General features: G+C 41.3%; 110 protein-coding genes, 1 pseudogene and 1 riboswitch (2 of these 112 only partly in view). Of the genes and pseudogenes, 85 read left to right on the top strand and 26 right to left on the bottom strand.

Features of this window, described 5'->3' with window-relative positions; all coding sequences use genetic code 11:
- The 5 genes from accD to K6969_RS02380 form a co-directional block, all read left to right on the top strand.
- Window positions 1–801, top strand: the 3' portion of a protein-coding gene (gene accD, locus K6969_RS02360; RefSeq protein ID WP_024418178.1) for an acetyl-CoA carboxylase, carboxyltransferase subunit beta. It extends 66 nt beyond the left edge of the window; 801 of the gene's 867 nt are visible here — the last part of the coding sequence; its start codon lies off the left edge, out of view; its stop codon occupies window positions 799–801.
- The gene (locus K6969_RS02365) at window positions 798–1,571 is read left to right on the top strand and encodes an acetyl-CoA carboxylase carboxyl transferase subunit alpha (protein WP_171942739.1); all 774 of its coding nucleotides are present in this window, start codon (window positions 798–800) and stop codon (window positions 1,569–1,571) included. The genes accD and K6969_RS02365 overlap by 4 nt, the downstream gene beginning before the upstream one ends.
- A gap of 64 nt (window positions 1,572–1,635) precedes the next feature.
- Window positions 1,636–2,097, top strand: a complete 462-nt coding sequence (locus tag K6969_RS02370) for a GNAT family N-acetyltransferase (RefSeq protein ID WP_171942738.1) — start codon at window positions 1,636–1,638, stop codon at window positions 2,095–2,097.
- Between the two features lie 10 nt (window positions 2,098–2,107).
- The gene (locus K6969_RS02375; RefSeq protein ID WP_029174469.1) at window positions 2,108–2,773 is read left to right on the top strand and encodes a CPBP family intramembrane glutamic endopeptidase; all 666 of its coding nucleotides are present in this window, start codon (window positions 2,108–2,110) and stop codon (window positions 2,771–2,773) included.
- A gap of 233 nt (window positions 2,774–3,006) precedes the next feature.
- Window positions 3,007–3,672 carry a CPBP family intramembrane glutamic endopeptidase gene (locus K6969_RS02380; RefSeq protein ID WP_171942737.1) on the top strand — a complete coding sequence of 222 codons (666 nt, stop codon included), beginning with the start codon at window positions 3,007–3,009 and terminating at the stop codon, window positions 3,670–3,672.
- Between the two features lie 79 nt (window positions 3,673–3,751).
- Here K6969_RS02380 and K6969_RS02385 read toward each other — a convergent pair whose 3' ends face one another.
- Window positions 3,752–4,678, bottom strand: a complete 927-nt coding sequence (locus K6969_RS02385) for a site-specific integrase (RefSeq protein ID WP_002942550.1) — start codon at window positions 4,676–4,678, stop codon at window positions 3,752–3,754.
- Between the two features lie 121 nt (window positions 4,679–4,799).
- Here K6969_RS02385 and K6969_RS02390 point away from each other — a divergent pair, with 121 nt between their 5' ends.
- From K6969_RS02390 to K6969_RS02415, 6 genes are all read left to right on the top strand, one after another.
- Window positions 4,800–5,375: a restriction endonuclease subunit S gene (locus K6969_RS02390; protein ID WP_105154677.1), complete on the top strand. Its 576-nt coding sequence runs from the start codon at window positions 4,800–4,802 to the stop codon at window positions 5,373–5,375.
- A complete protein-coding gene (locus K6969_RS02395; RefSeq protein ID WP_321537452.1) occupies window positions 5,368–8,574 on the top strand; it encodes a type I restriction endonuclease subunit R in 3,207 nt (1,068 codons plus the stop codon). Before K6969_RS02390 ends, K6969_RS02395 begins: the two co-directional genes overlap by 8 nt.
- Before the next feature lie 107 nt (window positions 8,575–8,681).
- Window positions 8,682–9,884 carry a restriction endonuclease subunit S gene (locus K6969_RS02400; protein ID WP_321537453.1) on the top strand — a complete coding sequence of 401 codons (1,203 nt, stop codon included), beginning with the start codon at window positions 8,682–8,684 and terminating at the stop codon, window positions 9,882–9,884.
- Between the two features lie 12 nt (window positions 9,885–9,896).
- Complete coding sequence (locus K6969_RS02405; protein ID WP_029174464.1) at window positions 9,897–10,565, top strand: Fic family protein; 669 nt, start codon at window positions 9,897–9,899, stop codon at window positions 10,563–10,565.
- 110 nt (window positions 10,566–10,675) lie between these two features.
- Window positions 10,676–11,152 (top strand): restriction endonuclease subunit S, encoded by a 477-nt coding sequence (locus K6969_RS02410; RefSeq protein ID WP_237658536.1) that lies wholly within the window; start codon window positions 10,676–10,678, stop codon window positions 11,150–11,152.
- A gap of 44 nt (window positions 11,153–11,196) precedes the next feature.
- Entirely contained in the window at window positions 11,197–12,786 is a 1,590-nt protein-coding gene (locus K6969_RS02415) for a type I restriction-modification system subunit M (protein WP_105112388.1), read from the top strand.
- A gap of 49 nt (window positions 12,787–12,835) precedes the next feature.
- On the opposite strand, the gene serS is transcribed toward K6969_RS02415, so the two are convergent.
- From serS to K6969_RS02445, 6 genes are all read right to left on the bottom strand, one after another.
- Entirely contained in the window at window positions 12,836–14,110 is a 1,275-nt protein-coding gene (gene serS, locus K6969_RS02420) for a serine--tRNA ligase (protein ID WP_321537454.1), read from the bottom strand.
- A gap of 214 nt (window positions 14,111–14,324) precedes the next feature.
- Complete coding sequence (locus K6969_RS02425; protein ID WP_024375653.1) at window positions 14,325–14,699, bottom strand: DUF956 family protein; 375 nt, start codon at window positions 14,697–14,699, stop codon at window positions 14,325–14,327.
- A gap of 63 nt (window positions 14,700–14,762) precedes the next feature.
- A complete protein-coding gene (locus K6969_RS02430; protein ID WP_024375652.1) occupies window positions 14,763–15,674 on the bottom strand; it encodes a PTS system mannose/fructose/sorbose family transporter subunit IID in 912 nt (303 codons plus the stop codon).
- Between the two features lie 21 nt (window positions 15,675–15,695).
- Window positions 15,696–16,502, bottom strand: a complete 807-nt coding sequence (locus K6969_RS02435) for a PTS mannose/fructose/sorbose transporter subunit IIC (RefSeq protein ID WP_029174461.1) — start codon at window positions 16,500–16,502, stop codon at window positions 15,696–15,698.
- Between the two features lie 49 nt (window positions 16,503–16,551).
- Window positions 16,552–17,544 carry a PTS sugar transporter subunit IIB gene (locus K6969_RS02440; RefSeq protein ID WP_321537455.1) on the bottom strand — a complete coding sequence of 331 codons (993 nt, stop codon included), beginning with the start codon at window positions 17,542–17,544 and terminating at the stop codon, window positions 16,552–16,554.
- Between the two features lie 221 nt (window positions 17,545–17,765).
- The gene (locus K6969_RS02445) at window positions 17,766–18,578 is read right to left on the bottom strand and encodes a Cof-type HAD-IIB family hydrolase (protein ID WP_321537456.1); all 813 of its coding nucleotides are present in this window, start codon (window positions 18,576–18,578) and stop codon (window positions 17,766–17,768) included.
- A 345-nt stretch (window positions 18,579–18,923) separates the two neighbouring features.
- On the opposite strand from K6969_RS02445, the gene K6969_RS02450 reads away from it, so the two are divergent.
- A complete protein-coding gene (locus K6969_RS02450) occupies window positions 18,924–20,384 on the top strand; it encodes an NCS2 family permease (protein ID WP_321537457.1) in 1,461 nt (486 codons plus the stop codon).
- Window positions 20,385–20,976: 592 nt separating this feature from the next.
- On the opposite strand, the gene K6969_RS02455 is transcribed toward K6969_RS02450, so the two are convergent.
- On the bottom strand, window positions 20,977–22,098 hold the full coding sequence (locus K6969_RS02455) for an IS110 family transposase (protein WP_321537347.1): 1,122 nt from the start codon (window positions 22,096–22,098) through the stop codon (window positions 20,977–20,979).
- Window positions 22,099–22,362: 264 nt separating this feature from the next.
- On the opposite strand from K6969_RS02455, the gene K6969_RS02460 reads away from it, so the two are divergent.
- The 12 genes from K6969_RS02460 (at window position 22,363) to K6969_RS02515 (ending at window position 36,907) form a co-directional block, all read left to right on the top strand.
- Window positions 22,363–23,934: an ABC transporter substrate-binding protein gene (locus K6969_RS02460; protein WP_029174456.1), complete on the top strand. Its 1,572-nt coding sequence runs from the start codon at window positions 22,363–22,365 to the stop codon at window positions 23,932–23,934.
- Window positions 23,935–24,023: 89 nt separating this feature from the next.
- On the top strand, window positions 24,024–24,986 hold the full coding sequence (locus K6969_RS02465; RefSeq protein ID WP_029174455.1) for an ABC transporter permease: 963 nt from the start codon (window positions 24,024–24,026) through the stop codon (window positions 24,984–24,986).
- Window positions 24,983–25,813: an ABC transporter permease gene (locus tag K6969_RS02470; protein ID WP_024399379.1), complete on the top strand. Its 831-nt coding sequence runs from the start codon at window positions 24,983–24,985 to the stop codon at window positions 25,811–25,813. Before K6969_RS02465 ends, K6969_RS02470 begins: the two co-directional genes overlap by 4 nt.
- Window positions 25,813–26,673: an ABC transporter ATP-binding protein gene (locus K6969_RS02475; RefSeq protein ID WP_029174454.1), complete on the top strand. Its 861-nt coding sequence runs from the start codon at window positions 25,813–25,815 to the stop codon at window positions 26,671–26,673. Before K6969_RS02470 ends, K6969_RS02475 begins: the two co-directional genes overlap by 1 nt.
- Entirely contained in the window at window positions 26,666–27,547 is an 882-nt protein-coding gene (locus K6969_RS02480) for an ATP-binding cassette domain-containing protein (RefSeq protein WP_029174453.1), read from the top strand. Before K6969_RS02475 ends, K6969_RS02480 begins: the two co-directional genes overlap by 8 nt.
- An 84-nt stretch (window positions 27,548–27,631) precedes the next feature.
- A complete protein-coding gene (locus tag K6969_RS02485; RefSeq protein ID WP_321537458.1) occupies window positions 27,632–28,321 on the top strand; it encodes a gamma-glutamyl-gamma-aminobutyrate hydrolase family protein in 690 nt (229 codons plus the stop codon).
- A gap of 111 nt (window positions 28,322–28,432) precedes the next feature.
- On the top strand, window positions 28,433–29,146 hold the full coding sequence (locus K6969_RS02490) for a hypothetical protein (protein WP_321537459.1): 714 nt from the start codon (window positions 28,433–28,435) through the stop codon (window positions 29,144–29,146).
- A 73-nt stretch (window positions 29,147–29,219) separates the two neighbouring features.
- Window positions 29,220–32,597, top strand: coding sequence for a hypothetical protein (locus tag K6969_RS02495; protein ID WP_321537460.1), 3,378 nt, complete (start codon window positions 29,220–29,222; stop codon window positions 32,595–32,597).
- Between the two features lie 179 nt (window positions 32,598–32,776).
- Complete coding sequence (locus K6969_RS02500) at window positions 32,777–33,634, top strand: MetQ/NlpA family ABC transporter substrate-binding protein (RefSeq protein WP_029177834.1); 858 nt, start codon at window positions 32,777–32,779, stop codon at window positions 33,632–33,634.
- Between the two features lie 155 nt (window positions 33,635–33,789).
- The gene (locus K6969_RS02505; protein ID WP_248030262.1) at window positions 33,790–35,157 is read left to right on the top strand and encodes a M20/M25/M40 family metallo-hydrolase; all 1,368 of its coding nucleotides are present in this window, start codon (window positions 33,790–33,792) and stop codon (window positions 35,155–35,157) included.
- Entirely contained in the window at window positions 35,150–36,214 is a 1,065-nt protein-coding gene (locus tag K6969_RS02510; RefSeq protein ID WP_024390131.1) for a methionine ABC transporter ATP-binding protein, read from the top strand. The genes K6969_RS02505 and K6969_RS02510 overlap by 8 nt, the downstream gene beginning before the upstream one ends.
- Window positions 36,215–36,907 carry a methionine ABC transporter permease gene (locus K6969_RS02515; RefSeq protein ID WP_014638544.1) on the top strand — a complete coding sequence of 231 codons (693 nt, stop codon included), beginning with the start codon at window positions 36,215–36,217 and terminating at the stop codon, window positions 36,905–36,907.
- A gap of 210 nt (window positions 36,908–37,117) precedes the next feature.
- On the opposite strand, the gene K6969_RS02520 is transcribed toward K6969_RS02515, so the two are convergent.
- Window positions 37,118–38,320 carry an IS110 family transposase gene (locus K6969_RS02520; RefSeq protein WP_321537497.1) on the bottom strand — a complete coding sequence of 401 codons (1,203 nt, stop codon included), beginning with the start codon at window positions 38,318–38,320 and terminating at the stop codon, window positions 37,118–37,120.
- Window positions 38,321–38,817: 497 nt separating this feature from the next.
- Here K6969_RS02520 and K6969_RS02525 point away from each other — a divergent pair, with 497 nt between their 5' ends.
- The 8 genes from K6969_RS02525 (at window position 38,818) to K6969_RS02560 (ending at window position 46,061) form a co-directional block, all read left to right on the top strand.
- On the top strand, window positions 38,818–39,735 hold the full coding sequence (locus K6969_RS02525; protein WP_172101139.1) for a hypothetical protein: 918 nt from the start codon (window positions 38,818–38,820) through the stop codon (window positions 39,733–39,735).
- A gap of 11 nt (window positions 39,736–39,746) precedes the next feature.
- Window positions 39,747–40,376: a hypothetical protein gene (locus K6969_RS02530; protein WP_172101140.1), complete on the top strand. Its 630-nt coding sequence runs from the start codon at window positions 39,747–39,749 to the stop codon at window positions 40,374–40,376.
- A gap of 196 nt (window positions 40,377–40,572) precedes the next feature.
- On the top strand, window positions 40,573–41,277 hold the full coding sequence (locus tag K6969_RS02535) for a B3/4 domain-containing protein (RefSeq protein WP_172101141.1): 705 nt from the start codon (window positions 40,573–40,575) through the stop codon (window positions 41,275–41,277).
- A 308-nt stretch (window positions 41,278–41,585) separates the two neighbouring features.
- Window positions 41,586–42,347, top strand: coding sequence for an elongation factor Tu (locus K6969_RS02540; protein WP_024380535.1), 762 nt, complete (start codon window positions 41,586–41,588; stop codon window positions 42,345–42,347).
- Window positions 42,348–42,366: 19 nt separating this feature from the next.
- Entirely contained in the window at window positions 42,367–43,284 is a 918-nt protein-coding gene (glyQ, locus tag K6969_RS02545) for a glycine--tRNA ligase subunit alpha (protein ID WP_172101142.1), read from the top strand.
- On the top strand, window positions 43,284–45,320 hold the full coding sequence (glyS, locus tag K6969_RS02550) for a glycine--tRNA ligase subunit beta (RefSeq protein WP_172101143.1): 2,037 nt from the start codon (window positions 43,284–43,286) through the stop codon (window positions 45,318–45,320). Before glyQ ends, glyS begins: the two co-directional genes overlap by 1 nt.
- Before the next feature lie 9 nt (window positions 45,321–45,329).
- Window positions 45,330–45,587, top strand: a complete 258-nt coding sequence (locus K6969_RS02555) for a DUF896 family protein (protein ID WP_002939394.1) — start codon at window positions 45,330–45,332, stop codon at window positions 45,585–45,587.
- A gap of 180 nt (window positions 45,588–45,767) precedes the next feature.
- Complete coding sequence (locus tag K6969_RS02560) at window positions 45,768–46,061, top strand: hypothetical protein (RefSeq protein WP_248030183.1); 294 nt, start codon at window positions 45,768–45,770, stop codon at window positions 46,059–46,061.
- Between the two features lie 18 nt (window positions 46,062–46,079).
- Here the strand turns inward: K6969_RS02560 and K6969_RS02565 are convergent, their stop codons facing one another.
- The 4 genes from K6969_RS02565 to K6969_RS02580 form a co-directional block, all read right to left on the bottom strand.
- The gene (locus K6969_RS02565; protein ID WP_172101144.1) at window positions 46,080–47,417 is read right to left on the bottom strand and encodes an MATE family efflux transporter; all 1,338 of its coding nucleotides are present in this window, start codon (window positions 47,415–47,417) and stop codon (window positions 46,080–46,082) included.
- A gap of 320 nt (window positions 47,418–47,737) precedes the next feature.
- Entirely contained in the window at window positions 47,738–48,403 is a 666-nt protein-coding gene (locus tag K6969_RS02570; protein WP_002942648.1) for a potassium channel family protein, read from the bottom strand.
- Window positions 48,404–48,414: 11 nt separating this feature from the next.
- On the bottom strand, window positions 48,415–49,764 hold the full coding sequence (locus tag K6969_RS02575) for a TrkH family potassium uptake protein (protein ID WP_125065542.1): 1,350 nt from the start codon (window positions 49,762–49,764) through the stop codon (window positions 48,415–48,417).
- A 271-nt stretch (window positions 49,765–50,035) separates the two neighbouring features.
- Complete coding sequence (locus tag K6969_RS02580; RefSeq protein ID WP_029176109.1) at window positions 50,036–50,575, bottom strand: Gx transporter family protein; 540 nt, start codon at window positions 50,573–50,575, stop codon at window positions 50,036–50,038.
- Between the two features lie 183 nt (window positions 50,576–50,758).
- Between K6969_RS02580 and K6969_RS02585 the strand changes: the two genes are divergently transcribed.
- The 5 genes from K6969_RS02585 (at window position 50,759) to menA (ending at window position 56,293) form a co-directional block, all read left to right on the top strand.
- Window positions 50,759–52,651 (top strand): NAD(P)/FAD-dependent oxidoreductase, encoded by a 1,893-nt coding sequence (locus K6969_RS02585; protein WP_171942902.1) that lies wholly within the window; start codon window positions 50,759–50,761, stop codon window positions 52,649–52,651.
- 18 nt (window positions 52,652–52,669) lie between these two features.
- The gene (locus K6969_RS02590) at window positions 52,670–53,659 is read left to right on the top strand and encodes a polyprenyl synthetase family protein (RefSeq protein ID WP_171942903.1); all 990 of its coding nucleotides are present in this window, start codon (window positions 52,670–52,672) and stop codon (window positions 53,657–53,659) included.
- A 78-nt stretch (window positions 53,660–53,737) separates the two neighbouring features.
- Window positions 53,738–54,217, top strand: a complete 480-nt coding sequence (locus K6969_RS02595; protein WP_015647284.1) for an FMN-binding protein — start codon at window positions 53,738–53,740, stop codon at window positions 54,215–54,217.
- 77 nt (window positions 54,218–54,294) lie between these two features.
- On the top strand, window positions 54,295–55,344 hold the full coding sequence (locus K6969_RS02600; RefSeq protein WP_171942904.1) for an FAD:protein FMN transferase: 1,050 nt from the start codon (window positions 54,295–54,297) through the stop codon (window positions 55,342–55,344).
- Window positions 55,337–56,293, top strand: coding sequence for a 1,4-dihydroxy-2-naphthoate polyprenyltransferase (gene menA, locus K6969_RS02605; RefSeq protein WP_171942905.1), 957 nt, complete (start codon window positions 55,337–55,339; stop codon window positions 56,291–56,293). Before K6969_RS02600 ends, menA begins: the two co-directional genes overlap by 8 nt.
- Window positions 56,294–56,978: 685 nt before the next feature.
- Here menA and K6969_RS02610 read toward each other — a convergent pair.
- From K6969_RS02610 to K6969_RS02640, 7 genes are read right to left on the bottom strand one after another with little or no spacing between them, the layout of a single operon-like run.
- Window positions 56,979–57,407, bottom strand: a complete 429-nt coding sequence (locus K6969_RS02610; protein WP_099778178.1) for a NusG domain II-containing protein — start codon at window positions 57,405–57,407, stop codon at window positions 56,979–56,981.
- A 52-nt stretch (window positions 57,408–57,459) separates the two neighbouring features.
- Window positions 57,460–57,807, bottom strand: coding sequence for a hypothetical protein (locus tag K6969_RS02615; RefSeq protein WP_171942906.1), 348 nt, complete (start codon window positions 57,805–57,807; stop codon window positions 57,460–57,462).
- Window positions 57,797–58,141, bottom strand: a complete 345-nt coding sequence (locus K6969_RS02620; protein WP_171942907.1) for an MFS transporter — start codon at window positions 58,139–58,141, stop codon at window positions 57,797–57,799. Before K6969_RS02620 ends, K6969_RS02615 begins: the two co-directional genes overlap by 11 nt.
- Before the next feature lie 12 nt (window positions 58,142–58,153).
- Window positions 58,154–59,236 (bottom strand): DUF3278 domain-containing protein, encoded by a 1,083-nt coding sequence (locus K6969_RS02625; protein WP_171942908.1) that lies wholly within the window; start codon window positions 59,234–59,236, stop codon window positions 58,154–58,156.
- A gap of 13 nt (window positions 59,237–59,249) precedes the next feature.
- The gene (locus K6969_RS02630) at window positions 59,250–59,450 is read right to left on the bottom strand and encodes a hypothetical protein (RefSeq protein ID WP_044775667.1); all 201 of its coding nucleotides are present in this window, start codon (window positions 59,448–59,450) and stop codon (window positions 59,250–59,252) included.
- A 14-nt stretch (window positions 59,451–59,464) separates the two neighbouring features.
- Entirely contained in the window at window positions 59,465–59,998 is a 534-nt protein-coding gene (locus K6969_RS02635) for a DUF3278 domain-containing protein (protein ID WP_032511035.1), read from the bottom strand.
- Between the two features lie 10 nt (window positions 59,999–60,008).
- Window positions 60,009–60,197, bottom strand: coding sequence for a helix-turn-helix transcriptional regulator (locus K6969_RS02640; RefSeq protein WP_029174435.1), 189 nt, complete (start codon window positions 60,195–60,197; stop codon window positions 60,009–60,011).
- A gap of 538 nt (window positions 60,198–60,735) precedes the next feature.
- Between K6969_RS02640 and rsmH the strand changes: the two genes are divergently transcribed.
- From rsmH to greA, 25 genes are all read left to right on the top strand, one after another.
- Window positions 60,736–61,686 carry a 16S rRNA (cytosine(1402)-N(4))-methyltransferase RsmH gene (rsmH, locus tag K6969_RS02645; protein WP_044764817.1) on the top strand — a complete coding sequence of 317 codons (951 nt, stop codon included), beginning with the start codon at window positions 60,736–60,738 and terminating at the stop codon, window positions 61,684–61,686.
- Between the two features lie 10 nt (window positions 61,687–61,696).
- Window positions 61,697–62,020 carry a cell division protein FtsL gene (gene ftsL / locus K6969_RS02650; protein ID WP_002937992.1) on the top strand — a complete coding sequence of 108 codons (324 nt, stop codon included), beginning with the start codon at window positions 61,697–61,699 and terminating at the stop codon, window positions 62,018–62,020.
- Window positions 62,020–64,269 carry a penicillin-binding protein PBP2X gene (gene pbp2X / locus K6969_RS02655; RefSeq protein WP_171942909.1) on the top strand — a complete coding sequence of 750 codons (2,250 nt, stop codon included), beginning with the start codon at window positions 62,020–62,022 and terminating at the stop codon, window positions 64,267–64,269. Before ftsL ends, pbp2X begins: the two co-directional genes overlap by 1 nt.
- A 1-nt stretch (window position 64,270) precedes the next feature.
- Window positions 64,271–65,269 (top strand): phospho-N-acetylmuramoyl-pentapeptide-transferase, encoded by a 999-nt coding sequence (mraY, locus tag K6969_RS02660; RefSeq protein WP_002937990.1) that lies wholly within the window; start codon window positions 64,271–64,273, stop codon window positions 65,267–65,269.
- Between the two features lie 93 nt (window positions 65,270–65,362).
- Window positions 65,363–66,196, top strand: coding sequence for a hypothetical protein (locus K6969_RS02665; RefSeq protein WP_012027651.1), 834 nt, complete (start codon window positions 65,363–65,365; stop codon window positions 66,194–66,196).
- Window positions 66,197–66,275: 79 nt separating this feature from the next.
- Window positions 66,276–67,619 carry a DEAD/DEAH box helicase gene (locus K6969_RS02670; RefSeq protein ID WP_029174431.1) on the top strand — a complete coding sequence of 448 codons (1,344 nt, stop codon included), beginning with the start codon at window positions 66,276–66,278 and terminating at the stop codon, window positions 67,617–67,619.
- A gap of 17 nt (window positions 67,620–67,636) precedes the next feature.
- Window positions 67,637–67,873 carry a DUF4059 family protein gene (locus K6969_RS02675; RefSeq protein WP_029174430.1) on the top strand — a complete coding sequence of 79 codons (237 nt, stop codon included), beginning with the start codon at window positions 67,637–67,639 and terminating at the stop codon, window positions 67,871–67,873.
- Window positions 67,874–67,886: 13 nt separating this feature from the next.
- Window positions 67,887–68,804: a thioredoxin-disulfide reductase gene (trxB, locus tag K6969_RS02680; protein ID WP_171942910.1), complete on the top strand. Its 918-nt coding sequence runs from the start codon at window positions 67,887–67,889 to the stop codon at window positions 68,802–68,804.
- Between the two features lie 9 nt (window positions 68,805–68,813).
- Complete coding sequence (locus K6969_RS02685) at window positions 68,814–69,353, top strand: YceD family protein (protein ID WP_029175279.1); 540 nt, start codon at window positions 68,814–68,816, stop codon at window positions 69,351–69,353.
- Between the two features lie 87 nt (window positions 69,354–69,440).
- Window positions 69,441–70,868 (top strand): NADP-dependent phosphogluconate dehydrogenase, encoded by a 1,428-nt coding sequence (gene gndA / locus K6969_RS02690; RefSeq protein ID WP_171942911.1) that lies wholly within the window; start codon window positions 69,441–69,443, stop codon window positions 70,866–70,868.
- An 81-nt stretch (window positions 70,869–70,949) separates the two neighbouring features.
- Window positions 70,950–71,639 (top strand): DNA-binding response regulator, encoded by a 690-nt coding sequence (locus K6969_RS02695; protein ID WP_012027645.1) that lies wholly within the window; start codon window positions 70,950–70,952, stop codon window positions 71,637–71,639.
- 469 nt (window positions 71,640–72,108) lie between these two features.
- Entirely contained in the window at window positions 72,109–73,239 is a 1,131-nt protein-coding gene (locus K6969_RS02700; RefSeq protein ID WP_171942866.1) for an AI-2E family transporter, read from the top strand.
- Between the two features lie 71 nt (window positions 73,240–73,310).
- A complete protein-coding gene (gene nrdR, locus K6969_RS02705) occupies window positions 73,311–73,802 on the top strand; it encodes a transcriptional regulator NrdR (RefSeq protein ID WP_024417739.1) in 492 nt (163 codons plus the stop codon).
- Window positions 73,789–74,940, top strand: a complete 1,152-nt coding sequence (locus K6969_RS02710; protein ID WP_171942867.1) for a replication initiation/membrane attachment protein — start codon at window positions 73,789–73,791, stop codon at window positions 74,938–74,940. Before nrdR ends, K6969_RS02710 begins: the two co-directional genes overlap by 14 nt.
- Complete coding sequence (gene dnaI / locus K6969_RS02715) at window positions 74,940–75,839, top strand: primosomal protein DnaI (protein WP_044760154.1); 900 nt, start codon at window positions 74,940–74,942, stop codon at window positions 75,837–75,839. The genes K6969_RS02710 and dnaI overlap by 1 nt, the downstream gene beginning before the upstream one ends.
- Window positions 75,836–76,549 carry an NADPH-dependent oxidoreductase gene (locus tag K6969_RS02720; protein WP_321537461.1) on the top strand — a complete coding sequence of 238 codons (714 nt, stop codon included), beginning with the start codon at window positions 75,836–75,838 and terminating at the stop codon, window positions 76,547–76,549. Before dnaI ends, K6969_RS02720 begins: the two co-directional genes overlap by 4 nt.
- 126 nt (window positions 76,550–76,675) lie before the next feature.
- Window positions 76,676–77,986 (top strand): ribosome biogenesis GTPase Der, encoded by a 1,311-nt coding sequence (der, locus tag K6969_RS02725; RefSeq protein ID WP_029174423.1) that lies wholly within the window; start codon window positions 76,676–76,678, stop codon window positions 77,984–77,986.
- Window positions 77,987–78,318: 332 nt separating this feature from the next.
- Entirely contained in the window at window positions 78,319–78,657 is a 339-nt protein-coding gene (locus tag K6969_RS02730) for a hypothetical protein (protein ID WP_029174422.1), read from the top strand.
- A gap of 1 nt (window position 78,658) precedes the next feature.
- A complete protein-coding gene (locus K6969_RS02735) occupies window positions 78,659–78,967 on the top strand; it encodes a hypothetical protein (protein ID WP_029174421.1) in 309 nt (102 codons plus the stop codon).
- 139 nt (window positions 78,968–79,106) lie between these two features.
- Window positions 79,107–82,199 (top strand): DEAD/DEAH box helicase, encoded by a 3,093-nt coding sequence (locus K6969_RS02740; protein WP_171942869.1) that lies wholly within the window; start codon window positions 79,107–79,109, stop codon window positions 82,197–82,199.
- Between the two features lie 78 nt (window positions 82,200–82,277).
- Window positions 82,278–82,940 carry a hypothetical protein gene (locus K6969_RS02745; RefSeq protein ID WP_024376675.1) on the top strand — a complete coding sequence of 221 codons (663 nt, stop codon included), beginning with the start codon at window positions 82,278–82,280 and terminating at the stop codon, window positions 82,938–82,940.
- A 1-nt stretch (window position 82,941) separates the two neighbouring features.
- On the top strand, window positions 82,942–84,273 hold the full coding sequence (gene murC / locus K6969_RS02750) for a UDP-N-acetylmuramate--L-alanine ligase (protein WP_171942870.1): 1,332 nt from the start codon (window positions 82,942–82,944) through the stop codon (window positions 84,271–84,273).
- A 55-nt stretch (window positions 84,274–84,328) separates the two neighbouring features.
- Window positions 84,329–84,814 carry a GNAT family N-acetyltransferase gene (locus tag K6969_RS02755; RefSeq protein ID WP_171942871.1) on the top strand — a complete coding sequence of 162 codons (486 nt, stop codon included), beginning with the start codon at window positions 84,329–84,331 and terminating at the stop codon, window positions 84,812–84,814.
- Between the two features lie 71 nt (window positions 84,815–84,885).
- Window positions 84,886–86,703, top strand: coding sequence for an endolytic transglycosylase MltG (gene mltG / locus K6969_RS02760; RefSeq protein WP_321537462.1), 1,818 nt, complete (start codon window positions 84,886–84,888; stop codon window positions 86,701–86,703).
- 73 nt (window positions 86,704–86,776) lie between these two features.
- The gene (gene greA / locus K6969_RS02765) at window positions 86,777–87,259 is read left to right on the top strand and encodes a transcription elongation factor GreA (protein ID WP_171942873.1); all 483 of its coding nucleotides are present in this window, start codon (window positions 86,777–86,779) and stop codon (window positions 87,257–87,259) included.
- A 323-nt stretch (window positions 87,260–87,582) separates the two neighbouring features.
- Here the strand turns inward: greA and yidC are convergent, their stop codons facing one another.
- Both yidC and K6969_RS02775 read right to left on the bottom strand, forming a co-directional pair.
- Window positions 87,583–88,497, bottom strand: coding sequence for a membrane protein insertase YidC (gene yidC / locus K6969_RS02770; RefSeq protein ID WP_029174418.1), 915 nt, complete (start codon window positions 88,495–88,497; stop codon window positions 87,583–87,585).
- 66 nt (window positions 88,498–88,563) lie between these two features.
- Window positions 88,564–88,845 (bottom strand): acylphosphatase, encoded by a 282-nt coding sequence (locus tag K6969_RS02775; protein ID WP_024378319.1) that lies wholly within the window; start codon window positions 88,843–88,845, stop codon window positions 88,564–88,566.
- A gap of 130 nt (window positions 88,846–88,975) precedes the next feature.
- Here K6969_RS02775 and K6969_RS02780 point away from each other — a divergent pair, with 130 nt between their 5' ends.
- From K6969_RS02780 to K6969_RS02790, 3 genes are read left to right on the top strand one after another with little or no spacing between them, the layout of a single operon-like run.
- Window positions 88,976–89,716 (top strand): TrmH family RNA methyltransferase, encoded by a 741-nt coding sequence (locus K6969_RS02780; protein ID WP_171942874.1) that lies wholly within the window; start codon window positions 88,976–88,978, stop codon window positions 89,714–89,716.
- A gap of 46 nt (window positions 89,717–89,762) precedes the next feature.
- Complete coding sequence (locus K6969_RS02785; protein WP_002942738.1) at window positions 89,763–90,245, top strand: HD domain-containing protein; 483 nt, start codon at window positions 89,763–89,765, stop codon at window positions 90,243–90,245.
- Between the two features lie 21 nt (window positions 90,246–90,266).
- On the top strand, window positions 90,267–90,968 hold the full coding sequence (locus K6969_RS02790) for a Bax inhibitor-1/YccA family protein (protein WP_171942875.1): 702 nt from the start codon (window positions 90,267–90,269) through the stop codon (window positions 90,966–90,968).
- A gap of 48 nt (window positions 90,969–91,016) precedes the next feature.
- Here the strand turns inward: K6969_RS02790 and pepC are convergent, their stop codons facing one another.
- Entirely contained in the window at window positions 91,017–92,348 is a 1,332-nt protein-coding gene (gene pepC / locus K6969_RS02795; RefSeq protein WP_171942876.1) for an aminopeptidase C, read from the bottom strand.
- Between the two features lie 133 nt (window positions 92,349–92,481).
- On the opposite strand from pepC, the gene K6969_RS02800 reads away from it, so the two are divergent.
- The 20 genes and pseudogenes from K6969_RS02800 to K6969_RS02895 all read left to right on the top strand — a co-directional run bounded on the left by K6969_RS02800 (window position 92,482) and on the right by K6969_RS02895 (window position 112,279).
- Window positions 92,482–93,729 (top strand): diaminopimelate decarboxylase, encoded by a 1,248-nt coding sequence (locus K6969_RS02800; RefSeq protein ID WP_171942877.1) that lies wholly within the window; start codon window positions 92,482–92,484, stop codon window positions 93,727–93,729.
- A gap of 102 nt (window positions 93,730–93,831) precedes the next feature.
- Window positions 93,832–96,555, top strand: a complete 2,724-nt coding sequence (locus K6969_RS02805) for a P-loop NTPase fold protein (protein WP_029174414.1) — start codon at window positions 93,832–93,834, stop codon at window positions 96,553–96,555.
- Complete coding sequence (locus K6969_RS02810) at window positions 96,542–99,124, top strand: hypothetical protein (RefSeq protein ID WP_171942878.1); 2,583 nt, start codon at window positions 96,542–96,544, stop codon at window positions 99,122–99,124. Before K6969_RS02805 ends, K6969_RS02810 begins: the two co-directional genes overlap by 14 nt.
- A gap of 2 nt (window positions 99,125–99,126) precedes the next feature.
- Window positions 99,127–99,267: pseudogene (locus tag K6969_RS02815) on the top strand (diaminopimelate decarboxylase); the annotation flags it as partial.
- A gap of 101 nt (window positions 99,268–99,368) precedes the next feature.
- Window positions 99,369–100,499, top strand: a complete 1,131-nt coding sequence (locus K6969_RS02820; RefSeq protein ID WP_321537463.1) for an ISAs1 family transposase — start codon at window positions 99,369–99,371, stop codon at window positions 100,497–100,499.
- Between the two features lie 204 nt (window positions 100,500–100,703).
- On the top strand, window positions 100,704–100,940 hold the full coding sequence (locus K6969_RS02825; RefSeq protein WP_002939206.1) for a YneF family protein: 237 nt from the start codon (window positions 100,704–100,706) through the stop codon (window positions 100,938–100,940).
- An 89-nt stretch (window positions 100,941–101,029) separates the two neighbouring features.
- Complete coding sequence (gene racE / locus K6969_RS02830) at window positions 101,030–101,824, top strand: glutamate racemase (protein ID WP_171942836.1); 795 nt, start codon at window positions 101,030–101,032, stop codon at window positions 101,822–101,824.
- Entirely contained in the window at window positions 101,821–102,831 is a 1,011-nt protein-coding gene (locus K6969_RS02835) for a nucleoside-triphosphate diphosphatase (protein ID WP_029173904.1), read from the top strand. Before racE ends, K6969_RS02835 begins: the two co-directional genes overlap by 4 nt.
- Window positions 102,804–103,331, top strand: a complete 528-nt coding sequence (locus K6969_RS02840; RefSeq protein WP_029173903.1) for a metallophosphoesterase — start codon at window positions 102,804–102,806, stop codon at window positions 103,329–103,331. Before K6969_RS02835 ends, K6969_RS02840 begins: the two co-directional genes overlap by 28 nt.
- Window positions 103,328–103,786 (top strand): cyclic-di-AMP-binding protein CbpB, encoded by a 459-nt coding sequence (gene cbpB, locus K6969_RS02845; protein ID WP_029173902.1) that lies wholly within the window; start codon window positions 103,328–103,330, stop codon window positions 103,784–103,786. The genes K6969_RS02840 and cbpB overlap by 4 nt, the downstream gene beginning before the upstream one ends.
- Window positions 103,783–104,514, top strand: a complete 732-nt coding sequence (gene xerD / locus K6969_RS02850; protein WP_029173901.1) for a site-specific tyrosine recombinase XerD — start codon at window positions 103,783–103,785, stop codon at window positions 104,512–104,514. The genes cbpB and xerD overlap by 4 nt, the downstream gene beginning before the upstream one ends.
- A complete protein-coding gene (locus tag K6969_RS02855) occupies window positions 104,514–105,233 on the top strand; it encodes a segregation/condensation protein A (protein ID WP_029173900.1) in 720 nt (239 codons plus the stop codon). The genes xerD and K6969_RS02855 overlap by 1 nt, the downstream gene beginning before the upstream one ends.
- The gene (scpB, locus tag K6969_RS02860) at window positions 105,217–105,786 is read left to right on the top strand and encodes an SMC-Scp complex subunit ScpB (RefSeq protein WP_029173899.1); all 570 of its coding nucleotides are present in this window, start codon (window positions 105,217–105,219) and stop codon (window positions 105,784–105,786) included. The genes K6969_RS02855 and scpB overlap by 17 nt, the downstream gene beginning before the upstream one ends.
- The gene (locus K6969_RS02865; protein WP_024375836.1) at window positions 105,776–106,507 is read left to right on the top strand and encodes a pseudouridine synthase; all 732 of its coding nucleotides are present in this window, start codon (window positions 105,776–105,778) and stop codon (window positions 106,505–106,507) included. Before scpB ends, K6969_RS02865 begins: the two co-directional genes overlap by 11 nt.
- Entirely contained in the window at window positions 106,507–106,746 is a 240-nt protein-coding gene (gene yidD / locus K6969_RS02870; protein WP_024380309.1) for a membrane protein insertion efficiency factor YidD, read from the top strand. The genes K6969_RS02865 and yidD overlap by 1 nt, the downstream gene beginning before the upstream one ends.
- A 465-nt stretch (window positions 106,747–107,211) precedes the next feature.
- Window positions 107,212–108,342, top strand: a complete 1,131-nt coding sequence (locus K6969_RS02875) for an ISAs1 family transposase (protein ID WP_171942835.1) — start codon at window positions 107,212–107,214, stop codon at window positions 108,340–108,342.
- A gap of 417 nt (window positions 108,343–108,759) precedes the next feature.
- Window positions 108,760–109,305, top strand: coding sequence for a tRNA (cytidine(34)-2'-O)-methyltransferase (locus K6969_RS02880; protein ID WP_024378130.1), 546 nt, complete (start codon window positions 108,760–108,762; stop codon window positions 109,303–109,305).
- Window positions 109,306–109,354: 49 nt separating this feature from the next.
- A riboswitch (FMN riboswitch) is annotated at window positions 109,355–109,690 on the top strand.
- A gap of 59 nt (window positions 109,691–109,749) precedes the next feature.
- The gene (locus tag K6969_RS02885) at window positions 109,750–110,307 is read left to right on the top strand and encodes an ECF transporter S component (protein ID WP_029173381.1); all 558 of its coding nucleotides are present in this window, start codon (window positions 109,750–109,752) and stop codon (window positions 110,305–110,307) included.
- A gap of 24 nt (window positions 110,308–110,331) precedes the next feature.
- Window positions 110,332–110,985, top strand: a complete 654-nt coding sequence (locus K6969_RS02890) for a phosphatase PAP2 family protein (RefSeq protein ID WP_029173380.1) — start codon at window positions 110,332–110,334, stop codon at window positions 110,983–110,985.
- Window positions 110,986–111,157: 172 nt separating this feature from the next.
- On the top strand, window positions 111,158–112,279 hold the full coding sequence (locus K6969_RS02895; protein ID WP_321537345.1) for an IS110 family transposase: 1,122 nt from the start codon (window positions 111,158–111,160) through the stop codon (window positions 112,277–112,279).
- 698 nt (window positions 112,280–112,977) lie between these two features.
- Here K6969_RS02895 and K6969_RS02900 read toward each other — a convergent pair.
- The 3 genes from K6969_RS02900 to K6969_RS02910 all read right to left on the bottom strand — a co-directional run.
- On the bottom strand, window positions 112,978–114,777 hold the full coding sequence (locus tag K6969_RS02900; RefSeq protein ID WP_029173417.1) for an acyltransferase family protein: 1,800 nt from the start codon (window positions 114,775–114,777) through the stop codon (window positions 112,978–112,980).
- Window positions 114,767–115,189, bottom strand: a complete 423-nt coding sequence (locus K6969_RS02905; protein ID WP_029173418.1) for a membrane protein — start codon at window positions 115,187–115,189, stop codon at window positions 114,767–114,769. Before K6969_RS02905 ends, K6969_RS02900 begins: the two co-directional genes overlap by 11 nt.
- Window positions 115,190–115,320: 131 nt before the next feature.
- Window positions 115,321–115,343, bottom strand: the end of a protein-coding gene (locus K6969_RS02910) for a low molecular weight protein-tyrosine-phosphatase (RefSeq protein WP_029173419.1). Its footprint extends 412 nt past the window's final position; only the last 23 of its 435 coding nucleotides appear in the window; the start codon falls outside the window, past its right edge — the gene reads right to left on this strand; the stop codon is at window positions 115,321–115,323.

Below are 115,343 nucleotides of genomic sequence, written 5' to 3' on the forward strand. Positions count from 1 at the left end.
GCACCTCAAGCAAAGCCAGAGGTGCCAGATGAACTCTTTTCCAAATGCCCAGCTTGTAAGGAAATCCTCTACAAGAAGGACTTGGGACCAGAGAAAACCTGTCAACACTGTTCCTATAATTTTCGGATTACAGCCCAGGAACGCCTGGCTTTGACAGTTGATGACGGTTCGTTTGAGGAATTATTTACGGGGATTGAAACCAAAAATCCCTTGGACTTCCCCAATTATCTAGAGAAATTAGCAGCCACCCGTCAAAAGACAGGCTTGGACGAGGCTGTTTTGACAGGCAAGGCAACAATCGGCGGACAGCCAGTTGCTTTGGGAATCATGGATTCTCACTTTATCATGGCCTCTATGGGAACGGTAGTTGGTGAGAAAATTACCCGCCTCTTTGAGTTGGCTACTGAAGAGAAACTGCCAGTCGTCCTCTTTACCGCATCTGGTGGTGCTCGCATGCAGGAAGGCATCATGAGCCTGATGCAAATGGCCAAGATTTCAGCAGCAGTGAAACGCCATTCCAATGCTGGCCTCTTTTACCTGACGGTCTTGACAGACCCCACAACAGGAGGTGTAACGGCTAGTTTTGCCATGGAAGGTGATATTATCCTAGCAGAGCCGCAGACCTTGGTAGGATTTGCAGGCCGTAGGGTTATTGAGTCAACCGTTCGGGAAAATCTGCCTGATGATTTCCAGAAGGCTGAATTTTTACAAGAACACGGCTTTGTTGACGCTATTGTCAAACGCCAAGACCTGCCTGCGACCATCAGTCGCTTGTTGAGAATGCATGGAGGTGTCAGATGACCAGTGATGTAGCACGTATGATCCGTTTGGCACGTGACCAGGTTCGCCTGACCACCTTGGACTATGCCACACAGCTCTTTGATGACTTTATCGAATTGCACGGAGATCGGAATTTCCGCGATGATGGAGCGGTTGTCGGTGGGATTGGCTTTTTAGCAGGTCAGCCTGTGACAGTTATCGGTATTCAAAAAGGGAAGAACCTTCAGGACAACCTCAAACGGAATTTCGGTCAACCTCACCCAGAAGGCTACCGCAAGGCCCTTCGTCTCATGAAACAGGCGGAGAAGTTCGGGCGTCCCGTTGTTACCTTCATCAATACTGCTGGAGCCTATCCAGGCGTCGGTGCCGAGGAGCGTGGGCAGGGCGAGGCCATTGCCCGCAACCTCATGGAGATGAGTGATCTCAAGGTGCCCATTATCGCTATTATCATCGGCGAGGGAGGCTCTGGTGGAGCTCTGGCTCTAGCGGTCGCAGACCAGGTCTGGATGCTGGAAAACTCCATGTACGCCGTCCTCAGCCCCGAAGGTTTCGCCTCTATCCTCTGGAAAGACGGCAGTCGGGCCATGGAAGCGGCCGAACTCATGAAGATCACCTCCTATGAGTTGGAGAAGCTCCAAGTGGTCGATCGGGTGGTTTTGGAAAATGGCAGAGCGACCAAGGAAGTCTTGGTTGACATCAAGGAAAACCTCATCAGCCAGTTGGCTCAACTACAAGCCTTGCCACTTGATAAATTGCTCGAAAACCGCTATCAACGCTTTAGAAAATACTAGGAAGACCTAGTATTTTTTTGTGATATTTGATATAATAAATAAAATAGTTTCCAGGAGGTTTTCCATGTTAGTAAAAGCAGATTTATCAAACGCAGAAGAATTGCTACCTATTCAGCACCGAGCATTTGCAGCTTTGTATGAAACCTACCAGGACCAGTACAACCCTGTCATTGAAACCATGGACTATTTCCAGTCACGCTTTGCACGACCAAATTGCAGCTACTACAAGATTGTCGAGGAAGGGCACACAGTCGGACTAGTACGAACAACGGTCGCTGAAGATGCTGACCAGGGCTGGCTAGGCTTGATTGGCATTGATCCAGACCACAGGGGAAAAGGCCATGGTCATAAGGCTATGTTAGAGTTAGAACAACTTTATCCAACGGTTAAGCGTTGGGTGCTCTGTACGATCTTGCAGGAGCCTAGATTAGTTGCTTTCTACGAAAAACTCGGCTACAAGTCTATAAATACAGAGCCTGAGCAGGAGGGTATAGATATGGTCTATATGGAGAAGTGGATAGGATAGGAGGTTAGAAATGCTAGAAACATTCAGTCAACGATTGGAATGGATTTGTAGGAAAATCTGGATTTTACTGCAGGCCTTTCTATTGTTGCTTCTTGAACTCATTCCAACTTTCATATTGCAAAAATCCACCTCGCCAGTCGCTCAATGGACTGCCGGCCTATCTTCTATTGGAATAATGGTCTTTATGTGTTGGTTGGCAGAAAGGAAAGGGCTTGCCATTTGGGATAGAAAATTCCTGACCTGGAAGGGACTTGGATTGGTTGCACTGACCGTACTATTTACCAGCCTTTCTACTGTCTTAGGGCATACTATCATGGACCTTCAAGGGATTGAAGATACGGCTAATCAGATTGGTATTGACAAGCTGTTGCGAATGATTCCCTTTGGGTTAGCCTTTGTTAGAATTGCCTGTCAGGCAGCGATTTCAGAGGAGATCATTGTCAGAGGCTATCTATTCAAAAAGTTTTTTGAAAAGCACAAGATTTTGGGAATTGTGGTGTCTGGTTTGGTATTTGCTTTTCTGCATGGACCAACAGATTTGGGCTCTTGGATTATTTATGCTAGTCCAGGTTTTATCTTGGCTTACTTGTACTATAAGACAGATTATCTGATTTACCCAATAGCAGTTCATTTCATAAATAATGCTTGGGCGGTGGTGGCTTTCTACTATTTATAAAACTGCAATAAAATATAGCTCTTGAAAGCTGGAAGAATGCCCTCTTAACTAACCTTGTTAGGAACTATCAGATTTTCCTATTGGATAATTAATCAACGCTTTAGAAAATACTAGGAATACTTAGTATTTTTTATTGGTTTCTATTGACAAATATCCTGTATCGTTGTATTATAAGTATATTACAAAAGCTAATTACATAATCCTTTGATTATGTATCAGAATAGGGGATTGATATGAAAACATTTTGTCAAGGGATGAAATGGCTTGGTCGAAAACTTTGGGTATTACTGAGAGCGTTTGGTTTGTTATTAATTGCTGTTCTTCCAGATGCTATTTTAGAGGTATCTACTTCTCAATTAGCCCAGTGGGGAGCAGCCTTAGTATCCTTCGTGATTATTGTCTTTATGTACTGGAGAGCTGAGAAGAATGGTATCAAGATTTGGGATAGAAGTTTTTTAACTTGGAAAGGTCTTGGTTTAGTTGTCTTAACATTCGCGGTAGCTCAGCTGTTTAAACACCTTGGCTATTACATTATGGAACTTCAGGGGATTGAAGAAACCAGCAATGAGCTTGAATTGACAAAGTTATTAGAAAACATTCCATTTTGGTTAGCCTTTGTTAGAATTGCCTGTCAGGCAGCGATTTCAGAGGAGATCATTGTCAGAGGCTATCTATTCAAAAAGCTATTTGAAAAGTACAAGATTCTAGGAATTGTAGTATCTGGTTTGATTTTTGCTTTCCTGCATGGACCAACAGATTTGGGTTCATGGATTATTTATGCTAGCCCAGGATTTATCTTGGCTTACTTGTACTATAAGACAGATTATCTGATTTACCCTATTGCAGTTCATTTTATCAATAATGCCTGGTCGGTAGTGGCATTTTACTATTTTCAATAAGTAAGAAAAAAGACGATTCCGTTTGGAGTCGTCTTTTGCTATTGTCAGTACAAGCCTTGTCACGGTAGAGATAGGAATGTCAACAAAGTCCTGACAGTGACCGCATAATTAAATCAACATCTTGGTTTTCCAACTCACGAATGATATGAAGATAGGTTTTCTGGGTCGTTGTTATGCTTGCATGACCAAGTCGTCTAGCAACACTTGCGATAGAAACCCCGGCAAATAATAAAATAGATGCATGGGTGTGTCGCAGGGCGTGAATGGTGATGACAGGAAGATTTGCACTTAGGCAACGCTTTTCAAGAATGGCATTGATGGTAGAGTTGTAAATCCGCTCTTTCTTCACGAAAAGTAGGTCATCAGGTTGGGCGTGCTGCAATAAGTTGGCGAATTGGGTGCTGGTTTGCCAGTCGAGTTGGATTTTTCGAATTGAAGATTTATTTTTTGTAGGTAAAAATCCGCCGTCTCCTTTATAATTCCATGTTTTATCAATGGTCAATAGCTGTCGGTGAAAATCAAAATCTTGAGTAGTGAGAGCAAGGGCTTCGGAGAATCGAATACCTGTTTTAGCAATCAATAAGATGAGCCAATCCCAATTCAGCTCCTCTCCGAGACGTAATTCTTGTATCAACTGATGAAGTTCAAATTGGTTGAGGTATTTTGTCTTTTTCTTTCGAGGAAGTCTTCCTTTGATAATCACCTTACGTGTCGGATCTCGTTCAATAATTCCTTCATCTACAGCATCTAAAATAGCTCCTTTCAACTGGTGATGAAAATCCATGGTTGTCTGTCGTTCATGTGTTTTAGCATAGCTGTTAATCAATTCTTGGTAACGAACCCGATTCAAATCTTCCAACAACAGACTAGGAGCAAGCCTGATAAGCCACTGCAATGTCATTCTATATTTCTTGAGAGTGACTTCTCGAATGGCTCCTTCCTTGTAAATCCGAAGCCAATTTGCATAATAGTGATGGAAAAGCAGTTTTTCTTTTGATAAGTTCATAGCAGAACCTCCTTTTTAATTTTTAAAAATTACATAATTTATTGACAGATTTCCGAGGAGATGCTATACTTATTTTAGCGAAAAAAATGTAATTATGAAAAATTTCAAAGAAAGGAAAGTTATGAAACTAGAAGAATTGGCTCTCTTTACGGGAGGTAGTTTACAGGTTCGCTTGGATACTACCAGCTGGGAAGATGCTAGAGACTATATCCTCTATAATCAGCAACATCATCAATTGGATGGTTATGAGGTGATAGAAGAAGTGATAGATAGTCGGACCGTGACGACAGATAGAGAAGTGACCTTGCTCGAGGAGGGCGACTTACTCTTTAGTTTACTATCGGGGAAGGCTGTTTTAGTGAGAGCGGAGCACGCAGGCTTACTCTATACACAGAACTATATCAAAATTGAGCCCATTGCAAAGCTGGATAAGGCCTTCTTACTGTATCTGATTAATGAATCCTCGGCTATTAGACGGCAGTTTTACCAAAGCTTACAGGGGAGTGAGGTAATGAAATATACAGTCAAGCAACTGAAAAGTTTACAGCTAGGCGCCTTGCCTCCTTTAGATAGTCAGCAGAAATTAGGAAAGATTTATTTAGATGGATTAGCCTTACGGCAGAAGCGGCAAGCTTATGCGCAAGGAGATTTTTTACGACTAACATATTTGTTAAAGGAGGTTTGCGCACATGAATGAATTAGCATTTGAAACAGAATTGATTCAATATATTACGACAGGGACTATTACACAGCCGGAGCACCTAGAAGGTTTAGAATGGTCTGTTAGTGATTCTTCGACCCTGTATGCAGTCAAATCTAAACTGTGGACTTACGAGCCGGGTATCAAGACAACGGAGCAATTATGGGAAAATTTTCGTAATATTCTCTGGCAACACAACCAACATCGATTGGACAAACCCTTGAGCGATACCGAGTTTGCTCAGGTCAAGCAGATTATTTCAGATCTGAAGACACCTTATGAGGCTGGCCAGTTTTTATATGGGATTAGCGGTGTTTCCGAATTGGAAATTACGCTTGATGATGGACGGCATACATTTCTGACAGTATTTGACCAACGTAAGATAGGTGGTGGGGATACTGTCTACCAAGTGGTGAACCAAATTCGTAGGGCTCCTAAAATCCCTGGACGACGAGAATGTATATTCGATACAACCTTGTTGATTAATGGCTTACCTATTATTCAGATTGAAGAGAAAAAGGATACGGTAGATGTGGACAAGGCATTGAACCAAATGCACCAATATATCCAGGAACGGCAATATACGGATATTTTTTCTACCTTGCAGATTCTAGTCGCTATCGCCCCCAACAATGTTCGCTATATGGCCAATACCACTGCGGAAAAATTTAATAAGGACTTTGCTTTCCACTGGCAGCGTAAATCTGACGGTAGTAAGGTTCGGAATTGGAAAGAATTTGCGGATTCCATGCTCAGCATTCCTATGGCCCATCAGATGGCGACCAACTACATGATCTTAGACGGGACACCGCAGAAACAAATGCTGAAAGTCATGCGTCCCTATCAAGTTTACGCCACTCAGGCGGTCATTGAGGGGATAAAAAAAGTCGATTTTGAACTAGGCTGTAACAAGGTTGGCTACATCTGGCATACGACAGGCTCAGGGAAGACGATTACTAGTTTTAAAACAGCTTGGCTGGCAAGTCGAATGCCCAAGGTAGACAAGGTTGTCTTTATAGTGGATCGTATCGCTTTGACCAATCAGACTAAGGATGATTATCTGGCTTATGATCCAGAAGCTGGGGAGAATAGTTTTGGCAGTATTCGAGAAACTCAAAATACCACAGCCTTGGCACGGCAGTTGACTAGTAAGGATAGTGAGATTATCGTTACTTCTGTGCAAAAATTGGATACACTGGTGAAGAGAAAATCCTTCAAATCACCAGATAAGCATATCGTGTTTATCGTTGACGAAGCTCATCGCTCAACTGGTGGAGATAGTTTTGCAGGGATTCAAAAGGCCTTTAAGAAAGCGGCTTGGATTGGTTATACAGGAACTCCCAACTTAGATGATACAGGTGCTAGTCTGCGGACGCAAGATATTTTTGGCCCTCTTCTTCATGCCTACACTATTAAAAATGCCATTAGTGACCGCAATGTACTAGGGTTTAAGGTGGATTTTGAGACAACCATCGATCAGGAAAAACTAAAAACAACTTACTTGCCAGATTTTTATCGGCAAAAATACCCGAAGTGGACAAGTGCACAGATTGAAGAAAAGATTGCCTATCTAAGTCCAGATGATATGGATGATGCGGTGACTTCTAGCGTCTATGATGAAAATCCAGAGCATGTTCGATTGGTAGTCGAAGATGTCTTCAAACACTGGGCAAATCGCTCTGGCAGTGGCCGTTACAATGCCTTATTCACCACCCACGTAGGTGGAGGCAGGGCCTCCACACCCATGGCGATGATGTATTTCCGAGAGTTTCAACGAATCAATCAACTGCATCGAGAGCAAGGAGGTCTGGTCTTGAAGGTGGGAGTGACCTTTGCCTTGAATACTCAAAATAATGATAGTATGGTCGAGTCAAATACTGGTTTGCTTGAAGCTATTACGATCTATAACACAGAATTTGGGACATCCTTTGGCTTGTCAGATGTTGCCTCTTATACAGAGGACCTGGTTAGTCGCCTTAATAGAACAGCCAAGGACAAGAACTACTTAGATTTGGTGATTGTCGTGGATCAGTTGTTGACAGGTTTCAATGCTCCTGAGCTCAATACTCTTTATGTTGACCGAACCCTTAAAGGAGCCAGTCTTATCCAGGCCTATTCTCGTACCAATCGTGTGGAGGATATGGATAAAAAACCTTTTGGACGGGTGGTCAATTACCGCTGGCCAGCCCATAATGAGAAATTGATGAATCAGGCCTTGGCCATCTATGCAGATGATAGTGCTGCCGATTTATCAGATGCGGAACAAAAAAATAACAATGAAAAAAATGGATTGGTGGCTAAGCCTTTCAAGGATGTATTTGCTGAAGTCAAACAAACGGTCGACCAATTGAGAGAGTTGACGGGTGATTTCAATGATATTCCGAAGTCTGAGAAAAAGCGTGAGGCTATGTTAGAATTGCTCCGTGCTTACAATCAAGGATTGTCTAAGCTCAAACAGTATCAGCCAGAGGAGGTTGATGGGGTGATTGAAGGATTTGATTACAATCAGCCGGACCGCTTTATTGAAAGTTTGGGAATGTCTGTAGAGGAAGAAAAACTTTTGACGACAGTCTTAGCCAACGAATTGAAACGAACCTTGGCGAAAGAACAAAAAGTTAGCATTCACCAAATTGAACTCAAGATGACTCACATCAAGGAAGTGACAATTGACTACGATAAATTGACCGAACTGGTTGAGCTCTTGCTGAATCAGGTTCACGAAGAGAAGATGGTAGAAGCCGCAGCTACCAGGGATGAATTGGATAGATTTGCAAGCGGTTTGGAAGACCTCAACTATGCTGACCAGATCCGTCAAACAGGGGATGCAATCTATCGAGGTGATTTTCCGACACAAGATATGAACTTTGCTTATCCAGTCAAGGGGATTGATAGTCAGAAGATTATCCAAGAAGCCTCGCATGTTTATATTGACAAGAAGCTCTTTGCTTTCCGAATCCAATGGGGCTTGACGGAACATATCCGCAACCAAGAACTACGAGAGTTGTTGGCGAGACATCGATATGGTCAGAATGACTTGGATGATACCGGACACTTACGTACCTTGATAAAAGAAGCTAGTCGCGATTACCAGACCTGGGCAGAAGATGATGCTGTTAAAGGCTTGAGTAAGATTCAGTACCGCAATCAGTTGAGACAAGCACTATATGATTTGGCCGACGACTTGGTTGGTCAATAGGTTGCGATTTTGTTGGATGATAGCGTATAATAGAATGGAAATCGTCCGAAAAATTGCAAAAATAACTTTCAAAAATAAAACAAAAAGAAAGTAGAAAAGGAGGGACTATGACAAAAGAAAAATCAACCGTACCACGATTGCGCTTCCCCGGATTCACGGACGCTTGGAAACAGCGTAAGTTGGGGGAGGTGGCGGTGGTAGTGATGGGACAATCTCCAGATTCAAAAAACTATACTAATAATCCTTTGGACAATATTTTAGTTCAAGGAAATGCCGATTTAAAAAATGGGAATGTTGAACCAAGAGTTTGGACAACGCAAATTACAAAGATTGCAGAAAAAGGAGACATCATTGTATCGGTCAGAGCCCCTGTTGGAGATGTTGCCAAAACTAGATATAAGGTTGTTCTTGGGCGTGGAGTTGCAGGTATTAAGGGAAATGATTTTATCTATCAGACTTTAATAAGAATGAAGCAGTTTGGTTATTGGATGAAGTTGAGTACTGGTTCCACTTTTGAATCAATAAATTCTGGTGATATTAAAAGTTCATTGATTCCTCTCCCCTCCCTCCCCGAACAAGAAGCCATCGGCAACTTCTTCTCCGACCTAGATCAGCTTATTACTCTTCATCAGCGAAAATTAGATGATGTTAAAGAATTGAAGAAGGCTTTGTTACAGAAAATGTTTCCGAAAGGGAATGGAAACGATTTTCCTGAGCTAAGATTCCCAGAATTTACGGACGCTTGGAAACAGCGTAAGTTGGGGGAAGTTGCGGAAAAAATTAGTCAAAAAAATCTAGATAGACAGTATGTAGAAACTTTTACAAATTCTGCTGAATTCGGTATCATTTCTCAGAGGGATTTCTTTGAAAAAAATATCTCTAGTTTGGACAATATAAGTGGATACTATATTGTGAGTCCTGATGATTTTGTATATAATCCAAGGATTTCAAATTTAGCTCCAGTTGGTCCAATAAAGCGGAATAAATTGGGAAGAGTGGGGGTTATGTCGCCTCTTTATACTATATTTAGATTTTCAGATATACATTTGGATTTTGTAGAGAAGTATTTTGACACAACAATTTGGCATAGATATATGGAGCTGAATGGGGATAGTGGAGCTCGCTCAGATAGATTTGCCATTAAAGATTCAGTTTTCAAAGGTCTACCTATTCCCCTCCCCACCCTCCCCGAACAAGAAGCCATCGGCAGCTTCTTCTCCGACCTAGATCAGCTTATTACTCTTCATCAGCGTCAGTTGGATCATCTGAAACTGTTGAAAAAAGCCTTGTTACAGCAGATGTTTATATAGAAAGAGGTCAGTATGACATATTCGCAGGATTATTTAGATGACCTTCTGGTACGAATGGCCTATCATTCCAGCGGGATTGAGGGGAATACCATTTCTCTGCCTGAGACGGTTTCGATTATTTTGGAAAGCACGCTACCTGGCAAGCACAAGAGTATCCGTGAATTTTACGAGATTGAAAATCACAAACAAGCCTTCCAATCTCTGCTATTTGCCTTAGATAATGGGGAAGAGCTGAGTTTGGGACTGGTTAAGGATATTCATGCCTTGTTGATGGACCGCCTCCAGCATGATCGGGGGCAGTTTAAGTCGGTACAAAACGCTATTATTGGTGCGACCTTCAAGACTGCATCGCCAGAGGAAACGCCTTTTCTTATGCAACAGTGGGTGGACAATGCCAACTATCGCTTGGGGTTGCCTTTGGAAATAGCTGAGCTGTTAGAGGTGTTGGCAGATGTGCATATTCAGTTCGAGCGTATTCACCCATTTAGTGATGGGAACGGCCGGACAGGACGGCTGATTTTGATGTTCCAAAGTATGCTCAAGTTGGGAGCGCCCGTACTGATTAGTAAGGAAGATCGAGCTCTTTATATGGAGTTGTTAGCGGAACAAGATGTGACTGGATTATCCCAATTACTCAAACGCTCCTTGGAGTTTGAACAAGAACGAAAAAACCAGTTTTAAGTCGAGTTTTCAGAAAGCGATTTTCAATCGGAACTATTATTTTGGCCTGAAAATACAATGAAAGCCCTACTTTCACAACTACTTGGAAACAGCGTAAGTTGGGGGAAGTTTTGAAAGAAAGGAATGAAAGTAGGTCTCCAAGTGCTGATGTGCCCCTAGTATCATTTACAGTAGAGAATGGGGTTACCCCAAAAACGGAACGCTATAATCGAGAATTTTTAGTTAGGGATGAGAATAAGAAGTATAAATTTACCCAATTGGATGATATTGTATATAATCCGGCAAATTTGAAATTTGGAGCTATTGCGAGAAACAAATATGGAGCTGCTGTATTTTCACCGATATATGTTACCTATGGAGTGTTGTCAGAAGCTCATCCACTCTTTGTTGAGTTGATTGTGACTTCTACCAATTTCATACAACGAGCATTACGTTATCAAGAAGGGACAGTTTACGAGAGAATGGCAGTTAAATCTTTTGATTTGCTCAGGAGCGAAATTCCCCTCCCCACCCTCCCCGAACAAGAAGTCATCGGCAGTTTCTTCTCCGACCTAGATCAGCTTATTACTCTTCATCAGCGAAAATGAGATTTCGAGTAAAAAATGAAACAACATGAAAGGATTACAAAAACATGTCAAAAACTATTCAAGCCATTACCAATCAGATTTGGTCCATGGCCAATGAATTGCGAGGAAACATGGATGCTTCGGAATATAAGAACTATATCCTAGCCTTCATGTTTTATCGCTACCTATCTGAGCATCAAGAGCGTTTCTTGGTGGAAGATGAAATTATCAGTCCTGCTCCAGGAGAAACTGTTCAGGATGCCTATGCACGAGAAGCAGTTGGGAATGACTTGGTGGAGTATTTGGAAAATACAGCTTCTCACCTTGGATACGCGATTGCACCAGAAGATACCTGGGCAAGACTGGTAGCCAAAATTGATAACAGTGAGATTGTAGCGAGTGACTACCAGACGATTTTCGATCATTTTAACGCCAATGTAGAACTCAATCAGGATGCTATGGAAGATTTCAGAGGCGTCTTTAATGACATCAATCTAGGTGACTCTCGTTTGGGCAATTCAACGGTTGCGCGTGCAAAATCCTTGAACAGTATTGTGAAGCTGATTGACAGCATTGAGTATAAAAATGATGAAGGAAAGGATATTCTGGGGGAAATCTATGAGTATCTTATTGGACAGTTTGCCGCTTCGGCAGGTAAAAAAGGTGGAGAATTTTATACCCCGCATCAAGTGAGTAAGATTTTAGCCAAGATTGTTACTTTAGGTTTGGAAAAATCAGATACTAGCTTCTCTGTTTACGATCCAACCATGGGTTCAGGGTCCTTACTACTAACAGTGCGTAATGAATTGCCTCAGGGTCAGCATATCAAATTCTATGGCCAAGAAATGAACACAACTACTTATAACTTGGCGCGGATGAACCTGATGATGCATCAGGTCGGCTACAGCAATATGATTTTGAATAATGCTGATACCTTAGAAAGTGACTGGCCGGACGGGGTGGATGAACTTGGAATCGATCAGCCACGTAGTTTTGATGCGGTTGTTGCAAACCCACCCTACTCTGCTAAATGGGACAATCGTGAGTCCAAATTGAAGGATCCACGGTTTATGGAATACGGTAAGTTAGCACCAGCTTCTAAAGCGGACTTTGCCTTTATCTTACACAGTCTTTATCATCTGAATAATACAGGGACCATGGCCATTGTTTTACCACACGGAGTGCTCTTTAGGGGAGCAGCAGAAGGTCATATTCGCAAACTGATTATTGAGAAAAATTACCTGGATGCAGTTATTGGCTTGCCAGCTAACCTGTTTTATGGCACAGGCATTCCAACCACTATTCTGGTCTTCAAAAAAAATCGTCAGACCAAGGATGTCTTCTTTATCGATGCGAGCAAGGAGTTTGAAAAAGGGAAGAACCAGAATCACCTTTCCGATGACATGGTAGAAAAAATTGTAGAGACCTATCACAATCGTCAGTCTGTTGACAAATATGCTCATTTGGCATCAATAGAAGAAATTGTAGAAAACGACTACAATCTAAATATTCCTCGTTATGTCGATACTTTTGAGGAAGAGGAAGAGATCGATCTCGGGCAAGTAACGCAGCAACTAGAACAAGATAGACTAGAGATTCGGGCTCTAGAAGATAAGATTCGTCAACAATTAAAGACTTTGGGAGTAGATTTTTAGATAAATGAAAAGAGCGAGTAGAATTTTCCTCGCTCTTTCTTTGTATATCTTAAGGCTTAATCACATCAACCCCACCCATGTATGGACGGAGAACTTCTGGAATGGTGACAGAACCGTCTTCATTTTGATAGTTTTCAAGGATTGCCGCAACCGTACGGCCAACTGCCAGGCCAGATCCGTTGAGGGTGTGGAGCAATTTGACCTTGCCGTCAGCAGCATCGCGGTAACGGATTTGGGAACGGCGGGCTTGGAAATCTTCTGTGTTGGAACAGCTGGAGATTTCACGGTAGGCATTTTGGGCTGGAATCCAGACTTCCAAGTCGTAGGTCTTAGCGGCTGAGAAGCCCATATCGCCTGTGCAGAGGGCTAACACGCGGTATGGCAAGCTTAATTTTTGAAGGATATTTTCTGCATTTGCGGTCATTTTTTCCAATTCATCATAAGATTGTTCTGGTGTGGCAAATTTGACCATTTCAACCTTGTGGAATTGGTGAAGGCGGATAAGACCACGGGTGTCACGACCAGCAGAACCAGCTTCAGAACGGAAAGATGGGCTCATGGCTGTGAAGTAGATTGGCAGGTCTTTTTCTTCCAGAATCTCGTTGCGGTAGTAGTTGGTCAACGGCACTTCCGCAGTTGGGATGAGGACGAAGTTGGTATCAGCCAACTCAAAAGTATCTTCCTTGAACTTAGGATATTGACCAGTACCGAACATAGAGTCGTGGTTGACCATATAAGGTGTGATGATTTCTTGGTAGCCTTCTGCGATATGCTCGTCCAACATGAAGTTGTAGAGGGCGCGCTCCAAGCGGGCACCCAAGTTCTTGTAGAAGAGGAAGCGAGCACCAGTTACTTTTGCACCACGTTCCCAGTCCAGAATGTTAAGGTCTTCACCCAAATCCCAGTGAGCTTTTGGTTCGAAAGTGAATTCGCGTGGAGTACCCCAACGACGAACTTCCACGTTCTCTTCTTCATCTGCACCGACAGGAACAGAATCATGTGGCGTATTTGGAAGAACTGCAAGGGTGGCATTGAGTTTTTCATCAATTTCCAAGAGTTCAGCATCCAAGTTTTTTACATCCGCAGACAATTTCTGCATGGCAGCAATCTTGTCATCAGCATTTTCCTTGTTGCGTTTTGCTTGGGCAATCTCTGCTGAAACTGTGTTGCGCTCTGCTTTTAATTCTTCTACAGTGACCAAGATTTCACGGCGTTTTGCATCCAATTCCTTGATGTCTGCCAAGGTTTCGGCAGCCACACCACGAGTAGCTAATTTGGCAGCCACTCCGTCAAAATCTGTACGAATACGTTTGATATCTAGCATAGATGTCTCCTTTAGAATAAAAAACACAGAATGAGAGATGCTGGAGCGATAGTTACCGCGGTTCCATCCAGCTTCACATTCTGTGCACTTTAAGTATGTCATTTTTAGCCAACGGTAGAATTTCATATCCCTTGTTTATCTGCTCACAGCGACCGCAGACTTTCTGAAAAACGCCTGATATTACTTATCCGTTTGTTTTATTATACTTGATTTTTTATTTTTTTGCAAATAGATTTGAGATTTTCTGTCCTAGAATTTGCAGGAGAGTTGGCAGTTTGACAACTTTCTCATTGCCAATATGTTCACGAGCAATTTTTAGAATTTTACCAGAATCTTTAGAAGCAAAAAGGAATTTGCCGCTATCAGTATAGACTTCGAAGTGGCGACTGATTTTTCTATTGGAAACATTGGCACCAATCTGAATGATAGATGTCCAAGGGATTTGAACATAATTTTCAACGTTGTTATCAGCATAAAATTCCAGAGCTTGATCTCCTAGCAGGAACTTACCAACCGTTCCACCTGCAAGACTGAGATAGGAAACGCCTGTTGTGGATAGTTCGACGTGTTTATTTAATGATTGTGCCATAGTTACCTCATTTCTTGTTTTATTATACCATAAAACCCCGCATGAGCGGGGTTTCTTAATGGATTACATAATTCCAAATAGGCGAGCTACGATACCGAATGCAAACAAACCAACGATGATAGTGATTGGAGAAACTTTTTTCTTCAACAACCACATGCATAGGAAGGTAAGAAGCAAGTGCATGAAGCCTGGGATAAGACCGTTCAAGTTTTGTTGGAAAGTAGTAACTTTAGTTGGAGTTTGTGACAAACCTTGACCAACCAATTCAAAGGCTTTTTGGATACCTTCGTAGCCTTCTGGCAATTTATCCCACTCGATGTAAGCACCTTCTGAGAGTGGAACTTCAGAAACCGTGAAGTTGAAGCCGATAGATACCCAACGTTGAGCAAGTACAGCAAGGATGAACATACCGAGGATAGAAGCCCCTTTAGTGATGTCTTGGAGGATACCACCTGACATATCTTTAGTGATTTCTTTACCTGATTTGTAACCAAACTCTTGAGTGTACCATAGGAAGCCCATACGGATAGCGTTCCAAAGACCGAAGAAGAGGATTGGGCCAAGGATGTTACCTGACACAGCAAGTGAAGCACCTAGGGCACCGAGGATAGGACGTACTGTAAACCAGAATACTGGGTCGCCGATACCAGCGAGAGGTCCCATCATACCGATTTTCACACCTTGGATAGCAGCATCATCGATGTCAGCACCGTTTGCACGCTCTTCTTCAAGGGCAAGTGTTACACCGACGATAGGTGCAGCAACGTATGGGTGGGTGTTAAAGAATTCCATGTGGCGTTTAAGAGCCGCAATTTGATCTTCTTTCTTAGTGTAAAGTTTTTTGATGGCTGGAACCATTGTGTAAGCCCAACCCAAGTTTTGCATACGCTCAAAGTTCCATGATGCTTGAAGGAAGGTTGAACGCCAGCAAATCGCTTTACGATCTTTTACTGAAAGTTGAATTTTTTCTGTCATGATTGTGTTCTTCCTTTCTTCTTAGTAGTCTTCTAGGATGTCGCCGATTGGGTCGTTAGAACCAGCTCCGCCACCGTTTCCACCTTTTTTAGAAAGGTTAAGGTAGATGAAGGCAAGAGATACACCGATAGCACCAAGTGCGATAAGTGTCAACTGGCTAACAGCAGCAAGAGCGAAACCGATAGCGAAAAATGGCCATACTTCGCGAGTAGCCATCATGTTGATAACCATAGCGAAACCTACGGCAACAACCATACCACCACCGACGTTCATACCACCTGACAACCAAGCTGGCATAGATTCAAGAGCATCTTGAACAGCCTCAGTTGGGATAGCAAGAAGAAGGGCAGCAGGAACAGCAATACGAAGACCTTGAAGTGAAAGGGCAATCAAGTGGTAGCGCTCAAGTGCACCGAAATCACCACGTTCTGCAGCAGCATCAGCACCGTGTACAAGGGCAACAGATGCAGTACGCACAAGCATTGTAAGGAAAAGACCTGCAACAGCAAGAGGGATAGCAAGACCTTGAGCAACTGAGATAGCAGTTGCTGAGAAGTCACCACCCTTGATCAAGATGATAGCGGCAGCAACAGAAGCAAGGGCAGCGTCTGGTGCAATCGCAGCACCGATGTTTGACCAGCCAAGGGCAACAAGTTGGAGAGTTCCTCCAAGCATAACACCTGCTGTAAGGTTACCGGTAACGAGACCGATGAGAGTACATGCAACGATTGGTTGATGGAATTGGAATTGGTCAAGGACACCTTCCATACCTGCAAGAAAGGCCACGACAACGACCAAAATTGCAGAAATAATTGAAATATCTGACATAGTTATAATCCTTTCATATTTCTGATAATCACACAGTGTTAATCAGTTATTATTTAACATCTGCCTTGTTAATCAAGTCAAACAAATCTTTTGGTGAATCGTTTGGAACTTTACGAACATCGAATTTGACACCGAGTTCACGCAAGCGTTCAAAGGTTGCAACATCGTCCTTATCCATAGAAAGAACAGTGTTCACCATTGTTTTACCTGTTGAGTGAGCCATCGAACCAACGTTCAATTCCTTGATTTCTACACCACCTTCGATTGCTTCAAGAGCTTCTTGAGGTGTTTCAAAGAGAATCAAAGCGTGTGTGTTACCGAAGCGAGGATCTTTAGAAACCTCAATCAGTTTCTTGATAGGAACGACGTTTGCTTTAACGTTTCCTGGAGCCGCTTGCTTGAGCAATTGTTTACGAAGGTCATCTTGTGCCACTGTATCTGAAGCGACGATGATACGGTCAGCTTTAGAAGCAGGAGTCCAAGCAGTAGCGACCTGACCATGCAAGAGACGAGTATCGATACGAGCCAAGTTGATTTTCAACTTACCATCACCGATAACAGTTCCTGGAGGGATTGCACCTTGTGTAGCAGTTGTTGCTACATCTGCTACAGGAGCGGCTTCAGTTGGTTGTAGTTCTTCTGGAAGAACCTTCACACCATCCTTGGCTTCCTTAATAATGTTTGCCGCAACTTCCTCCACGCCAGCAGCAGCGTTAATCATACGCTCTGTGTAAGCTTGGATAAGCATTGGCAAGTTTAGACCGGTGATGATAGCAAACTTACGATCTGGATTTTCACCAGCTACACGGCTTGCTTGGTTGAATGGAGAACCACTCCAAAGGTCAGCCAAAACCAAGATTTCATCATCGGCATCGAATGCGTCCACGGCAGCATTGAGCTTAGCATATAAATCATCTGGTCCTTCACTTGGCATGAAAGTAACAACCTGTACTTTATCCTGTTCGCCAAAGATCATTGAACCTGACTGATGAATACCAGCAGCAAATTCGCCATGACTTGCAATAATGATTCCAATACTCATTATTGATCCTCCTAAATTTTTCTTGTTCATGTAAAAACCATTGAATGGGCTTTCATGTTCGAACTATAACATTATAAAACGTTTTCAGTGCATTTGTCAAGAGAAATGATGTTAAAAGTGCAAAATGTTTCCAAAACTTTTCATAATTATGTTTCAGAAAAGTGATAAAAATATGCAATGAATATGATAAAAACCTGACAGTTTATCAGGTTTTTTGATGTCTATAAAAATAGGTTTTCTAGTTCACGTGCGACACCATCTTCAAAATTAGCAAATGCTGTCAATCTGTCGGCATGTGGACGAAGTGTGTCGCTACAATTTTTCATGGCATAGGCTGTGCCTGCTAGGTCTAGCATCTCAACATCGTTGTGCTCATCGCCGAAGGCAATTAAGTCGCTAGGAGTGGCTTGGTAGAGGTTAAGAACATAGCTCAGAGCAGTTGCCTTATTGACACCTTTTGCACAAGTTTCGAGGATATTTAATGGTCCGCCCCACGTATTGATTTCTAACTCATCCTTGAAATAGGCATTCATTTCTTTTGCAAGTTCATACTTATCAGTTGCACGAGTCTGCATAAGGATGGAGTGGGGGTCGCTGGTAATTAGCTCTGGTTTAATGAGGGTTTCTGGTGTAATTTGCTCCACTCCCATAAGGGAAGGGTCGATTTTATCTAAATTCTTTTGCGTAATAAAGAATTTATTTTTGTATTCTCCTGCGATAAAGTCTGCCTCAAATCGCTCTTCTTCTTTTAAAAAATCCAGTAAATATTTTTTATCAATGAGAATATTTTTTTCCCATTGCCATTTCTTTCCAGGGATGTGGACTAAAGAACCGTTGAAATTAATCATGGGAGTATCCAGTTCTAGCTGTTGGTAAAATTTTTCAGCCATTCGATAGGGGCGACCTGTGGCGATAAGAACGGTGTGTCCTGCTTGGCGGACCTTCTTTATAGTTGAGATGGTATAATCAGATAATTGGCTATCATTATTGAGCAATGTGCCGTCCAAATCGATAGCTATAATTTTTTTCTTCATATTTAATAGCATTCCTTTCTAGATTCGTTATACTAGCTTTTAATAGTGAATAATGTTTAGGTAGTAGCTAGATTGCTGAGAAATTATTTTATGTTTCAAAGAATACTACTCGTAGGTAGCCACATCTTGAACTAATAATTTCCAGTATAACAAAAGGAGATAATAAAAGCAAAGAAGCGATAAATTTTGTATAGATTTTTTGTAAGTCTGCAATGTTCGGTAATTACGAATATTTCGAGTCAAAAATCAATAAAATAACGTTTTTGAGATTAAAAAACTTGAAATTAGAATGTTTTTTGATTATAATGTTTTTATCGTTCGTAAATTAAAAGGAGAAATGAAAAAATGGATCAATTTTTTAAATTGAAAGAACACGGAACGACGGTTTCTACGGAAATTATGGCAGGACTTACAACTTTCTTTGCCATGTCCTATATTTTGTTCGTTAACCCGAGCGTATTGAGTGTGGCAGGTATGCCAACTCAAGCAGTCTTTTTAGCGACTATTATTGCGAGTGCTGTATCAACGCTTGTTATGGGCTTGTTTGCTAACGTACCTTACGCCTTGGCACCAGGTATGGGGTTGAATGCCTTCTTTACCTATACAGTTGTCATTGGTCTTGGTTTTACTTGGCAGGAAGCCTTGGCTATGGTTTTCCTCTGCGGTTTGTTTAATGTTTTAATCACCGTTACCAAGGTTCGTAAGAGCATTATTAAGGCGATTCCGATTAGCTTGCAACATGCCATCGGTGGAGGTATCGGGGTTTTCGTTGCCTATCTTGGTTTTAAAAACTCTAATTTAATCACCTTCTTGACATCTGGTTCAGATATTATTACTGTTAACGGAGTTGCTCCTGCAGATGCTACAGCAGATACTTTCGCAAATGGGGTCTTCTCAGTTTTTGCTGGTGGTGGTGTCGTACCTGGTATTTCAACCTTTACTGATCCAAGTGTTCTCTTGACAGTGTTCGGTCTTTTTTTGACAGCTGTTCTGGTTATTAAGAACGTGCGTGGTGCAATTTTGATTGGTATTATTGCAACGACTTTAGCTGGAATTCCAGCAGGTATTGTGGATCTGTCTACAATCAATTTTGCAAATAACAATATCGGTACAGCCTTTGCGGAGCTTGGTACAACTTTCTTAGCTGCCTTTGGTGGCTTGTCTTCACTTTTTGCTGACTCAAGCCGTCTACCACTTGTTTTGATGACTATCTTTGCATTCAGCTTGTCAGATACCTTTGATACACTTGGTACCTTTATCGGTACAGGTCGTAAGACTGGTATTTTCTCAGAAGAAGATGAAAAAGCTCTCGAAAATGGTACAGGCTTTAACTCTAAGATGGACAAGGCGCTCTTTGCAGATGCGATTGGTACCTCTATCGGTGCACTATTTGGTACTTCAAATACAACGACATATGTTGAATCGGCTGCAGGGATCTCTGCAGGTGGTCGTACTGGTCTGACAGCTGTTACAACTGCCATTCTCTTCTTACTATCAATTTTGATTTTACCATTCATTGGAATTGTGCCAAATGCTGCAACAGCTCCAGCCTTGATTATCGTCGGTGTCATGATGGTTTCATCATTCCTTGATGTTGATTGGAGCCAGTTTGAAGACGCTCTTCCAGCCTTCTTTGCAGCCTTCTTCATGGCGCTTTGCTTCTCTATCTCTTACGGTATTGCAGCAGCATTTATCTTCTATTGCCTAGTAAAAGTTTCAACTGGTAAGGCTAAAGAAATTCATCCAATCCTTTGGGGTGCTACAGCTCTATTTATTCTGAATTTCATCATTCTAGCCATCTTGTAATCTGTTTATTATCCTTGAACTGCTCTTCATTTGAAGGTCGGTTTTTTATTTAACATCAAAATATATGGAAACCAATGTGATTTATTCAGCAGAATGCTGTATTGAATATTGTATAGTCGAATGAATTAGCTTTCAGACAAGGAACTGAGGTGCAGGCTGTACTAGAGTACGGCAAGCCGAAAGTGACGATGTATCAAAGTTAATTCAAATGACTACTGATATGTAAAGCCCTTTGTCAAGTAAAAACAATCGAACTGATTAAAAAATGAAAAGTATCTAGAAAGAGCCTAGTTCTTAGCTTCGGGCATTGGCCACTCTGATATTCGTGGATTGGTTACCTACAGGTCAATGGTTCTGCCGCGAGTCCTACTCTCTATAAGCGTGGATCACAATTGTGCCACTTAGTCGTTTCGTAGATGACTCAAACCTTGAAGTCCTAAACTCCTTCAAGATACTTTCCATTCAAACATGATTTCAATCCTTATTTCTGTCCAAATTCACCCAGTGATTTTGGATAGAAATAGGGATTCCTCATCGCTCTGCGATGATAAAACTTAATGGTCAAAAGTGTACATGAAAACAAGCGCTAACTTCAAGCTATTCTTCCTGTCATCATCCCCCAAATAAAACCAGACAATTCTCGTGCAATAGCTGTTTTAGCAACATTTTGTTTCTTATTTTTTCCTAGAACAAGTGTGCGATAACGTCTTCTTAAGCGTTCATTAGCCTTATCCGCATAAGCAATCACCTCCACTCGGTTTCCACTTTGTCTCCTTTTCAATTCTTTGGATTTATACCCAATCGTCCCCTTAGCCAATGATTGTGCAGCTTCTATCAGAAGTCGTCTCACATGGCTATTCCCAGCTTTGGTGATAGCACCTCTTCTCTCCTTGTCGCCGCTAGAATTTTCGCTAGGAGTTAGCCCAAGATAAGAAGCAAAATGTTGAGCTGTCGCAAAGCGATTAAAATCACCGATTTCTGTCACAATGGAAAGAGCAGTTAGTGTTTTAATGCCAATAAAGCAAGAAAGCCGTGAGACCTTCTCTTGATAACTGTCGCTTTGACCCAGTTGCTCAATTCGTGCATCATACCGTTCTATTTGATCTACTAATTTCTCATAGGTCAATAGATATTCTGTCAAAATCTCTGCGTAAAGTCCCTCAGGTTTTAGGGAACGGAGCCAGCGAACATGTTTCTGTGTCCAATTACTGCTTCCCTCGGTATAGCGAAAATCATGTCGGAGACAGAAGGCAAGAATTTGTTGTTTGATTTTCTTCAGAGCCACTTTGTGGTCTGTTCTCATACGGATATATTCTTTGACTTGTTCATCCTCAGCAGTAGGAATATGAACAGGCTGATAGCTACGAAAGGCCAGAGCTTTTGCGAGCTGAGCCGCATCTTTCTTATCAGTCTTAACACGCTTAGATCCTTCCTTCATTACCGTTGTAGGTGCCATCACGATACAGGGAATCCCGTGAGCTTGTAGCTGGTGATATAGGGTAAATCCGAGGCATCCAGCTTCGTAGCCACATAACACTTCTGCATCTTGACCATATAAACGACGAAGCTCATTCACATAGTTCACAATATAGCTAACATTTGGACCAACTTTAGTGCTATGTTTGAATTGATTCGCCATCATATCATAATAGCAGAGTGAAAAACTTTCTTTGTGAACATCCATTCCGATGAAAAGTGTGGTAAAATGAAACATATAAGACCTCCAATTGAGTGTGGTAATTCCTGTTAGAAGTTGATTGTTTTTTTATTCTAGTGTACAGGTAAATCCACGAATTCTCAACTGGGGGTCTTTACATATTGTCTATATAATACAACTATTTTCTTTTTCAACACTTCATAATACAGAGTAGATTGTATCGTTATAGTTTTTCTTAATGTGTTGATAAATATTATATATTTGTCAAAATTTTAAATCCTTGATAGACTAGTACTACTTTTTGAAATTGGAGGAAGTGTTATGAAGAAGAAGTGGCTAACAGGCTTATTATCTACAGTAGCGGTACTAACTTTGGCAGCTTGTGCTAGCAGTGGTTCATCAACTGCAACATCAGGTTCAAACTCAACTGCCGATACGGAAACTTTTACTTATGCAATCAATGGAGATCCCAGTTCGACAAACCCAATTAATACTAGTGATCGTTGGGGCTTGACCTTGACTAACTTTATCTACTCTCCACTTATTCGTGTTGAAGCAGATGGTACTTATGTAAATGAATTGGCTGATTCTTATGAGATTGCCGAAGATGGTCTAAGCATCACCGTTAAACTTCGTCAAGATGTCAAGTGGTCTGATGGGGAAAGATTCAATGCTGATGATGTCATCTTTACTTATGAACAAAAGATTAAAAAGGAAAATGGTGGTTCAGATGGTCTTTATATAAATGACCAACCAGTTAAGCTTGAAAAGTTGGATGATTACACGGTTAAATTCGTTCTTCCAGCTGTTTCTGCACCAGCCTTGGACAATATTGTTACGGAAACATACATTATTCCACAGCACGTTTTCAAGGATGAGGCAGACTTCTCGGCAAGCCAATTGACAGCGACACCAGTCGGAACTGGTCCGTACAAGTTTGTAGAATACAAGCATGGTGAATATATCAAACTCGCTGCTAATGAGTACTACTACAAGGGAGAAGCTGAAATTGATAACCTTGTCTTGCGGATTATTGAAAGTGCTGATACGACTAAAGTAGCCTTGCAAACAGGTGAAGTAGACGCGGCATTTGTCCTTCCTTCTGATATTCAAGATTTGAGTACGGATACTATCACAACCTATGCCTATAGTGAGAATCGTGTCGGTTATCTTGGGCTCAATACTTCGACTGAAGAATTGAAGGATGTGAAAGTTCGTCAAGCCTTGCTGTATGCCTTAAATAAAGAAGAGTTTAACCAAGCTGCTTACTTGGATAAAAAATACTATGAAAATCCATATTCATTCTTGCCAGTTGCTAATCCATATGTGACCGAAGATGTTGAGAAATATGAGCAGAATGTAGAAAAAGCAAAACAACTCTTATCTGAAGCAGGTGTTAGCAATTTGACTTTAAATCTTGGTTATGCAGGTTCTGATGCAGCTCAAACTTTACAGGCTACCTTAATTCAACACCAATTGTCAGCAATTGGTGTGACAGTTGAATTGGCAGGTGGGGACTCTACAGCACTCTTTACAGAGTTGAAAAAAGAAGGTTCAACAGCTTATGACCTCTTCTTGGGTGGCTATATCATGGGAAATGACCCTGATCAATATGCCCGCCTATTCAAAACAGGTGGAGCTTCAAACTACTTCAAATTGTCTTCAAACGAAGTGGATAGCCTTTTTGAACAAGGAGCTGTTGAGTTGGATCAAACGAAACGCGAACAAATCTATGATGATTTGCAAGCGACACTGGCTGACCAAGCTGCTATTTACCCAATCGTAGATAACAAGAAAGTGTTGGCGGTGAACAACCGTGTGAAAAATGTAGAAGAAGCGGGTTTGATTCCAATTTATACTTTTGAAGATCCGTCGAAGTTAACAATTGAATAGTCTTTGTATGCTGGTATGACCAGCAAAGAGGAGAAGGAGTGGTAAAAAGTGGAAACTCCTCCCCTCTTTTTCGTGTTTTTGGAGGATATATGTTTCGATATATTATCAAAAGAATCTTGCAGGCAATTCCTCTCTTGCTGCTGATTTCTTTTATTGTCTTTTCTTTGATTCAATTGGCACCGTTTGATGTCATAGATTCGATGACAACGCCAAATATGAGTCAAGAACAAATTGATTTATTAAAGGTAAAATATGGATTGGATCAACCGTTTCTCGTTCAATACGCTGTTTGGCTTAAGGGATTGTTGACAGGAGATTTAGGTTTTTCACTGATGACTCAACACTCGATTGGGATTGATTTGGCTGAAAAAATTCCCAACACTATTTCATTGGTCTTGCCTGCATATGTGACTGCCCTAATCTTAGCGATTACATTGGGTTTGCTTGCTGCATCCCAAAGGGGTAAATGGGTAGACAAGATTATTGATGCCTTTGCTTCTGTAGGAATTGCAGTCCCGACTTTCTGGTTTGCCATGATTTTAATTTACTTTTTTGGATATAAATGGCAGGTTTTCCCATTTATTGGGATGTATACCTTGGGAAAAGAGGGAAACCTTCTTGATTTTCTGGCACATTTTACCTTACCCTATGTGACCTTGACTATGGCATTCTTACCAGAATTGATTCGATTTATCCGAGCCTCAGCGATTGTAGAGGTTGAAAAAGATTATGTAACCGTTCAAGAGGCTTTCAAAGCCAGTCGATTTGAGATATTTGGGAAACATGTGGCTCGCAATGTTTTGATTCCTATTGTGACTCAAATTGGGATGGCCTTGCCGATGCTAGTAACAGGTGCTATCATTACAGAAACCATTTTTGCATGGCCGGGAGTTGGTCCTTATTTGACAGCAGCTACTAAGAGTTTGGACTATCCAGTGATTATGGCTGTCATGCTTTTGTCTGCGACCTTAGTTATTCTAGGGAATCTCTTATCAGATATTCTCTATGCTGTGGTGGATCCGCGTATTTGGAAAGGAGGAGAAGGTCAATGATTTCGAAGCAATTTAAGGAGACTGTAAAGAGTTCGCCACTCTATTTATTCTCGATTTTGTTCATTCTTTTTCTACTATTTTTATCCTTGATTGCACCACTGATACCGATAGATCCAAATGTAACCGACGTTAGTCAGATGAACCAGGGTCCTAGTGCAGCGCATTGGTTTGGTACAGATCAGGTAGGACGTGATTACTTCATTCGAGTGATTTATGGTGGTCGCATCTCACTCTTAGTTGGTTTATTGGCAATGACTGCATCAGTTACGATCGGAAGTCTTGTTGGTATTACAGCAGGCTATCTTGGGGGAAAATGGGATAATGCTATTATGCGGTTTGTCGATGTCCTATCATCCATACCTTGGTTGGTTTTAGTTATCGTCCTCAGCGTCTTTCTGAAACCAGGATTGACTACGATTATCATTGTAATAGGTGGCTTTTCTTGGATGAGTATCGCTCGGATGTTGCGTGCTGAAACTTTGAAAGCCAAAGTGGCGGATTATGTTGGGTATGCTGCCTTTATTGGTTTAAAGAAACCAGTGATTGTCTGGAGGCATATCTTTCCAGCAATCCTTCCGACTTTAATTGTGACCGCTTCAACTAGTATTTCCTCAGCTATTATGACGGAATCAGCTCTCAGCTTCTTAGGAATGGGGATTCAACAACCTCTAGCCTCCTGGGGAAGTCTCTTGCAAAATGCCCAGTCTACCTTGCAGAGTGCTCCTCATATGGCAATATTGCCTGGACTTTTTATCCTATTGACCATTTATTCATTTAACAATATTGGTGATCTGATACGGGATTGCCTTGAAAGAGAGGTCTACTAATGTCAAAACAGCTAGTCGAAATAAGTAACCTCACCATTATCAATAAAAAGAGAAATGGACAATCGATACTGGTGAAGGGGATTGACCTGTCTATTCCTAAAGGAAAAATTGTTGGAATTGTTGGAGAATCTGGTTCGGGTAAGAGTTTGTCGATGAAGTCTCTGATGGGGATTTTACCAAAAGGTTTGGAAGCAAGCTATGATCGATTTGAATTGGATGGAAAGCAAGTACATAATCCAAAGGTTTTGCCTTTGTCTATGATTTTTCAAGATCCAATGACCTCCCTTAATCCCTTGCGGACAGTAGGTTATCATTTACAGGAAGTTCTAAGACGTTTTCAACCCAAATTGACTAAGGAAGAACGGGACAGAACTATCCATGAAATGTTGGAAAAGGTGGGAATTGAACATCCAGAACTGCGTCTCAAACAGTTTCCTTTTGAATTTTCAGGTGGTATGCGTCAAAGGATCATGATTGCCATGGCCTTATTGACCAAGCCAGATATGCTCATTGCAGACGAGCCAACAACAGCATTAGATGTAACCATTCAGGCTCAAATCTTGGCTTTGCTCAAAGAATTACAGGAACAGTTGGGGTTGACAGTTGTGATAGTGAGTCATGATTTCAGTGTTATTGCTGGAATCTGCGACTTGGTTTATGTCATGAGGAATGGATTGGTTGTGGAACACGGAACGGTTGATTCTATCTTTTCACAACCCTTACACGCATATACCCAGTCACTATTAAGAGCAGCTCGTTTGGAAGCCAGTCTTGGAGCGGTTTTAGCCGACTCCGAAGATAGTCAGTTGATTCAAGTTAGTCCAGGACATTGGGTTAGAAAGGAGGAGAAGAATGGATAAGGAAGTTCTAGTACAGGTTTCGGATGTGAGCAAAACTTACTCTAAGAAGAATTGGTTTGGGCAAGAGCAACGTGTCGATGCTTTGAACGGTGTAAATGTGTCTATTTATAAAGGTGAGACACTTGGTCTGGTTGGTGAATCAGGCAGTGGCAAATCGACACTTTCTAAAATTGTCTTAGGATTGGAAAAGGCTAGTCAAGGCCGGGTTGATTTTCCAGGTTTGACATCAGAAGAATTAAATAATCAAGCCCTGCAAGTGATTTATCAAGACCCCTATTCTTCTCTCAATCCCTACCTGTCGGCCTTAGAACTGGTCAAAGAACCTCTCTACTCACTTCCTAAGAAGGAGGCGGAAGAGAGGGCCTTGGCTATGCTGGAAAGGGTGGGAATTCTGGGGGATGATGTACATAAACGTCCTAAATCATTTAGTGGTGGTCAACGCCAGCGAATTGGCATCGCACGTGCAGTCGTTTCTCATCCCCAATTTATTGTCTGTGATGAACCTACTTCGGCTCTTGATGTGTCGATACAGGCGACCATACTGGATTTGTTGAACCAGTTGCAAGAGGATTTAGGACTGACCTATCTCTTCATTTCTCATGATTTAAACTTGGTGCACCAATTCGCAGATCGTATTGCGGTCATGTACAAGGGAAGCTTGGTTGAAATTGGTCCAGCACAGGATATTTTTCAAAATCCCCAACATCCCTATACCCGCTACCTCTTGCAATCCAATCTGAGCCTTGAACCACAGGAGGCACGTGCTCAGTTGCAAGAGCTATCTCAAACTGGGCTTATAAAGGATTTTGTAACAGATGGTGTATGGACTCAGGTGGATAAGGAGCATTTTGTACTAAAGGTAACTGATAAATAATTTTTATCAGCCCATAAAAGTTCTATATTAGACAGGGCTAGTCCATCGTGTTACAATGAAAAAAATCACAGAAAGGAGTTTCTTATGGGAAAGGTGATTATTGGAATTTCAGGAAATGAGCAAGAATTTCCAACTAAATCTGGTCGCGTATATGTAACGGTAGCGCGTGAATTGGCAGACAGCGTTCGTCAGGCAGGTGGTGTGCCAATGGTTATTCCTATGGGAACTCCTGACTTAGCCAAAGACTATATCAACATGATTGATAAGTTGATTTTATCAGGCGGTCAGCATGTAGACCCCAGTCTATACGGGCAAGAGCGCTTGATTGATAGTAATGATTACCTCTTGGAACGGGATGAATTTGAACTGGCTTTGATTGAGGAAGCCCTTCGTCAAGGGAAGCCCATTTTTGCAGTCTGCCGTGGCATGCAGTTGCTGAATGTTGCTCTAGGCGGAAGCTTGGAACAAGAGGTGGCTCATCATTGGCAAGAAGGTATTGCGGGAACATCCCATCGTTTACAAGTGAAACCTAAAAGCCGAATCGGTCAACTGTTTGCCCAAGGGAGCCCTATTAATTCCTTCCATCAGCAACGAATCAAAGAATTGGCTCCAGGACTGGTGGCGACAGGTTTGGATCCTAGAGATGGTACGATAGAAGCTTATGAAAGTAGGGGGAACCAAGCTTTGTTTGGTATCCAATGGCATCCAGAATTTCTATACAATGATTGCAAGCAACATAGAGACTTGTTTCAGTATTTGGTGGATGTGTTTTAGTCATATTCTTTGCACTCAAGTAATTGAGTGTTTTTTTGTAATAATTTGCCAGTAAATACTTTATAAATCAGATAAAATTGTATATAATAATGTTAGTTAAAGGAGGATTATATGTTAAAGAAATGTCAAGAATCCAAAGGGTATGGAAGTATTAGAAAAGGTATTCATGGGGCAGTCGGAGTGCTGGCTCTAGGTTTGCTATTTTCTACTACGGCTGTTGTCTATGCTGATGAAGTGAGTGAGAATACTCCCACAACAGCAAGTTCTGAACAAGTTATAAATGCTTCAGAAACTGTTGAATTAACTGCAGATAATGATGTCGCAACATCAACTTCAACTGGAACTGTAGGAAACGAGGGGACTTCGGAGGTTGAAACCACGACAGCTACAAATTCTTTGGTAGCAGAAGCGGTTTCTTCAACTGCTGTAGAAGCAAGTAATGCAAATGGGGAGTCAATTTCAACTACACCAGATTCAAATACGGATTTAGCGGTCAATATTTCACCGACCAGTGCTTCAGCAACAGATCGAGCTGCAGAGGTGTTGGAAGACCGTACAGCACCAAAACTGGTTTCTTATACATTAGATAAAACAGAGTATCAGGCCGGTGAGACCGTAACTCTAACAATTGATTCAGATGATGAAAGTAATCTCTCTAACGTATCATCAAAATTAATATCTTCAGATGGAACCCAGAGTCTCTACTTTTCTTCTAGCAATTTCGAAAAGTTAGCCAATGGCTTATATCGTTCGGTATTAACAGGCTCAATTCCAGAAAATCGTCCAAGTGATGTTTATTATATAGAATATATATCTTGGAGATGAGATTGGCAATATTGTTAATTACTACGATTCTTCGAAAAATACATGGGCAGAACATACCTTTGCACCACTTTCAATGACGGTTACTGGTACAGTGACCGACCGTACAGCACCAAAACTGGTTTCTTATACATTAGATAAAACAGAGTATCAGGCTGGAGAGACCGTAACTCTAACAATTGATTCAGAGGATGAGAGTAATCTCTCTAACGTATCATCAAAATTAATATCTTCAGATGGAACCCAGAGTCTCTACTTTTCTTCTAGCAATTTCGAAAAGTTAGCCAATGGCTTATATCGTTCGGTATTAACAGGCTCAATTCCAGAAAATCGTCCAAGTGATGTTTATTATATAGAATATATATATCTTGGAGATGAGATTGGCAATATTGTTAATTACTACGATTCTTCGAAAAATACATGGGCAGAACATACCTTTGCACCACTTTCAATGACGGTTACTGGTACAGTGACCGACCGTACAGCACCAAAACTGGTTTCTTATACATTAGATAAAACAGAGTATCAGGCTGGAGAGACCGTAACTCTAACAATTGATTCAGAGGATGAGAGTAATCTCTCTAACGTATCATCAAAATTAATATCTTCAGATGGAACCCAGAGTCTCTACTTTTCTTCTAGCAATTTCGAAAAGTTAGCCAATGGCTTATATCGTTCGGTATTAACAAGCTCAATTCCAGAAAATCGTCCAAGTGATGTTTATTATATAGAATATATATATCTTGTAGATGAGATTGGCAATAATGTTAATTACTACGATTCTTCGAAAAATACATGGGCAGAACATACATTTGAACCACTTTCGATGACGGTTAATAGTGTTACTTCTGGTTCAGTCTTGATTCATTATCAACTTGAAGATGGTACTGCCATAGCTGAAGACAAGAGAATTTCGGGCGTAGTGTCAACGTTAGCATTGGGTTCGGAAGAACCAGTTGCGACAGGGATTACATACGATACTAGTGGTGAAGCTCCATTACTTCTGAACGGCATGGATGGTAGGCAATATTATAAGGTTAAAGTAGAAGGTGTAGAGCAGGGGCTTTTGAAAGCTGGTTTGACGGAAATAACCTATACTTACACACCTTATTTGGTATCTACAGAGCAGGTTGAAAAGAAAACAGGTAAAGTGATTGTTCAGTATCAAACAAGGACAGGGCAAACGCTTAAAGAATCAGTTGAAGCTGTTCCAGAGACATTGATTAGTTATCGTGAAAAGACAATTTATGCAGATGGATCAGAGAGCTTATCAGAACCAATTCAAAACTACCTAACTTTCTATGTCTATGATTATCAAGTGCAGACAATTGAGCAAAATGGAAAAATTTATAGATTATCTTATGAGAACCAACCTTCTCTCTATGGAGAACTAGTAGAAGGCGCTACGGTATTGACCCTACAGTATATTCCGGTTCCTAAATTGGAATCCCTGACATTTGATAAAGAGTCTTACCAGCCTGGGGACAAACTGACTGCTAGTTTTGTGGTTTCATCTGAAGAGGAGATGGAGCGTATTTTCTTTGGTCTATCTGATAAAAAATTAACTAGTCAGTATGTGCTTAGAGGAGAGAGTAATAACCCAATCAAGCTAGTGGATGGACTATATCGCTTTGATGTAACTGTACCAATAGCAAGTGATTATCCTAGGTCAGACTTATCTTTAGATTTTGTTTATTTGAATGCTAAAAACGAAAGTTCATCAAATAGCCTTTCAGAACCTGAAATTATTCAAAATATTGCTAGCCAGGCTATCATTAACTCACCTAATATCGTTACTGATTTTTCAGCACCTAAGTTTATTGAGTTAGACACTAGTCGAAATGAAGCTAAACAAGGTGAAACAGTTGAAGTGGTACTTTTAGTGGAAGATAATTCGAATATCACATCTGTTAATCTCGGATTTGAAAGTGAGTCAGGAACACTCCGATTTGGCGAAAATATTACGAATATTGAGCAATTGGAGGGAAATCGAAAAAGACTGACTTTATCTGAAACAATTCACTATTCTTATTTACCAGGACAATATGATCTGAAATATTTATATCTGACTGATATTTATGGTAATACGAGTTACTTATCCACTGTTGATAGTTTGCCTGCGAAAACCATTGTTGTCAATCAGGCTAATGATGTAGAAAATTTAAATCCGGTTGTTGAAACGACAATGGTAACCAATATTGAGGTTGTTGAAAAATCAAGTGGGCGAGTACTCATTCGCACGAATTTCCATGGTGAAGACCATGAAGCAATGAAACAAGTGATTCGTGAGGCAATTTCAGCATATGAAAATGAACATGGTGTAACATTTGATTTACTTGGTGCTGGTGGGACTCAAATCTCTTCAAGGTCAGTTACTGTTGGAAATAGGACTCAAACAGAGGTAATACGTTCATACCAGCAACTAGTTGTAAATACATCGGATAACCCTCTGCCTGAGATTGAGAAAAAACTTCTACCAGAAGGTGTGATCTACGATAATTCAACTATCAGGCAAGCCTTATATACTATTCAATTTAAAGATGGTGAATCAGTAGTTAAAGAGAGTCGTCGAGTTGCGAACTCCACAATTGATAATGTCATTCGTGATGAAAGTAATGGTATTGATGAGAGGGCATATTATTTTGAATCTGTTGAGGTAAGTCAAGGTTTCACTACAATTTTTAGTAGCGATTTGAATTATAATGGTCCCTTTTATGAAATTGTTGTCAATTTGAAATCAAGCTCGAAAGTAGAAAATATAGAAGTAGGCTCACCAGTCGAAGAAACGCCGCCAACTTCAACAGAAGCCGAACCGCCAGTCGAAGAAACGCCGTCATCTCCAACAGAAGTCGAACCGCCAGTCGAAGAAACGCCGTCATCTCCAACAGAAGTCGAACCGCCAGTCGAAGAAACGCCGCCAACTTCAACAGAAGCCGAACCGCCAGTCGAAGAAACGCTGCCAACTTCAACAGAAGTCGAACCGCCAGTCGAAGAAACGCCGTCATCTCCAACAGAAGTCGAACCGCCAGTCGAAGAAACGCCGTCATCTCCAACAGAAGTCGAACCGCCAGTCGAAGAAACGCCGCCAACTTCAACAGAAGTCGAACCGCCAGTCGAAGAAACGCCGCCAACTTCAACAGAAGTCGAACCGCCAGTCATAGAAACACCTGTTGCACTAATCAAAGGAGTATCAGCAGTTACTGAATCTTCAAGTAACCTAACTAATCTAGTGTATCCAGTTATCGAAGTATCGACCCAATTGACATTGGGAAATACTAATAACGAGGCTTTATATTCAGCAACTACCGTTTCGAGACAGAAAGTAGAATCTGAAAAATCCTCGGCCTCAATCTTACCTAGAACAAATGGACATCAGTCCAAGCTACCAATTTTGGCGGGACTCGCACTTCTTAGCTTAACTGTAGCTAAAAGGAAAAAAGATTTCTTAGGCTAGCAAGCTGGGAAAATATTACGAAAGAGGGAAATAGCTTCCCTTTTTTTATTATCAATACTTATAGTTGCAAGGGTATTTGTTATAACGAAAAGTTATAACTTTCTATAAAAAAAGTCAATTAGTCAGAAAGAAAATTCTGTGTTAAGATAGATACAGTTCTGATTTAAGGAGATCATTTTATGAAATTAAAAAAATTGTTTAGTTTAGCAGCGGCTGCCTTGTCAGTAGGTGTCCTTGCTGCATGTGGTAGCTCGTCTTCTAGCTCTTCATCTGATTCTTCAGCAACAACTGTTCGTGTGGGTGTGATGAGCTTGAGCGATTCTGAGCAAGCCCGTTGGGATAAAGTTCAAGAAATACTTGGGGACGAAGTGAAGTTGGAATTCACTCAATTTACAGACTATTCACAACCAAACAAGGCCGTAGCTGAAAACGAAGTAGATATCAATGCTTTCCAACACTACAACTTCTTGAATAACTGGAATGAAGAAAATGGTGAAGACTTGGTTGCTATTGCAGATACTTATATCGCACCAATCCGTCTTTACTCAGGTACAGCTGATGGCAAAAACAAGTACACGAAAGTGGAAGAAATTCCAGATGGTGCAGAAATTGCGGTTCCAAACGACCCAACAAACGAAAGCCGTGCCCTTTACCTTCTTCAAGCAGCTGGTTTGATCAAGGTTGGTGTATCTGGTACAGAATTGGCAACTATTGCTGATATTACTGAAAACAAGAAAAACTTGAAGATCACTGAGTTGGATGCAAGCCAAACAGCAAGCTCACTTAGCTCAGTTGATGCAGCAGTTGTAAACAACACATTTGTGTTGGAAGCTGGTTTGGATTACAAGAACGCTCTTTATAAAGAACAAAAAGATGAAAATTCAAAACAGTGGTACAACTTGATTGCAGCTCGTAGCGATTGGGAAAAATCAGAGCAAGCAGCAGCGATTAAGAAAATTATCGAAGCCTACCACACGGATGAAGTGAAAAAAGTTATTGAAGAGACTTCAGACGGTATGGATGAGCCAGTTTGGTAAAATGTAAATAGGTTGAGGACTGGGCAGAATTGTTCAGCCCTCTATCTGTTTTTATAGAGATAAGAAAAAATCTCTTAACCAAAGTCAGAAATGTGGGAGAATATTTGATTTTGGTTAGTAGATTTGATTGATTTCATTGAGTATGAGGAGAAAGTATGGCAGATAGTAAAGTTCAATTATTCGAAAATGATGCGATTATTCAAAACTATTTTGAAAAGTTGAAGGTCTTGATTTCAAAGAAATCCATTTTTGCTCAGCAGATTGGTTTGTTGGATGTGGCGAATTACTTGAAAGATATGTTTGAAGAAGCTGGTGCAGAGGTTGTTTTAGACGACAGCTATGCAGCACCCTTTGTCATGGCTACGTTTAAGGCTTCGGTGCCAGATGCGAAAACCTTGATTTTTTACAATCACTATGACACGGTTCCTGCTGATGCCGATCAGGTCTGGGAGAAGGGCAATCCTTTTGAATTGACCATTTCCGATGGCTATATCTATGGTCGTGGGGTGGACGATGACAAGGGCCATATCACAGCCCGTTTATCTGCCCTGAAAAAATATCAGGCTAGACAGGATGGTCAGCTCCCTGTTAATATCATCTTTATTATGGAGGGGGCAGAAGAGTCAGCCTCTGTCGACTTGGACAAATACCTTTCAAAATACAAAGAACACTTGATTGGTGCTGATTTGCTTGTCTGGGAGCAGGGGCATCGCAATAGCCTACATCAGCTAGAAATTGCTGGGGGAAATAAAGGAATTGTGACCTTCGATCTTCAGGTCAAATCAGCTGACTTGGATATTCATTCTTCCTATGGTGGTGTCATTGATTCGGCAAGCTGGTATTTATTATCAGCACTTCAATCCATGCGGGCTGCAGATGGACGAATTTTGGTTGATGGTATTTACGAACAAGTGCAAGAACCAAATGAACGTGAATTGGCCTTAGTGGAAGAATTCGCACTTGCGACCAGTCAGTCTGTGACGGATATTTATGGATTAACCCTTCCAACCTTGGTAGAAGATCGTCGTGAGTTTCTCAAGCGTTTGTATTTTGAACCATCGATTACCATTGAAGGCTTGTCAACTGGCTATCTTGGTCAAGGTGTCAAGACCATCATACCAGCTCAGGCTTCTGCTAAGATGGAAGTCCGTCTGGTGCCTGGGTTGGAGCCGCATGATGTATTAGATAAGATTCGACAGCATTTGGACAAACATGGTTTTGACAAAGTTGAGGTGGTCTTCACTCTAGGAGAGATGAGCTACCGAAGTGACATGTCCCACCCTGCCATTGTCAATGTGATTGAATTGGCCAAAAAATTGACACCAGAAGGAGTTGCTGTCTTGCCAACGTCCCCGGGGACAGGCCCTATGCACACAGTCTTTCATGCTCTAGGTGTACCGATTGCGGGCTTTGGTCTAGGAAATGCCAACAGTCGCGACCATGCCGGTGATGAAAATGTCAGCATCGCTGACTACTATAGCCATGTTGAATTAGTAGAGGAGTTAATTGCAAGTTATGAGTAAGGAAATGATTAAGCTAGATAATATTGATGTAACTTTCCAGCAGAAAAAACGTACGATCGAAGCGGTAAAAGATGTCACCATTCACATCAATCAAGGGGATATTTACGGTATCGTAGGTTATTCTGGAGCAGGGAAATCTACCCTTGTTCGCGTCATCAATTTGTTGCAGGTTCCGTCTGCGGGTAAGATTACCATTGATGAGGATGTAATTTACGAGGGAGAAAAGGTCACACTTACCCCAGCTCAATTGCGGAGCAAACGCCGTGAAATCGGCATGATTTTCCAGCATTTCAATCTGATGGCTCAGATGACGGCAGAAGAAAACGTAGCCTTTGCCCTTAAGCATTCGGGTTTGAGCAAGGAAGAGAAGAAAGAAAAAGTTGCTAAGTTGTTGGACTTGGTTGGGCTTTCTGACCGTGCTGAAAACTATCCAGCTCAGTTGTCTGGTGGTCAAAAACAACGTGTCGCCATTGCCCGTGCCTTGGCAAATGACCCTAAAATCTTGATTTCTGATGAGTCTACTTCTGCCTTGGATCCGAAAACAACTAAGCAGATTTTGGCACTCTTGCAGGAATTGAATGAAAAATTGGGCTTGACCATTGTTATGATTACCCATGAGATGCAGATTGTAAAAGACATTTGTAACCGTGTGGCGGTTATGCAGGATGGTCGCTTGATCGAAGAAGGTTCAGTTTTAGAAATCTTCTCTCATCCAAAAGAAGAATTGACACAGGATTTCATCAAAACAGCAACAGGAATTGATGAGGCCTTGGTGAAAATTTACCAGCAGGATATTGTTAAGAATTTGCCTGAGAACAGTATCTTAGTTCAATTGAAATATGCCGGTTCAAATACGGATACGGCGATTGTGAATGACTTGTATAAATTCTATCAAGTATCTGCCAATATTCTTTATGGCAATATTGAAATATTGGACCATACACCAGTCGGTGAGATGGTAGTGATCTTATCAGGAGAACCTGGTCAGTTGCACCGTGCGATTGAGGCGGTGACGGAGGCGCGTGTGGAAGTGACGATTTTGAAAGGAGCAAATTAGATGTTAGAATGGATTCAAACGAATTTTCCAGATATTTATAAATTGGGCTGGGATGGTCAGACAGGTTGGTTAACACATTTTAATTTGACCCTCTATATGACCTTTGTTTCCTTTGCTTTCGGTGGATTTATGGGCTTGGTGTCTGGTTTATTCTTGGTTTTGACAGGTCCACGTGGGGTTATTGCCAATAAGACGGTTTATTGGATTTTGGATAAGGTAGCTTCTATCTTCCGTGCCATTCCTTTCATTATTTTGTTGGCGGCCATTGCTCCTTTGACGAAAATTATTGTTGGGAAAACGATTGGTACAGAGGCGGCTCTGGTGCCGCTCGCCCTTTCAGTCTTTCCATTCTTTGCCCGTCAGGTTGAGGTGGTCTTGTCAGAATTGGACCGTGGTGTCATTGAGGCGGCTCAGGCATCAGGTGCGACTTTCTGGGATATTGTCCTTGTTTATCTGCGTGAGGGGCTACCAGACTTAATTCGTGTGACAACTTTTGCTTTGGTTTCATTGGTTGGCTACACTGCCATGGCAGGAGCTATCGGAGCAGGTGGTTTGGGACAGGTTGCGCTATCATACGGCTACCTACGGTATAATAATGATGTGACCTTTTTAGCAACTCTTTTGATTTTAGTTATCATCTTCGTAATCCAGTTTATTGGAGATTTCTTGACGAGAAAGATTAGTCATAGGTAAGTTATGTTTCGAGAGGACAGTTGGTCCTCTTTTTCTACCATTTGTCAAGCCTATCAAGGTATTTGATGAAAAATATTTTGAGTTCAATAGTCAAAATAAAGAAATTGTTTTCTTTTGGACTAAAGTTTCGTGTAAAAAAGAGTACACGAAATTAACACCTTATGTTGAAAATTTTTGATAAGGTGTTACAATAATATAGCATAAACAATCTTACTGATTTTGGGTAGAACGATAATCGTAAAGTTTGTTATGCGTTATGAGGTAATACATTGTCCGAATGAGACGATGTATGGAGGCAATCGTGTGCGGCTTCGTTGAAGTCGTTTGCGATTGTCTTTTTCGTTTCTCATAAAAGTCTGCGATATGGCAAGGATTGGTATGACTGGCTGAAGCGATATTGTGGATACACTTGAACAGAATCTTTCTAGCGTAGGGATTGCCACGCTTGGTAATGTGTTCCTTAGCGAGGAAGTTACCAGATTCATAGTGTCTCAGATCAATACCGATAAAGGCATTGATTTGATTGGCAGACTGAAAACGGCGAATATCTCCCAGTTCACCAATAATACTTGTTGCAGTAGTCTCAGCTATTCCAGGAATAGAGAGCAGAATGTCATATTCAGGTAATGGCTGAGCTAGTTCCACCATTTGGTCTAGGACAGTTTGTCTCTGTTCAGAAAGCCGAAGCAATTCTTTTCCATAGTAACGAACCTCTTCCAGCATTGGAGAGGTTTTCTTGACGGCACAATAAGATTGATTAGCTAGTGCTATCAGCTTCTCAGCTAAATACGCCACACGCTTGTCCGAAATCCGTTTTGAGGTGGACTGACGAATGCTCTCTAAGAGTTCGTCCTTGCTTAAATCAAGCACGAAGTCCTTGTAAGGAAACGCAGTAACTAAGTTCCAGTATTGTTCCCCAGTTGGCTTTGATAAGACAGTCTCTATCTCTGGAAACGTGACTTGCAAGACCTTGTGCAGACGGTTTTTAGCTCGAACGATGTCCTCAGTTAAGTTCTGATAGAAGCGACTTAAATCTCGCAGTTCTTGATAGACTTCTTCTTGGACATAAGTGGGTTTACGATTCAGCACAAATTGAGATTGAGCCAGTTTTTCGGCGTCAATTTGATCTGTTTTCCGCACACGCAAGCTATCCAGTTGCTTCTTAGCTTCTAAGGGATTAAGCCGTGTATAAGCGTAGCCATGTTCATCCAGAAAAGCTTGGAGACGACGAGAATAGACACCTGTTGCTTCAAAGATGATTTCTGGCTTATGGACGGTTTTCAAATCGCCAAGTAGTCGAGCAAAGCCTAAGGCGTCATTGGACATGGTATAGCCATGAACTTTCTCACCATTGACTAGAATGGCCACTTCTGAACTTGCCTTACTCACATCAATCCCAAAAACTGCACGCATGATATTACCTCTTTGTCTTGAATGATTCCTTGTTTTAGTGATGTCATTTTCAATACTCGACGTCTGGCGTCCCACATACTTTGATAACATTCTTTCTAAAACAGGTGTCTTGCCAGTTTTTGATGCGACGTCTAGCGTCAAAAGAGTTCTCGACTTAACAAGACACCTCTACTTTAACATAAAGAAAAAGTAGTGACTACTCTCTCCCGTCGGAGATTTCCTCACTACTAATCTTAGTATGTTTTTGATGCAAAATACTTGACAAATTTCTTGTTATACTAGTATAACAAGGCTTGACTTTACAGCCAAGCCTTTCTAAAAAGCAAATTAGGGGGAATATATGTGTCCGAAATGTGGAAGTCATCAGGTTATTAAAATTGGTGATAATCATTCAAGGTTGCTATTTTTAAGAGGTACACAAAGTTGTGCATGTCTATAAATGCAAAAAAAATACTCTCATAAAATGGATTGAAAAGAGATAGATTTTGGAGGTAAAAATGGCAAAGTTTCTAGATCAAGAGGATTTGCAACTAATCGAACAATTTAAGGCAGAGAATTTGCAAAAGAAAAACAGGATTATTGAAGAGTATCGTTATTACGATATTCCCGATGGTTACAAGAGTGAAGCAGCTAAAGATGCCCCAACTTATGAGCATTACTTAATGAATAAAATAGTATTCTCGCCGGAAGATGAGAAAGCTGTTGATAAATTAGGCGAGAGCGCAGGAACTCTTGAAAGGGTTCGGCATCTGACTAGTCAAGTAATGACCTCTGAGGAATGGTACCGTTCGGTATATGGAATAGGTTTCTTTGAAAAATTCAATGTGAATGAATTGAGGTGGTATCTTTATGATGCAGTGATTTTGATGAGTAGATGGGAATCAACTCTGCATTGGGAAAATGAGGTGCTTATTGCCTGGTCTAACAGGGAAAAAAAGGGGAATTGGATTTGGTGGCTTCTTGGTTTGACCCTCTTCTTCGCTATTGGAGAATTGCTCTTCGGTAATGATAGGGCTGGCTATTTTCAAAGGAGTTTGACATTCTTTTTCTTATCAGCCATTATCGGTATTTTTGCAAAGAGAAAACATCAGAAAAAGCAAGAAGATATTGCAGTGATTAAACAAAGGCTTGAGGAAGTAAAAGAGTGTAAAAGTTGGCACTATCATAAAGCTCAGGAGCATCCACTGATTATGCAACAGGGGCAACATAGTTCATCATTCTTTTTTGAAACAATGCTTGGTTATGTCAATGAGGGGCGTGTCAATACCTTACAGGAAGCTTTAAATCTGTATCATCAAGAAAGTCAATATGACCAACTGTTGCGCCAACAAGCTGCCACACTACAGCGAGCGGAGCAAATTCAACAGATGACAACATTTAATACAATTTACAATGTATTAAAAAATAGAAATTGAGGTAGGCAAATATGGTATTTCGTAAAACAGCAAATGAGTATGTTAAGAAAAATATAGGTGAACTTCAACCCTATAAGGAAGGGACTTATATTGATTCCAACAATAACGTCTATTATCACGATGGCTTAGAGTATGTAAAAATTGGATATGATAATCCTAATTTAGATACATGGGTCAGTCTTGTTCCGCAAATAGGAGTGGGAGTTATCTTGGCGAATTTGTTTGCGCCAAAAGGTCGTAAGGAAGATAGTTTTGATATTTGGATATGGCTAATTGGTGTCCTTCTTGCCTTTGTTTTTCTATGGTGGTATCGTTTACTTGCTTTTGTTGGATACAAGTTGCTGACACTATTTATTCGACCAATTTTAGAATTTACAGAGAGAGCAAAATGGCTTCGTTTATTCTTACCATTCCTTTGGTTTGTTGAGGATTCTGACAAAGATTTAGTAGATGTTGCTGCAGGGTCAACCATGTTACTTCCCTATATTGTTTTGAGTATTCCTGTACTAGCTCTGGCAAATTATGATGTCCCAGAATTGAAACCAGTTGGAATTGTTTTGATTTTGTGTACGCTCCTATCGGCATTTTATATGTTCTTAAACGTTCGCATCAATAGAGATAATTTTGTAGATAAATTTTAATTTTCTTGTGGCTAACCTCAAAGGATGTTTCCCCATATTCTGAGAGAATGTTTGACATTCTCTCTGGGATTTTATACAATAATGTTAATTAAATAAACACTGCCACCGGGTAGTCATGCAACAGCATTTTATGAACGTCGTTAGGTCTTAGAAGATGTTCATAGGGTGCTGATTTTTCTATAAAAGGAGTTGGAATATGTCACAATTTATTATTGATTCATCTTTTTGGAGTCTATTTCCAGATGCAAAAATTGGAGTTCTATTATTGAAAGATTATAAAACGCCGGCGCAATCGCCTGATGAATTAGTGAAATTACTGGAAGAAAGCAACGGAATTGCCCAGAAATTTCTTACGGAAGAAACCTTTAGTGAGAATGAGGTCATTCGTACATATCGTCAAGCCTATCAAAAATTTAAAACAAAAAAAGGCGCGCGTTCTAGTATCGAAGCCCTTTTGAAACGTTCAACTAGTGACCGTCCAGTTTCAACTATCTCTCCGCTAGTGGATATCTATAATGCGGCAAGTTTGCGTTTCGGTCTTCCATGTGGTTCTGAAGATTTAGATACATTTGTAGGCAATCTCCAACTAACGGTCACTGAGGGCGGGGATGAATTCTATCTCATTGGTGATGAAAACAATAATCCAACTTTACCAGGTGAAGTTTGCTATAAGGATGATAAAGGCGCCGTTTGTCGCTGTTTCAATTGGCGCGATGGTGAGCGAACCATGATTACGGATGAGACAAAGAATGCTTTCTTGGTCATGGAGTTGGTCAATTCTGATAGAGTAGAAGATTTGGAAAATGCCCTAGATTTTATCAGTCAACACGCAGAAAAATTCTTGGGAGTAGTACCAGAAAAATATCTACTAGATTGCGATAAGCCTGCAATAGCCTTGTAGGATTTGTCAGCGGGATTGTGTTCGGATAAATAGTGGTCTTTCTAGACAAATGCTGATTTTTCTGCTACAATACTAAGCATGAAAGAAGGTTGTTTCAAAAGCCTGTCTAGCGAGCTTGGGAGAGTGAAAGCCAAGCCAGTCTTGAAATAATTGGCACTTTCCTAGTCGTGACCATATCTGACTCAATCAAAATCATACAAATGAAGTAATAAATTAGGGTGGAACCGCGTTCTCAACGCCCCTATGTCTGTGGACAGGGGAAGAGAATGTGGTTCTTTTTCTGTTTTACCAGAGATGAAAGAGAGAATATGAAGAATTTTTATCTAGTAGATAGCCAAGAACAGCTGTTTAACTATCAGCAATTTGTCTCAAAATACGAGGCAAAATGGCATGACTATATCCATTTTCTAAGGAAGGAATATCAAGTTCGTGATTTGCCCCAAGCCCTTATCTGGGCAAATGAAGAAGCCGCAAGAAAATTACTTGGCCAAAGTCCCGTACCAGCCTACACTAATGATATCCGCATGGTCATGACACCAGACTTAGCAGTTTGGAAAAAGATTTACCAGCATCAACTAGATAGCTACGAGAACAGCCCAGACTTGCAGACATTGAGTGCTCACTACAAAGGTTTGTCGGAAAATCATCTGTTGCAAATTATCGGTCATGAGCTGGCGCATTGGTCAGACCTTTTTCTGGATGACTTTGCGGACTATGATGCAAACATCTGGTTTGAAGAGGGCATGGTCGAGTACATCAGCAGACAGTATTTTTTGACGGAAGAAGAGTTTGCTCAAGAGCGGTTCTGTAATCAGCTCTTGGTTGACCTCTTTCAAGAAAAACACGGCTGGCATTCCTTGGATGCTTTTGGAAAATCCACTTACGAAGGAGATTACGCGAGTATTTTTTACGAGTACTGGCGAAGTTTTCTCACCATTGACCAGTTAGTAGAGAAAGTAGGTTCGGTCCAAGCACTTTTTGAAACCTATCATAAATGGGCGCAGTCAGACCAAAGCATTTCGCTACTCAACTGGTTTGTGCAGGAAGAATTATTAGAAAAAGAAATTTAAAAAGAAACAGGAGTAACTTATGTCAAAAAAACTTACTTTCCAGGAAATTATCTTGACCTTACAACAATTTTGGAATGAGCAGGGCTGCTTGCTCATGCAGGCTTATGATACGGAAAAGGGTGCGGGTACTATGAGTCCCTACACTTTCTTACGTGCCATCGGGCCTGAGCCTTGGAATGCGGCTTATGTAGAGCCTTCACGTCGTCCTGCGGACGGTCGCTATGGGGAAAATCCAAACCGTCTCTACCAACACCACCAATTCCAAGTGGTGATGAAACCATCTCCATCTAATATCCAAGAACTCTACTTGGAGTCTTTGGAGCGTTTGGGCATCAATCCTTTGGAACATGATATTCGTTTTGTTGAGGACAACTGGGAAAACCCGTCAACAGGTTCAGCTGGTCTAGGCTGGGAAGTTTGGTTGGACGGTATGGAAATCACGCAGTTTACCTATTTCCAACAGGTTGGTGGTTTGGCAACAGGTCCTGTCACAGCCGAAGTAACCTATGGTTTGGAACGTCTGGCTTCCTATATCCAAGAGGTTGACTCCGTTTACGACATCGAATGGGCTGACGGTGTTAAATACGGTGAAATCTTTATCCAGCCAGAATATGAGCATTCAAAATATTCCTTTGAAGTATCCGACCAAGATATGCTCCTTGAAAACTTCAGTAAGTTTGAGAAAGAAGCAGAGCGGGCTTTGGAAGAGGGCTTGGTTCATCCAGCCTTTGACTATGTACTCAAATGCTCTCATACCTTTAACCTGTTGGATGCCCGTGGTGCCGTGTCTGTAACTGAGCGTGCAGGCTACATTGCCCGTATCCGTAATCTTGCCCGTGTCGTTGCCAAGACCTTTGTGGCAGAGCGGAAGAAACTCGGCTTCCCACTTTTAGACGAAGTAACACGAGCAGAATTGTTGAAGGAGGACGCAGAATAATGACAAAGAATTTACTTGTTGAACTTGGCTTGGAAGAAATCCCTGCCTACATCGTAACCCCAGCCATGCACCAGTTGCGTGACCGCATGGCGACTTTTTTGACAGACAATCGCTTGGCTTTTGACAGCATTGATGTCTTTTCGACGCCACGCCGTTTGGCTGTTCGTGTGCGTGGTTTGGCGGACCAGCAGACTGATCTTACAGAAGATTTCAAGGGTCCTGCTAAGAAGATTGCCTTGGACGCAGACGGAAACTTCACCAAGGCTGCAGAAGGCTTTGTCCGTGGTAAAGGCTTGACGACAGCGGACATCGAGTTTCGCGAGATCAAGGGTGAAGAGTATGTCTACGTGACCAAACATGAAGCAGGCCAGCCAGCTAAGACAGTTTTGGCGGGCATTCCAGAGGTCTTGAAGGCTATGACCTTCCCTGTCAGCATGAACTGGGCGTCCAACAAATTTGCCTACATCCGCCCTGTCCATACCTTGACCGTTCTCTTGAACGATGAGGCACTGGATATGGACTTCTTGGACATTTCATCAGCTCGCATCAGCCGTGGTCATCGTTTCCTTGGAAATGAAACAGAGATTGCAAGTGCAGATTCTTACGAGGCAGACTTGCGTGCACAGTTTGTCATTACAGATCCCGCAGAGCGTCAAAATATAATCGTCGAGCAAATCAAGGCTATCGAGGACAAACACAATGTGACAGTTGAGATTGATGAAGACCTGCTCAACGAAGTTCTCAACTTGGTCGAGTACCCAACTGCCTTCATGGGTTCCTTTGACACCAAATACTTGGAAGTGCCAGAGGAAGTTTTGGTTACTTCTATGAAAAATCACCAACGTTACTTCGTGGTGCGTGATAAATCTGGCAAGCTTTTGCCAAACTTCATCTCTGTACGAAACGGTAATGACCAACACCTTGACAATGTCATCAAAGGGAATGAAAAAGTCTTGGTAGCCCGTTTGGAAGATGGTGAGTTCTTCTGGCGTGAAGACCAAAAACTCAAGATTGCTGACTTGGTGGAACGCCTCAAAGTCGTGACCTTCCATGAAAAAATCGGCTCGCTTTACGAGCACATGGCACGCACAAAAGTCATCGCAGAAAAACTGGCTGACTTGGCTGGCTTGTCTGCGGATGAGAAAGCAGATGTGGCGCGTGCAGCCGACATCTACAAGTTTGACCTCTTGACAGGTATGGTCGGCGAGTTTGATGAATTGCAAGGGATCATGGGTGAGAAGTATGCCCTTCTTGCAGGGGAAAAACCTGCGGTGGCAGCTGCAATCCGTGAGCACTACTTGCCAAACTCAGCAGAAGGCGAATTGCCTGAAAGCAAGGTTGGTGCGGTCTTGGCGCTGGCTGATAAATTTGATACCCTCCTATCCTTCTTCTCAGTTGGCTTGATTCCTTCTGGCTCAAACGATCCTTACGCTCTTCGTCGTGCAACACAGGGTATCGTACGGATTTTGGAAGCGTTTGGTTGGGAAATTCCATTGGATCAGTTGATTGCGGAGCTCTATAGCTTGAACTTTGCTAGCTTGACTTATGACAACCAGCCAGCTGTGATGGACTTTATTCGTGCCCGTGTAGAGAAGATGATGGACAAGGCCATTCCGAAAGACATCCGTGAGGCTGTGCTTGCTAGCTCAACCTTTGTGGTCAGACTACAACTGGCAGCCAGCTCTGCTATTTTCCAAAAATCAAAAGAGGCTGACTATAAGGAAGCCGTGGAAAACTTGTCACGGGTCTTCAACTTGGCTGAAAAGGCTGAGGCAACAGCGATTGACGAGGTCCTCTTTGAAAATGAGCAGGAGAAAGCACTTGCTGCAGCAGTATCTAGCTTGGAGTTGACGGAAGACATGGCAGGCAACTTGGACAAGCTCTTTGCTCTCAGCCCAGTCATTGCAGCCTTCTTCGACAACACTATGGTCATGGTAGATGACGCAGCAGTCAAAGCCAACCGCTTGGCTCTCTTGAAAGCCTTGGCGGATAAGGCAAGTGCTGTGGCGGTCTTCAATCTCTTGAATAGCAAGTAGGAGGCGGACATGGAACAAGCAAAAATCGATCGCATCAATGAATTGGCCCGCAAGAAAAAGGCGGAAGGCTTGACAGAAGAGGAGTTGCAGGAACAGGCAGCTCTTCGTGAGGAGTACATCGAGGGCTACCGCCGTAGCGTGCGTGCCCACATCGAAGGTATCAAGGTCGTCGATGAAGATGGCAATGATGTGACACCTGAGAAACTCCGCCAAGTCCAACGTGAAAAAGGCTTGCACGGACGTAGTTTGGATGATCCAAATTCCTAAGAATAAATGATAATAAACAAGGAAAGACTAGGTTTTCTAGTCTTTTTTTTGTGCTTTTGAGAACATATATTTACTTGTTCATTCGATTCATAAATGATAAAATGTATATAGATAAATAGGCTCAGGAGGGCTTTGTCATGAAAAAACTACTCTATTTTCTCTTGTTTCTTACTGCCTTTTATGTACTTTTCTGGAATTGTTGAGGCAACAGGAGTTGGTCTGGGCCTAAGCTATTCCCTACATCAAGAAGTCAAAAAGTATCCTGAAAAACAATTGTCAGAGTATTTACCGTGGGGATCTAAGAGGGACAAGATTATGGTAGTAACCATTCTACTTTTCTCCATTTTGGTCAGTTTCATTCCAGATGTGAATTGGCATAGAGGCCTGGCAATCTTCTTAGGTATCAGCTATGTACTCCTTTGGCAAGCTATGCTTATCCAATTCTTACGAAAATATTATTTTAAAAACGCATGAGAGTTTCATGCGTTTTCTTTATATAGTTTGTCCGGCCTTTAATTTTTTCATGAAGATGATGGAACTTGGAATCAGGACGATGATGCTTCCGATCCAGGCGGCGGGGTTAGCGGCGGCGGTTCCATAAAAACCGAAATACTGCATACCGATGATGGCGACTGCTGCTCGGAAAATCAATTCTCCAAAGCCTGCTAGTGTTGGGATAAAGCCCTTGCCAAGTCCCTGAATAAAGCTACGAAGAATAAAGAGGGAAGCAACAATCCAGTAACAAGAGCCGTTAATGATGTAGTAAACAAGAGCCAAGTCCAGCACTGTTTGGCTGGCATTTGGCAGAAAGAGACCAGAGAAGAAGCGATTGCCCAAGATGAGAATGACCGCAAATACAATGGCCCAAGCAATGCTGAGGAGTAATGAGTGGCGCACTCCTTCTCGAATACGGTCATAGAGCTTGGCGCCGTAGTTCTGAGCAGTAAAGGTTGCGATAGCCAAGCCCAGATTGACCATGGGCAGCATAGCCAACTGGTCAGTACGAAGGGCAATGGCCTGGGCGGCGATGGCGTCTGTCCCTAGTTGGTTAACCATAAACTGCAAGGTCATGGCTCCGATGGCGATAATACTGGCTTGAAATCCCATTGGAAAAGCAAGCTGGGCATGTTTCTTGAGATTACCTCTATCCAATTTAAAATCAGCTAGTCCGATATGATAGTGAGGTACCTTGTGGATAATGTAAAAAATAAGAAAGAGAACCGAACAGGCTTGAGCAAGGATAGTTGCAAAGCCGGCTCCGAAAACGCCCCAGTTCATAACTAAGATAAAGAAAAAATCCAGACCGATATTGATAAAACAAGCAATAACTAGAGCAAGTAGAGGTGTTTTAGAGTTTCCGAGACTGCGTAGGGCTGAAGACAGGAAATTATAAAAAATAGTAAAGGTCAATCCTCCAAACATGGCCGTTAGAAAGGCATGGGAGTGGTTGATGATACTCACAGGCGTTTGCATTAAGACCAAGATAGGTTTCAAAAATGCTAAGGCTGAGACTGTTAGTAAAAGGCTGATGAGGGAAGCGTAGAAGAGTCCGTGGACAAAAGATTTTTTAAGCCCCTCTAAGTCGCCAGCTCCAAAGCGTTGGGCAGAAATAATGGTTAATCCATTGGTAACACCTTGGGCAAAACCGATGATTAAAAAAATCAGGCTGGCAGTTGAGCCGACACTGGCAAAGGCATCCTTTCCCAAAGTATGCCCCACAATCATGGAATCAGCAAAATTATAGGCCAGTTGAAAAAAAGATCCAATCAACAAGGGAATAGCGAATTGTAAGATGACTGCAATCGGCTTTCCTTTGGTTAAATCATTCATAACGTCTCCTTTTGACAGATGATAAGCCCACTAGAAAAATGATAGTCTAGTAGGCTTTCTAGGGATAAAATATTTCTCCTGAAAACGGAGTATAGGGCGTAAATTTGTTATTCATACTCTTCGAAAATCAAAATCAGACATTGTTGACTTGATTTGATAAGTGAAAGGCTCCAGTGGAGCCTTTCAGCCTGTTACCTTGAAACAAAATAGTAACAGGGTTCTATCTGCGTAAGTAGTAACGAACTACGTTCGCCCTATCTCCAACCTCCAAAGGTTCCCCAAACCTTTGGAGCTAGTCTATTTTTGATTTTCATTGAGTATTAATTTGTCAGTTCTTCAAAATGATCGACAGTGTTATGGTCTGTTACTGCTAAGATGAGTTCGTCAGATTTGAAGACATAGTCAGGAGTCAGTTGGATGTTTAATTCCTGATTTTTGCCACTTCGGTAACCGATAATATTGAGTTTATAGTGTTGGCGGAGTTTTAATTCGCCGAGTGTTTTGCCAATCCATTTTACTGGCGGGTGGAACTCAACAATGGAAACATTACCGTCAAGCTCAAAAAGGCTGGTTGTGTCGCGGTGGAGTAATTGTTTGGCTAGGGAAATACCTGTTTCGCGTTCAGGAGAAATAACCTTGTCAGCACCAACACGGAGAAGGACTTCTTTCGCAGTTGTTCCTTTGACTTTGGCAATGACCATAGGAACGCCTAGGACCTTGCTATGCATAACAGCAAGGACACTGGATTCCAAGTTTTCGCCAGTAGCTACAACAACAGCATCGCAGTTACCGATTCCTGCTGCACGTAGGAGCGAGCGATCGGTGATGTCTCCGACAATACCGCGCGTGAGAATAGGTTCTAGATGATTGATACGTTGTTCATGATTATCAATAGCAATAATATTGCAATCGTAATTGTGTAATGTTTTTGCAATGGTAGTACCAAAAACTCCCAGACCGAGAATTCCGATAGTATAGTTTGGCATGATTTCTCCTTTTAAACAAGCATAGATGATTTTGCGTATTGAAGACTTTCGGTTTTAGATAATTTTCGAACAGAAAGGCTTGCGAGAATAGAAAGTGGACCGATACGGCCGAAGAACATGAGCGCCATAATGACTGCTTGACCGGCCATGGTTAGACTTGGTGTCTGATTGGCAGTAACACCTACAGTGGCTAGTGCTGACATGACCTCGAACATTAAAAATAGAAGTGGTTGTCGGTCATCTGTTAAGGCAAGTGCGAAGAGTCCTATGATAAACATAAGCAGGAAGACGGAGAATGTCGCAAAAGCTTTGCGGATGCTGAGGTTATCAATGGTTCGTCCCATAAAGTTGGTATGAGGGAGACCGAGAATTTCACTACGAGCATAGAGCACTAAGGTTAGGAAGGCGGTTATTTTAATACCGCCGGCTGTTCCACCTGGGGCTCCGCCAAGCATCATCTGAAAGATATAGAGCAAGAGGGTGATTGGTTCAGCCTTCGTGTAGTCGATACTGGCAAAACCAGCGGTTCGCATGGTGACCGTCTGGAAAAAGCTGGCTAAAAATTTATGACCAAATGATAGTTGCCCGATAGTAGAAGGGTTATTCCATTCAGTGAGTAAGGTAGTCAGAGTTCCGAGGGTTAGTATAATGGCTGTTAGGCCTAGAACAATCTTTGTATGGAACCCTAGTTTTCGTAGGCTACGTTTTTGCCCGATTTGTGTCTGAAGGTCAAACCAAACCGAGAATCCAAGACCTCCCATAATAATGAGACTGGCTAATGTTATGTTGATTAGAGGATTATCCACATAGCGCATGATGCTAGTTGCGCCAAAATTATCAAAACCAGCATTACAAAAGGCTGATATAGCTACGAAAATCGAGGTAAATAAACCTCTCGCCCATCCAAATTCAGGTACAAAATGAAAGGATAGTAAGAGGGCTCCAAAGGCTTCGACCGCCAAGGTAAAACCAAAAGCTGATTTGAGGAAGTTACGAAAATATTTTGTGTCAGATCGGTTTAGAGCTTCTTGTAAGGTCGCCATATTGATGAAGTTCATTTTACGACCACCGCGTAGAGCGAAGAGACCGATAAATCCTATCAAGCTCAAACCACCAATTTGGATTAGCATCATACAGATAATCTGTCCAAAAGTAGAATAGGTTTCAGCAACGGCTTTGGTAAATAGCCCTGTCACACAAACCATGGAGACAGATGTGAAGAGATGATCCCAATAACTTGCTGTAGAGGTGCTAATTTGTGAGATGGGAAGACTTAGTAAAATTGATCCAGTCAGAATCACGAATAAGAAACTGATAATGATTCGCTGACTGGGAGAAAGTTTGATCCTAAATGGTGACATAATTCTACCTTTTCTCAAAAAAATAAAAGATGAAGATATTGTAGCACAAAAGAAAGAAAATGTACGACTAAAACACGCAAAGAACCTGATTTTTTCTCTTCTTGAAAGCTTCATTGTTTTTTATTACCATGGATTTTATAAGTGGTGTTTACATGAGGTGGCTCAGGTGGCTCATTTTATTTGTTATACCAGGATTATGGGGAAATTATTATAGGTAATGAAAAAGTGGTGCGGACCATAAAAAGAATCTCCTTAGTTGACCTAGGGAGATTTATTTCCATTCTGCTAAGACTTGTTGATGATAGTGACGTAAAGGTCCGACCTTTTGGAGGAGGTAGGTAGCAGCCAGTCCGACTAGTAACCCTGATAAGATTCCTGTAAACGAGAGGATTGGCAGGTAGTTCAGTACATAGAAAGAACGGGCGATGGTAGCAAAAACAAGAAGCTGACCAAGATTGTGCAACATCCCGCCCAGAATAGAAATTCCAATAGGACTGACACGGTTTGGACCGAGCTGCTTGGCAGAGAGCATTCCTACATAACTCAAAGTAGTTCCGGCAAAGCCATAGAGGAATGTGGAAAAGGTGCCTCCCAGAAAAGTTGAAATGAGCAAGCGTAGAGCGACAACCTTTAGGCTATCCTTGGTAGGGAGGGTAAAAATAGCAATTAAGCTAATCAAATTTCCCAGTCCTAGCTTGGCACCTGGAGCAAAAGCAAATGGGGGGGTGATTAGGCGTTCAATCAAAGAAATGACAACTGCCTGAGCTGCCAGCATCGTAATAAAGTTAAGTGTTTGACGTTTAGAATTCATGGGTGTAGAGAAAAAACTCTTTCTAGTCGATTATCTATTTTACTATCATACTTGTTTTTGTTCTCTATGGCAAGTTTTGTTTGTTGTATATTACTAATTATTGAAATTCGCTTGTCAACTATCTTGGAATACGGTATAATGGAAACATGTAATTTGTTTTGATTTTCACAAGGAGGAAACATTGTGACGAAAAATATTGTGATTGTCGGTGCTGGTTATGCGGGGATTGCAGCAGCTCGATTGCTAGGAAAAACTTTTAAAAAGGATCAAGATGTAACAGTTACCTTGATTGATAAGAACTCTTTCCATACCTATATGACAGAGTTGCATGAAGTTGCGGCTGGGCGTGTAGAAGCCAATGCAATCAAGTATGACCTTCAACGTATCTTCAAAAAATATCCAAAGGTTCAATTGGTAACAGACAAGGTTGTTGAGATTGACTACGATAAGAAACAAGTAGTTGCGGAACACCAAACTCTGGATTTTGATTACCTGCTCCTTGCAATGGGTGGTGAGGCTAATGACTTTGGTGTGAAAGGTGTTAAAGAACACGGTTTTACACTTTGGTCTATCGAAGCAGCAGAACGTTTGCATGACCACATGATTGATGCTTGCTATCGTGCCATGCGTGAGCATGATGAAGCCAAACGTCGCGCTCTTTTAACCTTTACCGTTATCGGTGCTGGCTTCACAGGTATTGAGATGATCGGTGAGTTGATTGACTGGGTACCAATTTTGGCACGTGAGTTCAAGTTGGATCCAAAAGAATTCTCACTTAAGGTTGTTGAGGCAACGCCAAATATCTTGGCTATGGTTACTGAAAAAGAGCAAGTCAAGGCTCGCAAATACCTTGAGAAAAAAGGTGTTGAATTGGTTCTTGGCGATGGTGTAGCAAGTGTACAAAAAGATAGCTTGACACTTTCATCAGGTCGTCAAATTCCTACCTATACCTCTATTTGGACAGCTGGTGTTCAAGCCAATACGGATGCAAGTGAATTTGGTATTGAGAAAGCGCGTGCAGGTCGTTTAGTAGCCAGTGAATTCATGGAAGCTAAGGGCAAAGAAAATGTCTATGTAGCTGGTGATTTGGTTTACTTTGAAGAATCAGAAGGAAAACCAACTCCACAGATTGTACAAGCAGCTGAACAGACAGGCCATACTGCGGCAAGTAATATTATTGCAGCAATCAAGGGTGGCGAAAAACATAGCTACAAAGGTAAATATGATGGGTTTATGGTATCTATTGGAGCACGCTACGGTGTAGCCTTCTTGATGGACAAATACCACATGTCAGGCTTTATGGCAATGGCTGTCAAACACATGGTAAACCTACTCTACTTCTTTACCATCCGTAGTTTCTTCTACATGGGTTCTTATGTTCGTCATGAATTCTTTGACATTCAGAATAAGCGAAACATTTTTGGCGGTCATACTTCAGGCAAAGGAAATCTTCTCTGGTCTGTGCCAATGCGTGTCCTTTATGGTTCAGTATGGCTCTACGAAGGTATCAAGAAAGCCTTTGGTCTATTCGGAACAACATCATGGTTTGGGGATCAAGTTGTCTTCCCATTCCCTTGGTTAGCTGACCCAGTATCTGGTGCATCTGCTGCTGAGGCGGTTTCAAGTGCCTCACAAGCGGCAACTGCTGCGGCAGAAGCAGCTGAACCAATTTTTGGTTTGAGCTATGCCTATGGTGAAGCACCGATGGCTGTTCTGGATAATATGCCTGATTGGTTTGCTTCTATCATGGAATTTATGATGCCAAACCAAGAAGTAGCACTCTTTATGCAAAAATTTATGACAGTAGCAGAAATCGGTATTGGTCTGGCTTTGATTGCTGGTGCCTTTGTATGGATTGTATCTGCTGCAACGGTTGCTTTGGTAGTTATGTTCAGCCTGTCAGGCATGTTCTACTGGGTAAATATTTGGTTCATCCCAGCAGCTATTTCTCTTATGAATGGTGCGGGTAGAGCCTTCGGTCTAGACTATTGGATTATGCCATGGTTGGGTCGTTTCCTAGACAAGAAGATTTATGGAAAGCCCAAGCATATTTACCGTATCAAGGATAAAAAATAAAGGAAATATAGAAAGTTAGTGGTACATCAAATTTGGAATACCTATCCTGAGATTGAGAGGGGACTTGAAGAGGTAAAATCCATCATCTTATCTGAGATGATGGTCCTGCATCCAGCAGTTACAGCGCAGATTGTTGAATATGTAGAGGCACCAGGGAAATACCTGCGTGCTGGCCTCTGTCTGCTCTTTGCACAAATGACGGAAGGAAAGATTAGCCGTTCAAAGCTATATTTTGCTGCCCATTTAGAAGTTCTGCACCTGGCGACTCTTATTCATGACGATGTGATTGATGGCGCGGATAAACGGCGGGGAGTCACGGCGGCTCATCAACAATTTTCGAATCGAATCGCTATCTACACGGGTGATTATCTTCTGGCCTATTCAAGTCGACTATTTGGAAAAGGGCTTCGTTTGCTAGAAGTTTCACGTGATGATTTGGATTTGGGCAATGATAAGCTGATGGAAACAATTCTTCGAGGAGAATTATCTCAGCTACTCAATCAATTTGATGCCAATATGACTATGAAAGCCTATCTCAAGCAAATTCAAGGAAAAACAGCTTTTCTATTTGGACTTGCCTGTCAGTTGGGGAGTTTTGTACCAGGCCAATCTAGGAAAGACAGTAGCATGGCTTTTCGGTCTGGGCAAGCACTTGGCATGGCCTTTCAGCTACGAGATGACTTAATTGACTATCAGCTGGATGTGGCAGAATCAGGAAAACCTAGATTACAAGATATTCAAAACGGTATCTATACTGCACCGCTACTATTTGCTATGCGAGAAGACAAGTCTATCCAGCAACAATTGCAGGCTTATATTCAATCCCCTACGGCAGAAGGGCTGGAAATCCTTACAGATAGGATTTTTTCAACGCATGCTATTGCCAAAACAGAGAAACTGATTGTTAGCTATTTGGAAAAAATGATGAATTTTGTAGATAGAATACCACAGTTATCGACTGCGTCTATGCAAAATTTGGTGGCAATAGTTTTTAGTCATTATTTTTAAAAAAATACTAGACAATTTAGTTTATTAGGTATATCATTATAAATATAAAACTATTTACTTTACAAAAGGAGTATTGTTATGAAAACAACTAAAGTTGTGTTGAAAAGTTTGGTAGTTCTTGGTGCTGTATTTGCACTTGCTGCTTGTGGTTCTAAACAAGAATCTACTTCAACTTCATCTTCAACTACAGAAACAGTAGTATTGAAAGATGGTACTTACAAAGCTGAGTCAGGCAAAGACGATTATGGCTACAAAATTGTTCACACATTGACTGTTAAAGACGGAAAAATCAGTGAGTCAAAATTTGACTATGAAGCTGAAGATGGAAGCCTTAAATCAGCAAATGAAGAGTACAACAAAAACATGAAAGATAAAGCTGGAGTTTCTGCTGGTGAAGCAATCGAACAACTCAATGCAGCTTTGGTTGAGAAACAAGATCTCTCAGCTGTTGAAGTTGTATCAGGTGCAACTCATACTTCTGAAGACTTCAAGAAGAGTACAGAAGCCCTTCTTGCAGCAGCTGCTGAAGGAAAAACAGAAACTGTAAAACTTGACTAATTAAGTCTATACAGAAAAGACACAGTCGCACTTGTTTGGCTACTGTGTCTTCTTATTTTTTGGGGAAGGTAAAATCAGTGAAAAAAATTGCAAGTCTATTGTTCGTGGGCCTACTGATGGTTTTGCTTGTTGCTTGTGGTGGTAATCAAAATGAAAGTCTATCTGTTGTGAAAACTCCGTTGACTCGTAGTGAAAGCTTACTTCACACAGTAGTGCAGTTGAGTATTTATCATGAGGATCAGGAAGAAGCGATGGATGAAGCTGTCTCCTATATCAAGGAGATGGAAAGTCTGTTGTCCACAAACTTGGAAGGGGCAGATGTCTACCGTATCAATCAGGCAGCAGGAAAAGAAGCTGTTAAGGTTGATGAACGTACCTTTGAAGTGATTGAAACAGCTATTGAGATGAGTGAGGAAAGTCAGGGCTTATTTGACATTTCCATTGGAGCTGTGAGCAATCTGTGGAAAATTGGAGATGAGGATGCACGTAAGCCGAGTGATGAAGAAATCAAAGCTGCTCTGCCATTTATCAATTATAAAGACATTACTTTAGATAAGGAGAAGAAGACTGTCTTTATCAAAGAAGGAATGACCTTAGAATTAGGAGCCATTTCCAAAGGTTACATTGCAGATAAGGTTAGAGAATTGTTTGCCAGCAAAGGGATTACGACAGCTATCATTAATCTAGGCGGGAATGTAGTGGTTATGGGGGATTCGCCAACGACACAAAATGGTTGGAATGTTGGAGTTCAAGACCCAGACCAAGTGCGTGGATCAACGGTCGGTTCTGTGCCAGGGACACATGATTCGGTTGTTACCTCAGGGATTTATGAGCGCTACTTAGAGGTGGATGGTGTCAAATACCACCACATCCTTGATCCCAAAACGGGATATCCTGTGGAAAACGATATTTCAGGTGTGACAGTCTTTTCCAAAACATCTATCCAAGGAGATGCCTTATCCACAACTCTCTTCTTACTAGGTGTGGAAAAAGGTCTTGACTTTATCAATCAGATTGACGGTGTAGAAGCTGTTTTCATCGATAAGGAGCAGGGCGTTCATCTGAGTGATGGCTTGAAAGAAAGCTTTGAATTAACGAATGAGGAGTATCATCTTGTCAATGAATAAATCAACTAAAGGGCTCAGTCTGCCGGTATTTCTAGAATTTGTTGAAATAAAGACCAAGGTAGCCAGTGTTTTTCCGATGATACTGGGGATTTTATGGAGTCTGTATCGCTATCAAGCATTCAATTGGCTCAACACACTTTTGTTCGTTCTCGCCGTACTCAGCTTTGACATGTGTACAACTGCCATCAACAATAGTATGGATTACCACAAAGCCAAGGATGAAACCTATCGTCAAGAAAGCAATGTGATCGGAAAATTCTCTCTAGATTTTCGGCAGATGATTGGAATCGTCTTTGCCTTACTCATTTTTTCAGTGATTGTTTCATTAGTGCTTGTTTGGCGGACCAGCTGGCTCCTCCTACCGATGGGAGCTCTCTGTTTCCTCATTGGTATCTTCTATACCTTTGGACCTATTCCGCTTTCGAGAATGCCACTGGGTGAAGTTTTCTCTGGAGTAACCATGGGATTTGGCATCTTCTTTCTTGCTGTATTTATTCAGCAACCAGATTTGCTACTGACCAGCCAAGTGAGCGGTCAGTGGATGACCCTGCAATTCTCTTGGATAAAAATAATAGAAATTATTTTCATGTCTATTCCTTTGGTAACCTTGATTGCCAATATCATGTTGGCCAACAATACCTGTGATTTAGAGGAAGATATTCGCAACCATCGTTATACTCTGGTTTACTATATTGGCAAGAAAAATGCTCTTAAATTGTATTTTGTCTTGGCAAGTTTACCATGGTTGTTGTGGATAATCTACTGTCTGACTGGATTCTTACCAATCTGGGCACTGATCGGTTTAATCGGAGTTTGGCCTGCTTATAAGAGTCTAGAAACATTTTTGAAAAAGCAAGTCAAACGGGAAACCTTTATCGAGGCAGTAAAGAGTTTTGTACTCTTTGCGCTGCTATATGTGGTGATACTTGCTTTAGCCCTTATTTTCTAAAAAGGAAAGACACAGTCGTTCATCAGGCTGTGTCTTCTTTGTTATATTGTCATTTAGTTTTTCTTTTATTACTTCGACGAGCGGGGAGCGGGAAAGAACTCGACTGGTCAAAAAAAGAGTTCGTCAACAATTTTTCATTTTAAGTTGTTGAGCTGAAACAGTCTATTCCCAGACTGTTTCACTTCCACCCCCGCATAGTTCCAACTGTCTGGGGGACAGTTGGAAGTTGGAAATAGAGCGAACAAAGTTCGCTACAAAACTGTCTGGGAGACAGTTTGAGGTTGGAGATGAAGCGAATTCTGTTCGCTTCAGTCGTATAGGTCAGATTTGGAGTGTAAAACACGAACTGCTGAGATTTGCTTTGCAAATCTTATCTCCTACCTTTAACAGTCTCCCAGACTGTTAAAGCCAATCAACCACTGCGCTGAGATGTTGACACGAACCCTGAGAAGCGAGGTTGGGCTTTTTGCCCAGCCTCAATTTCCAATTTCAAACACTCCACTGGAGTATTTGAACTCGCCTTGCCTGATTGAAACAGTCTGGGGGACTGTTTCAAGTCAATGCCTAGAAATAAGAAAGCATTGAGTTATGCCTGCGGCTTTTGATGCGAACTTTGTTCGCTTTATCTCCAACCTCCAAAGATTTCCCAAACCTTTGGAGCTAGTACTAAAAGTAAACTAAAAGACTATAGTGGCAATATAAGTTCTTCTTCGTCAGTATCCTCTCCCCCGACGGATTTGATTTCAATCAAGAGATTATGGGGCAGACAGACGGAGAGCTGACCCGGCTGGCTAATCCAGCTGGTCATAACGGCGATTTGGTCTGGGCTATTGTCTTCCTTGACACGAATGCGTTCGCCATCAACTTCAATGATGTTGTATTGCCCTTCATTGGGATAGTAGGTCTTTTCTTGATGGGGTGTGTCCTTTGATAATTCAAATTGGTCGACCACCTCACCATTGATGCGGACATAGGCAATTGTTTTTGCCTCATTGGTATCTGTAGTCAGATGTGTGTAGGTGAAAATTGCTGGAAGAAAGGATAAAACTAGGGTGAATCCGATTAAGATATAATCAAATAGTTTGAGTTGTTTGAGAATGGATTTGATAGTCATATGTAGTCTATTTTATAGAAAAAATCCTACTTTGTAAAATGTTGGATGCAGCCTACTTTTTCAATTGTCTAAAGAAGAGTAGGATGGCTAATATTCCCCAAAATCCAGCATGGAGTGGCTGAATTTTCCCAGCGAAAAATACAATGGAGAAAGTTAGGGCAAAACCTGCAAAGAGAAACCAGAGCAGTGGTTTATGATAAAGATAGATAGCTTTTTGGACAGCATTTGCTTCTGGGCTGCTAGTCTGCCAGTCACTATTCAAGATTGGAAGCATAGTGAACAGTAAGATAAAGATTGGTGGATTGTCCCCAGTCAGGTAGCTATGTATATACAGGCTGCAAATTGCTGTATAGGAGAGAACAATCAAAGTGAGTATAAGTTTCGATTTGTTAACGTTCATCTGTTTCCTCCTTTTTGAAATACAGTTGATAAAGAATTGCCAGAGCAAATCCAGCAGGAAGGATGAGGGCAAGTGGTTTGACATGCCCTAACCAAATGCCTATGCCGTAGGTCAGGGTTAAGGTAAACAGGGCAAAGACAGATTGAATGAGAAAGTAGTGTTTTTCTTCGGCTGTTTTATAGGATTTGATGATTTGAATGGTCGGTAGCATGAGCAAGAAGGAATCGCTAATCGGCTCATTGACCATGTAAGAGTAGATGAAGAAGGCAGAAAATAAAGCATAAAATAGAACAAAAAATCGACAGGTTTGTTTGGGTGTAAAAGGTTTATTCATGGGGTTAGCTCCTTATTTTTTCTTAGTAGTTTCTGCTTCCAGCTTATGCAGATAGGCAAAGGCAGACAGGGCTAGACTGGCAAAGAGTCCCATCATGCCACCGAATAGGAGGGATTTTGTATGCAAGATTGAGGCCATTAGGGGAAGATTGAGGTTAAAGAGGTCTGCTACTCCAGCAAAAACTGTCGAAAGCAGTGCAACTCCCAGTCCCCAAACGAGTGGATTGAGGGTCTGGCCTTGTCTTTCCTCAGGGCTTAGTTCGTCCACGTCATATTGAGGCAGGTCAGCATGGAGGGTGCGCATATTAACGATACCAATGAGGATAATACTGAAGAAGGCAATTATCATTGGATAATAGTTGGCAACCTCCACAGGATAGCGGATAGCTAGGAAGTAGGCGACAGCATTTCCAAGAGCAAGGAAGTAGAAGTGATAGACAAAAGCTAGTCCCCCAATCTCATCTGCCCTTGTCCGTCGGTACTCGTCTAAAGGACCACGGATACCATAGAAGTGTCGTATCATATTTTTGATCCACTTGGGTTCTTCTTTGGAAATAGCAGAGCGGATAGTTAGTTTTTCTGCCTTTTTCATGCGCTTGCGAAGCGTGATTTCAAGGGCAATGCCCGTGAAAATACCACCTAGACAGGCTGCTAGAAATTTTCGGAGGTCAAATAGGTGGTCGAAAGGATTGAGTCCCTCCATCCAGGCACCGAAAACAACCACCCAAATGTACATAACGGTTGTGAAGTAGAGGGCGAATTTGATACTTGCTCCCTTGAGTTGTTTCTGTTCCTTGCTAGTCAATTCTTCTACATCTAAACTATCCACTTGACTGTGGCGCATCTTGGATGTCATATACATACTGGCGAAAAGAGTGGATAGGAATAGAGCCGTTGGGTAGCCATAGGCAACGACTTCTGGGAAGCGTTTGGATAAGGCAAGTGCCAGTAGGGTGAGAGCCATGGTGGCCCAAAAGAGCAGGATAAAACAGGTATTGCCCAGTCGGAAGGCTTCTTGTTTGCGATATTCATCCAAGGGACCTGCGATACCGTAAAATCGTTTGATTAATTTATCTTGAAAGGTTTCCTTTTTCATACGATACTCCTATTTACTTACGACGAAAAATGAGAGGTAGGTAGGCTAGTCCTAAGAAGTAGATTGCTCCAGCAATCAGCAGTTGTATCCAGAATTTCGCTTGGCTGATGGTATGCCAGATGTCTGCTCTGCTATTGCCCCAAAGCTGAAAGAGGACAAAGAGCGGGATAAATATAAGAGTAGAGATAAGGGCTTGACGTGTATTCTTTTTCATGGTTTTTCTTCCTTTTATTTGTTTGCGAGAATTTTCTTTTGTAACTGCTTCTTACAATAGTAGTAATGGATGAAGGTGATAGCTCCTGCAACAATTAGCCGACCTAGTAGGAGGGTCGGGTCTGTTAGTTCTTCAAGAAATACAGACCATTCTTTATAGAAAGCAGGGGCAGTCGTGGAAGCCAGGAAGGCCCCGAAAAATATAGCACGACTACTTTTTACAAGAGATTTATTGAGCTTGGTCACATCAATCTCATCCTCATAGCTTTGACTAATGCCATTTTTCAAGGCAAGGTGGGAAGCTAAGGCTTGCGTGAAACCAATGATCAGTATATTGGTTAGGGGGAGCAGAAAGCCAACTTTTTCAGGTTGTCGTAAGGCGATAAGAAGTGCAATTGTATTTCCTATTACTAGGATAGGAAAAACAATCATGACAATGGTGTTACTGAAGCGATAGCTTTCTTGCTGCCGCATTTCATCCATGGGTCCGCTGATAGAATAAAAATCCTTGGTTGCTTGATTGAGAATTTTTGTAAATATATCTTTCATGATAAACTCCTTATTCATTCCAAAAGAGACTATTAAGATCGGTCTGTAAAGCCTTGGCTAGGTTGATACAGAGGTCTAGCGAGGGGTTGTACTTGTTGTTTTCAATCATGTTGATGGTCTGCCTGGATACGCCGATGGCCTTGGCCAGCTCCAGCTGGGAAATACCTAACAGTAGGCGATAATCTTTGACACGGTTCATGTGCCCTCCTTTCTGTGTCAATTATATCTGACACAATTGTCTAAAAATGAGGGGAGTGGGAAAGAACTCGACCATTTACAGAAGAGTTCGTCAACAATTTTTCGTTTTAAGTTGTTGAGCTGAAACAGTCTGGGGATAGACTGTTTCACTCCCACCCCCGCATAGCTCCAACAGTCAGAGTAGTGACTGTTGGAGGTTGGAAATGAAGCGAACTCTGTTCGCCTCAGTCGTAGAGGCCTGATTTGGAGTGTAAAACACGAACAAATCTGCCAATCAACCACTGCGCTGAGATGTTGACACTAACTTTGAGAAGCGGTGCTGGACTTGAGCCCAGCCTCTTTAAAATATTGTCAATTATATCCGACATACAAGTGTAAAAAAATGTGGGAGACCTCCCTGTTGATGTCAACTATATGTGACATGTTTCTTTACTGTTAGTATATACCTGTTCATATAAGTTGTCAACTATATTTGACAGTTTTTTTGTAAAAAGTTTGCAACAACTTTTTGTATTGTTTTGTGGTACAATAGAAAAGATATGAGCAAGGAATTTAATCACACTACTGTTCTCTTGCATGAAACAGTAGATATGTTAGACATCAAACCGAATGGAATTTATGTAGATGCAACGCTGGGTGGAGCAGGGCATAGTGAGTATCTGCTCAGTCAGTTGACGGATGGGGGGCATCTTTATGCCTTTGATCAGGATCAGACTGCTATTGATCATGCCCATATTCGCTTGGCATCCTACATTGAAAAAGGACAAGTGACCTTTATCAGGGACAATTTCCGCAATCTCAAGACTCGCTTGGCGGAGCTAGGCGTAACAGAGATTGATGGGATTTGTTATGATTTAGGAGTATCTAGTCCACAGTTGGATGAGCGGGAGCGTGGCTTTTCTTACAAACAAGATGCTCCGCTTGATATGCGGATGAATCGTGAGGGACATTTGACGGCTTATGATGTGGTCAATAACTATGACTATCACGACTTGGTACGGATTTTCTTTAAATACGGTGAGGATAAATTTTCCAAGCAGATTGCTCGTAAGATTGAACAGGCGCGTGCGGTCAAGCCGATTGAAACAACGACTGAGTTGGCAGAGCTGATCAAATCTGCCAAGCCAGCCAAGGAACTTAAGAAGAAGGGGCATCCTGCTAAGCAGATTTTCCAAGCTATTCGGATTGAGGTCAACGATGAGTTGGGAGCAGCAGACGAATCTATCCAGCAGGCCATTGACTTATTGGCTTTGGATGGCCGGATTTCTGTGATTACTTTCCATTCTTTAGAAGATCGTTTGACCAAACAACTCTTCAAAGAAGCAAGTACGATTGATGTTCCAAAAGGTTTGCCATTTATTCCAGACGACTTGAAGGCGCCACTTGAATTGGTCAATCGTAAGCCTATCTTACCTAGTCAAGAAGAATTAGAGGCAAATAATCGCGCGCATTCAGCCAAACTGCGTGTAGCTAAGAAAGTACATAAATAGGAGAGAGTCTATGTTGCAAGAAAAACGTAGAGAAGCCACTATGCGGGTTATCGGTGATAAAATTAGAACCTTCACACGTGTAGAAAAAGCCTTCTATTCAAGCATCGTATTATCTGGATTAGCCCTTGCGATAGGAATTATCTTTATGCAAACGCGGCTTTTGCAACTTCAATCTGGCATGGCCAAAGTCAATCAAGATATTAGTCAAAAACAGATTGAAATTAACGATGCAAAGCAAGCTGTCAATGAATTGACACGTTCAGCTCGCTTGATGGAAATTGCTGAAAAAGCTGGATTAACTTTTAATAATGACAATATTGGAGTAGCCGAATAATGCCCAGAAGAAATAATAAACTCTTGCGGTATGTCTTGAAAAAACGATATATTCCGTCAAAAAATCGTCGAAGAGTAGGACAGAGCCTACTTCTTTTGACGGTTTTCGTCTTTTTTCTCTTTTTAATCAACTTTGCCTATATTATCGGCACTGATAGTAAATTTGGGGTGGACTTGTCAGAGAGAGCTGATGCGGTACACCAGCGTGAAGTTACCGTTCAAGCTAAACGGGGGACGATATACGACCGTACAGGAATTCCTATTGCAGAAGATTCAACGACCTATACAGTCTATGCAATCATTGACACAGAATATGTGTCAGAACTGAAAAAAGTTTTGTATGTGCAGTCTTCTCAGTTCAGCAAAGTAGCAGAAATCTTTAAAAAGCATCTCGGAATGGAGACAGATTATGTTATGGAGCAGCTGAATCAACCGAAACTGAAGCAGGTGTACTTTGGGACCTTAGGTAAGAATATCTCCTATAGTACAATGTCATCAATCCAAGAAGAGATGAAGGCGGCAGGTATTGAAGGGATTGCCTTTGACGCTAGTCCAGGACGGATGTATCCGAATGGAAATTTTGCTTCAATTTTTGTCGGGTTAGCTAATCCGGTTGAAAACAAGGATGGTAGTTATAGCTTACAGGGTGTGAGTGGTTTGGAATATTATCTGAATGATATTCTAGCTGGTCAAGACGGAAAGGTTATCTACGAGAAAGATAGTCAAGGCCGTGTCCTACCTGGGACAGAAAAGGTTGAAACGGAGACAGTAAACGGGCAGGATGTCTATACGACAATTTCAGCCGATCTGCAACGTTCTCTTGAAACCAATATGAATACCTTCTTTGATAACGCCAAAGGGCGATATGCGAATGCAACTTTGGTTTCAGCCAAGACGGGTGAAATACTGGCGACGACCCAAAGGCCAAGCTATGATTCAGATACCAAAGAAGGTCTGGGACAAGAAGGCCTACTAGAGCGGTCACTCTTATATCAAGAGGCCTTTGAGCCTGGTTCAACAATGAAGGTGCTAACAGTAGCGTCAGCTATCGATAATGGAACCTTTGATCCAAATGCATATTATACCAATAATGAGTACGTTATTGCAGACGCGAAAATCAATGACTGGACCCTCAATGCAGGTTATTCAGCTGTGACTCTCAATTATGCGCAAGGCTTCTCCCTATCCAGTAACGTTGGGATGACCTTATTGCAGCAACAGATGGGAGATGAAAAATGGCTAAATTACCTCGCTAAATTCCGCTTTGGCTACCCAACGCGTTTTGGTATGGGGGACGAGGCGCCAGGAATGGTACCAGAGGATAACATCGTTTCTATCGCCATGTCAACGTTTGGTCAGGGAATTTCTGCAAACCAAGCACAGATGCTTCGTAGTTTTACATCCATTGCGAATAACGGTATTATGCTAGAGCCTAAATTTATCTCAGCTCTTTATAATCCTAATACAGATACAGCTAGAGTTTCTTCGAAAGAAGAAGTGGGAAATCCAGTTTCTGAACAAGCTGCCGACGATACACTTCGCTATATGATTAATGTCGGTACTGACCCTGTTTATGGCACACTCTACTCACATGATTTACAGGGGCCTGCAATTCAGGTTGACGGCTATGATATTGCAGTCAAATCAGGTTCGGCGGAAATTGCCAGCGAAGATGGTCAAGGGTACATTAAAGGCGCCTATACCAACTCTGTAGTAGCCATGATCCCTGCTGAGGACCCAGAATTTATCATGTATGTGACCATTCGCCAACCGGAAGTATTAAATGTCCTGTCTTGGCGTGACATTGTCAGTCCTACACTGAAAGAAGCGATGCTGTTGAAAGACAATTTGAATCTGGATTCACCTGCACCAGCATTGACCCGGGTTGCTAATGAGACAGAGTATCAATTGCCAGACCTCATTGGTAAGGCACCAGGCGAGTCGGCTGAGGAACTTCGCCGTCAATTAGTTCAACCAGTTATCCTTGGAAACGGTGCTGAAATTAAAAAAGTTTCAGTCGAAAAAGGAAGTAACGTAATCGCCAACCAACAGGTTCTACTCCTGACAAATAAATTCGAAGAAATGCCAGACTTGTACGCAATCACCAAAGAGAATATGGATATATTTGCTGAATGGACTGGTATTGAAGTGACCTATAAAGGAACGGGTTCAAAAGTAGTCGACCAAAGTGTAGAGGTTGGTACCGCTTTGAATAAAACCGAGAAAATAACAATAACCTTAGGAGACTAACATGCAATTCGCACTTATGTCGGGATTGGTAGCTTTTCTAGCAACCGTTCTCTTAATCCCACGATTTATTACATTTTATCAAGCCAAACGCATCGAGGGGCAACAGATGCACGAAGATGTGAAACAACATCAGTTTAAGGCAGGTACACCAACAATGGGGGGAACAGTTTTTCTCGTTGTTGCGATACTTGTCAGCTTGTTGTTTGCAACGGCCTTTCAACTGTTGACGGGTGGTGTCCTTGCCATCCTCTTCATCCTTGCCCTTTATGGTGTAGTAGGATTTTTGGATGACTTTTTAAAAATTTTCCGTAAAATAAATGAAGGTCTTAATCCTAAACAAAAGCTTGCTCTACAAATTTTAGGAGGGATTGTCTTCTACTTTGTCCACGTAAGAGGAGCAGGTGGCGGAGAATTGAATGTATTTGGTCACATGGTACATTTGGGAGTTCTCTATTTCCCATTTGTTCTGTTCTGGCTGGTCGGTTTTTCAAATGCAGTTAATTTGACAGATGGTATTGATGGATTGGCTTCTATCTCAGTTGTTATCAGTCTTCTAGCTTACTCTGTCATCGCCTTCAATGAGCAAAAATTTGATATTCTTCTAGTTTGTGTGACCATGATTGGTGGCTTGCTCGGTTTCTTTGTTTATAACCGTAAACCAGCGAAGATTTTCATGGGGGATGTGGGAAGTTTGGCTCTCGGTGGTATGTTGGCAACTATTTCAATTGCTCTCCGTCAGGAATGGACCCTCCTCCTTATCGGCCTGGTCTATGTCATTGAAACATCCTCTGTTATGTTGCAAGTTTCATATTTTAAATACACCAAAAAACGCTTTGGAGAAGGTCGTCGTATCTTCCGTATGACTCCTTTTCATCACCATTTGGAGCTTGGAGGTTTGACCGGAAAAGCTGAAAAATGGAGCGAGTGGAAAGTTGATTTTTTCCTCTGGTCAGTCGGTCTCATCATGAGCTTGATTACCCTAGCTATTCTTTATCTATAAAATGTCAGAAACAGCAGAAATGCTGTTTTTTTACCTTGACAAATATAGTCGGGGGGGGGGGTAAAATAGAGAGAGAATTGGTGGAGGATAAAAATGGAACAATTCAATCAAGAACAGTTATATGGAGTGGTTATTCAAACCATGACAGCTGCTAGTCAACTTCCTATGGTTAAAGTCAATCGGGAAGAATTTTTGAAGACTCGTTTTAAAGATAGTCCCTATCTAGATAAAATTATTGCGGATGGACCAACGGCGGTCTTCACTACAAAAGCTTTGCGTAAAGAAGCTGAAAAAATCATTAATGATATGACTACGAAAACATCTTTGATTTCTTTCGCAGCTGGTTTACCGGGGAATCCATTTACAGCGGTGGCGGCAGGTACTGCTGATATAGCTCAGTATTTTGGTTTTGCCTTGAATTTGTCGCAACAAATCGCTTATCTTTTTGGTGAAGATGAATTATTTGTTGGTGAAGGGAAGGAAATTTCAGAAGAGGTTCAAATCCGCATTATTGCCTACATTGGTGTCATGTTTGGAGCAGGTGGTTCAGCAGTTCTTCTCAATAAAGTATCCAAGACAGTCGGAGCTAATATCGGTAAAAAAGTAGCTATGCAGGCTTTGACCAAGACAACTTGGTATCCCTTGGTGAAAAAGGTAGCCGCAGTGATTGGTGTGAAAATTACCAAAAAGACTGTTGAAAAGACGATTGCCAATGCAGTTCCTATTTTGGGTGGTCTAATTTCAGGAGGTTTGACCTATTTTACCTTCCAGCCCATGGGAGGGATGTTGGCAGACACATTTGTGAAAAAAATAAATGGTGATTTTGATGGCGAATTAGAACTCACTGAGGCCTTTAAAGCAAGTTTGGAAGAAGAGAAGGAACTTGGAATTATTGAGGCAGAATTTACTGAAGCAAGTGAGAGTTGATTAGGACGGGTATCCGTCCTTTTTGCTTGTCCACCTAAATCGTGCTATAATAGAGGGCAGTACAACTAAAGAGGGAACTATGAAATTTACAGATATGAAACTCAAGCCTTATATTCAGGAGGCTTTGAAAGAAATTAACTTTGTCCAACCGACAGAAGTTCAGGAGAAATTGATTCCAGTTGTTTTGTCAGGGCGAGACTTGATAGGGGAATCAAAAACAGGTTCGGGTAAGACCCATACCTTCTTGATCCCGATTTTCCAAAAATTAAATGAGGAATTGGACCAAGTTCAGGCTGTTATTACAGCCCCATCTCGTGAACTGGCTACTCAGATTTATCAAGCGGCACGCCAGTTGGCTAGTCATTCGGACATCGAGGTTCGTGTGACCAATTATGTTGGCGGTACGGATAAGAACCGTCAAATTGACAAGCTTCAAGCTAGTCAGCCTCACATTGTTGTTGGGACACCAGGGCGTATCTATGATTTGGTCAAATCAGGTGACCTTGCTATCCATAAAGCAAAAACCTTTGTGGTGGATGAGGCAGATATGACCTTGGACATGGGCTTTTTAGAAACAGTTGATAAGATTGCTGGTAGCCTGCCAAAAGACTTGCAATTTATGGTCTTTTCAGCGACCATTCCGCAGAAACTCCAACCGTTTTTGAAAAAATACTTGTCCAATCCAGTCATGGAACAAATCAAGACCCATACGGTCATTTCAGATACCATTGAAAACTGGCTGATTTCAACCAAGGGGCGTGACCGTAATGCTCAAATCTTGGAAGTAACCAAGCTCATGCAACCTTACTTGGCCATGATTTTTGTCAATACAAAGACACGTGCAGATGAATTGCATAGCTATTTGACTGCGAACGGTCTTCGTGTCGCAAAGATTCATGGGGATATTCCTCCACGTGAGCGCAAGCGGATGATGAACCAGGTGAAAAACTTGGACTATCAGTACATTGTTGCAACTGATTTAGCAGCACGTGGGATTGATATTGAGGGCGTCAGTCATGTCATCAATGATACTATTCCACAAGACCTTTCCTTCTTTGTTCACCGTGTGGGGCGCACAGGTCGTAATGGTTTATCAGGTATTGCCATTACCCTTTATCAGCCAAGCGATGATGCAGATATTCGAGAGCTAGAAAAACTCAATATCAAATTCTTGCCAAAAGAAATGAAAAATGGCGAATTTGTCGATACCTACGACCGTGACCGCCGTGCTAACCGTGAAAAATCTCGTGAAAAACTAGATTTGGAAATGATTGGCTTGGTCAAGAAGAAAAAGAAAAAAGTCAAACCAGGCTACAAGAAGAAAATACAATGGGCTGTTGATGAAAAACGTCGCAAGACCAAGCGAGTTGAAGCGCGTGCAAAGGGTCGTGCAGAACGTAAAGCCAAGCGTCAAACCTTTTAAAGTAATCGAGGAAAAAGATGTTACAAAACATTCTAAGTTTTTATTTACAAGGATTGCTAATAGCTTCCTTGTTGATTATCACTTCTAGTCTGGTCTGGTTTATCTGGCGTGCGACAAAGGGTGTGGATAAAACCTTGCAAGAACGACAAGATTTCTTGTTTGATTTCTTGTTTGATTTGTTGATGATTAATGTGATGACAATCCCCATTGCAGCCTTTGGAGTAGTGGGAATCTTATTAATGTTTAAAGCGTAGAAGGAAAAAGTATATGTACGATACAGTTGTAATTGGTGCGGGTCCTGCGGGGATGACTGCAGCTCTTTATGCAGGGCGTAGCAATTTAAAGGTAGCTCTTTTGGAACGTGGTATTTATGGTGGTCAGATGAATAATACTTCGGAAATTGAAAACTATCCAGGCTATGACCATATTTCAGGTCCAGCCTTGGCTGAAAAAATGTTTGAACCCTTGGAAAAATTCGGTGTGGACCATATTTTTGGCACCCTAGTCCGTATTGAGGAAGAAGGACAAATTAAGAAAGTGATTACTGAGGATGGTGTTTTGGAGACAAAGACAGTCGTTCTAGCCATGGGTGCAAAACACCGTTTGTTAGGTATTCCAGGTGAGGATACTTACAATAGCCGTGGTGTCTCATATTGTGCAGTCTGTGACGGTGCCTTCTTCCGTGGACAAAAACTCTTGGTTGTCGGTGGTGGAGATTCAGCCGTCGAAGAAGCTCTCTTCTTAACACAATTTGCGGAGTCTGTGACAATTGTTCACCGCCGTGATCAGCTTCGTGCTCAAAAAGTCATCCAAGACCGCGCTTTTGCCAATGAAAAAATTAACTTCATCTGGGATAGTGTAGTCGAAGAAATCAAGGGTGATGACTTACGTGTACAAAGCGTGGTTATCAAAAATGTGAAAACAGAGGAAGTCAGCGAACTGGACTTCGGTGGTGTCTTTATCTATGTCGGTTTGGATCCGATGACGGATTCGGTTGTCGATTTGGGGATTACGGACGAAGCTGGTTGGGTTATCACTAATGAAAAGATGGAGACGACTCAATCAGGCATCTATGCCATCGGTGATATTCGTCAAAATCAACTTCGTCAGATTGCAACGGCAGTAGGAAATGGTGCAGTTGCTGGACAAGAAGTCTATAACTACATCACAGAACTAGCTGAATAGGGGAATACAATGTTTCATATTTACGATATTCAGAAAAATCCAGATGGAATCTCCTTTGATAAAACCTTGGATTTACAGGAAGAATTGCAAGCTCGAAATGGTGAAGTTCTAGGCTTGTCGCCAGTCCAAGTCACTGGAAATATCCGCTTTGAATCAGGTTTCTTTTTCTTGGACTATCAGATGACTTATGATATTACCTTGGCATCCAGTCGTTCTCTGAAACCAGTTGTTTTGCATGAGGTCCAAAACGTCAATGAACTTTTTGTTGCCAATGAAGCAGTTCTTAAAGAACAAGATTTGATTGATGAGGATATGGTACTGGTAGTAGAAGATGACCACATTGTCCTTGATGAGAGTGTAGCAGACAATATTTTACTGGCTATACCAATCAAAGTCTTGACACCTGAAGAAGAAGCTGGACAGGAACTACCATCTGGTCAAGCTTGGGCTTTAATGACTGAAGAAGATTTTCAACAAAAAGCTCAAGAGAAAAAAGAGGCCAATAGTCCTTTTGCTCAATTGCAGGGCTTGTTTGATAGTGAAGAATAGTTTGGATAGTTAAATTATCTGAAAATTCTTGTCAACTTTCCCCTTTCGGTGTATAATGAAAGGGATACAAATTAGAGGAGTAAACAAATGACTAAAGCAAATTTTGGTGTTGTAGGAATGGCCGTTATGGGCCGCAACCTTGCGCTTAACGTTGAATCACGTGGCTGTTCAGTAGCTATTTACAACCGCTCTGCTGATAAAACAGAAGATGTTGTTGCAAGCAACCCAGGTAAAAACTTGGTACCAAGTTACGATGTGGAAAGCTTTGTGGCATCTATCGAAAAACCACGTCGCATCATGCTTATGGTTCAAGCTGGTCCTGGTACAGATGCAACCATTCAAGCACTCTTACCACACTTGGATGAAGGTGACATCTTGATTGATGGTGGGAATACTTTCTATGAAGATACCATCCGTCGTTCTAAAGAATTGGCAAACTCCGGCATTAACTTCATCGGTACAGGTGTATCTGGTGGTGAAAAAGGAGCTCTTGAAGGTCCATCTATCATGCCTGGTGGTCAAAAAGAAGCCTACGAATTGGTAGCAGATGTCTTGGAAGAAATTTCAGCAAAAGCGCCAGAAGATGGAGCACCATGTGTGACTTATATCGGTCCAGATGGTGCTGGTCACTATGTAAAAATGGTACACAACGGTATCGAGTATGGTGATATGCAATTGATTGCGGAGTCTTATGACCTCATGCAACACTTACTCGGTTTGTCAGTGGATGAAATGGCTGACATTTTCACTGAGTGGAACAAAGGCGAATTGGATAGCTACTTGATTGAAATCACAGCAGATATTTTGAAACGTAAAGACGATCAAGGTCAAGATGGACCAATCGTTGATTACATTTTGGATGCGGCTGGTAACAAGGGAACTGGTAAATGGACAAGTCAATCATCACTTGACTTGGGTGTGCCATTGTCATTGATTACAGAATCTGTATTTGCTCGTTATATCTCAACTTACAAAGATGAGCGTGTGGCAGCAAGCAAGGTCCTTCCAAAACCAGCTCCGTTTGCATACGAAGGCGACAAGGCTGAATTGGTAGAAAAAATCCGTCAAGCATTGTACTTCTCAAAAATCATGTCTTATGCACAAGGTTTTGCACAGTTGCGCGTAGCATCAAAAGAAAACAACTGGAACTTGCCATTTGGTGAAATCGCAAAAATCTGGCGTGCAGGTTGTATCATCCGCGCTCGCTTCTTGCAAAAGATTACGGATGCCTACGGACGTGACGAAGACTTGGCAAACTTGCTCTTGGATGAGTACTTCCTTGATGTAACAGCTAAGTATCAACAGGCAGTTCGTGATGTTGTTACCTTGGCAGTTCAAGCAGGAGTTCCTGTACCAACATTCTCAGCAGCTATTACCTACTTCGATAGCTACCGTGCTGAAAACTTGCCAGCGAACTTGATTCAAGCACAACGTGACTACTTTGGTGCTCACACTTATAACCGTAAAGATAAAGAAGGAATCTTCCATTACGACTGGTATAGCGAATCAAAATAGAAAAGATGGGCGTGGAAGCGCCCTTCTTTCTAGTCATAATACGATTCCTACACCATTTGAAAGAATAGAAAAGGATGGACAATGGCTAAGAAAATTTTGATTGCTGGTAAAGAACGCAATCTCTCGCATTTTGTTTCCATGGAATTGCAGAAAAAAGACTATCTTGTTGATTATGCATCGACAGGGAAAGAGGCTATGTCCTTGGCACATGAAACGGATTTTGACTTGATTCTGATGAGTTTTCAGCTTTCAGACATGTCCAGCAAGGAATTGGCTACAGAACTATTAGCGATAAAACCAGCCACGGTCATGATTGTGGTAGTTGAGCCGACAGAAGTTAGTCAATATGGGGAAGAAGTCCTCTCTTATGCTGTTTCCTACGTAGTGAAGCCCTTTGTCATCAGTGATTTAGTGGAGCAAATCTCTGCGATTTTTCGTGGTCGTGATTTTATTGACAATAATTGTAAACAGGTTCACATGCATGCGGCCTATCGTGATTTGAAGGTTGATTTTCAAAATCGAACAGTGACTCGAGGTGATGAATTGATTAATTTGACCCGCCGAGAGTATGATCTGTTGGCGACCTTAATGAATAGCCCAGAGCCTGTTAGTCGAGAACAACTTCTTGAGCGTGTTTGGAAATATGAAGCGGCTTCTGAGACCAATGTCGTCGATGTATATATTCGCTATCTACGTGGTAAACTGGATTTGCCACATCAAGATTCATATATAAAAACAGTTCGTGGTGTCGGATATGCCATGCGCGATTGATTTAGAGTAGAGAGGAGGGAGTGAGAAAGAACTCTATTTTTCAAAAATGAGTTCGTCAACAAGTCTTTATTTCTAGTTGTCGAGCTGAAACAGTCTATTCCCAGACTGTTTCACTCCCACCCCGCATAGTTCCAACTGTCTGGGGGACAGTTGGAAGTTGGAAATAGAGCGAACAAAGTTCGCTACAAAACTGTCTGGGAGATAGTTTGAGGTTGGAGATGAAGCGAACTCTGTTCGCATCAGTCGTAGAGGTCAGATTTTGAGTGTGAAACGCGAATTTCTGAGATTTGCTTCGCAAATCTTATCTCCAACCTTTAACAGTCCACTGGACTGTTAAACCCAATCAACCACTGCGCTGAGATGTTGACATGAACTTTGAAAAGAGAGGTTGGTCTTTTTGTCCAGCTCCTCTTTCTTTTTCTATAAGCGTGTGATAAAATAATAGCCAATAAGTAAGAATGGAAAAGTTATGAATACATCATTTAAAGAAAAAGTCATATTGATACTCTTATCTGGAGCGACATTGTTAGCTGTTCTCAACTGGTCTAGTATTTATGGGGCTATTCAACAATTATTAGGTAGTATGAATTCGCTTTTTATTGGAGCTATTTTTGCCTTCATCCTTAATGTTCCCATGAAAAAATTAGAAGATCAGTTTGAAAAAATTTCTTTTTTAAAGAAATCCAAGCGGTCTTTGGCAATCGTTGGAGTATTAATTGGATTTGCTTTAATTGTGACAGGACTGGTGGTGATTGTTCTTCCTACATTGGTGACGACTGTTTCAGAACTGGTTTCGGTTAGCAGCACAGCCATTCCAAAATCGGTAAATGCCCTAACTAATTTTCTTGAATCAAATGGTCTTTTGTCGGGACGAATCGGAGACCAGGTAGCCAGCTTTTTGAATCAGTTGAAGAATTTAACACTTATTTCAAGTTTGGTCACACCGATTTTATCTGGTTTGGTGTCCAATGTGACGGGGATTTTTTCGAACACTATGACGTTGATAATGGCTTTCTTCTTCACTCTAGCGATTTTAGGGAGCAAGGAACACTTGCAGGCGATGACGAGAAAGTTCTTGCAGGCTACCTTGCCGGAGAAGGCTGTCAGAGTAGTGAACTATATTGGAGAAGTTATTGTTGATACCTATGACCGATTCTTGATGAGTCAGATTGTTGAGGCGTGTATCATTGGGACACTTGTCTTTGTTAGTTATTCGCTCTCAGGAATTCCTTATGCCAGCATGGCTGGTATTTTAGCTGGGGTCCTATCGTTTGTACCTTATATCGGTCCCTTTTCAGCGTGTTTGATTAGTGCTCTCTTTGTGGCGGTACAAAATCCGCTCTTGGCACTCTGGTCTATCGTACTCTTCCAGATTCTTCAGTTGATTGAAGGGAATGTGATTTACCCGCGCGTGGTTGGTCAATCAGTTGGTCTTCCGACTCTCTTTACCCTAGCAGCAGTCTTGATTGGTGGTAACTTGTTTGGCCTACTTGGTATGGTCTTCTTTACCCCAATTTTTGCGGTTGTCTATCGCTTGGTTCGTGAATGGGTTGCCAGTCGATTGAAAAAGCAGGATGAATTATTGGTAGAAAGTGAGTAATTCTCGCTTTCTTTTATTTTTGTCATTTTTATGCTATACTGAAGTGATAAAGTTTATGTAGGAGAAAGAGTATGCGTTGTCCAAAATGTCAGAGTTTGAAATCAAGTGTCATTGATAGTCGTCAGGCTGAAGATGGCAATACCATCCGTCGTCGTCGTTCCTGCGACCAATGTGGTCAACGTTTTACCACCTATGAACGGATTGAAGAGAAAACTCTAGTCGTTGTGAAAAAAGACGGAACTAGAGAGCAGTTTTCACGTGAAAAGATTTTCAATGGGATTATTCGTTCTGCTCAAAAGCGCCCTGTGTCAACCGATGATATTGATGAAGTGGTGAATCGGATTGAACAGAAGGTTCGAGCACAAGGTGATAGTGAAATAGAATCCGATGTCATTGGGAATTTGGTAATGGAAGAATTGGTCGAATTGGATGAAATCACCTATGTGCGTTTTGCATCGGTTTATCGTTCTTTCAAAGATGTTGGAGAGCTAGAAAATTTGCTTAAGCAGATGATTTCCAAAGGAAGTAAGGTAAAACTGGGAAAAAAAGATGAAACCAAATGATTTATTTGCCTATATAAAAATCAGCCCGTTTACACCTGATATTGTCAGTCTTAGCCAATGCTACCAGCCGATTATCGGTTTTGATGCATTAGCGCTTTATTATTACTTTTATAGTTTTGCCGATCAAGGGCAAGGACGTTACAAATGGACTGTCATTCTCAATCATATGGATTTTGGGATGAATCGTTTGGAGAAGGCTCTGGATGTTCTGACTGCTATGGGACTCCTAGAACTCTATCGTGCAGATGAATTAACAGGTTTGGCGCTACAAGCCCCTCTGACCGTAAAAAGTTTTCTAGCGAAACCCTTGTATAAGAACTTGTTGGCAAGGAAGATTGGGGAGTCAAGCATGGAGAAGCTACTTGTTCACCTACCCAATCAGGAACAGAATATCTCAAAAACATTTTCTCAGGTCTTTACCATGGATGGGCAGGTTCCAGTTGTTTTTGAACCGAAACATGATTTTGACTGGTCTGCCTTCAAGGCATTAATGGCTAAAGATAAGCTTCTTTTTCAGGATGAAGCTGAGGATATTATTGCGCTTAGTTACATAGCAGAGCAGGCAGGGTGGACCTGGTTGGAAACCTATCGGCAGGCTAAAGCAACAGCTATTGGACAGACGATCTCGACCAAACGCTTGCAGCAGTCACGTCAGTCATTGCCAACAGAAAGCACCAACCTCACTGCCCAAGAACAAGCTATTGTTCGTGAAGCGAAATCAAAATCCAGCCTAACCTTCCTGTCCTTTATCAAGGAGAAACGGAAGGCAGCAGTGACCGCAACAGAACGAAAATGCTTGACGGATTTGGCCAATTTGGGTCTGCTTGACGAAGTTATCAATGTCTTGGTCCTCTATACCTTTAACAAGGTGGATTCAGCCAATCTCAATGAAAAATACGCTATGAAGCTGGGCAATGATTTTTCCTACAAGGGAATTGGCAGTGCAGAGGCAGCTGTTCTTTACCTAAGAGAGTTGAAGGCAGGTCAAGTTGTTACCAAGTCGAGCCAGCCACAGAAAAGCAATGTGCCTGAGTGGAGTAAGGAAGAGGTTCAGCAAGGACAAACGCAGGAAGGCCAAGCCAAGCTGGCGGCTCTTTATCGTGAATTAGAAGAAATGGAAAACAAAGGAGGTAGCTGATGAAATCAGTTCAAGACAGGTTGTCGCAAACAACCAATCCAAGTCCAAAATCTTATCAGCAACTCTATCAGGAGATAGTGAGTGATCCTGAAGTCGCTGCTTTTATCAAAAAAGAAGGTTTGACCCAGCAGGAAATCACACTCTCCATTTCCAAGTTTTTGGAATATATCAGTCAGCGCGATCTCTTTGTCAAGCAGGATGAGACTTATATTGCAAAAGGCTATCAACCGGTTTTAGTCATGAATGAGGGCTATGCGGATGTTTCTTATCTTGAGACAGAAGAATTGGTCGAATACCGTCGTTTGGAAGCTATCAAGAACCGTATCCAGCTTATCAATATGCCGGCGAGTTTGAAGAATGTAACAGTGGCGGATATTGATAAGAGTGATGAAAATCGTGTGGAAGTCATGCTGGCTATTGCAGATTTTGTCAAACGATTTGAGGAAAAACCAAAAGGCCTCTACATCTATGGCAATTTCGGTATTGGAAAAAGTTATTTGATGGCTTATTTAGCCAATCTTTTGTCCAAGACCCATCTTCAATCAACCACCATGCTCCATTATCCAACCTTTGTGGTAGATATAAAAAATGCCATCAAAGATGGTTCTGTCAAGGAGCGAATTGATGAAATCAAGATGGCTCAGGTCTTGGTGCTAGATGACATCGGAGCGGAGCAACATAGTCCGTGGGTGCGCGACGATGTACTGCAGGTCATTCTTCAATACCGCATGCAGGAAAATCTGCCGACCTTCTTTACCTCCAATTTCTCCTTTGATGATTTGGAGCGTCATTTCGCCTCTGGTAAGTCTGGTGATGAAACCTGGCAGGCCAAACGGGTTATGGAGCGTATTCGCTATCTGGCTCGTGATTTGCACTTGAAAGGAAATAACCGCCGATGAATGAAACCATTGATTTGATGCTGAACCATACTTCCGTCCGTCGTTTTACGGAAGAGCCAATTGAGGCGGAACATTTGCAAGCTATTATTTCAGCTGGGCGAGCTGCGTCTAGCTGGAATAATTTCCAGTCTTATTCCATCATTGTGGTGCAGTCGGAGGAGAAAAAACAGGCTCTCTATGACCTGGTGCCTCAGCCAGCTATTTTACAGGCTCAGGCTATTCTGGTTTTTGTGGGCGACCACAACTGTGCCAGCAAGGCGGCCCAGCTTCATGGGACGGACTTTGATGCCAAAGGAACAGAGAATCTCCTGATTTCTTCTGTTGATGCGAGCCTAGCAGGGCAAAACGCCCTTTTAGCAGCTGAAAGCCTGGGTTATGGTGGGGTCTTTATCGGTATGATTCGCCATAAGGCCTTGGCAATAGCAGAGCTGTTCAACTTGCCAGATTATACCTATCCCATTTTCTGTATTGCCCTGGGTCGACCAGCTCAAAACCATCCTGTTAAACCACGTTTGGAAAGCGAAGCCATTGTCTTTCAGGAAGAATATGTGGAGCAAGGCGTGGAAGTAATCCAAGCCTACGACCAAGTTCAGACAGCCTATGCAGGTGCCCGTCAGACAGAAACCTGGTCCGAGCGTATGGTTGCCCAGTTTGGTCAGCCAGAGCAGCCTGAAACGAGGGCTGTATTAGAAAAAAATAAACTATTGTAAGTTATAGTCTTTTTGTTTGCTTTTAGTACTAGGCAACGAGCTGCAGACAGTACTGGAGTACGGCAAAGCGAGTTAACGACGTAATAAAAGATAAACGAAAACGACTATATTAGAAGAGGAGGAGCTATGGCTCTACCAACTATCGCCATCGTTGGCCGTCCCAACGTTGGTAAATCAACACTATTTAACCGTATTGCGGGGGAACGTATTTCTATCGTAGAAGACGTGGAAGGTGTGACCCGCGACCGTATTTATGCTACTGGTGAGTGGCTCAACCGTAAGTTTTCCTTGATTGATACAGGTGGTATCGATGATGTGGATGCACCTTTCATGGAACAAATCAAGCACCAGGCTGAGATTGCTATGGACGAAGCAGATGTCATTGTCTTTGTCGTATCAGGCAAAGAAGGTGTGACGGATGCTGACGAGTATGTATCGCGTATCCTTTATAAGACAAACAAACCAGTTATTTTGGTTGTCAATAAAGTCGATAACCCTGAAATGCGGAACGACATCTACGATTTCTATTCACTTGGTCTTGGAGATCCTTATCCAGTATCTTCTGTACACGGTATCGGAACAGGGGATGTCTTGGACGCTATCATTGAAAACCTACCAGCTCAGGAAGTAGAAGAAAATCCAGATATTATCAAGTTCAGCTTGATTGGTCGTCCAAACGTTGGTAAATCCAGTTTGATTAACGCTATTTTGGGTGAAGAGCGCGTGATTGCGTCGTCTGTTGCCGGAACGACTCGTGATGCGATTGATACACACTTTACAGACCCAGAAGGTCAAGAATTTACCATGATTGATACTGCAGGGATGCGCAAGTCTGGTAAGGTCTATGAAAATACCGAGAAATACTCTGTTATGCGTGCCATGCGTGCCATTGAACGCTCGGATGTCATATTGATGGTTATCAATGCAGAAGAAGGCATTCGTGAGTACGATAAACGTATTGCAGGCTTTGCCCATGAAGCTGGTAAGGGAATGATTATCGTGGTCAACAAGTGGGATACGCTTGAAAAAGACAACCATACCATGAAGCAGTGGGAAGACGATATCCGTGACCAATTCCAATACTTGTCTTACGCACCGATTATCTTTGTGTCAGCCTTGACCAAGCAACGCTTGCATAAGTTGCCTGAGATGATTAAGGCTATCAGTGAGAGCCAGAATACCCGTATTCCATCGGCTGTTCTCAACGATGTTATCATGGACGCAATTGCCATCAATCCGACGCCGACCGACAAGGGCAAACGTCTCAAGATTTTCTATGCGACCCAGGTTGCAACCAAGCCACCGACATTTGTGGTCTTTGTCAACGAAGAAGAGCTCATGCACTTCTCTTACATGCGTTTCTTGGAAAATCAAATCCGAAAAGCCTTTGTATTTGAAGGGACACCGATTCATCTGATTGCACGGAAACGGAAGTAAGGCTGGGCAAAAAGTCCAGCCACGCTTCTCAGAGTTCGGGTCAACATCTCAGCGCAGTGGTTGATTGGTAGATTTGTTCGTGTTTTACACTCCAAATCTGACCATTACGACTGTTGCGAACAAAGTTCGCTCTATTTCCAACCTCAAAAGGTTCACTGAACCTTTTGAGCTGTGCGGGGGTGGAAGTGAAACAGTCTGGGGATAGACTATTTCAGCTCAACAACTAGAAATAAGGACTTGTTGACGAACTCTTTTAACAATTTGCGAGTTCTGTCCCACTCCCTCTTTGCAATTATTCGTAAATATGCTAGAATGGACTTGGAGGTGTTGGTATGGTAACGGTTCCGATTTGGCGTTCTTTTTTGATATTGCTTTCTTTTTCATCATTTTTTCTTGTATTTTATGAAGACAGTCAATACAAACCTTTCGGATTTCGTTATTGGTTGGGACTGGTGGCTTGCATTTGGCTCAATTTTGTGACTTTGGCATCCTATTTTATCGCCTTTACTGGTGGTTCAATTATGGTCTATCATCAGTATAAACAGCCATTGGTTGTGATATTCCTTTTTTGTCTATTCGTGGCTAGTATGCTAACCTTACTTTCCTTTAAAGCTATCAAGATGATGATTCGACGAACCAAATATTACCGACAGCTGAGAAAGGAAGTCTAGTATGGAATTTTTTGGTGAGTTGCTAGTTGAGTTTTTGACTGGTCTGGCAGACTTCGATGAAAAGAAACACCCTCCCTTTGGAATTCGCTACTGGCTGGGCTGGTTGGGAGTTCTGGTTCATGTTTTACTCCTTGCCTTGCTTATTAGTGTGACCGTCTTCTTTTTCAAGTTTTTCTTGGTTGGAAAAGGCTTGATTAACGTAGTAGTGGCAGTTGTTTTCCTGCTATTTGCCCTATTTTGGCTTTGGAAAAGCGGAAAAACAATCTTGAAAATGTGGCAAGCAACGATTTATTATTTAGCTATTCATTAGAGACACCAGTTTACCAGCTGGTGTTTTTTTGATACCTATTGAAACAATTCAAATTGAAAATATGCTATAATGAAAAGATAATATTTTAGATATATTTTACAGAAAAGCTGATGATTGGTTGAAGGATAAAGGAGTTAGAATGGGTCGCATGATGCCAGGGCGGATTCGCCAAGAAGGAATTGATTTGTACGAGGCTGGAAAACTGACTGTTCTTCATAGTGAGAATGGAAAGATGGTGCTGGATATTGCTGGAGAACGTTTTGTTTACAGCGACGAGGATAGTGATCTGCAGTGTAGTTGTCACTTGTTTCAAAGTAAGGGCTACTGTCAACACCTAGCTGCCACGGAGTATTTTTTAAAAAATGATGCCTCAGGCAAGGATATGAAGCAGTCTTTGAAAGAAGATGGTGAACAACATAAGGAAACCGTCCGTCGGACTTATTTTGGCGGTCTCTTTTTAGATGAAATTTTGCGGCCAGAACCTGAACTGGGGCTTAAGTATCAGTTATCAGTTGAAGGGAGCTTATTGCCCTATGATCGTCAGATAGATTGGACCTTGAAAATTACCCGCTTGCCAGATACACGTTCGTACATTGTGCGGGACATCGGAGCTTTTTTGCGCATTGTGAAAGCCAACGGTCACTATCAGATAGGTAAAAATTATTATGAGCAAGTTACTTATGAAAATTTTGATGAACCAAGTCAGGCTCTCCTGGATTTTCTCTGGGCCTTGGTACCAGAGAAAGTTGGTATAGATTCGGATATTCTTACTCATTTTGGACGACATTTTCGTCTGCCACAAGCTTATTTTGAGGAGGGGTTGGAGCTGTTAAATCAGCTAGAACATTTTAACTTTTCCTATCAACAGCAGTCCTATTCCTCCTTGATGGTTCTTCCGTTGACAGGGGAGGAAGGGCTCTATCATTTTGAGGTGACCGTTCACACGCAGATGATTGAAATGGTTATTCACGAAAAACCAGTCCGACCTCTTTTTCATGGGCGCTATCTCTTAGTAAATGGCACGGTTTATAGTGTCAATCGCCATCAAGAACATCTGATTTACCAAATTTCCGAACTTGTTCCAACCGAATCAGGTTTGAGAAAAGTGCAGGTGGATTTCCCTGACCAAAATCGTCTGGCTTTAAGCTTGCTGGATTTGCAGACAATTGGGACTGTTAAGGCACCTAAACGCTTCATCATTCATGATTTCAAGCCAGAATTTCATATTCAGATGGAGGCAAATGAAAGTTTATCACTCCAATTGGTTTTGGATTTTGATGGACGTAAGGTAAGGAGTGAAGAGGATTTGGCTCACCTGCCTTTTGCCAGCCATTTCCAACATTTGGAGAGGGTCTATCAGGCTATTCGTTTAGCTGGCTTTAGGGGAATATATCATGCCCAGAGAGCGGCTCTTAGTCAGCAGGAGCTCTATCCATTTTTCCAACAACAATTGCCTATATTACAAAAAATGGGGCAGGTTCATCTAGCAGAAAAGCTCCAGGCTTTATATATTGAAGCCAAACCTCAATTAGAAATTGTGCGTAACGGATCACTTTTGGATATTTCGTTTGACTTATCAGGTATTGAACAATCTGAAATCGATCAGGCGATTACAGCCTTGCTGAATCAAGAGGACCACTATACTAGCCCGAGCGGTAAGGTATTTGTTTTTGATGAGGAAACCAAGAAAATCAGTCAAACCCTAATCTATTTGCGGGCCCGTCATGGTAAGGAGGGGCAGGTACAAGTCCATGCTCTTGCCGGTTACCAATTGGCTCAATCCTTGTCACAATTCAACCAAGTCAGTTTCTCCAAGGAATTTGAGGAAATGGCAAGCTATCTAGCTCAGCCAGATTTGTTCCCGCTTCCTGCTGTGGAAGTAACAACGTCGCTTAGGGATTATCAGCAGACAGGGCTTAAGTGGTTGACTATGCTGGATACGTATGGTTTTGGTGGAATTTTAGCTGACGACATGGGGCTTGGAAAGACCTTGCAAACTATCGCCTTTCTGTCCAGTCGGATGACAAAAGATTCCAAAGTTTTAATATTGGCACCGTCTAGCTTGATTTATAACTGGTTAGATGAGTGCAAGCGGTTTGCTCCAAGTTTAGATGTGGCAGTTGTTCATGGAAACAAAGAACAGCGTGAAGAGATCATTGCCAATGGGCACCAAGTCTTAGTTACCTCCTATCCATCCTTCAGACAGGATGTCGCACTCTATAGACAGGAACGCTTTGACTACCTCATTTTAGATGAGGCGCAGGTCATGAAAAATGCCCAATCTAAGATTGCACAGCTCCTGCGTGAGTTTGAGGTTGGGAATTGCTTTGCCCTCTCAGGTACGCCGATTGAAAACCATTTGACGGAACTCTGGTCCATTTTCCAAATTGTCTTACCAGGTTTATTGCCAGGTAAACAAGACTTCGGTAAATTAGCAGCCAAGGACATTGCGCGGACCATTCAACCCTTCGTTCTCAGACGTCATAAGGAAGACGTTCTTCAGGAATTGCCTGATTTGATAGAAGTCAATGTACTTAATGAACTGACAGATGAACAAAAAGCCATCTACCTAGCCCAGCTTCAACAAATGCGGACTCAAATAGCTGGCGCAGATGATGCTCAAATCAATCGTAGCAAGATAGAAATCCTATCAGGAATTACTCGCTTACGTCAAATCTGCGATACCCCCAGCCTTTTCATGGAAGAGTTTAGTGGTGAGAGTGGCAAACTCAATAGTTTGAAAGAATTACTCTTGCAACTAAAAGAAGGTGAACACAGGGTCTTGATATTCTCCCAATTCAGAAATATGCTGGAAAAAATAGAAGAACAGCTGGTAGAAATTGGGATGACATCCTATACTTTGACTGGTTCAACACCTGCTAACCAACGCCAAGAAATGACACAGGCCTTCAATGCAGGAAGTCGAGATGCCTTTCTCATTTCCTTGAAAGCAGGTGGCGTTGGCTTGAATTTGACAGGTGCAGACACAGTCATCCTAGTCGACCTTTGGTGGAATCCTGCCGTGGAAGCTCAGGCTATCAGCCGGGCTCATCGCATGGGGCAGACTGAAAAGGTTGAATGCTATCGCCTGATTACTAGAGGGACAATCGAAGAGAAGATTCAAGAATTGCAAGAAAATAAAAAGAACCTTGTCAAAACAGTCCTTGATGGCAATGAAAGCCGAGCGAATTTGACGGTTGAGGATATTCGTGAGATTTTAGGGATTGAGTGATATGGAATCAGTTGACTCAGCGTAGAATTAGGAAATAAGGCCTAAGTATGGTATAATAAGGGTTCGAAAGGATGACTTATGATTAGACATGAAAAAAGATTTCCACTAGTCGCAGATGATGAGGTACTAGTTGGAGAAAATCCAATTATGAGTTTATATGATGAGAGCGACCTGATTAGCAATATCAGGGGACCTTATCAAGAAAAGGAATTTAGCTGGTCTACCGATTCACAGCGAGTTGCGTCGGCAAAACCAGTAGCACAAACGGAAGATGAGCTCCTGCCTCCTCTGTTTGAAGCTAAGCCAAGCCATTATTCTCGCAAGGAACGCCTTCAGCAACTGACTAAAACGAAGCCTTCTCCAGTGAAAACACAGGGGCAGTTGGCTCGTGAACAGGCTAGAGAAGACTTGAAGAAAAAACGATCAGCAACCTACTTAAGAGATGAAAAACCAGCACCAGCTAAAGTTGTGGTGAAACCTCCTGTCGTTTCAACAACTGAATCTAAGGCAGGTCGGTTGACACGTTTGGCGGACAACCTACGTCAGACAGACTATATTCTCGCTGATATGCCAGCTGTCTATTCTTTGAAGAAAGAAGATAGAGAACAGGAGCAGGTTATAAAGAAAAATTCGTATGACTTTTTAAGAAAGAGTCAGGTTTACAATTATCCTGAGCGCAGACAACAACGAGATCGCCAAGTGGCACAAGAATTGAATTTGACACATATAGAAGAGGGATAACATGACAAAAACCTATCATTTTATCGGAATTAAGGGATCAGGTATGAGCGCACTTGCTCTTATGTTGCATCAAATGGGGCACAAGGTTCAGGGGAGTGATGTAGAGAAATACTACTTTACACAACGTGGGCTTGAACAAGCTGGGATTCAGATTTTACCGTTTGATGAGAAAAATATTACAGCAGATGTTGAATTGATTGCTGGTAATGCTTTTCGTCCAGATAACAATGTGGAAATCGCTTATGCTGATGCCCAGGGCTATACCTACAAACGTTACCATGAATTTCTAGGTGAATTTATGAAAGGTTTTACGAGCCTCGGTGTTGCTGGTGCCCATGGTAAGACCTCTACAACGGGATTATTGGCACATGTTATGCGCAATATCACAGATACTTCCTTCTTGATTGGTGATGGTACTGGTCGCGGTTCGGCAAATGCTCAGTATTTTGTGTTCGAATCCGATGAATACGAACGTCACTTTGCCCCATACCATCCTGAATACAGCATCATTACCAATATTGATTTTGACCATCCAGATTATTTCACTAGTCTAGAGGATGTTTTCAATGCTTTCAATGATTATGCGAAGCAAGTAAAAAAAGCTCTCTTCGTTTTTGGTGAAGATGAGCAACTTCGTCGTATCACGGCAAATGCTCCAATTTACTATTATGGTTTGGAAGACAATAATGATTTTGTTGCCTATGACTTGAAGCCTTCTACAAGTGGTTCACAATTCAAAGTTCGCCATGGTGAAGAAGAGTTGGGAGAATTCCAAATTCCAACCTTTGGTAAGCATAATGTGATGAATGCAACAGCTGTTATTGCTAATCTCTATATTGCTGGATTTGATTTGCAACTGGTTGCAGAACACTTGAAGACATTTGGAGGTGTCAAACGTCGCTTTACGGAGAAAATTGTCAATGATACTGTTATCATTGATGACTTTGCTCACCATCCAACGGAAATCATTGCAACCATTGATGCGGCACGTCAGAAGTATCCTAGCAAGGAGTTGGTAGCCATCTTCCAACCACATACATTCACTCGTACCATTGCGCTTCTCGATGAGTTTGCAGATGCTTTGAATGGAGCAGATGCAGTTTACCTTGCTCAAATCTATGGCTCAGCGCGTGAAACAGACAACGGTCAGGTTAAGGTAGAAGATTTGGTAGCTAAAATCAACAAAAAAGGTGGACTTGTTACAGTTGAAAATACTTCACCACTTTTAGACCATGACAATGCAGTATATGTATTTATGGGAGCTGGTGATATTCAGTCCTATGAATATTCCTTCGAAAGACTCTTGTCAAATCTTACAAATAACGTCCAATAAAAAGAAAGACGGAGGCCTATGGCCCCTGTTTTTCCGCTATATAAGGGAGAAAATTATGGAAATTCGTTTTGCTACTCCTTCGGATTTAGAACAAGTTGTTTTGATTGAAAATGCCAATTTTTCTAAAGAGGAACGGATAGCTGAGTCTGTTCTTGCCATTTATCTGAATGCTTTGAGTAAAACCTGTTTAATAATGGAACACGATGGGGAAATAGCAGGTTATTTATTATCCTGTCCTTCTGTTTCGCAGACTGTTACAGACGATATTTTTTACTTGACAGATAGTGACATGCCGACAGGCGGTCACCTAGCTATTGCCAGTCTATCCGTAGCGGATACCTATAAGGGACAGGGAGTGGGGACTCTTTTGTTGGCAGCCATAAAAGAAGTGGCTTTAGCGGGAGGATTTGAAGGTATTGCTCTAACCTGTAAGGAGTATTTGATTGGCTACTATGAAATGAACCAGTTTAAAGACTTTGGCCCCTCCTTGTCGCAATTTGGAGGACAAATATGGAGTGATATGTACTGGAAAGCCTTGTAGAAAGGGAAGTTCTTGCAATTCATAAGCCTTTAAGATATAATGTATAGTAACTGTGTGAAAGGAGTAACAGCGTGACAAAGGATACGAATGAAAAAAACACGCAGTCTTCAAGCTTCCGCGATCAAATTTTACGAGATTTGGAAGAATTGAAGGTGAAACGTTTGGCGGAACAATCAGCGGATGTTCTTGTTGATAAGCGTAACGAAATTATCAACGAGCTCCAGCCTAGTCTTGCCGAAGAAAAAGCCCTCCATAGAGAGCCTGAAATTGTAAAAGTAGAAGGTATTGCTTTCCCTGATTCATACTTGCCAGAAGAACAGCAAGAATCAGAAGTGATGACGGAAAGTATTGAAGAGCCAACATCAGAAACTTTGGCTACTCCAGAGACTTTTGTGATTGAAAAAGAAGTCATTTCAAGTCCGGTTCCTCAAGATACGGTGGAGAGGAACTTGGAAGAGCTACGAAACCTTGTAGCGGCTAATACTGTAGAATTTGACGAGGCTCCATCAAGCTCGTTGGTTTCCGAACCAGTTGAGCCTGTCCTTTCAGAGAAGTCTTCTTTGGAAGATACATTTTTGGAATTTCCAACGGAAGATGTATCAGCTGTAACGGGTGATACAGAGGTTATCTCACTGGAAGAAACAATTATAGCTCCAAAGACAACGGCTATTGTTCCAGAAGTAGACAAGCAGATGCAGGAAACACAACCCCGAAGAAGAACAACCCACAGAACAAGCAAGCAACGTCGTAAAAAACAAGATAACGCTGCGAAACGCATTGTCTCTGTTATCATGTCGATTATTGTAGTGGCGGTTCTAGTGACAGGTGTTACTGGTTATATGTGGGTAAAATCTAGTCTGGAACCAGTTAATGCAAAAGCTACAGAAGCTATTCAGGTAGAGATTCCAGAAGGATCTTCAACTTTAGAAATTGGTAAAATTTTAGTCGATAATAAGTTGATTAAGAATGCTACTATTTTTAATTACTACTCTAAAATTAAGAGCTATAATAATTTCCAAAGTGGTTTTTATAATTTAAAACAAAATATGTCTGTGGATGACATCGCCAAAGCACTTCAAGAAAGTGGCACTCCGACAGTTCAAAAAGAAGCCGCAGGTAAGATTTTGATTGTTGAAGGGTATACACTGACACAAATTGCTCAGGCTATTACAGATAATACCAAGACAGAAGATAAAAATGATAAAACACCATTTACCACAGAACAATTTATGGCTACTGTGACCAACCAAGATTTTATTAATCGAATGGTTGCTACTTATCCAAAATTGTTTGCCAGCTTACCAGCCGCTGATAGTGGAGTTATTTATCAGTTGGAAGGTTACCTCTTCCCAGCGGTTTATGAATACAGCGACGAAACAACTATCGAAGAGCTCGTTGAGCAAATGATTGCCGCGATGGATAATCGTTTACAACCATATTATGAAACGATTGCTGCTAAGAATTTGACTGTAAATGAAGTTCTTACCTTGGCATCTTTGGTTGAAAAAGAAGGTTCTACTGATGAAGATCGTCGAAACATTGCAAGTGTCTTCTTTAACCGCTTGAATGCAGCAATGCCTCTACAATCCAATATTGCAATCTTGTATGCTCAGGGTAAACTTGGTCAAGAAACAACTCTGGCAGAAGATGCAGCGATTGATACATCAATTGAGTCACCATACAATATTTATTGGACACCAGGATTGATGCCTGGACCAGTGGATAGTCCAAGCCTTTCGGCTATCGAGGCAGTGATTAATGCCAACACGACAGACTATCTTTACTTTGTAGCAGATGTTACAACTGGAAGTGTTTACTTTACAAATAATATTGATGAACATAACCAAAATGTTGCTAAGTATGTAAATGCACATCTTAATAATGAGTAAATTCTTATAACAAAATTATGTGGTTTTCCACATAATTTTGTTTTCATGAAAAATAAAAGAAAAGGAAAGACAAATGGCAGAAAAAACATATCCAATGACCTTGGAAGAAAAGGAAAAATTAGAAAAAGAACTAGAGGAACTAAAGTTAGTTCGTCGACCAGAAATTGTTGAACGTATTAAAATTGCTCGTTCTTACGGAGACCTTTCAGAAAACTCTGAGTACGAAGCAGCTAAAGATGAACAGGCTTTTGTTGAAGGTCAAATCTCAACAATCGAAACAAAAATTCGTTATGCTGAAATCGTAAACAGTGATGCAGTTGCTGCAGATGAAGTAGCAATTGGCAAGACTGTGACTGTTCAAGAAGTTGGTGAGACCGAGGAAGATGTCTATCATATCGTTGGTGCTGCGGGTGCAGATGCCTTTGCAAACAAGATTTCAAACGAAAGCCCAATTGGTCATGCTTTGATTGGTAAAAAAACAGGAGATGTTGCAACAATTGAAACACCTGCTGGTAGTTATGATGTAAAAATCTTGAAGGTTGAAAAAACGAAATAAGGTGTGGAGAGGGTCGAAAGATCCTCTCTTTTTGTATAGACAATATGTAAAGACCTCTAATTGAGTGTGGTAATTCCTGTTAGAAGTTGATTATTTTTTTATTCTAGTGTACAGGTATAGTGGTTTGAATTAGGAAAAGGCCAGTTTTAAGTTATAGTGTTAATAACCCACTCCTAAAATAACTTTAGAGTTCTCAAATTGACAAACTTAGATATGTCCTGTTTCTAATTCACTCGACTATAAATCCACGAATTCTCAACTGGGGGTCTTTACATAGTGTCTATATAAGAAAACAACCATCTGAAACAGATGGTTGCGATTTTTTATCTAGAACGTTGTTTACCGGCGTTACGGTTTGATTTCTTAGACGTTTTTTCTTCGATGATAGCGGATGCTTTAGGAGTTACACCCTTGATAGTTGATTTATATGGTTTTGGAGGATTATTCTTAAATTCTTCTTCAACCTTAGCACGGATACGTGGTTTCAAGATGAAGTTTGTAAGAGCTTGTTGAATAAGACCGATAAATCCACCGACTACCCAGTAGAGGGTAACACCAGCAGGTGAAGACCAAGAGAACATAACAATCATCAATGGGTTCATGATTGCCACAGCTTTCATTTGTTTCTTCTGTTCTTCGTCCATACCGACTTGCATCAGAAGTGATTGAGCGTAGTAGAGGATACCAGCAATAGCTGTTAGAATGAGACTTGCAGAACCGAGATCAATACCAAGGAAGGTTGCTTCTGAGATTCCTTCCGTGTAACGAGCTGCATAGAAGAGTGCCGTAAAGAATGGCATTTGAATCAAGATAGGAAGGCAGCCCATTCCACCAAATACGCTGACGCCATATTGTTTTTGAGCAGCAAAGTATTCCTGTTGGGCAGCTAATTGCTCTTCTTGGGAACTTGCATTTTTCATGCGTTCTTGGATTGGACCTAAAATTGGTTTGAGGTAATTCATTTTCTCAGACTGATAGGTTGATTTCCAAGATTGGTAAATACCTAGTGGCATGATGAAGAGACGAACAATCAATGTCACGATGATAATAGCAACGCCGAAACCGAGTCCTTGGTTTTCCGCGAAGAATTTAATCAGGTTTCCCATTGGGGCAACAAGGAAGTTGTAGACCCAACCTTCACCAGTAGGAACACCGTTCTTTGTCTGCACACATCCTGATAGAAATACTAGCGTAGACAGGGCCAGACCTGTTAATAAAATTCGTTTATTCTTTTTCAAAATGATACATTCCTTTTTTTACAAGATACATTCTATTTTACTTTTTTTGTTCAAAATATACAAGTTTTATCTATACGCCACCTGAAAATCCTTATAGTCTTCGAAGTTGGCTAGGGTGATATCTAGATAGGTAACTTTGGCCATACGAGAAGGCCCTTTCCGAATTTCATGGATAAAATGGCTGAGCTTCTCAGCATTATCTGACTGAGCTAAAATGGTGACAGTTCCATCATCATTATTCCAAACTCTGCCGTAGATGTCGCCTATTTCCACAGCTAAAAATTGAACAGACCAACGAAAGCCGACTCCTTGCACACGACCAGATGCAATCATTTTTACCTTTCGCATAAGTTTCTCCTTTTGACAAGACATTTACTTTATTATATCATGGTTGGGTAAGACTGTTCAAAAATCAAGATAATTGATTTAGCCGTTGGGAAATTGAAGTTGCTGAGCAGTAAAAGAAAAAGGGGCATTCATGGAGATCATTCGCTCAAAGGCCAATCATTTGGTCAAGCAGGTTAAGAAATTACAACAGAAAAAATACCGTACTTCTTCTTATTTGATTGAAGGTTGGCATTTGTTGGAGGAGGCTTTGGCGGCCAAAGTACCTATTGAACATATCTTGGTATCAGAAGAACATGTTCATCGGGTTGCTGGTTTATCCAATGTAACAGTTGTCAGTTCAGATATTATGCAGGATTTAGCAGACTCACGGACACCGCAAGGGGTAGTAGCTCAACTGTCCTTACTAAATCAGACCTTACCTGATGTCTTAACAGGAAAATTTTTGGTTCTGGAGGATGTGCAGGACCCTGGAAATGTTGGTACCATGATCCGTACAGCTGATGCAGCTGGTTTTGATGGAGTATTTCTATCGGATAAGTCGGCAGATATTTACAATATGAAAGTTCTGCGTTCCATGCAAGGGAGTCATTTCCACTTGCCAGTTTATCGGATGCCTATGACTGCTATTTTTTCTGCTTTAAAAAGCAATCAGCTACAAATCTTGGCAACAACCCTCTCTAGTCAGTCAGTTGACTATAAGGAAGTTACGCCAAATCCGAGTTTTGCCTTGGTCATGGGAAATGAAGGTCAAGGAATTTCAACTTTTGTAGCCGATGAGGCGGATCAACTTGTCCATATTACCATGCCAGGTCAGGCGGAAAGCCTCAATGTAGCCATTGCGGCGGGTATTCTATTGTTTAGCTTTATTTAAGCCAATTGTACTATAGTGTGGTATAATATTCCAACGAGGTTAACGAATGGTTGCATATAAACAAGATAAAGAATACATGCATTACGTGGGGCACTTGATTGCCACACCCAAGGTGCAAAAATTGGGGAAAATTCCTCATCATTATTACTCCACGCGCTTGGAGCATTCCATCAATGTCTCTTATACAAGCTATAAGATTGCGAAAAAATTTGGTTGGGATGCCAAGTCAACAGCTCGTGGTGGTCTATTGCATGATTTATTCTTCTATGATTGGAGAGATACCAAATTCAACAAGAGCCATGCTTGGGTTCATCCACGAATTGCTAAACGCAATGCTCAGAAACTCATTCAACTCAATAAACTAGAAGAAGACATCATTGTGAAGCATATGTTTGGTGCGACAATCGCTCCTCCTCGCTACAAGGAATCCTGGATTGTGACATGTGTGGATAAGTATTGGGCTGTGAGAGAGTGGAGTCTGCCCTTACAACACAAGTGGAAAAATCGTAAGGTCTTCCGTTTTCAATAAGATGATTTAAAGGAGAATAGTATGAATAACGATTCATTTATTATTAATCAGGTGGATAATACCGCCCTCAACCGTTTCTTCGGTAAAATTTATGGTGTGGTTGCCATGGGAATAGGTCTGTCAGCTCTAGTTTCTTTCTTGGCTGTGACCGTCTTTCAATCTTTATTGCTTAGTCTGCTGAGTGCAGGTTCCATCATCATGATGCTGATTATGATTGGTCAGATTGCCTTGGTTGTTTCTGCTTCAGCAATGGCAGCTAAAAATAGCCCGATGGCTCTACCAATGTTTCTTGCCTACTCAGTAACAAATGGGATTACCATCAGCATGATCTTGATGTTCTATACTAGCGAAACAGTTGTACTCGCCTTCGTGTCAGCGGCTCTTATGTTTGCTATCATGGCTGTGATTGGGATGACAACGAAGAAGGATCTTTCTGGTATGGCCCAGGCATTGCGTGCAGCTCTATGGGGAATTATTATTGCAAGTGTTGTTAATATCTTCCTTCGTAGCTCTGGTCTAAGCTTTATGATGTCTATCATTTCTGTTTTGGTATTCTCAGGTTTGATTGCTTATGATAACCAACGTATCCGCAATGTTTTCGAACAAACTGGTGGTAATGTTGGCCAAGGTTGGGTCGTATTCATGGCGCTTCAGCTCTATCTTGACTTCATCAACCTCTTCCTCAACCTACTCCGTATCTTTGGTGGTTTGAGTAGAGACTAATTATGACATATAAAAAAGAGGGTTGCCCTCTTTTTTATATGTCGTTTGTTATGCTAGAGCTCCCATTGGATCCCATGGGGCAAGGACTTGTGGTTGAGCTTGATAAGCTGCTAATTCTTCTTGTGTGAGGAATTCTTTTCGGACAACAATCTGATAAGTGTACTCGTCCATCCAGCTATCTGATGCGACGAAGTATCCCTTGTCACCAACCTTGTCACCCCAAGAGTTTTCTACTTTCCATTTGAGAGGTAGCTCATTGTCATCTAAATCAACACCAGTTAAGACCATAGCGTGGGTCATCAAGCTTTCGGAGTAGTCTAATCTTCCAGCCTTGTCTTGATGGAAATGGATATCCAGACCTGAAGAGAAGTCGTAGGTGTTGGTTGCCATAATACCAGTTTGACGGTTGCTACTTTGACCGACATCGGAACCAAACCAAACGGACTCACCAGCTTTGAGTTGAGCAATAGCCAGTTCTTTAAACCGGTTCATTTCTACATTGAGATAGCGGACAGCAGGGGCGCCAACGACGTTCCCCAACAATTCGACTGTATAAGATTTATTGTAAGGTTTATCAGTAGTTGGAGCATTGATAATGGAGACATAGTCAGATAGTTTCAAACCAACATATTTCTCGTAGAATGCCTGAGGTGTCACATTTGTATCGCGGTGATAGACATTGTCTTTATCTCTATATGCAAAATCAAAGCTACGTGGAGGGAGTCCAAGGTTAACAGCTAGGAAGTTAAAGATTTCTTGAAGCAAGTTTTCTTTTTGTGTTTGAACCTCTTCCGGAGATGCTCCTTTGGCAAGGAGGTCTCGCAAGATTTGTGCATCTTGACGGAGCAATTTGTTAAGGTACTGATTGAGCTCACGGCTGGCACTGGATGAGATAGATTCTGGATAGACGGATTTCGGTACCACACCATATTTTTCAAATAGGGCAACAACCATATCCCATTGACCGCCATCTTGTTGAGGGGTATCCAATAAGAATTTTACCTTACGGCTACCAATTTCTTGGTCAGCTGTGGCAATGATTTGTTCGAGGAACCAGTTGGATTTTTCATATTTATCCCAAAAGAAGGTATGGGCCTGTGATAGCTCAAAATTCTCCAGTTTGAAGTCAGAGATGAGTTTGTGGCGGAAGGTGTTTAATGCAGCAAACATCCAGCAACGTCCAGAAGCCTTTTGGTTTGAAACAGCGTCCTTTGTCAAGTCGATTGAAAAGACATAGTCATTGTCGATGGCGCTTTGGCGTGTTTCTAAGGATTTCAAAAGCCCGTTATGGCTAACGGCATTTTCGGTTGCCTGTAGGCTTGGATTAGCTAGATAGTTGGCATACAAGCGTTCTGTAAAATCAAAATCTAGTGTTGACATATATTACTCCTTTTTTAATGATAATCACATTATAGCGCTCATAATTTATTTTGCAAGTATTTGGTGGAGTTGAAAGCTACAGTTCCTCACATATTTGTGATATAATAAGAAAAATATTTGATGAGGTAGAGATATGACCAAGACACCATTTGTCAGTAAAGAAGTTTTAGAAACCATTACGGAGCAATTTCCGACACCATTCCATTTGTATGATGAAAAAGGTATTCGTGAGAAGGCCCGTGCCTTAAATGCAGCTTTTGCATGGAACAAGGGATTTAAGGAATATTTTGCGGTCAAGGCGACTCCAACTCCAGCTATTTTAAAAATTCTTCAAGAAGAAGGGTGTGGAGTGGACTGTGCAACAGATGTAGAAGTGCTCATGAGTGAAAAATTGGGCTTCAAGGACATCATGTTTACATCCAATGACACCCAGGCGCAAGAGTTTGTTTATGCAAGAAAAGTTGGGGCGACCATTAACCTTGATGCCTATGAACATATTGAGTTTTTGAAAAATGTTGCTGGGATTCCAGAAACGGTCTGTCTCCGTTACAATCCTGGAGGAATCTTCTCGCTGGGAACGGACATCATGGATCATCCTGAAGAGTCTAAATTTGGGATGACCAAAGACCAGCTCATGAAAGGCTATAAGGAACTGAAAGAGCTAGGTGTCAAGGAATTTGGTATTCATGCCTTTCTAGCTTCGAATACAGTAACAAATGACTACTATCCTGTCTTAGCTCGTCAACTCTTTGAATTGGCCTTGGAAATTCGTGAGGAAACAGGTGTGACCTTGGACTTCATCAACCTATCAGGTGGGATTGGGGTCAACTATCGTCCTGAGCAAGAACCGAACGACATTGCTGTCATTGGTAAGGGTGTCCGTAAGGTTTACGAGGAAATTCTCACGCCAGCTGGTATGGGGCATGTCAAAATCTTTACAGAATTGGGTCGCTTTATGTTGGCGCCACACGGTCACTTGATTACAAAGGTGCTCCATCGTAAGGAAACCTATCGGACTTATATTGGTGTCGATGCATCGGCAGCCAACCTCATGCGTCCTGCCTTCTATGGCGCCTACCACCATATCACCAATATCACGCGCCCAGATGCGCCAATCGAAGTGGTGGATGTGGCAGGTTCCCTCTGTGAAAACAATGACAAGTTTGCGGTTAATCGTGACTTACCACGGGCAGAAGTAGGAGACACCTTGGTCATTCATGACAGTGGTGCCCACGGCTTCTCCATGGGCTACAACTACAACGGTCGTCTGCGTTCTTCTGAAATTCTTTTGCAGGAAGATGGCACAGCGCGGATGATTCGTCGTGCTGAAACTCCTGAGGATTATTTCGCGACCATTTACGGTTTTGATTTTGACAGGTAAGTCAACTGTATCTTTATTAATAAGAATAGAGAAGTCCAAATAATATTGAGGGACTTCTTTTTTTGTAGTATAATAAAATCAAATAAATAAGGAGGTCAGGACATGACAAAGATTAATTGGGAGAAATATAAAAAAGTAATAAAAAAAGAATTTTCTGAAAAAGAAGAGACAGAAGAGGTCAAAAATTATATATTCTCCTCTCAACTTGACAAAGTAAATCTTATTTTGGAGCACATGGACACCGTAGGAGGCATTCATTCGAGGAATATTGCCATTACAGGTGATAGAGGGACAGGGAAGACCTCCTTTATTGAAACACTTAAGCTGGTCTTAGAAAAACAGAATTATTATGTCTTTGATATTGTTAGTCCGACTGTATTGTCTAGTCATCTAAATATTTTGGAAATAGTCATTTCTTCTATCTATAGAGAAATAGATCAATTTATTGATTCACATGATGTTCATGATAGAGGCAGGCTGATACAACACTTAAAAAAAGTGATGAATGCTATTGCGGTTGAAAAGAAGCAATCCGACTATTTCAAACAAAGTAAGCCAGAAATTGAAATGTTAACTGATTTGTCTCATCGCACCTTCTTAGATGAGGAGACTAAAGAACTTTTTTGTTATTTTAAAAAAGTGTTGAATAATCGACAAGATAGTTGCAAAGAGGTAATTAAGGACCTAGTCTTGATTATTGATGATTTAGACTTGGTGGAAAATAATCTCGTCTATGACCTATTGAGAGATATTCAGCATTACTTAGATTCCCAGTTAATTGTCATTTTTGCCTACAAGGAAGGACAATTGGAACAATCCATGTTTGAACATCTTGCAAAAGGTAATGAAGCATTATTAAATCATGGGGTTATTGATTCCAATGCTATTTTCGGTCAAATTGAACGATTTTTAACCAAATTAGTTCCCCTATCAAATAGAATTCCTTTGTTCAAACAAGATGAATTATTGAACAAAACTATTGGAGAGTTCCTAGCTAGTTTAGACCCTAGTTATGGAGTAGGGGAAAATCTTGAATTTATTACAAAGGACTCCGAAAAAAATAAAAACAATCTAACCATCCGAGAGTGGTTCTATGAGAGTATTTTCTACCGAACGAACCTGAAACTAGATCCAATTGATATTCGTGAGGAGGCCAGTCGGTTAATGCCCAAAACCCTACGGGAGATGGTCCAGTTATGCGAGGAGTTGCATAGCATGCAGGTGATCACACGGAGTATGGATAAGTTAGCTGGAGTTGAGGGGCTAAGAAAGAATATTGGTGCTTTCAGAAGGTATATAGGCTATAAGAACTCTACCTACTTCAATCTTGCTACGATGGAATTTTTTCAAAAGTGGGAATTAGCAGAATCTCATCAAGCTAACTATCTAGCTTATCATTTTTTGATGTCCTACTATCAAGAGTCATTTGAACAGAATCAAAAGTTAGGGTATCCACTAAATTTATCTAAGTCAGGCTATCCACTAACTCTACGAACAATGGAACCTTATAATATAACACTGGGAGATATTTATGCATTAATGGAAGAGTTGAAGTATACTGAGGGAATATCTGCGGACACCTATTACATAGTGTATATATTAAAGGTTTATTATTCCTTGCGGTTATCAGAGTTGCTTTATAATGTTGTACTTCATCACAAGCTATTTGTTCATGTCAAGGAAGAGGCGACGACTTTCTATATGGCAACATCCACAGAGGAATTACAAATAGAAAAGAATCACGAGCAAGAGGCGACGAAGCTTACGGACAAAGAATATCGTGAACATATTATGACTGCTATTGAAAAAGTGCCTGCCTTGCAAGCCTACCTTGAACTGGTGAATGCTCAATTTATGCCGCAGAATTTTAACTATGATAGATCTGGTAGTAGAGATGATGATTTCTATCTGATTTCGTGGCTTAAGGATGATGATTTACCTGAATATTCTCGCTTATTTAAGAGCTTGTTTCTTAACTCAGAGGTAGCTGCTAAAGGGCAAATACAGAGAAATATTGGTAAAAGAGAGTCGGTCTTCCGCTATCGCAATCTGTATTCTTATTTGCCTCTTCAATTAACATCTGCAACTTTCTATAAAATTGATTTCCTTGCTTTTGCAATTAAGGCAGACTTATTGATGTATAATGTAGTAAGATTTGTTGAGGAAGAAGGCGATACCATCCCTTATTTTATGTCAAATATGTTCCACATAGATGTCTTTGTCCGACACAATTATAATGAAAATAATAATAAAGGAAAATTTGCATATATAGCCAAACAGATAGTTTTCGGGTTATGGCAAGGCAGTAATCAAAGAGCACATGATTTGAAGCACTGGTATAAAAGTTTTGATACAGTATTTGGAACTAAAATTGAAGCATTACATTTGCTGGTAGATATTGCAGAGCAAATAAAAATATCAGATAAGCAGACAACGGATGTTTCGGCCCTTTCAGAAGAACAGAAGAGAGATGAACAGGCCAAGAAGGTTGCGGAGAAATTGGCTGCTATTTATCATCATATTGGAATGAGTAGAATTCTCTCAAGGTTACATCAGCTTCCCTTTATAGCAGAAATAAAAAGCAATAAGGAGTTGCTTCAACATTTTTCAGAAGCTATTGTCAAATTAGAAAAGTATGCAAGTGACACTATAAATGTTGGAAATCTTTCACAATTCAGAGAGTCTTTGAAAAAAATTGGTCAAACATATCCAAGTATTCAAGTTTTAGTTGATAAATTACACAGAAAACAGAAATTATATGTGGAATTCATCCAAGATTTTATTGAAACTGTTAACAAATTAGGTGAAGCCGATGAATCAAATTGATCGTTTACTAAAGGTGATTCACCAAGTCTTTCCTTTGAGTGTTGCTTTGGATTTCGATAGGAATTCTGGACTGCGTACACAGGATTTATTGGATTACTTTGATTTGAATAACGATAGTTTTCGAGAAAAGATAACAAAGATTTATCTGGAAGAGTATAGGGATACGAATCAGCGTGAGGAGGTTTTGCTGATTCTAGATTCTTATAAAGATAAAATTAAGTATCCTACACCAGTCTCTTATCCCTGCAACTGCCTTAATTTTTACAGGTATATAGCAGATCAGTACTTGTTTTATAAGGCTGGACAGTTAACTGTATCATTTGATCATTTGTTAGAATGGAATGGCATTGTTGATAAGATTGATCCTTCTATTTTATTTGCGATGAAGGCAGCATTGTCTGGCAAGGAGATTGAAGAAGACTCCTTCCATAGAGTACAGCATGATAATGATCGTTTGAATGCTATTTTATCCAAAGGTATTTCCGAAAATCATATGCATCTGAAAGGCTCAGGTTATACAACTGAAATGAGTTGGCATGATTTCTCAATTAGCCGCAGAATTACATTTGATCATTTCGAAAAGATTCTGAAAGATCAGCGAATTCGTTACGAAGAAAAAATATTAGGTTTTTACAAGGCGAGGTTGATTAAATTATTCTTATTTCAAAAACTGATTTTCTGTAGCAAAGAAAAATCTGCAAGTGAGGATTCAGATACGGTAGAGAGTGAACGATTGATGGAACAGGATATATTGTATCTTTTCTCAGCCAAAAATCTTGATGAATACCAATACCTTGTCGGAAGATTGCAGGAAAAGGTGAGATACCTGAGAGAGCACTTTGAAGATTACTACAAACTGAATGTTCCTTCTGGGAAGTTTGACATAAAGAAACGTTCCTATGTTGTTGAAAGACAGTACTTGACAGATATCTTTCGTTATTATCTTAATAATAGACTAAGCAAGTTTGATGTATTCGTATTGAATGTTTACTTGCTATCCATGAATCAGTTTCGTACTTTCTTGTATCAAACCAATATTGGCATGGGCTTTTCCAAATTCAAATTGAGCGAAGACATTAAAGAAGATATGCTTTCAAAAGATAGAGACATAAAGGATGATACCATTCGCTCGACTTTTGATAAATATTACAGCGAGAGAAATGTCAAAAAGGTAGAATTTCGAATTGCTCCTAAAACTAGTGTAGCGGATTACAACAAATTATTGAAGAAGCTACAAGGTATTAATAGTGAAATAAGTGAAGAATATGGCGATAGACAGTTAGACTACGGAGTCATTGTTCATCTCATAAAAGATAAAAATGATTTCACTGAAAAAGATGGATTGTCTAGAAAAGAGAAATCATTGGCAGTGATTAAAAAGACCACCGATGTATTGCTTCAACTATTTGAAGCTGAGAATAGACTGAGAGAGCAGACTCTCTTTTCAGAAGATGATGAAAATTATATTCCCTCGACTAAGATTATTGGGCTAGATACTGCCAATTACGAACACAATGTTCGGCCAGAAATATTTGGACCTTTCTTTAGAAAGGTGAGAGCAAGTATTGATCAGCAACGTTTCTTCGGTCTCACTTACCATGTGGGTGAAGACTATGTAACCATAGCCAATGGCTTGCGGGCGATTGATGAGGTTATTGAATTTATAGGTTATAGGCGAGGAGACCGACTAGGGCATGCACTAGCTTTAGGATTAGATATCCAACAGTATTTTATGACCAAGCGAAATAAAATTCACTCTACGTTAGAGGAATATTTTGATGATATTGTTTGGATGTACTTCTTTATCAAGGAAAATCGTAAGATTGAAGATAAGGAGTCGCATGAAATACTACAGTACCTTAGAGATCATTTCGAAGAAATTAAGGCAATTCTAGTGGAGACTATTCGAAATGAACAGCTGCAGAAGGATGGCTTGGATCAGTTTACGCTGGAAGATTATTACGCAAGTTACTGTTTAAGAGGAGATGACCCTACTTTCTATCACGATTTGTTAGAAATGATTCCAACTGATGATTTTGAAGAAGAGTATTACAAATTAACTAAGTCATCTGAATGTGGTCTAAATGATCGTCACGCATATCATAAGCAGTCCTTTAAGAATCAAAGAGCTCGCATCCTTTACTACCAATACCATTATTCTAAAAACTTCAAACAGCTACATAATGAGCCATTTTTTCAAGAAGCAAATTCGCAATACATTCAAGCGGTGAGATATACACAGCTCTTACTTAGACGGAAGGTGGAGAGGATGGGAATTTGTGTAGAATGCAATCCAAGTTCCAATCGTAAGATATCTTTTGTTAATAAATACATTGATTTACCTTGGTTTGAGCTTAACCAGTCAGGACTTATTGAGAGAGACTTACCTGATATTTCAATCTCAATCAATACAGACGATAGTGCTGTCTTTCAGACGGACCTCTCCTTAGAATATGCTTATGTAACAGCAACACTTTTGAGAGAAGGGTTTAAGCCAGAGAAAGTATATCAGTACATTGATTACCTACGTGAACAGTCTATGCAACAAAGTTTTATCAGGGAAAAATGATAGGCTTCTCCATGGGCTACAACTACAACGGTCGTCTGCGTTCCTCTGAAATTCTTTTACAGGAAGATGGCACAACGCGTATGATTCGTCGTGCTGAAACACCAGAGGATTATTTCGCGACCATTTACGGTTTTGATTTTGACCACGCCAAACGCATGAAGAAAATTTCGTTTTCAGAATCAGAAAGCGAAAATCATAACCAAACATCAATCAAAGTAGTACACTAGAATAGAGGTGAACTACTTTGATTGATTTTCTTTTATCCATAGAAGAGCACAAAGAAGATTATGATAGCCGTCAAGCATGGAAAATCCGCTATCCCTTATCTACTATTCTGTTTCTGGTTTTCGTTTGTCAATTGGCAGGGGGTGAAACGTGGAAAGAGATGGAAGATTTCATAGAAATGAACGAGTCTGTTTTGGGAGAATACGTTGACTTGAGTGTCGGCTGTCCTTCTCATGACACTTTGGAACGTGTTGTGAGTATGGTCAATCCAGATTTCTTACAGGAACTGAAACTGTCCTTTGAAGTCTCTTCTGAAGCAACTGATTTTTCCAAATTGATTGCCGTTGACGGAAAAACGATTCGGGGGAACCGAGGAAAACACCAATCCCCTACTCATATTGTCACTGCCTATGATGGTGGTAATCGGCTTAGTCTTGGTCAGGTAGCTGTTGAGGATAAAAGTAATGAAATCACAGCCATTCCTCGCCTCTTGCGTCAGCTAGACCTTCGTAAGAGTGTCGTTACGATTGATGCGATGGGAACACAGACTGATATAGTGGATGTGATTATCGGCGGTAAGGGTGATTATTGCTTGGCAGTCAAAGGAAATCAAGGCAATCTCCATGAGGATATTGACCTCTATTTTAGTGACGCCAAATTGTTATCTAAGTTGACGGCGAAAGGCTGTCATTATCAGACCATCGAAAAGGCACGCAGTCAGATTGAGGTGAGGGACTACTGGATTTCTCACGATGTGAAATGGTTGAGTCAACGCCATCCAAAATGGAAAAAACTTCGTGGAATTGGTATGGCTAAGAATACCATTGATAAAGACGGTATCATCACGGAAGAAGTTCGATACTTTATCCTCAGTTTCAAGGGTGATGTGCAGACATTTTCACAGGTTGTTCGTGGTCATTGGTCGGTTGAGAGCCTACATTGGTTGTTAGATGTGGTTTACCGAGAAGATAAGAACCAAACCTTAGATAAACGAGCTGCTTTCAATTTAAATGCTATTCGTAAAGTTTGTCTTCATCTCTTGCAACTGATGATCTTCCCTAAGGAGAAGTTGAGTTACCGGCGTAAACAACGCTATATTTCTGTCCATTTGGAGGATTATTTGCCACAATTATTTGGACATCGAGGATAAGGTGCTTGTATAAAGGTAGATACTAAGTTTAAAGCGGTTATTTCCGGGGACAAAAGGAGAGAAGAAAGTTTTCATGCGTATGGCGTGGATTTTGACAGGTAAGTCTTGGAAAAGCCTTCTGAATTTGGTATAATAGATTCATTAAGAGATTGTCGCAGGGCAATTCCGAATGAATTATTTTTAGAAGAGTCAGGAGATTGACAAATGAACTTAGGTTTAGCAATTTTACTTATTGTATTGGCATTTGCAGGTGGTGTAGCCTTGGGTATTTACTTGTCACGCAAACAAGTTGAAAACTACATTGCTGATAAGCCAGTTTTGGATGAAAATGCTTTGCGTTTGATGATGAGCCAAATGGGGCAGAAACCAAGCGAAGCAAAAGTACAACAAGTACTTCGCCAAATCAAGAGCCAACAAAAAGTGGCAAGCAAGAAAAAATAATCAAACTGGGACTGGGATATTCATTCCCAGATCCCATTTTTTGAGTAGAAAAGAAAGGCTAGTCAGATTTTCTGGCTATTCTCAATGTTATGGATAATCGACCAATAGGTTTTTTAGATTCAGGTGTGGGGGGATTAACGGTTGCGCGTGAGTTAATGCGCCAGCTTCCCCATGAAGAAATCGTTTATATCGGAGATTCGGCACGGGCACCTTATGGACCACGTCCAGCGGAACAAATCAGAGAATATACTTGGCAGCTGGTCAATTTCCTTTTGACAAAAAATGTAAAAATGATTGTCTTTGCCTGCAATACGGCAACAGCGGTAGCCTGGGAAGAAGTCAAGGAAAAGTTAGATATTCCTGTTTTGGGTGTTATTTTACCAGGTGCATCGGCAGCTATTAAGGCAACGCAAACTGGTAAGGTTGGTGTCTTAGGAACGGCTATGACCATTCAATCAGATATCTATCGTGAAAAAATTCAGGCCCTTTCTCCGGAAACGCAGGTAGACAGCCTAGCCTGTCCCAAATTTGCACCACTGGTTGAGTCCAATAGCCACCAATCCAGTCTTGCCAAAAAGGTTGTTTATGAGACACTTCGGCCACTCGTTGGGAAAGTAGATACCTTGGTCTTGGGATGTACCCATTATCCCCTACTTCGCCCCATCATCCAGAATGCCATGGGCAAGGATGTCAAGTTGATTGACAGTGGGGCAGAGTGCGCGCGAGATATTTCTGTTTTATTAAATTATTTTCAAATCAACTGCAGCCGTACCGAAAAGGATATTCAGCACAGATTTTACACAACAGCTAGTCCGACAGCTTTTAAAGAAATAGCTGAAAGCTGGATGGGCATTGATATTCATGTGGAGCATGTAGAACTATGACAGACAAGATATACGAATACAGAGATGAGCACAATTGGTTTATCGGAAAAGCCAGCTTTGCCAATCTATTTGGTTCATTTGGTGAAAATGGGAGAGAGCAGGAAATTTACCAGATTGGTCAATTGTTTGACAAACTAATTGCTGGTAACTATGAAGATGAGAACTTTAACCAGTGTGTCAAAATTGAAGTGATCAAACTCCAGTCGGACTTTGCCCTCTTCCAATTTGCCTGTGGTATTTTGAATGAGTTAAACAATCGCCAGTTCAAAGTTCTCCAACACCAAGGAGCTATTCTGGTAACAGAAGCTGACAAATTGCTCTTGGTTCATCTGCCCCAAGCAGGAGTAAGCACGGCAGATTTCTTCGGTCAAGACAAGGGATTGGCAAGCGTAGGAGATAGCATCTTGATTGCTACAAAAAATGAAGGTAAGACCAAGGAATTCCGTAAGTTTTTTGAGCGTTTTGGCTACCAGGTCGAGAACCTCAACAACTATCCTGATCTGCCAGATGTAGCAGAAACAGGTATGACTTTTGAGGAAAATGCACGCTTGAAGGCTGAAACCATAGCAGAGCTGACAGGCAAGATGGTCTTGGCAGATGATTCTGGTTTGAAGGTTGATGCTTTAGGTGGTTTGCCAGGAGTTTGGTCTGCTCGTTTTTCAGGCCCAGATGCCACAGATGAGCTCAATAATGCCAAACTCTTGCATGAGTTAGCCATGGTATTTGAACTGAAAGATCGTTCGGCGCAATTCCATTGTACTCTGGTCATGGCTGCTCCAAATCGTGATAGTTTGGTTGTCGAAGCGGACTGGGAAGGCTTTATCGGTATGGACCTCCGTGGGGAAAATGGGTTTGGATATGATCCACTTTTCCTCGTAGGCGAAACAGGTAAGACCTCGGCAGAATTAACCTTAGAAGAAAAAAATAAGATTTCCCACCGTGCACAAGCACTAGAAAAATTAGTGGAGGCATTTCCAGTATGGCAGGAGCAAGCAAAACAATCCTAGTCATGAGCGACTCTCATGGGGATAGACAGATTGTAGAGGATATTAAACATCATTATCTTGGCAAGGTCGATGCCATCTTTCACAACGGTGATTCGGAACTGGACAGTCAAGATAGTCTTTGGGTTGGTATTCAAGTGGTCAATGGCAACTGCGACTATTTTGGCGGTTATCCAGACCAGCTCATTACTCAATTGGGTGATGTGACCATTGCCCAAACCCATGGACACCTCTATGGTATTAATTACGGCTGGCAACGGCTGGATTATTGGGCACAGGAAGTGGATGCGGATATTTGTTTGTATGGGCATCTGCATGTGCCTGATGCCGAAGTGCGTGGCAAGACCCTCTTCCTCAATCCTGGCTCCGTTAGTCAACCTCGTGGTTTGGTCAGAGAATGTCTCTATGCTCTTGTGACTATCTATGATGATCATTTCCATGTGGATTACTACAATCGACAGCACCAACTTTACCCAGCATTGACAAAGGATATTTCAAGATGATTGCAAGAGAATTTGAAGCCTTTTTATTGGACCAGGAAGAAACTTTCTTGACACCAGCAGATAAATTGGCAGTAATTATTGATACGCATAATATTGACCATGCTAAATTGTTGCTCAGTCACATGACCTATTCTCGTGTGCCTGTAGTAACAGAAGACGGCCGATTCTTTGGAACCATTGGCTTGACGGAAATCATTCAATACCAGGCTGAGCATGAGTTGTCAGATGATGAATTGAACACGGATATTTCCCTGATTGCAAAGACGGATGTAGAAACGGTAGGTCTGGATTATGATTTGACAGAAGTCATGCGCAAGCTAGTTGATCAGTCCTTCCTACCTGTTCTAGGGGAAAACAGGGAATTCCTTGGGATTATTACCCGTAAATCTATTCTGAAAGCAATCAATGCTCTCTTGCATAATTTCCCCCTAGCATCAAAAGAAGGCAAGAAATGAAGCAGGCGATTGAATCTTTTATCCAGAGCAAAAAGGTCAGTGTCAACAGCCAAAAGTCCTATACCTATGACCTGCAGCAGTTTGTGACAGTAACAAAGGGGGAGATTAGCCAACAGTCTCTTTTGGTCTATCAGCAGTCTCTTCTAGACTTGAAACCTGCTGCTCAGAAAAGAAAGATGTCAGCGGTCAATCAATTTCTCTACTTTCTTTATGAAAATAATCTCCTGGATCGTTTTTATAAATTGCAAACGATGTCAGGTCCAGCCAGCGTCAAAAAGAAACTGGAGCGTGAGGATTTAACTCTCCTCTTTCAAGAAAGTCCTTGGCTTGATGGGCAACTGATTGCTCTTTTGATTGCCTTACTAGGGCTGATTCCTAGTGAAATAGCAGAGCTGACTAGTCAGCAGGTCAATCTGGATTTTCAAGTCCTGACAGTTGAGAAGGGAGCAACCAAGCGGGTGCTCACTCTGCCCAAGGAATTGATACCCTATATGGAGTCTCATCTGACAGGGCACTATGTCTTTGACAAGAAAGGACAGACCTATTCTCGTCAATGGTTTTTTAATCGTCTGACAGAATTTGTCCAGTCCATCGGCAAGCCTGATTGGACAGCCCAAAAATTGCGGGAGCAGTATATTCTAAAACAGATAGACGAAGGAAAATCCTTGGACCAAATCGCCAAGCAGTTGGGACTGAAAACAAGCATGAGTTTGGAAAAATTTAGATAATGGATATAAAATTAAAAGATTTTGAAGGGCCACTTGATCTCCTGCTACACCTGGTGTCCAAGTATCAAGTAGATATTTATGAGGTTCCGATTACAGAGGTTATTGAGCAATATTTGGTCTACATTGCTACCTTACAAGCCATGCGTTTAGAGGTGGCGGGAGAATATATGCTCATGGCTAGTCAATTGATGGTCATCAAAAGTCGTCGGTTATTGCCGAAGGTTGTTGAACAAATTGATCCCGAAGATGATCCTGAAATGGACCTCTTGGACCAGTTGGAAGAATACCGCAAGTTCAAACTTCTCAGTGAGAAATTAGGGGAGCAACATGATGAACGGGCCAACTATTTTTCAAAACCCAAATTAGATTTGATCTATGATGATGTACAGTTAGCCAAGGATAAGACCGTCATTGACATTTTCCTAGCTTTTTCTAAAGTAATGGCTGAAAAACAGGCAAGCCTTCGTCAGTCTCATGCGACCATTGCCCGTGATGAATATAAAATCGAAGACATGATGGACTTTGTTCGCAGTCGTTTCGAGATTGGTCCACGCCTTGAACTCCGTCAGCTTTTTCAAGAAAGTCAAGATGTTAATGAAATGATTACAATCTTCCTTGCGACTTTGGAATTGGTCAAGGTTCATGAAATCGTCTTGGAGCAGACAGAGACTTTTGGAGATATTTACCTAGTAAGGAGTGAAGATGAATCGCTTAGCTGAAATCGAAGTCCTGCTCTTTGTGGCAGGTGAGGATGGCTTGAGTTTGCGCAATTTGGCTGAAATGTTGGAATTGCAGCCCACAGCTGTTAGTCAGCAATTAGAGAAACTTAGTGAGAAATATATGGCAGACAAAGCCTCAGGCTTGGCTCTCTTAGAGTCTTCCAATCGCTACAAGTTGGTTACTAAAAAAGAATATGCAAACCTTTTGCGAATCTATGCCAAAACACCAATCAATCAGACTATGTCACGGGCTCTTTTGGAAACCTTATCAATCGTAGCCTACAAGCAACCCATTACTCGGATTGAAGTTGATGATATTCGCGGAGTCAATTCCAGTGGTGCCATCAGTAAATTACAGGCCTTTGACCTCATTCGTGAGAACGGTAAGAAAGAGGTTCTTGGCAGACCAAATCTCTATGTGACAACGGATTATTTCCTGGATTACATGGGAATTAATAGTCTAGAAGAATTACCTGATGTGTCTGAAATAGATTTGATTCAAGAAGAAACAGAGCTATTCGTAGAAAGAAATGAGTTAGAAAATGAGAATTAATAAATACATTGCCCATGCTGGAGTTGCCAGTCGTCGTAAGGCAGAAGAATTGATAAAACAAGGCCTAGTAACTGTAAATGGTCAAGTTGTCCGTGAGTTGGCAACTACTATTAAGTCTGGAGATATTGTGGAAGTCGAAGGACAACCAATCTACAACGAAGAGAAGGTCTACTATCTCCTCAATAAGCCACGTGGTGTTATTTCTAGTGTGTCAGACGACAAGGGACGAAAGACTGTCGTGGACTTGTTGCCAACAGTTAAGGAGCGGATTTATCCTGTAGGACGTCTGGACTGGGATACATCTGGGGTCTTGATTTTGACCAATGACGGTGATTTTACAGACGAAATGATTCACCCTCGAAATGAGATTGACAAGGTTTATTTGGCGCGTGTCAAAGGGGTTGCCAACAAGGAAGTTTTGCGTCCCTTGACCCGTGGTGTTGTCATTGATGGTAAAAAGACCAAGCCTGCGGTGTACGAGATTATTAAGGTGGACCCTGTTAAAAATCGCTCTGTGGTCGAGTTGACCATTCATGAAGGTCGAAACCACCAGGTTAAGAAGATGTTTGAGGCTGTCGGCTTGCAGGTAGATAAGCTGTCTCGTACTCGCTTTGGTAATCTTGACTTGACCGGCCTACGTCCAGGAGAATACCGCAAGCTCAACAAGAAAGACATCAGCAAACTACATACCCTGGCTGTTACTAAGCCAGTTAAAAAATAATGACAAGACTCTTGATCGGCTTGGTTCGATTCTATCAGAAATTTATTTCCCCCCTCTTTCCACCTTCCTGTCGCTATCAGCCGACTTGTTCAAGTTACATGATAGAGGCCTTACAGAAACATGGGCTCAAAGGCTTTTTGATGGGGTTGGCTCGAATTGGTCGCTGTCATCCCTTTGTGGAAGGTGGGGAAGATCCTGTGCCGGACAGGTTTAGTTTGAAAAGAAATAAGCAGAAGTAGGGCAACCTACTTTTTGTTTTGTATAAATATAGGTTTTTAGGTTGCCTTTAGTACTCTCTCAAAAGGTTTGGGGAACCTTTTAAGGCTGGAGATAGGGCGAAGCAAATTTGTCTAGATATTACAGTGTTTGAATTAGGAAAATGACAACTTTAAGTTATAGTGTCAATAACCCACTCCTAAAATAACTTTAGAGTTCTCAGATTGATAAACTTAGATGTGTCCTGTTTTTACTTCACCCAGCTATAACAGTCCACTGGACTGTTATAGCCAATAAATCACAGCGCTCAGATGTTGACACGAACTCTGAGAAGTGAGGTTGGTCTTTTTGCCCAGCCTCCATGATTTTCTATGAAAATTTGAAAAAAATGGGCACGCCAAACGCATGAAGAAAAAATCGTTTTCAGAAAGCGGAAATCATAACCAAACATCAATCAAAGTAGTACACTAGAATAGAGGTGAACTACAATGATTGATTTTCTTTTATCCATAGAAGAGCACAAAGAAGAGTATGATAGCCGCCAAGCATGGAAAATCCGCTATCCTTTATCTACTATTCTCTTTCTAGTTTTCGTTTGTCAGTTGGCAGGGATTGAAACGTGGAAAGAGATGGAAGATTTCATAGAAATGAACGAATCTGTCTTGGGAGAATACGTTGACTTGAGTGTCGGCTGTCCTTCACACGATACCTTGGAGCGTGTTGTGAGTATGGTCAATCCAGATTTCTTGAAGGAACTGAAACTGTCCTTCGAAACCTCTTCAGAAACAACTGATTTTTCCAAATTGATTGCCGTTGACGGAAAAACGATTCGGGGGAACCGAGGGAAACACCAATCTCCTACTCATATTGTCACTGCTTATGATGGTGGTAATCGGATTAGCCTTGGGCAGGTAGCTGTTGAGGATAAAAGCAATGAAATCACAGTCATTCCTCGCCTCTTGCGTCAGCTAGACCTTCGTAAGAGTGTAGTCACGATTGATGCCATGGGCACCCAGACAGACATTGCGGACGTGATTATAGGAGGTAAGGGTGATTATTGCTTGGCAGTCAAAGGAAATCAAGGCAATCTCCATGAGGATATTGACATCTATTTTAATGACGCCAAATTATTATCTAAGTTGTCAGAGAAAGGCTGTCATTATCAGACCATTGAAAAGGCACGCAGTCAGATTGAGGTGAGGGACTACTGGGTTTCTCACGATGTGAAATGGCTGAGCCAACGGCATCCAAAATGGAAAAAACTTCGTGGGATTGGTATGACTAAGAATACCATTGATAAAGATGGTGTCATCACGGAAGAAGTTCGTTACTTTATCCTTAGTTTCAAGGGTGGTGTGCAAACTTTTTCTCAGGTTGTTCGTGGTCATTGGTCGGTTGAGAGCCTACATTGGTTATTAGATGTGGTTTACCGAGAAGATAGGAACCAAACCTTAGATAAACGAGCTGCTTTCAATTTAAATGCTATTCGTAAGGCTTGTCTTCATCTCTTACAAATGATGACCTTCCCTAAGGAAGAGCTGAGCTATCGCCGCAAACAACGCTATATTTCTGTCCATTTGGAGGATTATTTGCCACAATTATTTGGACATCGAGGATAAGGTGCTTGTAAAAAGGTAGATACTAAGTTTAAAGCAGTTATTTCCGGGGACAAAAGGAGAGAAGAAATTTTTCATGCGTATGACGTGAAAAATGGGGCAAAACTCTTGATTTTCAGCCTTCTTTAAGCTACAATAGTATCACGATTTCATTGATTTAACTCAAACCTGTTGTGAGTTAAATCAATGAATCATCATTCACCATGCTGTTTGCTGAGCTTGACTCCGGGCAGTGTGGCTATTTTTTTGTCTTTCTTGCTATAGGAGACAGTCGAGTCTTTTTACTCAATGAAAATCAAAAAAAGAAACTAGACAACAAGCAACAGACCGTACTGGTATACGGCAAAATGAAGCTGACATGGTTTGGATTTGATTTTCGAGGGTATTCGTGTTTAGTGAAATGTCACCAGAGAGGTCCTTATGAATATTGAAACATTAGAGTATATAGAAGAAACAGCCAAAAACCACATTGTCTTATTTGAACCACAGATTCCACAGAATACAGGCAATATTGCTCGAACTTGTGCTGCAACCAATAGTCCTCTCCATATCATTAAGCCTATGGGATTTCCAATTGATGACCGTAAGATGAAACGTGCAGGACTAGATTATTGGGATAAGTTAGATGTTCGCTTCTATGACAATTTAGCAGAATTTATGGATTATGCCAGCAAACAAGGACGTGTTCACTTAGTATCTAAATTTGCTGATAAAACCTATTCGGATGAAGACTATAATGATGGGAACATTCATTATTTCTTATTTGGCCGTGAAGATAAGGGCTTGCCAGAAGATTTTATGCGTGAACATCCAGAAAAGGCTATCCGTATTCCAATGAATGATGAACATGTGCGTAGTCTTAATGTCTCTAATACAGCGTGTATGATTGTATATGAAGCTCTTCGGCAGCAACAGTTCGTTGGTCTAGATTTGGTTCACACCTATGATGGGGACAAGTTAAAATAGTGAAAACTTACCAAGCTCTTGCAAATGCAAGGCTTTTTTGGTATGATGAAATAGTCTTCAGGGCAGGGTGAGATTCCCGACCGGCAGTGATTTTTTTGATTCTTGCTTTTCTTTTTCTCTCATTCGTCGTTGACCAGGCTTGCCTAACTCCAGTTATGCCTTCGCCTTGTCGCCTAGACTGATAGAAAAATCTTAAGCAACACTCAAAAAAAGTGTTTTTGTTTCATTTTAGGGCTAGGCAAGGAGGCGCAGACTATACTAAGGTATGTCAAGCCGACTTAACGAAGCCATAAAATAGAAAGAAAGACACGTACAGTCTGCGAGCGAAAGCTGATGTGGTGCAATTCCACAACCGACAGTAAAGTCTGGATGGGAGAAGACGAAGTGGAGGCCTTTTGCCTGCTCTTCCACGCTTCTTCAATTTTCAAAAATTGGAGGAACCTTATGACAAACACACGCAAAATGACGATTATCGCCATTCTCTCAGCAGTATCCTTTCTGCTCATGTATTTGAAATTTCCGCTGATTCCAACAGCCAGTTTCCTGGAAGTGGATTTTTCTCTCGTACCGATTTTATTTGGTCTGCTTGTTCTAGATATGAAGTCTAGTTTTGCTATCCTTTTGGTACGAACTTTTCTCAAACTGATTTTAAATAATCAGGGACCATCGACAATTATTGGCTTACCGATGAATATTGCAGCTATGTCAGTTTTCATTTTAGCAGTAGCTTATTTCTGGAAAAATGACCAAGCGATAAAAAATTATTTAAAAGCAGCCGCTGTTGCGACGCTTGGTTCGACAGCAGTGATGCTGGTATTAAATTACGTTTATGCGGTGCCTGTCTATGCAGCCTTTGCAAATTTTGATATTAAAGAAATCTTGGGTCTGACTAACTATCTTTTGATGATGGTACTTCCTTTTAATCTTTTACAAGGGATTGTGCTTTCAGCAATATTTTATATCTGTTACAAAGCAGCCCAACCTATTTTAAAGAAAGTTTAACCTTTATAAGGTAAACTATACTGTATGAAGAATAAACAAATCCATTTACGAAACGCATCTTTTTTTGCTCTGGCCTTTGTGATATTGGGCTATGTAGTAAAATTTTATCCTAGTACCCTAGCAGGTTTTGACTCAACCGTCCAGTCTGCCATTCGTGGAAATTTACCAAGTGGAGCAAGTCAATTTTGGACCTCTATTACTGTTTTAGGAAATACAGTTATTATTTTAGCTATTACCTTGATTCTAGCTGCTATCTTTTACTACTATAAAAAATGGAAGATAGAAGCTTGTTTCCTACTTGCTAGTTTTGCGGCGATGGGTGTGGCATCCACAGCCCTGAAATATGTCTACCAACGTCCGCGTCCAAGTATTGAATGGTTGATTGATACCATCGGTTATTCATTTCCTAGCTGGCATACTGCATCAACTATGATGATTGCAGGAGCAGTTGTTATTATTGTTCACCAGAGGATGAATAAAGGCATAGCTAGACTTGTGCTACAAGCCATGTTGATTCTACTTGCTGTCCTGGTAGCTGTATCCCGTATCTATATTGGGGTTCACTACCCGACAGATATTATCGGTGGTTGGCTACTTGCCGTCACTCTTTTACAAATGATGTATCCATTTTACGATCAGAAACGCTTTGAATGGCGTTTCCAAAGTAAGCAAAAATAGTCAATTTGACACCAACTCCTACTGTAAAAGGTAGGAGTTTTAACTTGTCATCTTTCTATTATAGACAATATGTAAAGACCCCCAGTTGAGAATTCGTGGATTTACCTGTACACTAGAATAAAAAAACAATCAACTTCTAACAGGAATTACCACACTCAATTGGAGGTCTTATATGTTTCATTTTACCACACTTTTCATCGGAATGGATGTTCACAAAGAAAGTTTTTCACTCTGCTATTATGATATGATGACCAATCAATTCAAACATAGCACTAAAGTTAGTCCAAATGTTAGCTATATTGTGAACTATGTGAATGAGCTTCGTCGTTTATATGGTCAAGATGCAGAAGTGTTATGTGGCTACGAAGCTGGATGCCTCGGATTTACCCTATATCACCAGCTACAAGCTCACGGGATTCCCTGTATCGTGATGGCACCTACAACGGTAATGAAGGAAGGATCTAAGCGTGTTAAGACTGATAAGAAAGATGCGGCTCAGCTCGCAAAAGCTCTGGCCTTTCGTAGCTATCAGCCTGTTCATATTCCTACTGCTGAGGATGAACAAGTCAAAGAATATATCCGTATGAGAACAGACCACAAAGTGGCTCTGAAGAAAATCAAACAACAAATTCTTGCCTTCTGTCTCCGACATGATTTTCGCTATACCGAGGGAAGCAGTAATTGGACACAGAAACATGTTCGCTGGCTCCGTTCCCTAAAACCTGAGGGACTTTACGCAGAGATTTTGACAGAATATCTATTGACCTATGAGAAATTAGTAGATCAAATAGAACGGTATGATGCACGAATTGAGCAACTGGGTCAAAGCGACAGTTATCAAGAGAAGGTCTCACGGCTTTCTTGCTTTATTGGCATTAAAACACTAACTGCTCTTTCCATTGTGACAGAAATCGGTGATTTTAATCGCTTTGCGACAGCTCAACATTTTGCTTCTTATCTTGGGCTAACTCCTAGCGAAAATTCTAGCGGCGACAAGGAGAGAAGAGGTGCTATCACCAAAGCTGGGAATAGCCATGTGAGACGACTTCTGATAGAAGCTGCACAATCATTGGCTAAGGGGACGATTGGGTATAAATCCAAAGAATTGAAAAGGAGACAAAGTGGAAACCGAGTGGAGGTGATTGCTTATGCGGATAAGGCTAATGAACGCTTAAGAAGACGTTATCGCACACTTGTTCTAGGAAAAAATAAGAAACAAAATGTTGCTAAAACAGCTATTGCACGAGAATTGTCTGGTTTTATTTGGGGGATGATGACAGGAAGAATAGCTTGAAGTTAGCGCTTGTTTTCATGTACACTTTTGACCATTAAGTTTTATCATCGCAGAGCGATGAGGAATCCCTATTTCTATCCAAAATCACTGGGTGAATTTGGACAGAAATAAGGATTGAAATCATGTTTGAATGGAAAGTATCTTGAAGGAGTTTAGGACTTCAAGGTTTGAGTCATCTACGAAACGACTAAGTGGCACAATTGTGATCCACGCTTATAGAGAGTAGGACTCGCGGCAGAACCATTGACCTGTAGGTAACCAATCCACGAATATCAGAGTGGCCAATGCCCGAAGCTAAGAACTAGGCTCTTTCTAGATACTTTTCATTTTTTAATCAGTTCGATTGTTTTTACTTGACAAAGGGCTTTACATATCAGTCATTTGAATTAACTTTGATACATCGTCACTTTCGTCTTGCCGTACCCTGCAGAAGTGACTTGCTTTGCAAGTTATATCTCCAACCTAGCACAGCCACTAGGCTGTGCTAGCAACCTGCACCTCAGTTCCTTGTCTGAAAGCTAATTCATTCGACTATATCGTTACTTCGCTTTGCCGTCCGTTGTAGAAGTGGCTTATTTCACAAGATTTATTGAGACTGAGCTCAGGCACAGCGCCATTTCTTAGAGTTCGCGCTGGACTTATCGGAAAATCGTACAAAAATCCTCCGAGAAATTCTCAGAGGATGATGATGTATAAATCTAGTTTTTGATTGGGCCATCAGTAACGGCTTCAACGGCATTTTTTATCGTTTGGGCGAAGACTTCGCCTCCATTACTTTCAAGATTGAAATGAACAAGGTCGGTATTGTACCAAATTGGTGGATTATCCTTTGCAGCTTGATACCAGTCTGCAATGGAAATGTAATCATATTTTTCAGCCAATTCTTTCTCGTATTGACCAGTTTGATAAGAAATAGATTCGCTCGGAGTGAAGTTTCCATCGTAAGGAGTGACAAAAATAAGGCGACGTCCTTTAGGAAAATCTTTGACTAGCTGGTCTAGTAGTTCCTGATAATTATCCGTAGTATTTGTACCTAGGGCTACAACTACAGTCTCTTTCAAGCTATTATTTTGCTTATAAAGATTTATCAATTTAGCAATTTCAGAGAGATTTCGACTGACAGTTCCATCGATCTGTGCATCTGGTAGCGCGGTCTGTATGGCAGAACTAGCGCGAACAGTAACAGAATCGCCAAAGATGATAACTCCTTTTTGAATTTCAAAACTAGTAGCTTTAGCGTTTTCAGCAGCAGATCGTGTTGTATTTAGTTGGGTCTGAGCTTGGTAAAGATTGCTAACCATGCTCTCTTGTTCAAAACTTCCTAATTTTGGTGCAAACAGACAGATACCTAAGCCAACTATGGTCAAGCAAGCAAAGCTACCAAGAAGCCATTTTTTATATGGTTTCAAATCTATGGGTAATCCAAACAAGCTTCCTACTTTACCAGCAATATATGGTTCTAGAATATAGAAGGAAATAGTTGATAGGATAGTAGAAAAAACAAAGGATAATCCCGCAGCGATAGTGGCATTTGTCAGTTGTGTAAAGATAATGAGTAAGGGCCAATGGAAGAGGTAGATATCATAAGAAATACTTGCAAAGAAGAGGATAATTGCAGGTTCTTTGACATCTTCGGTTTTCTCGTGAAGTACCCGAGCAGCAAAAATCATAGTTGCTGTAGCTAAACTGGATAGAAGAAAACCAATTAGATAGGTCCAGATGGAACTGAATTGAAGAGTAAAGAGAAGAAGAAGTTCTACTCCGAGTCCTCCAAGAAACAGACCTATAGTTTGTTTGATAGTCAATGTATTCACTTGTTGCTGGAAGGCGGTTGTTGTATTTCCGATACCAGCGATGGTTGCGAGAATACTACCGAGGAAAAATGGGAAGGTATGTGTGAAGCTCGAGTAGTAAATGGTTGAGAAATTATCCACAAAGAAACTTGAGATAGACATTGCTAAAAAACTTAGCGAGAAGAGGCTTATAGATGTTAGAAAAATTGATCCACGTAGTTGCCCCACACTTTTTGAGATGCGAGTCAGATACCAAACTAAACCAGCCCAGACAAGGTAATACTGAACTTCTATGGCTAGTGTCCAAGTATGCATAAATAGATGAGGTGAAAATTGATTCTCGTAACTACCACCTGATAGAATTTCAAAGAAGTTTGTCATGAATCCGAGCGCAGCGGCTATCTGATTGCCGATATTGGCAATGAAATCATTGCGGACAAGCAGAGCAAGTGGAAGAACCAAAAGAATCGTTAAAACCAGAGGGGGGAGAATGCGATAGAACCTTCTTCTGAAAAAGCTGACAATATCTATTTTTTTATGTTTTGCAAACTCATCAATCAAAAGGGCGGTTGTCAAATATCCAGACAGGGTAAAGAAGAGGTCAACCCCCACAAAGCCACCTGGGAAATATTTGATAAAGAAATGATAGAGTAGAACAAAGACTAATCCAATCACACGTATAACAGATAACCATTTAATTTTCATATTGATAAATCCCCTGTTTAAAAGTTCCTTCGTAGATAGCTTGTCCTTCGGTGGTCAATTTTCCTTTTCCATCGGCATAGCCGTTTTTAAATTGCCCGGTATAAACCCACCCACTTGCAGATGTGTAGGTTCCTTGACCGTGGAAAATTCCATTTGTAAATTGTCCTTCGTAGACATCTCCATTATCAAAGGTCAATTTTCCTTGACCATTCATTTTATTTGCGACCACATAACCGTTGTACTGCAGGGCGCCATTATTGAAAGTTATGGCTTGCTTGCTGGCAATTCGCCCTGTAAATACAGAGAGGGCACAGATGAGGATGATAATAAGGGAGAGGATTTCAAGTTTTGGACGGGTGAAATAACTTGTTATATCATGCCATTTTATGCTAGGTAATTTGAACTCTTTCATCGTTTTACTCTTTCATAGGATTTGACCGATGCTAATCAGTTCTTTCTAGGATACAGTAAGAAATTATCAGTTCAGTCAGAAATAGTTTACCATTTTTTTACAAATATTACAAAAATATTACATAGAAAATCTTATTCTTGGTCAAATGACTGTA

This window comes from Streptococcus suis, assembly GCF_019856455.1.
Lineage (GTDB): Bacteria > Bacillota > Bacilli > Lactobacillales > Streptococcaceae > Streptococcus > Streptococcus suis_AE.

Coding starts and splice junctions, on each gene's coding strand:
- K6969_RS02365 (WP_171942739.1), top strand. CDS start 798: ATGACCAGTGATGTAGCACGTATGATCCGTTTGGCACGTGACCAGGTT.
- K6969_RS02370 (WP_171942738.1), top strand. CDS start 1,636: ATGTTAGTAAAAGCAGATTTATCAAACGCAGAAGAATTGCTACCTATT.
- K6969_RS02375 (WP_029174469.1), top strand. CDS start 2,108: ATGCTAGAAACATTCAGTCAACGATTGGAATGGATTTGTAGGAAAATC.
- K6969_RS02380 (WP_171942737.1), top strand. CDS start 3,007: ATGAAAACATTTTGTCAAGGGATGAAATGGCTTGGTCGAAAACTTTGG.
- K6969_RS02385 (WP_002942550.1), bottom strand. CDS start 4,678: ATGAACTTATCAAAAGAAAAACTGCTTTTCCATCACTATTATGCAAAT.
- K6969_RS02390 (WP_105154677.1), top strand. CDS start 4,800: ATGAAACTAGAAGAATTGGCTCTCTTTACGGGAGGTAGTTTACAGGTT.
- K6969_RS02395 (WP_321537452.1), top strand. CDS start 5,368: ATGAATGAATTAGCATTTGAAACAGAATTGATTCAATATATTACGACA.
- K6969_RS02400 (WP_321537453.1), top strand. CDS start 8,682: ATGACAAAAGAAAAATCAACCGTACCACGATTGCGCTTCCCCGGATTC.
- K6969_RS02405 (WP_029174464.1), top strand. CDS start 9,897: ATGACATATTCGCAGGATTATTTAGATGACCTTCTGGTACGAATGGCC.
- K6969_RS02415 (WP_105112388.1), top strand. CDS start 11,197: ATGTCAAAAACTATTCAAGCCATTACCAATCAGATTTGGTCCATGGCC.
- serS (WP_321537454.1), bottom strand. CDS start 14,110: ATGCTAGATATCAAACGTATTCGTACAGATTTTGACGGAGTGGCTGCC.
- K6969_RS02425 (WP_024375653.1), bottom strand. CDS start 14,699: ATGGCACAATCATTAAATAAACACGTCGAACTATCCACAACAGGCGTT.
- K6969_RS02430 (WP_024375652.1), bottom strand. CDS start 15,674: ATGACAGAAAAAATTCAACTTTCAGTAAAAGATCGTAAAGCGATTTGC.
- K6969_RS02435 (WP_029174461.1), bottom strand. CDS start 16,502: ATGTCAGATATTTCAATTATTTCTGCAATTTTGGTCGTTGTCGTGGCC.
- K6969_RS02440 (WP_321537455.1), bottom strand. CDS start 17,544: ATGAGTATTGGAATCATTATTGCAAGTCATGGCGAATTTGCTGCTGGT.
- K6969_RS02445 (WP_321537456.1), bottom strand. CDS start 18,578: ATGAAGAAAAAAATTATAGCTATCGATTTGGACGGCACATTGCTCAAT.
- K6969_RS02450 (WP_321537457.1), top strand. CDS start 18,924: ATGGATCAATTTTTTAAATTGAAAGAACACGGAACGACGGTTTCTACG.
- K6969_RS02455 (WP_321537347.1), bottom strand. CDS start 22,098: ATGTTTCATTTTACCACACTTTTCATCGGAATGGATGTTCACAAAGAA.
- K6969_RS02460 (WP_029174456.1), top strand. CDS start 22,363: ATGAAGAAGAAGTGGCTAACAGGCTTATTATCTACAGTAGCGGTACTA.
- K6969_RS02465 (WP_029174455.1), top strand. CDS start 24,024: ATGTTTCGATATATTATCAAAAGAATCTTGCAGGCAATTCCTCTCTTG.
- K6969_RS02470 (WP_024399379.1), top strand. CDS start 24,983: ATGATTTCGAAGCAATTTAAGGAGACTGTAAAGAGTTCGCCACTCTAT.
- K6969_RS02475 (WP_029174454.1), top strand. CDS start 25,813: ATGTCAAAACAGCTAGTCGAAATAAGTAACCTCACCATTATCAATAAA.
- K6969_RS02480 (WP_029174453.1), top strand. CDS start 26,666: ATGGATAAGGAAGTTCTAGTACAGGTTTCGGATGTGAGCAAAACTTAC.
- K6969_RS02485 (WP_321537458.1), top strand. CDS start 27,632: ATGGGAAAGGTGATTATTGGAATTTCAGGAAATGAGCAAGAATTTCCA.
- K6969_RS02490 (WP_321537459.1), top strand. CDS start 28,433: ATGTTAAAGAAATGTCAAGAATCCAAAGGGTATGGAAGTATTAGAAAA.
- K6969_RS02495 (WP_321537460.1), top strand. CDS start 29,220: ATGACGGTTACTGGTACAGTGACCGACCGTACAGCACCAAAACTGGTT.
- K6969_RS02500 (WP_029177834.1), top strand. CDS start 32,777: ATGAAATTAAAAAAATTGTTTAGTTTAGCAGCGGCTGCCTTGTCAGTA.
- K6969_RS02505 (WP_248030262.1), top strand. CDS start 33,790: ATGGCAGATAGTAAAGTTCAATTATTCGAAAATGATGCGATTATTCAA.
- K6969_RS02510 (WP_024390131.1), top strand. CDS start 35,150: ATGAGTAAGGAAATGATTAAGCTAGATAATATTGATGTAACTTTCCAG.
- K6969_RS02515 (WP_014638544.1), top strand. CDS start 36,215: ATGTTAGAATGGATTCAAACGAATTTTCCAGATATTTATAAATTGGGC.
- K6969_RS02520 (WP_321537497.1), bottom strand. CDS start 38,320: ATGCGTGCAGTTTTTGGGATTGATGTGAGTAAGGCAAGTTCAGAAGTG.
- K6969_RS02525 (WP_172101139.1), top strand. CDS start 38,818: ATGGCAAAGTTTCTAGATCAAGAGGATTTGCAACTAATCGAACAATTT.
- K6969_RS02530 (WP_172101140.1), top strand. CDS start 39,747: ATGGTATTTCGTAAAACAGCAAATGAGTATGTTAAGAAAAATATAGGT.
- K6969_RS02535 (WP_172101141.1), top strand. CDS start 40,573: ATGTCACAATTTATTATTGATTCATCTTTTTGGAGTCTATTTCCAGAT.
- K6969_RS02540 (WP_024380535.1), top strand. CDS start 41,586: ATGAAGAATTTTTATCTAGTAGATAGCCAAGAACAGCTGTTTAACTAT.
- glyQ (WP_172101142.1), top strand. CDS start 42,367: ATGTCAAAAAAACTTACTTTCCAGGAAATTATCTTGACCTTACAACAA.
- glyS (WP_172101143.1), top strand. CDS start 43,284: ATGACAAAGAATTTACTTGTTGAACTTGGCTTGGAAGAAATCCCTGCC.
- K6969_RS02555 (WP_002939394.1), top strand. CDS start 45,330: ATGGAACAAGCAAAAATCGATCGCATCAATGAATTGGCCCGCAAGAAA.
- K6969_RS02560 (WP_248030183.1), top strand. CDS start 45,768: ATGTACTTTTCTGGAATTGTTGAGGCAACAGGAGTTGGTCTGGGCCTA.
- K6969_RS02565 (WP_172101144.1), bottom strand. CDS start 47,417: ATGAATGATTTAACCAAAGGAAAGCCGATTGCAGTCATCTTACAATTC.
- K6969_RS02570 (WP_002942648.1), bottom strand. CDS start 48,403: ATGCCAAACTATACTATCGGAATTCTCGGTCTGGGAGTTTTTGGTACT.
- K6969_RS02575 (WP_125065542.1), bottom strand. CDS start 49,764: ATGTCACCATTTAGGATCAAACTTTCTCCCAGTCAGCGAATCATTATC.
- K6969_RS02580 (WP_029176109.1), bottom strand. CDS start 50,575: ATGAATTCTAAACGTCAAACACTTAACTTTATTACGATGCTGGCAGCT.
- K6969_RS02595 (WP_015647284.1), top strand. CDS start 53,738: ATGAAAACAACTAAAGTTGTGTTGAAAAGTTTGGTAGTTCTTGGTGCT.
- menA (WP_171942905.1), top strand. CDS start 55,337: ATGAATAAATCAACTAAAGGGCTCAGTCTGCCGGTATTTCTAGAATTT.
- K6969_RS02610 (WP_099778178.1), bottom strand. CDS start 57,407: ATGACTATCAAATCCATTCTCAAACAACTCAAACTATTTGATTATATC.
- K6969_RS02615 (WP_171942906.1), bottom strand. CDS start 57,807: ATGAACGTTAACAAATCGAAACTTATACTCACTTTGATTGTTCTCTCC.
- K6969_RS02620 (WP_171942907.1), bottom strand. CDS start 58,141: ATGAATAAACCTTTTACACCCAAACAAACCTGTCGATTTTTTGTTCTA.
- K6969_RS02625 (WP_171942908.1), bottom strand. CDS start 59,236: ATGAAAAAGGAAACCTTTCAAGATAAATTAATCAAACGATTTTACGGT.
- K6969_RS02630 (WP_044775667.1), bottom strand. CDS start 59,450: ATGAAAAAGAATACACGTCAAGCCCTTATCTCTACTCTTATATTTATC.
- K6969_RS02635 (WP_032511035.1), bottom strand. CDS start 59,998: ATGAAAGATATATTTACAAAAATTCTCAATCAAGCAACCAAGGATTTT.
- K6969_RS02640 (WP_029174435.1), bottom strand. CDS start 60,197: ATGAACCGTGTCAAAGATTATCGCCTACTGTTAGGTATTTCCCAGCTG.
- rsmH (WP_044764817.1), top strand. CDS start 60,736: ATGAGCAAGGAATTTAATCACACTACTGTTCTCTTGCATGAAACAGTA.
- ftsL (WP_002937992.1), top strand. CDS start 61,697: ATGTTGCAAGAAAAACGTAGAGAAGCCACTATGCGGGTTATCGGTGAT.
- pbp2X (WP_171942909.1), top strand. CDS start 62,020: ATGCCCAGAAGAAATAATAAACTCTTGCGGTATGTCTTGAAAAAACGA.
- mraY (WP_002937990.1), top strand. CDS start 64,271: ATGCAATTCGCACTTATGTCGGGATTGGTAGCTTTTCTAGCAACCGTT.
- K6969_RS02665 (WP_012027651.1), top strand. CDS start 65,363: ATGGAACAATTCAATCAAGAACAGTTATATGGAGTGGTTATTCAAACC.
- K6969_RS02670 (WP_029174431.1), top strand. CDS start 66,276: ATGAAATTTACAGATATGAAACTCAAGCCTTATATTCAGGAGGCTTTG.
- K6969_RS02675 (WP_029174430.1), top strand. CDS start 67,637: ATGTTACAAAACATTCTAAGTTTTTATTTACAAGGATTGCTAATAGCT.
- trxB (WP_171942910.1), top strand. CDS start 67,887: ATGTACGATACAGTTGTAATTGGTGCGGGTCCTGCGGGGATGACTGCA.
- K6969_RS02685 (WP_029175279.1), top strand. CDS start 68,814: ATGTTTCATATTTACGATATTCAGAAAAATCCAGATGGAATCTCCTTT.
- gndA (WP_171942911.1), top strand. CDS start 69,441: ATGACTAAAGCAAATTTTGGTGTTGTAGGAATGGCCGTTATGGGCCGC.
- K6969_RS02695 (WP_012027645.1), top strand. CDS start 70,950: ATGGCTAAGAAAATTTTGATTGCTGGTAAAGAACGCAATCTCTCGCAT.
- K6969_RS02700 (WP_171942866.1), top strand. CDS start 72,109: ATGAATACATCATTTAAAGAAAAAGTCATATTGATACTCTTATCTGGA.
- nrdR (WP_024417739.1), top strand. CDS start 73,311: ATGCGTTGTCCAAAATGTCAGAGTTTGAAATCAAGTGTCATTGATAGT.
- K6969_RS02710 (WP_171942867.1), top strand. CDS start 73,789: ATGAAACCAAATGATTTATTTGCCTATATAAAAATCAGCCCGTTTACA.
- dnaI (WP_044760154.1), top strand. CDS start 74,940: ATGAAATCAGTTCAAGACAGGTTGTCGCAAACAACCAATCCAAGTCCA.
- K6969_RS02720 (WP_321537461.1), top strand. CDS start 75,836: ATGAATGAAACCATTGATTTGATGCTGAACCATACTTCCGTCCGTCGT.
- der (WP_029174423.1), top strand. CDS start 76,676: ATGGCTCTACCAACTATCGCCATCGTTGGCCGTCCCAACGTTGGTAAA.
- K6969_RS02730 (WP_029174422.1), top strand. CDS start 78,319: ATGGTAACGGTTCCGATTTGGCGTTCTTTTTTGATATTGCTTTCTTTT.
- K6969_RS02735 (WP_029174421.1), top strand. CDS start 78,659: ATGGAATTTTTTGGTGAGTTGCTAGTTGAGTTTTTGACTGGTCTGGCA.
- K6969_RS02740 (WP_171942869.1), top strand. CDS start 79,107: ATGGGTCGCATGATGCCAGGGCGGATTCGCCAAGAAGGAATTGATTTG.
- K6969_RS02745 (WP_024376675.1), top strand. CDS start 82,278: ATGATTAGACATGAAAAAAGATTTCCACTAGTCGCAGATGATGAGGTA.
- murC (WP_171942870.1), top strand. CDS start 82,942: ATGACAAAAACCTATCATTTTATCGGAATTAAGGGATCAGGTATGAGC.
- K6969_RS02755 (WP_171942871.1), top strand. CDS start 84,329: ATGGAAATTCGTTTTGCTACTCCTTCGGATTTAGAACAAGTTGTTTTG.
- greA (WP_171942873.1), top strand. CDS start 86,777: ATGGCAGAAAAAACATATCCAATGACCTTGGAAGAAAAGGAAAAATTA.
- K6969_RS02775 (WP_024378319.1), bottom strand. CDS start 88,845: ATGCGAAAGGTAAAAATGATTGCATCTGGTCGTGTGCAAGGAGTCGGC.
- K6969_RS02780 (WP_171942874.1), top strand. CDS start 88,976: ATGGAGATCATTCGCTCAAAGGCCAATCATTTGGTCAAGCAGGTTAAG.
- K6969_RS02785 (WP_002942738.1), top strand. CDS start 89,763: ATGGTTGCATATAAACAAGATAAAGAATACATGCATTACGTGGGGCAC.
- K6969_RS02790 (WP_171942875.1), top strand. CDS start 90,267: ATGAATAACGATTCATTTATTATTAATCAGGTGGATAATACCGCCCTC.
- pepC (WP_171942876.1), bottom strand. CDS start 92,348: ATGTCAACACTAGATTTTGATTTTACAGAACGCTTGTATGCCAACTAT.
- K6969_RS02800 (WP_171942877.1), top strand. CDS start 92,482: ATGACCAAGACACCATTTGTCAGTAAAGAAGTTTTAGAAACCATTACG.
- K6969_RS02805 (WP_029174414.1), top strand. CDS start 93,832: ATGACAAAGATTAATTGGGAGAAATATAAAAAAGTAATAAAAAAAGAA.
- K6969_RS02810 (WP_171942878.1), top strand. CDS start 96,542: ATGAATCAAATTGATCGTTTACTAAAGGTGATTCACCAAGTCTTTCCT.
- K6969_RS02825 (WP_002939206.1), top strand. CDS start 100,704: ATGAACTTAGGTTTAGCAATTTTACTTATTGTATTGGCATTTGCAGGT.
- racE (WP_171942836.1), top strand. CDS start 101,030: ATGGATAATCGACCAATAGGTTTTTTAGATTCAGGTGTGGGGGGATTA.
- K6969_RS02835 (WP_029173904.1), top strand. CDS start 101,821: ATGACAGACAAGATATACGAATACAGAGATGAGCACAATTGGTTTATC.
- K6969_RS02840 (WP_029173903.1), top strand. CDS start 102,804: ATGGCAGGAGCAAGCAAAACAATCCTAGTCATGAGCGACTCTCATGGG.
- cbpB (WP_029173902.1), top strand. CDS start 103,328: ATGATTGCAAGAGAATTTGAAGCCTTTTTATTGGACCAGGAAGAAACT.
- xerD (WP_029173901.1), top strand. CDS start 103,783: ATGAAGCAGGCGATTGAATCTTTTATCCAGAGCAAAAAGGTCAGTGTC.
- K6969_RS02855 (WP_029173900.1), top strand. CDS start 104,514: ATGGATATAAAATTAAAAGATTTTGAAGGGCCACTTGATCTCCTGCTA.
- scpB (WP_029173899.1), top strand. CDS start 105,217: ATGAATCGCTTAGCTGAAATCGAAGTCCTGCTCTTTGTGGCAGGTGAG.
- K6969_RS02865 (WP_024375836.1), top strand. CDS start 105,776: ATGAGAATTAATAAATACATTGCCCATGCTGGAGTTGCCAGTCGTCGT.
- yidD (WP_024380309.1), top strand. CDS start 106,507: ATGACAAGACTCTTGATCGGCTTGGTTCGATTCTATCAGAAATTTATT.
- K6969_RS02875 (WP_171942835.1), top strand. CDS start 107,212: ATGATTGATTTTCTTTTATCCATAGAAGAGCACAAAGAAGAGTATGAT.
- K6969_RS02880 (WP_024378130.1), top strand. CDS start 108,760: ATGAATATTGAAACATTAGAGTATATAGAAGAAACAGCCAAAAACCAC.
- K6969_RS02885 (WP_029173381.1), top strand. CDS start 109,750: ATGACAAACACACGCAAAATGACGATTATCGCCATTCTCTCAGCAGTA.
- K6969_RS02890 (WP_029173380.1), top strand. CDS start 110,332: ATGAAGAATAAACAAATCCATTTACGAAACGCATCTTTTTTTGCTCTG.
- K6969_RS02895 (WP_321537345.1), top strand. CDS start 111,158: ATGTTTCATTTTACCACACTTTTCATCGGAATGGATGTTCACAAAGAA.
- K6969_RS02900 (WP_029173417.1), bottom strand. CDS start 114,777: ATGAAAATTAAATGGTTATCTGTTATACGTGTGATTGGATTAGTCTTT.
- K6969_RS02905 (WP_029173418.1), bottom strand. CDS start 115,189: ATGAAAGAGTTCAAATTACCTAGCATAAAATGGCATGATATAACAAGT.